This is a genomic window from Parvibium lacunae (assembly GCF_003335215.1).
Lineage (GTDB): Bacteria > Pseudomonadota > Gammaproteobacteria > Burkholderiales > Burkholderiaceae_D > Parvibium > Parvibium lacunae.
On record NZ_QPGB01000003.1, the window covers coordinates 1 to 115,343 of the forward strand.

Genomic DNA, 115,343 nt, shown 5'->3' on the forward strand with positions numbered 1-115,343 from the left:
GGCCGAGAGCCGTGGCTTGCCCAAGGGCATTACAGTCGATAATGGTCCAGAATTCGTCAGCAAGGCGTTGTATGAATGGGCCTATGCTGTTGGCTTGCAATTGCGCTTCATTCAACCCGGCAAACCACAGCAGAACGCTTATATCGAGAGTTTCAATGGTAAATTCCGCGACGAATGCCTGAATGAACACTGGTTTATGTCGATGCGTCATGCCCGGCAGCTTATCGAGGCATGGCGACACGACTACAATACTCAGCGGCCCCATAGTGCTATCGGCTATCAAACCCCTGATCAGTTTGCAGACAGTTTTTTAACCGCAAACTCTACGTCCAGTTCGGACTAAGTTGGGGAGCAGGTCAGCGTCGCGAGGGGTGGTAACTCAACCCAAAGCGCACCTATCGCATGTATCACGAAGCTGGACTGATGGTCAGAAAATGCAAGAATATCTATTGAATTACTTTACCCCCAGCACTAATCACTGATAGCTCGACATAAGGAGATCCTCGATGATTCTTTTCATCAAAATCAATAATAAAACCACCTAAGTCTAAGCGTCGCAAGCGTTCCAAACTTCGTGTCAATTCTTGTCGAGTAATTTTAGGAGCCCTCTCCAAAGCTGCCGTAATAACTTTCCCGGTCACGTACCCTTCAAGAGTGGTGTAGTTGACCTTGGCACCTTCGACTCGACTTTTAGCGACATCGAGATGAAAATCTCGAGAAAGCGGTAAACTTCTTTTGTAAGGATTTGGCATTACTTGGGCAATCACCACGCCCCTGGCCAAATTGTCTGAAATTCGTTGCGCCAACTGCTCGCCATCAGTTACTGACTGAATAAATAAATACGCTGAATTATTTCGCTCTCTCAATTGCTTAATAAATGCTGCACTAGCCGCGGTATTGGAAATCATGATTATTGCCTGAGGCTCGGCTTTCAGCATAGTTTCAACCGCATTTTCTACCTTAGTTGTATTTTTCTCATAGGCACCTTTTGCCAAAATATTAAGCCCATACTCCTTGGCAAACTCTTCCGCAGCCTGTAAACCAACTTTACCGAATGAATCATCCTGGTAAAAAACACCAATATTCTTCAGGCCTATCGTTGAAGCGTGCTGTAGCATTTTTTGCACTTCATCTCGATAATTCGCCCGCAAATGAAATAGGTATGGATAATGGGTCAAAATACCTCCAGTTCTCACACCGATAAGTGGGATTCTATGCTCTTCGAGTAAACCTGATTTTAAAACTGCCTCTACATTTCCTGTACCAACGAACCCCGCTAATGCAACAATGTCGTTGTTAGTCAATATCTGCTTCGTTTGTTTAACTGTATCTTCAGTTTTATAGCCATCATCTAATCCAACTAGTTTTAGTTTTCGACCTTTAATACCTCCCCGCGCATTGAGGTGCTCAAACCAAATTTCAATACCTCGTCGATAGTCATTACCTGTTGGGGCCAAGTTTCCAGTATATGGAGCAACCTGCCCAATAAGGATTTCTTGTGCATAGGCCACAGTAGGAACCAAGGTAAATAAAACATACAGAGGGAGAAAGAGTAGACGCAAAAAAGATGACATGGCGAGTTGCCTCCGTTGATAAGTTATGCCTCATGTTTATAGATAAATTTGATAATGGCTAGGTGTGGATAATGCGTAAGGGTTATGGATATCGGAAGCCTGTTTGACCGTAAATTGCCCGAATCAGGTCGCGATCTTGGGAGCTGGTAAATAATTGGTGAACGCGCATCATACTCAAACGCCAGGCGGCTCTCTCGTTGGCGCTGAGCGATAAAACCTGGGTTTTGCCAGCGGCTTTAATTTTAAGAAGTGCTTCGTCATTTTCCTTACGCGCAATTTCATTCGCAAAGCGGGTCGCATCATCCATTGCTTGCTGCATGATGAGTCGTATATCGCGGTCCAGCCCTTCCCAGAACTTACGGTTTACGATTACCGCATATCCCAAATAACCATGATCTGATAGAGTCAAATATTTCTGGACTTCATGCAACCGTTGCGTCCAAAAATTGGAGGCGGGATTTTCGGTGCCATCCGCCAGGCCGGTTTGCAAAGTTTGATATACCTCTGAAAAAGCCGTTACCTGCGGAGTTGCCCCGACGGCACGCATTTGCGCATCGAGTACACGAGAAGGCTGAATCCGCATCTTTAAGCCACGTAAATCATCGGGTAAACGCAATGGTTTGTTGGCACTCATTTGCTTAAAACCATTATCCCAATAAGCGAGGCCCTTAATACCGCGCGATTCCAGTTTCTTCAGCAGACTTTTACCAATATCACCACTGGTAACAGCGTGCATTTGTGCCGCATCGTCAAACAAAAAGGGCAGATCGAAGATTTCAAACTCGCGAACTCCCAATGGCGCGAACTTGGCCAAAGAAGGAGCAAGTATCTGTACTGCACCGAGCTGTAATGCCTCTAACTCTTCCCGATCTCGGTAAAGCTGGCTATTGGGATACACCTCGACTCTAATCAAGCCGCGCGATAACGATTCCAGGCGAGTTTTGAAAAAAAGCGCCGCCTTGCCTTTGGGGGTATCTTCTGCAACGACATGGCTGAATTTAACAATCAGTGGAGACGTCACCGAATACTGCGCGGCGCAGGCCTGCGGAGCGGCTAACCAAGACGCCGCAAAAGTACTGCTAAGTAAGGCTTGTTGAGCACAGGTTTGTATAAATTGGCGACGCATGGTTTACGATTTACCAGCAAAAATAACAGGTAGAAGAGAATTCTTACCAAGATTGCGCCAGCCCAGGATTTCCCACAACTACGGTTTTCCACAATCGGAAGCTAATTTTTAACCTGCGACAATCCCGCTACTTTATTTCCCACTTTTGTTGTCTCATAAATCACGATCTCCAACGCCGCCTCCCCTGGGAGACAGACACGATGTATGTCGCTTGGGCTACTATTGACTAATGCCAAATTTTGCCCCATTCCTTAAAAAACTCTTAACGTACTACCCTTGGTATCGCTTAAGCCAGCGCCAGCAGCAGCGGTTGCGCTGGTGGATGCCCGCCGTGTTTATCGGACTCTTTCTATGTGCAGTGGGAACCTTTCTCTGGCTCTCATTCACGATAGAACGGAATGACCGCCAAGAAAGTCTGATCGTCGACACCCTATGGATGCAACAAGCGATTGAATTTCAGCTTGAAGGAGACCAACGCTCGATGCGCGTGATTGCTGATGACCTTGCCTCAGGACGGCTCTCACCCCAGCAATTCCAAGCTCAAGCACAATCGGTCATTCGGAATAATCGTGAAATCCTAAATGTCCTATGGCTCGATGCAAACTTGAACATCTTGGCCAGTGTTGGTGTCAGTGAACAAATTGGACGCAATTTATTTACAGAGTTGAACCCAAACTCGAAACAAGCCGCGGTTCGGGCCATGCGTCTACGCTCACCGACCTACTCCCAACCTTACATCTTAAGGCTACCCGAATCTGAGGCCGATGGGCTGTTTGACCTGCACATTCCCTTGATTTCTGATGAGGGGATCATTGGCACCCTGTGCGTTATCTTCTCTTCACGCGGCATACTGGATGAAATGGTGCCCTGGTGGTTCGCCAAAGATAACCAGATTCAACTCACCGAGCCCGACGGCGTGGTGCTCGCCGAACGCAGTGCAGGCGGTCACGGTAAAGGGATTTACCAACATTTCACGGCGATTGAACTCCCCGGTGCCGCCGTTGTGCTCCGGGTCAATAGTCTTAAAGGCTCGCCAGACCTTATTCCTAATATTCTGGTTGTGATCGTTGTCTCACTTTCAGTAGCGCTGCTCTGGAGTTTATGGATATTGTTTCGTGATTTACATCGACGTCATGAGCTTGATGAAGCGCTTCGCGATCAATACACCTTCCGGCGTGCGATGGAAGACTCATTGGTCACTGGGCTGCGGGCGCGGGATCTGGAAGGCCGGGTGACCTACGTCAACCCAGCCTTTTGCAAAATGACGGGATTTACCGCAGAGGAGCTGATTGGGGTTAGGCCACCGATGCCCTATTGGGCCCCCGAGGCCTATGCAGAATACAGCGAAAGACACGCTCAAGTATTGGCAGGGACGATTACGCAAGAAGGCTATGAAACCATTTTTCAGCACAAAAATGGCACACGCTTTCCTGTTCTGATTTTTGAAGCGCCGCTGCGAAATAGTAAGGGAGAGCAAACTGGTTGGATGAGTTCTATTCTAGACTTAACAGAACAGAAAAAAATGGAAGAACTCAACCGACAACATCAAGAAAAATTACAGTCGATTGCGCGCTTGACGACAATGGGAGAGCTGGCTTCAACGTTATCGCATGAGCTCAATCAGCCGCTCTCTGCCATTACCAGCTACAGCACCGCTGCACTGAATATGCTAAATGCCAATCGGCAAACAGCGGCAACAGGCCAAGGTATTGAGTTACCACCATTTAGCGTGACAGACATAGAAGAAATATTGCAAAAGGTCTATCAGCAGGCCACCCGAGCTGGGAATGTGATCCGCAGTGTGCATGAGTTCGTCCGTAAACGGGAACCTCAAAAGGCACCATGTACTGTGGAACAATTATTTGAATCCATCAAGCCTTTAGTCGAGCTACAAACCCGCCACAGTAGCGTTCAAATTCATTATGAAATTGGCCGGCAACTGCCTCCGCTCTTGATTGATCGCGTGATGCTAGAGCAAGTATTACTCAATCTCACCCGTAACGCGATTGAGGCCATGGAAAGCGTACCGCCATCAGCACAGCACCTGACCCTGCGTGCCTGGGTTGAGGTGGCTGCATCTGATACCCATGAGAAAGTCTATCTGGCTGTTGAAGACTTGGGGCATGGCATAAACTCGGCTGTCGCTAGCAAGCTGTTTTCACCTTTTTTCACCACGAAATCTGAAGGCATGGGGATTGGCTTGAATATCTGCCGTTCAATTATTGAGTTTCACCATGGCAGCTTATGGCATGAACCGAATCAACCCAGTGGCTGCCGCTTTATTTTCAGCTTACCCGCTTATCAGCCGTCTACGTAATTATTTGATGGCCAGCGTATTCCACCGCTGGCGATATGTAGGAGATCAAGATGTTGCTTTATGTCATTGATGATGAAGATATTATTCGCGACGCCCTAATATTGCTCTTCAAGTCACGAGGGATTAAAGCGATCGGCTTTGCCTCGGCAAATGCTTTTCTTGACGCGATTAACGAGCATGCCATTCATTTTGATCAGCCTGCCTGTATCTTGCTAGATGTGAGAATGCCGCAGATGAGTGGACTGGAACTCTTCGATATTTTGTTTGAGCGCCAATTACACCAGCAGGCTCCGGTGATATTTTTAACCGGCCATGGCGATGTACCGATGGCGGTCGAGGCATTAAAAAAAGGGGCCTTTGATTTTTTTGAGAAACCGTTTAATGACAATAAATTGGTTGATCGGGTTCTTGAAGCACTCAACCAAGCGCAACGAACCACGCATCTTTCAGCCCAGAAACATCAAGTACATGAAGATTTGGCCAGCTTAACAGACCGTGAAAAAGAGGTAATGACGCTAATACTGGCTGGAAAATATAACAAAGTGATTGCGGATCAACTGGGTATTAGCATGCGCACGGTTGAGGTTCATCGCGCCCGAATTTTCGACAAAATGCATGTCAAGTCTGCTGTCGAGCTTGCGCAGCTCCTGAAGAACCTCGATTAAACTATACTGCGCGGCGCGCCCCTGTCTCGCCCTATTTTGTCAGGTACTGTTGCTATGCAACTGCATGCGGTCTTGTTACGCTATACCATATGCCGACGATTGAGGGAGCTGTATCAATGACAACCACGACGAACCATTTCTCCGACCCGCGTGACCAACGTTATCACCAACATTTAACGCTGCGCGGTCTTGTCTTTGAGAACCCCATCAAAGGGGGCGCGAATTACGATGTCTGTGTCGAACACAACGGCATACTTTATGTCAGCGGCATGGTGCCGCGGGTACAAGGCATCATTGCAGGAACTGGGCGGGTTGGTGAAACCCAAACGCTGGAAGGGGCGCAGCGTGCAGCTGAAGTTTGTATCCTACGCGGGCTGGGTATTGTGCAGCAGCAGATCGGCTCACTCAGCTTGATTGAAAAAATTCTGAAAGTGACGGCTTTCACCCAAAGCGCGGCAGACTTTACCCAACAAAGTGAGGTAGCCGATGCCGCTTCGACCCTGCTTTATGAGATTTTTGCGCCCCATGGCCAGCACACACGCACCTCGGTTGGGGTTTACCAACTTCCGAAGAATGCTTGCGTAGAGATTGATATGATCGTCGCGCTGAAAAATACCCCATCCTAAACACGGCGCTCAACCAATAGGCACTTATGGCCGCACTCTTACTCCCCGATTTCGCGCTCATCCTACTCGGCTGGGGTCTTTACCGCGGATTACGTTGGCCCAGTGAGTTTTGGGCAACCTTAGAAAAACTCGTTTTTTTCGTGCTCTTCCCTGCCCTGCTATTTCATTCAGTGATACGTACCAGTTTTGATTTAGTCAGCACCGCTACCCTCTTAAAAACCTCCTTTGCCGCCACCCTCGCCGGAGGCCTCTTGGGTTATGGGTTACGGCTAACAAGCCGGGTGCCAGCCCTGACTTTTGCCTCGGGCGTTCAGTGCGCGTTTCGCTTCAATTCCTATATTGGCCTCGCGCTTGCCGTTCGCCTGGGTGGCGAAGAAGGACTGGCGCTCATGGCTGTCATCATTGGTTTTAATGTCCCATTTTGTAATATTGCCGCAGTGTGGGGCTTGGCTCGCCACGGTGAAACACGCCTCTGGCAAGAATTGCTGCGCAACCCTCTGATTGTGGCAACAGTCAGCGCCCTCTTGCTGAACATCATCGGCTGGCATCCACCGGAAGTGATGATGACCACCTTGCAACGCTTGGGCAGTGCCTCTGTTGCGTTGGGCCTCATTGCGGTTGGCGCTGGTATCCGCTTGGCGGGGGTCAACGAAGCGCGATGGCTGAGTAGCGCCTGGCTCATGTTGAAATTATTCGTTAATCCATTGATCGCTTATTGGGTCGGCCGACAATTCGGCTTAGCCAGCTTACCCCTGAAAATTGTGGTGTTATTTGCCGGACTACCAACTGCATCAAGCGCCTATATTTTGGCAACCCGCATGGGTGGCAATGGGCCTTTGGTGGCCTATCTCATTTCCGCCTCTACGCTGCTCTCAATCCTGACACTGCCCCTGTGGTTAAGTTTGGTTTAGGTGGCGCCAGACGGCTGCTGTGCCAAGGCCCAAGCAACATGTTCACGAACCAATGGATCAGGGTCATCGACTTTTGCCTGCAGCGCCTCGATCATGATGGCAGCTTGGTGGGATGCGCTATCGCGCAGCGCATTACCGAGCGCCACAGCAATATTACGTAGCCAAGGGCCATAGCCGATGCGCCGAATCGGGCTGCCTTGCAGGCGCTCGTTAAACTCGCGCTCGGTCCAGGCAAACAGCGCGACTAGGCTCGCGCTGTCCAAGCCATTGCGCACGTCAAAATCATTGATCGGGGCTCGCTGCGCAAATTTATTCCAAGGGCAAATTAGCTGACAATCATCACAGCCATAAATCCGGTTGCCCATTAAGGGGCGCAGCTCCACGGGAATCGCCCCCTTGTTTTCAATGGTGAGATAAGAAATACAGCGGCGGGCATCCAGTGAATAGGGCGCCACAATCGCCTGGGTCGGACAGACGTCAAGACACCGGCGACATGTCCCACAATGCATGGCTTCTGGTGCCGTCGGGGAATCCATCGGCAAATCCAGGTTCGTGAAAATCTCGCCAAGAAAAAACATCGACCCTGCTTCCCGCGTTAAGAGTAGGGTGTGTTTGCCGCGCCAGCCGAGTCCTGCCTGCTGACCCAGCTCCACTTCCATCACGGGAGCTGAATCGGTAAACACGCGATAATCCATATCAGGAAAATCAACCGCCACCTGCTGCTGAATTTGATTCGCGAGCTGCTGCAGACGCTGACGTAGCACTTTGTGATAATCGCGTCCCCTGGCATACAAAGAAACGTAGGCCTGCCCTGGCCGATTCAGTGTTTCCCAGGCTTGATCGACCCAATTGTCAGTAGTCGAAGCAGGTAAATAATTCATGCGCAGGCTAATGACGCGCAAGGTTTGCGGGTGTAATTGCGTTGGGTCGCGCCGCAACGCTTCGTGCCGCGCCATATAATCCATCTTGCCGTGATAACCAGCCGCCAACCAAGAGGCAAGGCGAGCCTGCGCCGCCGGGTCGATTCGGGCTGGCCCGATGCGCAGATCGGCAAAGCCCAGTGCATTGGCCCACGTGCTTATCTGTTGAACTAACTGTTTTTTTGCGGATTCATCCATTTTCATGATTGTAGCCCTACCCGATTCCCTTGCCACTGAGAAACTGGGCCAGGCCTTGGCGCAAACGTTGCAGCCCGGCATGCAAGTGCATTTGCATGGCGATCTAGGTGCGGGTAAAACCACCCTGATCCGAGCATTGCTGCGTGGTCTGGGGGTTTCCGGGCGGATCAAAAGCCCAACCTACACCTTGGTCGAGCCATATGAGATCGCTCGTTTACCATTGCATCCTCAACCTCAAGCACAAAATCAGGTTGAACTTCATCCACTTTCTAAAATATACTTGTATCACTTTGATTTTTATCGATTTAGTGATCCAAGAGAATGGCTGGATGCCGGATTTGCTGAGTATTTTCGAGCAGATTCCGTCTGTTTCATCGAATGGCCGGAAAAAGCCGCGAATACCTTACCCCAGCACGATCTCAGTGTGTCACTAAACCATGCCAGTAGTGCCGAGTATGCTGATTTTCGTACGGCGACACTACAGGCCTATAGTGAACGAGGACAGGGTTGCCTAAACCACCTACATTTTCAAACGGCGATTTAGCCTCATCAATGCTCCGCTCGCCCCGGCGGCGGCAGCTGTTGCGCGCCGCGACGCACGGAACTGTCTTAACGCTCATTGGTACCCTGCCACGCCTCGCGCAGGCGGCACAAGTGGTAGCCGTACGAGTTTGGCCAGCCGCAGACTACACACGGGTTACGCTGGAACACGATAATGAGCTCAGCTTCAGTCACATGATTGTTAAAGACCCTCATCGTCTCGTGGTGGACATTGAAGGGTTGCAGCTCAATGATGCGGTACGTAATCTGGTTTCCAAAATTACCCCGAATGATCCCTACATCGCGCAAGTTCGCGTCGGGCAGAATCGTCCCAAAGTGGTTCGTTTGGTCTTTGATTTAAAGGAAGAAATCAAGCCTCAAGTCTTCGCGTTGCAGCCGGTAGGGGAATATAAACATCGCTTGGTCTTGGATTTGTATCCGAGCACGCCAAAAGACAGCCTGCTAGCGCTCTTACAAGAAAACAAGCTTGATCCGGCACCGAAAACAGGGCCAGGGTCCACGCCGCTGGCCCCCGCAACGAGCGTCGAAGGGGCCAATCCCGCCACTCGCCCCACACCACGCACAGAACGCGCCCCCAGCCCCGGAGACGAGGAATTGATCTTGCGGAATAATCGCCTAATCACCATCGCGCTTGATCCGGGGCATGGAGGGGAAGACCCAGGCGCGATTGGGCAAGCCGGCTCTTATGAAAAACACGTCGTGCTCTCAATTGCACAACGACTCAAACGGCATATCGAACAAGAAAGCCAAATTCGAGTGATGCTGACGCGTGACGCTGATTATTTTGTACCACTTCATGTCCGGGTACAAAAAGCCCGTCGCGTACAAGCCGATTTATTTGTCTCGCTTCATGCTGACGCCTTTATCAAACCAGATGCGCGTGGTTCCTCGGTATTTGCGTTGTCTGAGCAGGGCGCCACCAGCACCGCTGCCCGCTGGTTGGCGAATAAAGAAAATGCGGCTGACCTGATTGGCGGGGTCAACATCAATACCCGTGATGCACAGCTAGCAAAAGTCTTATTAGATCTTTCCACCACCGCTCAAATCAATGACAGCTTGAAACTGGGTAAAGCGGTCTTACGAGAGATCAGTGGCATCAATCGTTTACATAAAAACGATGTTGAACAGGCTGGCTTTGCCGTTCTCAAGGCCCCCGATATTCCTTCTATTCTGATTGAAACCGCCTTTATCAGTAACCCAGAAGAAGAAGCGAAGCTGAATGATGAAGAGTATCAAGAACGGATGGCGCGCGCGATTTTGATTGGGATTAAGCGTTATTTCGCTAAGAACCCGCCACTGGCGCGGAATAAATTAGCAGCACTATGAATCCCGTAATGTAAGAGCTTCCACTCAATAAGCAGGGGCAGCTTGTTCCATGGAGGTATCGGTCTTGACTGGGGTTTGCGCTGCCGATACGGGCACGGTGAGCAACTGCTGCCAGAGCGTCGGTTGCTTGTTTTCTTTTTCTACCTGTGCCAGCCAAGACTGGTGCGCGGCTTCCTCCTCAGCGTCGGCATACAAAACCATCAGCGCTGCCGTGTCGTAGCGGCGGGCTCTACTGGCTTGTGCATGGCCCGACTGCACCAACTCGGTTGCCGCCTCATCAATCACCAAGCTATGTTGTCCACGCGTCATCGCGACATAGACTTCAGCGAGTAATTCGGCATCTAAGAGTGCGCCATGCAAAACCCGGTGCTCATTCGAGACCCCATAGCGCTCGCACAGTGCATCCAGTGAATTACGCTTGCCAGGGTGACGTTCTTTAGCCAAGGCCAGGGTATCGGTCACACCACCAACATACTGGTTAAACCGTGACCACCCTAAGCGCTCAAATTCGGCATCGAGAAAACCGACATCGAAGGGCGCATTATGGATAATAATTTCAGCCCCGGCCAAGTAATCCCGCAGGCGCTCCGCAATCTCAACGAACTTAGGCTTATCGCTCAAAAAGTCTTCGGTTAAACCGTGGACGCGAAGTGCCCCTTCTTCACTGGCGCGCTCTGGGTTGATGTAGAAATGCAGGTTATTGCCGGTGAGCTGGCGGTTAATCAATTCGACACAACCAATTTCGAGAATCCGATTGCCTTGCCGGGGATCCAGACCCGTGGTTTCAGTATCGAGGATGATTTGGCGCATAATGAGGCTCTTCTCACAAAAAAATTAACGCAGAATGCGTTATAACCCAGTTTTATCGTTTCGTCTATGCCGCGTTTTTATCTGCCCCAGTTGCCTTCCATAGGAACTGAAATCAGCTTGCCTGAGACTGTTTTCCACCATGCGGTTCGCGTGCTGCGCTTGCGCGTTGGCGACACCCTGGCGGTGTTTGACGGCGAAGGCCGGGAAGGTCTCGTTGAGCTACGTCATGTGCAAAAACAGCAAGCGACCGGGCAACTGCTGAGCCTTGTTGAGCATAGCCGCGAAAGCCCCCTTTCCCTGCATCTGGTGCAAGGCCTCTGCAGCGCTGAGAAAATGGACTGGATCATTGAAAAAGCGGTTGAACTGGGCGTGCAGTCGATTACCCCCCTCTTGACAGAAAAATCGACGCTTAGAATCGACGGGGAACGCGCCCTCCGTAAGCGACAACATTGGCAAGATATCATGGTGAGTGCTTGCGGGCAGTGTGGACGTAACCAACTGCCGCAGTTACAGCCAATAACACGTTTTAGTGATTGGGTCGCAGCGCCAGCCTCAGGCTGGCTCACCGCCAACGAATCGAGCCAGGCCAACAGAATCTTGGTGTTAAGCCCGCGGGCGACAACCCGTTTGTCAGCGCTGCAGCTAATCCCCACACAAACCATCAGCCTGGTTGTTGGCCCTGAGGGTGGGTTAAGCCCTCAGGAAGAAGCACAGTTACTGGCAGCGCCGCTGCGCGCTAGCGGTTGTTTGCCTGAAGCGATTCAGCTTGGCCCTCGAATTCTACGCACTGAAACGGCTGGGCTGGCAGTCTTGGCTGCGTTGCAAGTATCGCTGGGAGATTGCTAAAGAAGAACTAACCCTGCAGTTAGTCTTGATCAGCTTGGGAATAATAGAGTCGATAAGCGACCCCACGCGCCGCAAAATCTGCGGCAACCTGCTCAAAGACGGCGAGCAAGGCCTGTCGATCAGTTTTTGGTACCGCCGATAGGATGGACTCAAGGACAACCACAAAGCCGGGTGTCAGCCCAGGCGCGGGAACGGGTGCGGGAATATCAAGCAAGCTATCGTACAGAGCGTCCAGATTGTGCCCAAAGTCGGCCGGTAATCGAAACAGATCTTGCAAACGATGCAAGATCGCACTCAAGCTGCGGCATTTTGAAAGGTCGGCATAGAGCCACTGTTGTTGCCCAGCCAGCGCAGCTTGTTTCAGACCCGCAAGCGGGCGCTCACCAAGCGGTTCCAGCAGGGTGAGCGGCAGCGCGCTCAAGGCAGAGTAATCATGCTTGGTTGGTATGGTGTGGCTTGTTGACATGGCATCCCTCCTAGGGCACTTGCTGAATCCGTAAAAAACGTTGGTAATGATCGGCCGTGTAGTAATACTCGCCGGAGGTTTTGGGGTCATTCTGTTTCCCCGCCCCCGCCACAATGCGCCGTGCGCCGCGATGACTCAAGCCGGGTGTCGGTACGGTATATTCTGTGTAATAGCCTCGGCGCTGGCGCGGCAAGCGTTGTTCAAAATTTTGAAAGACGGTGCCATCCCGGGTGTAGGGGAAAGGCCCACCCTGGCGAATAAGCTGTAGTGTTTGCTGTGCTTCTGGTGGCAAAGTTGCCCAAGTGATCGAGGCAATCACTGGCTGTTCAGGACTTTGGTGGGCGGTGACGCTGACCGTGCTGCAGAAAAGTAGCAAGAAGCAAGTCACACTTTGCAGAAAAATGCGCGCTAGCGCGGGGTATCGTTGCATGGTTTATTCCACGACTTGAACCGCGGGTTCAAGATCAAAAAAATCCAACACTTCACTTTTACGCGCGAGGGTATCGCTGCGCCCCAATGCCATCAATTCTTGCGTGTAGGCGGCTTCAAACAATAAATAACTGGCAAGGGCAGAGCCGCGCTGCTCGGTCGCGCCGATTCCCCCTAAGAGCAGGCGTACCGGTGCTGGTAGCGCTGCCACATGTTTGGCGGCGATGTAGTCTAAACGCTCACTCGGCGCAATTACCAACACATCTACCGAGCGTAAAGCGCTGCGCTGTTGTACCTCAGGCGGTAATAGGCGAATCGTGTGGTTCACGCGTGTGAGTCGTTCAATATCCATCGCCAGGCTATCTAAAAAAATACTGGATAGCGCGTGACCGGCAATTTGCGCCAGGCTGGGGTAACTTGCATGGGGCAAAGGGGTGTCACTCGCGAGCGTCGAAGAATCTCGCATCTGGCCTGCCCCAATCACTAACACCTTGCTGGCACCCAAGTGAATGGCCGGGCTAATCGGGGCCAGCTGACGCATCGACCCATCGCCAAAAAATTCACGGCGATTATTAAAAGCCAGAGGAATAGAAGGAAAAACAAAGGGGATTGCCGCCGATGCGAGCAGGTGTTGGATCGTAATTTGGTCGGGCTGAGCCAGACGTTGTGTGCGAATCCAGGGCTGAATTTGCTGGAGTGTCTGGTAAAAAGTGACATGGTACCCAGAGCTGTAACTGGAAGCCGTCACGGCTAGCGCGCGCAAATGGCCGTATTCTAGACATTCATCTAAACGCGGCAAATCGATCATCTTGTGCAATAAATCGACCAGTGGCGAGTTATCGAGCAGCGATTTCGGGCGCTTACGAAGCATCCAGCCAAACGAGAGTGCCGTCAGCCATTTCGCCCCGGTACGAATTACCCCCAGCGAATCCGCCCGGTAAACCTGCTCCGCCCGGAAATTCTCCCAAATATCGCCAATCCGAAAAACAGCTTCCTCAAAATTATCCGAGCGAGACGCCAAAGCAGTCGCATTGATAGCGCCCGCAGAGGTGCCACAAACCACTTTGAAAGGCGACGGTCCATAGTGCCCATACTCTGCAAGCAAGGCGGCAATGGCTTGCAAAACCCCGACTTGATAGGCAGCGCGAGCGCCGCCGCCAGTGAGGATCAGGCCAATTGGGGATTGAGATTGTGTCGCAGCGGGTTCCATGAACAAAATTTACCATTCCTGTTTGGCTTAGGTAACGGCTCAATCATAAAAAAGTGTTGCCTGTTCCCCGCTTGCAACGATACATAAGAAAAAGCCCGAATCAGTATCCGGGCTTTTTCAATCAATGTGACACCGGCAAATGACTAGCGCTGGGCATTCGCATCTACCACGGTCAAGGCGGTCATATTCACAATTCGACGAACCGTGGTAGACGGCGTCAAAATATTCACCGGTTTGGCGGCACCCAATAAAATCGGCCCAATCGCAACATTATTACCCGCTGCGGTTTTCAGCAAATTGTAGGCAACGTTGGCAGTTTCTTTATTGGAGAAAACCAATAAATTGGCCGCTCCTTTGAGGGTGGAATAAGGCATGACGCTTTCTCGCATTGACGGATCCAGCGCGCAATCACCATGCATTTCACCATCCACTTCTAATTTCGGTGCGCGTTGGCGCAAAATCTCTAGGGTAGTGCGCATTTTGGCCGCCTGCGTGTGCTGACCTGAACCAAAATTTGAATCAGAGACTAGCGCAACCTTGGGTTCAATCCCAAAGCGACGCAGTTCATCAGCAGCCATCAGGGTAATTTCAGCTAAGTCCTCGGCGCTGGGGTTCTCGTTAATGTGGGTATCAACAAGCGCAATTTGCCGATTGGGTAGCATGAGAATATTCATTGCCGCATACGTATGCGCACCTGCCCGCTTCCCCAACACTTGATCGATGTAATGCAAATGGACACCATAGTTACTGACAGTGCCACAAATCATGCCGTCCGCATCGCCCTTATGAATCGCCATGGCGGCAATTAAGGTTGCCCGACGGCGCATTTCCAACTTGGCATACTGCTCCGTCACTCCCTCGCGACAGGTCATGCGATGGTAAGTACTCCAGTAATCGCGATAGCGGGCGTCATCCTCGGGGTTAATCACCGCAAAATCAACGCCCTGTTTGAGACGCAGCCCGAATTTCTCGATCCGATGCTCCAGCACAGCAGGGCGGCCAATCAAGGTTGGTTTCGCCAAATGTTCATCCACGACCACTTGTACTGCGCGCAGCACCCGTTCATCTTCCCCTTCAGCGAAAATAATCCGCGAACGCTGACCTTGCTGGGTTGCACGCTTGGCGCCCGCGAAAATTGGCTTCATGGTATTACCCGAGTGATAGACAAACTGCTGGAGCTGTTCACTGTAGGCTTCCAAGTCCGCAATGGGGCGTGTGGCGACGCCGGATTTCATCGCGGCTTCGGCCACCGCAGGCGCTATTTTCACAATCAAGCGCGGATCAAATGGTTTCGGGATCAGGTATTCCGGCCCAAAACTCAAATTGGTTATGCCATAGGCAGAGGCCACGCCATCACTCAATTCCGCTTGCGCCAGTTCTGCCACCGCATGCACCACCGCAATTTCCATCTCACGCGTAATCGTGGTCGCGCCCGCATCCAATGCCCCCCGGAAAATATAGGGGAAGCAGAGCACATTATTCACTTGGTTGGGGTAATCAGAGCGACCGGTCGCGATAATCGCATCGCTGCGTACCGCTTTTACCTCTTCCGGCATGATTTCGGGCGTAGGATTGGCCAGCGCCAAAATTAGGGGGTTATCGGCCATGGCTTTCACCATGTCTGGTTTCAGCACGCCGCCGGCAGATAGGCCCAGGAAAATATCGGCTCCCGCAATCACGTCCGCGAGCTTGCGAGCATCGGTCTCTTGTGCAAACTGTGCTTTGTCTTCATCCATCAGCACCGTGCGACCCTTGTACACCACGCCTTCCAGATCGGTCACCCAAATATTTTCGCGGGGCAAGCCTAAATCAACGAGCAAATCTAAACAAGCCAAAGCGGCAGCGCCCGCACCAGAGGTCACCAGCTTCACTTTCTTAATATCTTTACCCACAACCTTAAGGCCATTGGTAATCGCGGTGCCCACAATAATCGCGGTGCCATGCTGGTCATCATGGAAAACAGGAATCTTGCAGCGCTCACGTAACTTACGTTCAATGTAAAAGCACTCAGGGGCTTTGATATCTTCAAGGTTGATCCCGCCAAAGGTCGGTTCGAGGGCGGCGATGATATCGATCAGCTTATCGGGATCGTTTTCATTGACTTCAATATCAAAGACATCAATCCCGGCAAATTTCTTAAAGAGCACGCCCTTGCCTTCCATCACGGGTTTTGACGCGAGCGGGCCAATGGCGCCTAACCCCAATACCGCCGTGCCATTGGTAATTACCGCCACCAAATTACCCCGTGAGGTATAACGATAGGCATTGACAGGATCGGCATGAATCTCTTCACAGGCCGCCGCCACACCGGGTGAATAGGCAAGCGCCAAATCTCGTTGGTTAGTGAGCTGCTTGGTCGGCGTGACCGATACTTTGCCTGGGGTCGGAAATTCGTGGTATTCAAGTGCCGCTTTACGTAATTGGGGATCCATGTCTCTCTCTCGATGGTGGCAGCTTGGCTGCGAAAACGTTACGCTAGTTTCGCCTTCATTATAGCCAGCGTAGCACGGGATTACCCCTACGCAGTTTTACCAATCTGACATGAGTTGCAGCTATTTTGGTATGTTGCGCAAGAAGGCGCCAAAAGTAGCGGATAATTTTGTTATGGTTGATTCCGCTCTCTCAAACCTACAATCTAGCGTCATTTTACTGATGGGGCCCACGGCCTCGGGTAAAAGCCGTCTCGCGCTTGACCTCGCCGAACAGTTGCCGATTGAAATCATTTCGGTAGACTCAGCGCTCGTCTATCGCGGCATGGATATTGGCACCGCTAAACCCAGCCAATCAGAACGGCAACGCGTCGCCCATCACTTGATTGATCTGATTGACCCTCTGGAAAGCTACTCGGCGGCGCAATTTCGTGCCGATGCAAGCCGTCTCATCGCTGCGATTCAACAACGGGGGAACATTCCTGTGCTGGTTGGGGGCACGATGCTGTATTTCAAAGCGTTGCGGGAGGGATTAGATGATCTCCCCCAAGCCGATGCTGTGACCCGCGCCCAACTTGATCGCCAAGCTGAACAAATCGGCTGGCCGGGTATGCATGCTGAATTAGCCAGGGTCGATCCAGCCACTGCGGCTCGACTGTCGCCCAACGACAGCCAGCGAATCCAGCGTGCGCTTGAAATTTGGCACTTAACGGGCAAGCCGATGTCGGCTCACTTTCAGGAGAGGCCCTTAACACTCAGCCCGCATCGCTACCTCCCGATTGCCTTGGAGCCAAGTGATCGCCACAAGCTGCATGAACGGATCGAGCAGCGCTTTGATCAGATGATGGAAAAGGGTTTTCTAGATGAAGTGCGGGCACTGCGAGCACGTGGTGATTTGCATCTTGGCTTACCCAGTATGCGCTGCGTGGGTTACCGCCAAGCATGGGAATATTTTGATGGGCAGGTTCATGCATTACAAATGCGAGAAAAAGCCCTTGCGGCGACACGCCAGCTTTGTAAACGTCAATTAACTTGGCTGCGCGGCATGGAAGACCGGATCGTCATTGATTGTTTGCAGCCAGCGTTGCTCAGTCCGTGCCTGGCTGCCTTACGCGCGCAATCCGCATTGGTCTGATTCAGTGTTTCGTCGTGTTTTTTTCGCTGACTTTGGCGTCTTCAATCGGTGCTGCAGACTTTTTACCGTCATCGCCAACCCACGCATTGACTTTGGTTTTTACTTTGTCGGCTTTTTGTTCTACTGTCTGCCCCACTTTTTCCCCAAATTTAGTGACCTTGCTGCCGACGTGCTGGACGCCCGCTTCGACCTTTTCAACAGTACGTTTAGCCCCCGCCTCGACCTTGCCTACCGCTCGTCCGAGTTTGTTATTCGGCAGAGGCTTACTTGGCTCCGCTTCGGGCTGGGCCTGTTGCACAGGTTGATGGTCACTGGTTTGCACGTTGGTATTAGCATACACGCTTGTCGTAGCAAGCAAGATCACCATGGCAGCCGCAACACGTATCTGATTTTTAGACATAACAAGTACTCCTTCCTGTGCAGATCATCACAAAGCATTTACCCAATAAAAAACGGTAGCGATGCTACCGTTTTTTATTGTGTTTCGTTTTTGCTTACTGTTAGCATACGCTCAAACAAATGGGGCGGCGATACCGCACAAGTTTTGTTACACCACCACAGTCTGGGCCTGCCCTGCCTCACGCGCCGCAATCTTACCAATCGTATACACCGTTTCGCCTTGCTCGCGCAGGAAGTCTGCCGCGGCGGCGGCGTCTTCTGCGGCCACCACCACTGCCATGCCGATGCCGCAGTTAAAGACGCGGTGCATTTCAGCATCAGCCACATTGCCATGTTGCTGTAGCCATTGGAATAAAGGTGGCAAGGTCCAGCTGTTTTTATCAATCACGGCCGTGGTGTTCTCTGGCAACACACGCGGAATGTTTTCCACAATGCCGCCACCAGTAATGTGCGCCATACCCTTGATGGTGATTTTTTCGAGCAAGGCCAGAATCGGTTTGACATAAATGCGGGTGGGTTCCAGCAACACGTCTTTGAGCGTGCGCCCATGGAAGTCCGCATTCAGATCAGGGTTGGCGCGTTCAATAATTTTACGTACCAGTGAGTAGCCATTGGAATGGGCGCCACTAGAAGCCAAGCCCAGCACCACATCACCAGGACGAATCGTTTGACCTGTAATGATTTTGCGTTTTTCTACTACGCCCACGGCAAAACCAGCTAGGTCGTATTCGCCGTCGGGATACATACCCGGCATTTCAGCGGTTTCGCCACCAATCAAAGCGCAACCCGCTAATTCGCAGCCCCGTGCAATCCCGCTGACCACACTGGCGGCAGTGTCTACATCCAACTTACCGCAGGCAAAATAATCCAAGAAGAATAAAGACTCAGCGCCTTGCACCAAGATGTCATTCACGCTCATGGCCACCAAATCTTGGCCCACGGTGTCGTGTTTGTTGAGCATAAAGGCCAGTTTCAGTTTGGTACCCACGCCATCGGTACCCGACACCAAGACGGGTTCTTGATATTTTTTGCTCACTTCAAACAAGGCGCCAAACCCGCCAATGCCGCCCAGAACGCCTTCGCGCAGGGTTTTCTTCGCCAGCGGTTTAATCCGTTCAACCAGGGCATCCCCGGCATCAATATCGACCCCGGCATCGCGGTAGGACAGGCTAGTTTTTTGTTCAGACACAGTGATTCCTTTGTGATTTTGCCCTGCATCGGCACTAACAAGGCAGCTACAATAACGTCAACTCTCTATTTTACAGGTTAATCACATGCCCTCGCATGATCCTGCACGCCCACACAGCAGCACCCGCCGAAATTGGCAAACACTGGCCTGGCTTGGCACCGGTATCGCCTTGTTATGGCTCTTATGGCTACTGAGCCCCGTATTAACGCCCTTTTTGCTGGCATTTATCCTTGCTTACATGTTGCAACCGGGTGTTGAGCGCTTGTATCGCCGGGGCTGCCCACGTGCGCTCGCTGTTATTCTGATGTTGCTGGTCTTACTCTTGATCGCGATTGGTTTAGTTCTCATCGTTGTGCCTGTCGTACAACAAGAGATTCTGCTGGTGCAGAGCAAATTGCCCAATCTATTGAGCCAGCTCAATGGCACATTAGCGCCAAAGCTAAAGGAATGGTTTGGCCTCAAAGTGAATTTTGATGGGAAAGCCATTCGAGCTGCCATCAATAAAACCTGGATTAATAACAGCGAAGACGTTCTCTCACTGGCATTTGATTACGCCCTGACCGGTGGGACGGTGTTACTCACCGTATTGGGTAACTTGATTCTTGTCCCCATGGTGCTGTTTTACCTACTCATGGATTGGACCGTGATTTTTCAACGCATGGGGCAAGGCATTCCCCGCCGTTGGCAAGCTCAAGTGCTCGGGTTAGTGCAAGAAACAGATAGTTTGCTCGCCCAATATTTACGCGGTCAGTTAGCCGTGATGTTGTGCCTAGCTGCCTATTATGCACTTGCTCTCTATCTAGCGGGCATTGAATTGGCGGTTCCTGTCGGGGTGCTAACTGGGCTATTGATTTTCATTCCCTATGTGGGTTATGCCTTTGGTTTCATGTTGGCATTGCTATCTGCCTCATTAGACTTTACGGGCTGGAACGAAATACTAACTGTGATTGCTATTTATGGTCTGGGTCAAATTTTAGAAAGCTTTTGGCTGACGCCGCGCTGGGTTGGAGAGCGCATTGGTTTGCATCCGCTGGCCGTGATTTTTGCATTGCTCGCCTGTGGCCAGCTCTTTGGTTTTTTTGGCATTTTGTTGGCGCTTCCAATGAGTGCGGCAATCCTGGTTGGGTTACGCGCCTTACGCCGTGTTTACTTGCGCAGCGAGTTTTATAACCGTGGGTAACCCTTACCCTATCTTCTTTCCGCCATGCGCCAACTCTTACTCGATTTATTACCGCCTCCAGCCGCGCCATCACTCGACAATTATGTTCCTGGACGGAATCAGGCGCTAATCACCACGATTCGCCAACAACAAAGGCAAACCGCTGAACCGCCAGTAAACAACACTGGCATGACGACAGCCCCGATGCACTATCTCTGGGGGAGTGAAGGCTGTGGCAAAACCCACTTACTTAAAGCGATTGCTGGCGGGACGGGGGGGCGTTATCTCCAGCAGACATCACCTCTCTCTGATTTTGACTACCAAGCCGGGGGAACTTATTGTATTGATGACATCGATAGCTTCAATTCCACCCAATTGGATGCCATTTTTGCGCTCTATCAAGCGATGCTTACCAATCCGCTGGGACAGCTGTGGGTCAGTGGCCCATGTGCGCCATTTCAATTGACCGAGTACGCCCCGCAAATGCGCGCAGACTTGCGTACCCGCCTCGGCGCAATGCTTGTCTGGCAGGTCCATGCACTCAGTGAAGGTGAAATGGCAGAAGCCTTACAAGAAGCGGCCAGCCAGAGAGGCTTACAATTACAACCGGGCGTTATTGGTTGGCTGCTCACGCACTGGGAGCGTAGCATGCCTGCGCTCTTGACCCTGCTTGATGCTCTCGATCGCTATTCGCTCGAACGACGCCGCGCCGCGATTACCCTACCTCTATTAAAAGATTTGCTCGCTGAAAGCCAGTAACATCATGAATCTTGCTCTCTTTGATTTAGACAATACCCTGATTCCCTTTGACTCCGACCACGGCTGGGGCAGCTTTTTAGCCAATCTCGGCGTGGTGGATAAAGCCGAATACGAGCGCCGCAACGATGCGTTCTATGCCGACTACAAAGCCGGTTGTTTGGATATGAATGCCTACCTGGAATTTCAGCTCGGCGCGCTGACGCGCTTTCCGCGCGCGCAGCTCAATGCCTGGCATGCCGAATTTATGCGCAGCCAGGTGTTGCCGAACCTACGCCCCACGGCGCTGGAACTGGTGCAGGCCCATCAGGCGGCGGGCGATTTGTGCTGTGTGGTCACGGCCACCAATCGTTTTGTGACCGGTCCGATTGTGGCGGCCTTTGGTATCACGCACCTGATCGCCACCGAACCAGAACAGGTTAATGGCCAATTTACTGGTAAAGTGCAGGGCATACCGAGTTTCCGTGAAGGCAAAATCACCCGCGTGCAAGATTGGCTGTCTGCACTCGGCTACCAGTGGGATAGTTTCGCGCGCAGCACCTTCTACAGCGACTCGATGAATGATTTACCCTTATTAGAAAAAGTCTCCGACCCCGTGGCCACGAACCCAGATGCCAAATTACAAGCCGTAGCGCAAACACGAGGCTGGCGTATTCTTAATTTATTCGCATGATTCGCAAAATTATTAGCAAACTCTTCAAACGCAGCGACAGCCCCGCCCACGCCCAACCCAAGCACGTCGGGCATAAGCATTACGTCAAACCTGTCCAACTCGGGCGTAAAGACCACAAAATTGATCGTCACTTAGTCTCGCACAACGCCATCAAAACCTGCGAAACGTTGCAGCGCGCAGGCTTTGAAGCGTTTATCGTCGGCGGTGCAGTGCGCGATTTGTTGCTCGGTATTGCCCCCAAAGACTTTGATGTCGCGACCAATGCCGAACCCGAAGAAGTACAAAAGCTCTTTCGCCGTGCGCGTATCATCGGGAAACGTTTTCGCATCGTCCATGTTGTGTTTGGCAATGACATCATTGAAACCTCGACCTTCCGCGCCTTGCATGGTGACAAAGTAGAAACCGATGCGCATGGCCGCGTCCTGCGCGACAACGTGTTTGGCAGCCAGCATGAAGATGCCACGCGCCGCGACTTCACCGTGAATGCGCTGTATTACGACCCCACCCAGGAAATTGTGCTGGACTACCACCACGGCGTGCGCGACTTGCGGGCCAAAACGCTGCGCATGATTGGCGACCCCGCCACCCGCTACCGTGAAGACCCGGTGCGCATGCTACGCGTGGTGCGCTTTGCCGCCAAACTTGGCTTTGAGATTGATGCCACCACCCGCGCCCCGATTGCCGAGTTGGCCGATTTAATCGAAAACGTCCCTGCTTCGCGTCTGTTTGATGAAATGCTCAAGCTGCTGACCAGCGGTCACGCCCTCGCCTGCCTGCAACGCTTGCGGCAAGAAGGCTTGCACCAAGGTTTAATGCCATTATTGGATGTGATTCTGGAGCAACCCGCTGGCGAGAAATTTGTCACCCTCGCCCTCAGCCGCACCGATGAACGCGTGCGCGCAGGCAAGTCGATTTCGCCCAGCTTTCTGTTTGCCAGCTTGTTATGGAATTTGGTGAAAGAACGTTGGCAGGTCATTCTCGAGAGTGGCGAACACACCATTCCTGCGCTGTTTCAAGCGATGGATGAAATCATCTCCCAGCAGTGTGAAAAGCTCGCTATCCAGCGCCGTTTTACCACCGATATGCGCGAAATCTGGGCCTTGCAGCCGCGCTTTGAAAAGCGCAATGGCGCCAGCCCATATCGCTTACTAGAGCACCTACGCTTCCGCGCAGGGTACGATTTTTTATTGCTACGTACGGAAGTCGGGGAGCTGGAATCTGAACTGGCCGATTGGTGGACCGCCTTTCAAGTCGCCGAGCATAGCGAACGCGCACAGATGATTGCCGATGCAAATCGCCGTGCCCCCGCGATTCAAATCAATAAACGCAAACGGCGGCGCAAGCCTAAAAACCCAGCGGGCGCAACGTCAGGAACCTCTCAAGCGGAATGAGCATTCGCTGTTATCTCAGCCTCGGGGCGAATCTCGGCGATGCCTCTGCCACATTACAGGCAGCCTGCGCAGCGTTACGAGGATTGCCGATTACCCGGCTAGAAGCGGTTTCATCCTTTTATCGCACCGCCCCGATAGCGTCCAGCGGCCCTGACTATGTCAACGCTGTGGCCGCGCTCACGACTACCTTCCCCCCGCTGGATTTGCTGCATGCCGTACAGGCGATTGAGCAGGCGCATGGGCGCGAACGGCCTTATCACAACGCCCCGCGCACTTTAGATATCGACATCCTGCTATACGGCGATCAGCGTATTGATCTACCCAATCTGCAAGTACCTCACCCACGCATGTTAGAACGGGCGTTTGTATTGGTGCCACTCGCCGAGATTGCACCGCCGAGCTTGCCCATCATCGGTTCGCTCGGCCCCTATCTCACCCGCGCGGTTATACAAGCACAAACGATTCAGTGTGTCACTTAAAGACTCACTGGTGCGGTATATTTCATTTTCAGAAATTAATTAAGTGTGATTGTTATGGATCGCTATCAGCACATTGTGATTGAAGGCCCGATTGGGGCGGGTAAAACCTCTTTGGCGCGCCGCTTGGCCGACATTTTATGGACCGGTAATCAAAGCGCACGCGGCGAACTCTTGCTGGAAAAGCCGGAAGACAATCCCTTCCTCGAACGCTTTTATCGCGATAGCGCCCGCTATGCGCTACAAACCCAACTCTTCTTTTTGTTTCAGCGGCTTGATCAACTCAAACAGCTCGGCCAAAAGGAATGGTTTAACAAGCCCATCATCAGCGACTTCTTGCTGGATAAAGATCCCTTGTTTGCGGAGCTCACCTTACCCAGTGATGAACTCGCACTCTATCGCCAAATTTTTAACACGATTCAGCCGCAAACCCCGCAGCCCGATTTGGTGATCTACTTGCAGGCCCAGCCCGACACCCTACTAGAGCGGATTCATCGGCGCGGCAACCCGGCGGAAAGTGCAATTTCTCTGGATTACCTACGGGCGTTGTGTGATGCGTATAGCCAGTTCTTCCATCACTACAATGCGGCCCCGGTGCTCACGGTGAATACCAGCGGTCTGAACCCGATTGATTCGGATGAAGATTGCGCATTGCTCTTGCAGCAGATTAAGAATATGCGCGGCAAGCGGGAATTCTTTAATCGCGGGTAAACTATACCCAACCTTCATTGATCGTAAGGAACGTCATGTACGGCCCCAATCAAAATCAAACATCTATTACTGCGCAGCCCACCGCAGGGCGTGCACCGCACAGCTTGCCCAGCCTGTATGCGTTGCGTGAGCGGCAAGAAAAAATAGCCATGCTCACTTGCTACGATGCCAGTATGGCGACGCTGATGGATGAGGCGGGGGTGGATATTCTGTTGATTGGGGATTCACTCGGCATGGTGTTACAGGGCCATAGCTCAACCTTGCCCGTGACGATTGAGGATGTGGCGTACCACACCGCCTGTGTGGCCCGTGGCAACAAAACCGCTTGGGTGCTGGCCGATATGCCCTGGGGCAGTTATCACGAATCACCTGCGCAAGCCTATGCGAATGCCGCCAAACTGATGGCGGCGGGCGCACATATGGTCAAAATTGAAGGGGGTGCCTGGGTCGCGCCTACCATCGAATTCCTCACCCAACGCGGCGTGCCCGTGTGCGCCCACATTGGTCTCACCCCGCAGTATGTGCATTTATTGGGCGGCTATCGTCTACAAGGTAAAAACGAAGGGGATGCGCAACGGTTACAAGCCGAAGCGCTTACCTTGCAACAAGCAGGGGCGAATATGCTGTTGTTTGAGCTGATTCCCGCCCCCTTGGCCGCGAGCATTACCGCGCAACTGCATATTCCGACGATTGGTATTGGGGCTGGCCCCGATTGTTCGGGCCAAGTCTTGGTGATACAAGACATCCTAGGGATTTTCCCCGGGAAAAAGGCCCGTTTCGTTAAAAACTACTTGGCCGGGCGCGATAGTATTCAAGCCGCCGTGCGGGCCTATGTAGACGAGGTAAAATCCGGGGTTTATCCCGCACCAGAACATAGTTTTGGGGTAGTAAGTAAGGGCTAATCGCCCCACCCATTCAACACAGGTGGCCTAAAACACAGGCCGCTAAATCGGCTCCCCTAACAGCGTCGCTGCTTAGGCGGGCACTAAGGTATGTCATGAAGGTAATTCGCACGCTCGCCGAACTGCGCGCCCAACTACGCGGGCAAACGCGCACGGCGTTTGTCCCCACTATGGGCAATTTGCACGAAGGGCATTTATCCTTAATGCGTTTGGCCTCTGATCATGGCGACCCTGTCGTCGCCTCTATTTTCGTGAACCGTTTGCAGTTTGGCCCTAACGAAGATTTTGATAAATACCCCCGCACCTTTGAAGCCGATTGCGACAAGCTAGAAGCCGCCGGGGTGTACTGTGTGTTCGCACCGGATGAAAAAGAGCTCTACCCCGAGCCACAGGAATACCGGGTTAGCCCCCCACATAACCTCGGTGATATTTTGGAAGGCGAATTCCGCCCCGGCTTTTTTGTCGGCGTGACCACCGTCGTGCTCAAGCTCTTTAACTGCGTGCAACCACAAGTGGCGGTGTTTGGTAAAAAAGACTACCAACAACTGATGATTGTGCGCAATATGGCGCGCCAGTTTGCGCTGCCGACACAGATTGTCCCGGCGGAAACCGTCCGTGCCGCGGATGGTTTGGCCCTGTCTTCACGCAATGGCTATCTATCGCCCACCGAACGAGCGCAAGCGCCCGCCCTGTATGCGCAACTGCAAGCCGTGTCACAATCGATTAAAACCGGACAGACCGACTTACGCGGTTTAGAGAAAGCCGCCTGCGCCACTTTGCAAGCGCAAGGCTGGCAGCCCGACTACATTGCCATTCGCCGCCAGCACGATTTACAACCCGCGCAAGCGGCGGATGTGGGTACGCCCCTAGTAGTGGTGGCGGCTGCCAAGCTGGGGCAGACACGATTGATTGATAATTTAGAGATTTAAGTAAGAGCGGCGGTGGGCACTTTTAAGAAATTCAGAATTTCGAACTAAGTGTTCACAATACGGTGCTAGGCGCCGCGCAGCGAAAGCTGAGATAGTACATAAAGTACAGCGAAGATTGAGCGAGCATGCAACAACGCAATTCGCTCGAAAAATGAATTTATTAAAGTGAACCATTAGGAGAAGGCGATGTTCCGCCATATGCTCAAATCCAAAATCCACCGCGCAGCGGTCACGCAATGTGAACTGCATTACGAAGGCTCGTGCGCGATTGATGAAGACTTACTCGATGCCGCGAATATTTGCGAAAACGAGCAAGTCCACATTTGGAACATCAATAACGGGGAACGTTTCATTACCTACGCCATCAAAGGAGAACGGGGTTCGGGCATGATTTCGGTCAATGGCTCCGCCGCCCGCCGCGCCAGCGTGGGGGACTTGCTGATTATTGCCGCTTTTGCGCAAGTGCATGAAAAAGATTTGCCTAACCACGAACCGCAGTTAGTCTTTGTGGATGAGCACAACAAACAAGTGGCCTTGCGCCACCATGTGCCCGTGCAGGCCGCCCCTGGCCACAGCACGGATGAGTGTTAATTGACGTCTTAAGAGGAAGCTATGCCTATCTATCGCTCTAAAACCACTACCGCTGGTCGTAACATGGCCGGTGCCCGCGCCTTGTGGCGTGCCACGGGCATGAAAGACGCTGACTTTAACAAACCGATTATTGCGGTCGCGAACTCGTTCACGCAATTTGTGCCAGGCCATGTGCATTTGAAAGACCTGGGTCAACTCGTGGCGCGTGAAATTGAAGCCGCAGGCGGCGTGGCCAAAGAGTTCAACACCATTGCGGTGGATGATGGGATTGCGATGGGCCACGATGGCATGCTGTATTCCCTGCCCAGTCGCGACATCATTGCCGACTCGGTGGAATACATGGTGAATGCGCACTGCGCTGATGCGCTGGTGTGTATTTCTAACTGCGACAAAATTACCCCCGGGATGTTGATGGCGGCAATGCGCTTAAATATTCCCGTCGTCTTTGTGTCTGGTGGCCCGATGGAAGCGGGCAAAGTGAAACTCGCTAACCCCCAAACCAAAGCGATTGAAATTAAAAAACTGGACTTGGTGGATGCCATGGTCATGGCCGGCGACAATAAAGTCTCGGAAGCTGATTTGGCCGAAGTGGAACGTTCAGCGTGCCCCACCTGCGGTTCTTGTTCTGGCATGTTCACCGCAAACTCCATGAACTGCTTGACCGAAGCGCTTGGTCTGTCCTTGCCCGGTAACGGCACCACCTTAGCCACCCACGCCGACCGCGAACAACTCTTCAAGCAAGCCGGTCGCCTGGTGGTGGAACTATGCAAACGCTACTACGAAGAAGAGGACGTGTCTGTATTGCCACGATCAATTGCAACCTTTGAAGCCTTCGAAAACGTGGTGTCTCTGGACATTGCGATGGGTGGCTCAACCAATACAGTGCTACACCTGTTGGCTACTGCGCGGGAAGCCGAGGTCAATTTCACGATGGCCGATATTGATCGCCTTTCGCGCCGCGTTCCAACACTCTGTAAAGTCGCCCCAAATACGAACAAATATCACATCGAGGACGTTCATCGTGCAGGCGGCATCATGGCAATTTTAGGGGAACTCGATCGCGGTGGGCTGCTTCACACTCAAGTTAGCACCGTCCATAGCAAGACCATGAAAGAGGCCCTAGAGCGCTGGGATGTGGCCCGCCACCCCACAGAAGACGTGATGACTTTCTACCGGGCTGGCCCCGCCGGAATTCCGACCCAAGTGGCTTTCAGTCAGAACACCCGCTGGCCATCGCTTGATCTAGATCGCCAGAATGGCTGCATCCGTAGCGTGGCGCATGCGTATTCCCGCGATGGTGGATTAGCGGTGCTCTACGGTAACTTGGCACTGGATGGCTGTATTGTCAAAACAGCAGGCATCGACGAAAGTATGCTGGCCGTCGAAGAATTGCGCTATACCACCAGTGTCCCGACCTCGACCCTGCGTGTGTTTGAGGGCCCAGCGCAAGTGTTCGAAAGCCAAGATGCGGCCGTTGAAGCCATTTTAGGTGACCGTATTCAGCCGGGCGATGTGGTCTTGGTGCGCTATGAAGGCCCCAAGGGTGGCCCCGGTATGCAAGAAATGCTCTACCCCACCAGTTACCTGAAATCCAAAGGGTTGGGCAAAGCCTGCGCCTTGCTGACCGATGGCCGCTTCTCCGGGGGCACGTCGGGTCTCTCGATTGGCCATTGCTCGCCCGAAGCAGCAGCGGGTGGGACGATTGGCTTGGTCCGCAATGGCGACCGTATCCGTATTGATATTCCCAATCGTAGTATCAATGTACTGGTCAGCGATGAAGAGTTGGCGCAACGCCGTGCCGAGCAAGACAAACTGGGCTGGAAGCCTGCGCAACCGCGCCCGCGCAAAGTCTCCGCGGCGCTGAAGGCCTACGCCAAACTCGCCACCTCGGCCGATAAAGGGGCGGTGCGCGACTTATCGCAATTAGACGACTAAGGTAAGAACCCAAACAGCCATCGCTGAGAATGGCTACCCGAGGGAGGCAGAAAGCATGACAACCGCAGACGACCAAGCAGCGCAAGCAGAACGGGCCTTTGCCCCAACGCAACCCTTTAATCGCGAGGAGGGGCCGGTAGCCCCGCCGCCGCACGCTGCGGCGGGAACGAACGCCGCAGTCACTGCGCCACTTCCCTTAACCTTTACGGGATCAGGCAGTGAGTACTTTCGTATCTGGATCATTAACCTGATGCTCTCCATCGTTACACTAGGCGTTTACTCAGCCTGGGCCAAGGTCCGACGTTTGCAATATCTGTATCGAAATACCCAACTGAATGGCTCACCATTTGATTACCATGGCGATCCAATGGCGATTTTGAAAGGACGGGCGATCGTTGTTGGTTTGGTGATTTTGAATAACGTCTTGGGCGGTTTACACCCGTTACTTGCGGCTTTCGCTGGGATCGCTTTGGGTTTAGCCTTGCCCTGGCTGATGATCCGCTCCCTGCACTTTCGGTTACGCAATACTAGCTATCGGAGCCTGCGCTTTGGTTTTTACGGCACTTACAAAGAAGCGATTCGCCTATTTTGGACCTGGCCGATTTTATTGGTCATTACCTTATTTACAACCTTACCCTTGTGGTTACAACGGCTCAAGACTTTTCAGACAAACCACAGCCAATACGGCGACACCGGCTTTAAATTTACCGCCAGCCCTAAAGCGTATTATGGCTTGTTTGCCCGCGTCGCGGGCTTGGCGCTATTGCCTCTGGTGCTCTTAAGTCTTGCCGCGACTATTATTGGCTGGGGGGCGCAGACACAAGGTGAAACGCTGGCGGTTGGCCTAGGCATCGGGCTTTTCGTGGCAGCAGGGATTAGCTATCTGATCGCCCTGCTGGTTGCTCGGCCCTTTTACTTGGCAAAGATGCAAAACCTAGTCTGGAACCATACCAAGCTTGGACAGCATCAGTTCAGTAGCCGGGCTAAGGTTTGGCCTCTCGTCAAAATTGTGGTGACAAATACACTGCTCACGCTGATCACGATTGGTTTGTATTACCCTTTCGCACAAATCCGCTTGCTGCAATATCGTCTCAGCGTTTTATCCTTGCAGCCCAAAGGCAGCTTGGAAACCTTTATTGCCGAGCAGCAATCCGAACATGGCGCCCTGGGCGAAGAAGCAGCGGAATGGTTTGATTTTGATTTATCGCTCTAAGCCATCGCAATAACCACTATGGCTACCCCCACCTTCTCCACAACCGGGTTCAGCAACATGGCAGCGCGCTACTTTGATGGCAAGCGCAGCCAATCTCACGATGTCACGCTGCGGGTCATCGACCAATCCCTCCATCTGGTCGATACCGACGGACAGCTAATCCGCACCGACGCCCTTGCCACATTGCACGTCTCTGAGCGGTTACAGCATGCGCCTCGCCTCGTTAGTTTCCCCGATGGCGCGCAGCTTGAAATCACTGACCATGCTGCCTTTGCTGCGTTACTCACGGCGACGGGTTTCCATGATCCCGTGGTCAGTCAGTGGCAACAAAGTTGGCGGGCGACCTTGATCGCCTTGTGCCTCACGCTCGTCTGTGTCGTGATCGGCTACCGCTGGGCCCTGCCAAAAGTCAGTGCGGTGATCGCCCATGAGACGCCGTATGAGTGGAGTGAAGCCCTCAGTAAACAAACCCTTCTGACACTGGAAAAAATGTGGCTCTCCCCCACGCAATTACCACCCTCCCAGCAAGCAGCTCTCACGCAATCCCTGCAAGCCATGGTTGCGGAACAAACTGACTTACCCCCCCTTAAACTACTTTTCTATCGCAGCCCCAGATTGGGGGCGAACGCCTTTGCCCTGCCTGATGGCACGTTGATTATCACCGATGAACTCATCAAGCTCACCAATAACACTGAAGAAGTCTTGGCTGTCTTGGCACATGAGGTTGGGCATGTCGCCGAGCGTCATGGGGTGCGTATGGCGGTACAAGCCAGTTTTGTTGGGTTTGTTATCGGTTGGTATCTCGGCGATATCTCCAGCGCCTTGGCGACGCTCTCAGGGACCCTGTTGGAACTTGGCTATTCGCGTGAATTTGAATTCGAGGCGGATGCTTATGCGGCAGAGCTCCTCCAGCAACACCAACGTTCACCGCGCTTGCTGGCCAATGCCTTAAGAAAACTAGCGGATACTGGCACGCCCGACACCGCTGAGGGCACCAAAGACGAGGTAGCGCGCCGGCCCGCCTTGGGCGAATATTTCTCGAGCCACCCCGATACCTTGGCCCGGATTACCCGTTTAGAGCAACACGCGCCTTAAACATCAAGACGCGTGCGATGCCGGCGAGGTTGCCGGGCGGCCAAGTACCATTGCCAGTGCAACGAGTAGCATCAGTAAGGCGGCATAATCTTGCCAATGGGGTCGTTCGCCCAACCAAAGCATACCCGCTACGACCCCGACCACCGGAATCAACATGATCGATAAGCTGGAGATCACTGGTGGTAACGTACGAGCCAAACGAAACCAAACCACATGACAAAAAGCGAAAACCACTAGGGCATTGTAAAGAATCTCCACCCATTCGCGCCCAGTTGGCCATAACCAACCCGGCCATTCCAACACGATTGAAGCAAGCCACATGCAAGGCGTCGTAATGACCAGCATCCACCAAGTTAATACAGTGGACTCCACCGGAATCGGCATTTTTCTGAGTAACACCGTCCCCAGCCCCCAGGCGGCTGCCGCAATTAGCATAAAGACCGTCCCAACAGGCGCAATTGCCAGCCGCTGCCACTCACTGGCCAGTAACAGCACAATACCAAGCGCACCGGCACACAAGCCAAGCCAATGTCGGCGAGCCAAGCGTTCGCGCAATAACCAGACTGCGGCCAACGCCGCCCATAGAGGCATCGTGTAACCCAACACCGCTGCCCGTCCCGATGCCAATAATGTCACGCCGTAGATTGCAAATAAGTGCCATATCACCATGTTGGGAATAGCCAGCAGGACCACGTCGCCCACATGTTGGCGAGGCATCAAACACGCTCGCCAGCCGCCTTTCTGACATAGCAACCATACGCCCAGGGCAATCACGCCACCAGTCATGCTGATGCTGCGAAAGAAAAGTGGCGGTAACTCGCGCACAGCATCTTTCATGACTGGCCAATTGATGCCCCAGAATAAGGTCAACAAAATGAGTAATAGCCCATCCCGCCAATTTTGCGGGCGGATTCGCTGTAACATCTGTGTCATTAGCATCATTGGTCCTGAGTCAACATGGGTTTGAATGTCCGGTTGCTTGGGCGTAAATAGGATAACTCACTGTGAACTACACCCAAGCACTTCAAACACGTTGGATTAACCATAACACATTGCTCTGTGTTGGGCTTGATCCCGACCCCCGAAAAATCCCGGCGCATTTACAAGATTACGATGATCCGTTACTGCATTTCTTGCGCAGCATCATCGACAGCACCGCTGACCTGGTTTGCGCCTTTAAGCCCCAGATAGCCTATTTCTCCGCTATTCACGCGGAAGATAAACTTGAAACTTTAATTGATTATATTCACCATAACTACCCCGGCATTCCGGTGATTCTAGATGCCAAGCGTGGCGACATTGGTGCGACCGCCGAACAATATGCACGTGAAGCCTTTGAGCGTTACAAAGCGGATGCAGTGACAGTCAACCCCTACATGGGTGGCGATACCCTCGAACCCTATTTGGCTTATTCTGATAAAGGGGTGATCGTGTTATGTCGCACCTCCAATCCTGGTGGTGATGATTTTCAAATGTTACCGGTGCCGGTGAATGGTCAAAGCCAACCGCTGTACCAATACGTTGCCCACAAAGCTGCCACGGCATGGAATCGCAACGGTAACGTCAGCCTTGTGGTGGGTGCAACGTATCCGGCAGAATTAGCCGCTGTACGCCAGATAATTGGCGACATGCCGTTACTCGTCCCCGGCATTGGCGCCCAAGGTGGTGATGTACAAGCGGCTGTGCAGGCAGGCAAAACCCCGCTGGGCAGTGGCTTAGTGATTAATTCTTCACGGGCGATTTTGTATGCCAGCCAAGGCGCAGATTTTGCCGATCAAGCCCGCGCCGTCGCACTCGCGACCCAAACTGAGATCAATCAATATCGCTGACCCGAAAACAGGGGGTAATGACATGAATCTCTCTGTTTACCTCCCCGTACTCCCCCGAAGTAAGGTCATGCGGTTACCTTTTCAAGCGTAGTCCGAAAGAGTAGACTGCAAGCGTTCAGAGGAGGAAATCAAGCATGCGTATCTTACTCGCCGAAGACGATCTGGTATTAGCGGACGGCCTCTCGCGGTCGTTGCGTCAGAGTGGCTATGCGGTGGACTGTGTGAATCATGGCGGGCAGGCAGATACAGCCCTCACCACACAATCTTATGATCTGTTGATCTTGGATCTGGGTTTACCCGTGCTGAATGGCTTGGAAGTGCTAAAGCGCCTGCGTGCCCGCAAAGGGCCACAAGCTAATTTACCGGTGTTGATTTTGACCGCTGCCGATGGCGTTGAGCAACGCGTGCAAGGCTTAGACCTTGGTGCAGATGACTACATGGCAAAGCCGTTTGCGTTGAATGAATTGGAGGCCCGCGTGCGTGCCTTAACTCGCCGTGCAAGCGGGACCAGTTCTCCCCTGATTCACCATGGCCCCTTGACTTACGATACGATCGGCCATGTGGCAACGCTACATGGGCAGCCTATTGAGTTATCGGCGCGCGAAGTAGGTCTACTTGAAATTCTCTTACAACGCAGCGGCCGGCTCGTCAGCAAAGAGCAGTTGGTAGATCATCTGTGCGAGTGGGGCGAAGAAGTCAGTAATAACGCAATCGAAGTCTATGTCCATCGCTTACGCAAAAAAATTGAGTGCGATGGCGTTCAAATCAATACCGTTCGCGGCTTAGGGTATTGTTTGCAAAAACCTCCTTCAGCGCAGTAAAGCACGCATGGCACGGTTTCCCTTGCGACGTCGCCAACGCGCCGAATCAGACAGCAACCCTCCCCCGGATGAAGCCTCGCGCTCACTGTTCGGTGAGATTTTAGACTGGATGCTTGCCCCCCTTCTGTTGCTCTGGCCCATGAGCATTGGGGTTACCTATTTGGTGGCTCAAGCGATTGCTAATGGCCCGTTTGATCGAGCGCTGGATGACAGTACTACGGTGTTGGCGCAACAGCTCAAGGTGATGCAGGGGCAACTCGTGCTGTCGCTGCCCTTGCCTGCACGAGACATTTTGCGGGCCGATGACACGGACAGTATTTACTTTCAAGTGTTGGGGAGTCGAGGGGAACTGTTAGCCGGTGAGGAAAACTTACCCTTACCCAATGAGGCTGAGAATAACGACTGGCAGCGCCAGCCATCACTCACCCATGTGGTCAGGCTACGTAACGATACCTTTAACGGTCAAGAGGTGCGCATCGCCTATACCTGGGTCAAGCCCGCAGCCTTGCCCACTGCCGCCCAGCCGGCGCTGGTCCAAGTCGCAGAAACCTTGGATAAACGCGGGCAGCTCGCCAATGAGATTGTGAAAGGGGTGATCCTGCCACAATTCATTATTTTGCCAATTGCCGTCATTCTGGTCTGGTTTGGCCTCACTCGTGGTATTCGTCCACTGGCCGAGTTACAGCAGCGACTGCGCGCGCGCCGATCCGACGATTTATCCGCGATTGATACGCGGCAAGCCCCCGAGGAGCTCACACCGTTACTGCATGCGTTTAATGATTTATTGCACAAGCTAGATCAGACCGTGAGCGGACAAAAACGCTTCATTGCCGATGCCGCCCATCAAATGAAAACCCCCTTAGCCGGGTTGCGGATGCAGGCGGAGTTAGCGCTGACTGAGCGTGATCCAGAACGCATCAAACATAGCTTGCGACTGCTGGCGCAGAGTACAGAACGCGCCACGCGGCTGATTAATCAGCTCCTGTCAATGGCCCGTGCCGAAAGCACTGTTGAAGGCAGCATGCAGTTTACCGTGATCGACCTCAACCAGTTGGCCAAAGAAACCATTCAAACCTGGCTGAATCGGGCCCTGGCGCAACAGGTTGACCTTGGTTTTGAGAGCCTAACCGAAGAAGCAGGACTGCCCGTACAGGTGATGGGAAACGCGACGTTATTGCATGAACTACTGAATAATTTAATTGACAATGCTTTCCGCTATGCGCTTCCAAGTCGAGGGATTGCCGTCATCACGCTACGCGTCGGCATGGACCTTGCCACCCAGCAGAATTTCATCGAGCTGGAAGACAACGGCCCTGGTATTCCCAGCACCGAGCGCACATTAATCTTTGAACGCTTTTATCGCGTGCTAGGTACGCAGACCGATGGCAGTGGTCTCGGGTTGGCGATAGCCCGTGAAATTGCGGCTTTGCATAATGCCCAAATTGAAGTTCTGGATCCCCGTATACCCAATACCCTGTCATCCAATTTGTCTCATGCAATGCAACAAGACTCACCGCCAATCTCTCCTAGCCGAACGGGCGTGCGGTTCGTGATTAGTTTTCCGCGATTTGTGCAACACAGCGAAGCCGAGCAAGCGAGCTTACGTTGGCACGAATCTTTGTAAGGAAAAGGTAAGTTCTTTCCTGAATGATGTAACAAGCAGGCAATGACTCTGCTCACAACACTTATCAGGAGACAGCAATGGCAAACGCGGCGATCAATCATGCTCCCCGCCCGATGACACCCGAGGAAAGAAAAGTTGTCCTCGCTTCGTCTTTGGGCACTGTATTTGAATGGTATGACTTTTATCTGTTTGGGGTGATGGCCGTCATCATCGGTAAGCAGTTTTTTGCGCCGCTTGATGAAGCAACCCGAGTTATTTTTACCTTACTCGCTTTCGCCGCAGGCTTCGCCGTGCGGCCATTTGGAGCGCTCGTGTTCGGTCGCCTGGGTGACTTGGTTGGCCGTAAATACACCTTCCTGGTGACGATTCTGATCATGGGCGCCTCCACCTTTGTGGTGGGCTTACTCCCCAATTACAACAGCATCGGCATTGCAGCACCGATCATCCTGATTTCATTGCGCTTACTACAAGGTTTAGCGCTTGGTGGGGAATATGGCGGCGCCGCTACTTATGTTGCAGAGCATGCGCCACATGGTAAACGGGGGGCTTACACCGCTTGGATTCAAACGACAGCGACAGTGGGACTGATGCTGGCGCTACTCGTAATTCTGGGGACTCGAACCACGCTCGGCGAAGAAAAATTTGCTGACTGGGGCTGGCGTATTCCTTACCTGGTCTCCATTTTCTTGCTAGGTATTTCGCTGTGGATCCGTCTGCAATTAAATGAATCGCCTGCCTTCAAGAAAATGAAAGACGAAGGGAAGCATTCCAAAGCGCCGCTCACCGAATCGTTCGGCCAGTGGAAAAATTTGAAAGTGGTGATTCTCGCCCTCATCGGCCTGACCGCCGGACAAGCCGTGGTTTGGTATACCGGTCAGTTCTATGCGCTTTTCTTCCTTGAGAAAATGCTCAAAATCGATGGTGCCACCGCTAACCTGATGATTGCAGCTTCATTGATTATCGGCACACCATTCTTTCTGCTGTTTGGCTCGCTCTCTGACAAAATCGGGCGAAAACCCATCATTATGGCCGGTTGCCTGATTGCAGCGCTCACCTACTTCCCCCTGTTCAAAGGACTCACCCATTACGGTAATCCGGCTTTGGAGGCGGCGCTGGCCAAGTCTCCCATCACAGTCGTGGCTGACCCAGCACAATGCTCTTTCCAATTTAACCCAACCGGGACCGCGAAATTCACAAGCTCTTGTGATGTCGCAAAAGCCTACCTGGCACAAAATGGCTTGAACTACACCAATGTTGCTGCAGGCAGTGGCGCTGTTGCCCAGGTCAAAATCGGGGAAACGGTTATTAATGCCTATGATGGGAAAGCACCTGATGCGAAAGCCCAGGGCGATCGCTTCAAGAAAGAAATGAGTGAAGCAATCAAAGCGGCAGGTTACCCAGCCAAGGCTGATCCAGCGCAAATCAATAAACCAATGCTGATCGTGTTGCTGACCATTATGGTGATTTACGTCACGATGGTTTACGGGCCCATCGCCGCGATGTTGGTCGAGCTCTTCCCCACCCGGATTCGCTACACCTCGATGTCGCTGCCGTATCACATTGGCAACGGCTGGTTTGGCGGCTTCTTGCCCGCGACATCGTTTGCGATTGTGGCGGCGCAAGGGGACATCTATTCGGGCCTATGGTATCCGATCATTATTGCAACAATTACGTTGGTTATTGGCACACTTTTCGTGCCAGAAACTAAAGATATCGACATTTACGCTGAGGATTAAGATAAAATCTGATCTCCCCTAGTAGCAACCTTAGCCCGCCTTTATGGCGGGCATTTTTTTGCCCCCCCCCCCTTTACTAGCAACAACGTCGCCCCAGCCTCCGCTGGATGATTCCAAATCGGGATCGGCGCCGCCATCACGCCAATACCCGTGTTTCTTGTGTTTATCGGTGATTGGTGCACCACAACATTCCACAAATCAATTTTTCAGATAACTATTTATCATTGGATAAATATATCGGTTCTCCTTACATTCCATCGCACGGTTTCATGCAGCCGTTCATACCAATTAATAGGAGACAAGAATGAAATTGTGGCAACCCCTTTTCGCAACTGCGCTCTCAGTCGCTCTCTGTGGGCAACTTCATGCCGATACCAAAACGCTCAAGCTGGGGCATCCCCAAGCACCGACCTCCGCCTTCCATGCGGGAGCCGTAGAGTTTGCCGAGCAGGTTGGAAAATTAACCAATGGGCGCTATAAGGTTGAGGTCTTTCCTTCTGGTTCATTAGGGGGTGAACGTGAGATGGTCGAATCGGTCCAGTTGGGAACCTTGGATTTTGTGGTGACCTCAACCGGCCCAGTCGGTAATTTTGTGCCAGATACCCTGATTACCGATATTCCCTTTTTATTTCGTGACTACGATCATGCTCGTAAAACGCTGGATGGCCCCATCGGACAGGAAATTTTGACTAAGTTCCCGGCTAAAGGGTTGGTTGGACTCGCCTGGGGCGAAAATGGGTTTCGTAACCTGACGAACAACAAAAAAGCGGTGAATGTGCCGGAAGATATGAAGGGGTTGAAATTACGCACGATGGAAAATCCTGTTCATATGACTGCTTTCCGCACTCTTGGCGCCCAACCGACGCCCATGGCATTTACCGAACTTTTCGGCGCCCTGCAACAGGGTACGGTTGATGGCCAGGAAAATCCCATTCCTGTGATTGTTTCTTCCAAATTCGGTCAGGTGCAAAAACATTTGACCTTAACCGGTCACGTGTACTCACCGGCGCTCATCATCACGTCCGTTCCGCTGTTTAATTCCCTGTCAGCAGCAGATAAAAAAGTGGTACAGGATGCGGCCAGACTAGGGGCAGCGAAGATGCGCGCCAAAGTGAATGAAATTGAATCCTCTGGGTTAGATGCCTTGCGCAAGGAAGGGGTGTCGATTGTCAGTACGATTGATAAAGCCAAATTTCAGAGCGCCCTGGAGCCAGCCTATGCTGAGTATGCGAAACGTTTTGGTGCAGACAAAATTGAGCGCATTAGGCAAGTGAAGTAATCAATCGCGTTAATGCGTCCAGGCTTGGCATGACCTCTGTTGTGCCAAGCTGAATTTTGAGGTTACCCGCTGAAATTCTTATGCAAAAAATTCAACATTTAATTTTAGAACTAAATCGCTGGCTCTTGATCCTGCTGCTGGGAGCGATGTCGATCCTCATTTTCACGAATGTGATTAATCGGTATATCACTGGTGCCGCTATCCCATGGGCCGAGGAAGTCGCCCGGCATATGATGATTTGGCTCACTTTCTTAGGTTGTGGCCTCGTTCTGCGCTTTGGTGGTCATATTGCGATTGATAATTTACAAGATGCGTTACCAACCAGAATCGCGCAGGGCCTGCGGATCATTGTGTTACTGATTTTGCTGGGCTTTTTTACTGCCTTAATCTATTTCGGCTATGTCTATGTGCAACGCACGATGTTGCAAACGACTGCCGCCACCGAAATTCCATTTGGCTACATTTATATGGCCATGCCGATTGGCTGTGGTTTATCGATCATTCATCTTCTCCTGATTGCCAAGCAATGGGTGCTACATCGCCAGTTTGAAAGTGATGCCGAAGATCAGTTTGATGCAACAGCGAGTGCTTCTCTATGAGTATGAGTTTAATTTTATTGTTATCGGTTTGTGTGCTGCTGGCTATCGGTGTACCCGTCGGCTTTTCGCTCGGTGTCGCCACAGCCTTCGCTGTGGTAGCCGTTGGAAAATATCCGATGCTGGTTGTTCTCAAGGAAACCTTTACCGGCATAGATAGCTTCCCACTCATGGCAGTTCCCTTTTTTATTTTGGCTGCCGAGTTGATGAGTGGTGGGGCGTTGACTGAAGTCCTCTTACGTTTTGCGGGCCAATTCGTTGGCCATAAACGAGGCGGGATTGGCTATACCAATATCATTTCGCTCACCTTTTTTTCCGGCATTTCGGGTTCAGCGCTGGCCGATGCCGCCGGACCTGGCTCCATGTTGATCAAGATGATGGATAAAGCGGGGTATGGACGAGCTTACGCAGGGGCACTAACCGCCTCAACGGCGATCGTTGGCCCCATCATTCCACCTTCAATCATCATGATTATCTATGGCTTACAGGATGAAAATGTCTCGGTTGGCGCACTGTTTGTTGCCGGGTTTATTCCTGGGATTGTGATTGCGCTAGCCATGGCGCTGGTGAACTGGTCGGTCTCTAAACAGCGTAACTACAAATCTGATGAGCCGATGCCAGCGCTCGCCGTGATTTTGAGCAATACCTGGCGCGCCATCCCCGCCCTCATGCTACCCGTGCTGATTCTGGGTGGCATGCGTGCGGGATGGTTTACCCCGACTGAAGCCTCTGTGGTCGCGGTATTCTATGCGCTACTCTGTGGTTTATTTCTCTACCGGACTCTCGCGTTCGCGAATCTACCAGCTATTTTGGCCCGCTCCGCACTGCTAACCGCGTCGGTGTTAATCATTATTGGTTTTTCGGCTTGTTTTGCGTGGGTGCTGACCATCGAACGTTTGCCTCAACTGGCGGCGGACTTGATCACCTCTTGGCAATTATCCCCTTGGATGTTGCTCATCGTGATTAATCTGTTCTTATTGTTGGTCGGCATCTTTATCGAGCCCTTACCTGCTGTGATGGTATTGGTCCCCATTCTTGGGCCAGTTGCAGCCGCTGCCGGGATTGATCCCATTCATTTCGCGATGGTTGTGATTTATAACTTGACACTAGGTATGATTACTCCGCCAGTTGGTGGGTTGCTATTCGTGACATCAAATGTGGCCAAAATCCCGCTGGCTGCGTTGACCCGCGAGCTGAAACCGTTTCTCTATGCCCATGCCTGTGTGCTGATCTTGCTGACGTTCATCCCAGCGATTTCCACCTGGCTACCAAATTTATTGGGTTTTAAATATTAATTGCCGCTATGGATCAAAAAGCCTTTTTAACGACACTGTTTCAGCAAGCCGTTCATGCTGTTGCCCCTGCCACCCTAATCTCCAAGCACTTGGGTCAGCTCGTTAAGCCGCCGGTAACGGGTAAAACATTGGTGATTGGTGCGGGTAAAGCGGCGGCGGCGATGGCGCACGCGGTCGAAAAAGCCTGGCAAGGTGAGCTCTCTGGGCTGGTCGTTACCCGCTACGGGCATGGCGCCCCCTGCCAGCGCATCGAGGTCATCGAGGCGGCACATCCTGTCCCAGATAGCGCAGGTCTGGCTGCCGCACAGCGGATTCTTTCACTGGTCCGCGGACTGAGGCCGGAAGATCTCGTACTTTGCCTAATCTCGGGTGGCGGCTCTTCATTGCTAACCCTTCCTGCGCCAGGGCTGACCTTGGAAGACAAGCGCGCCATTAACTTGGCCCTGCTGCGCAGTGGCGCGGCAATTGGAGAAATGAATTGTGTACGGCGGCATCTTTCCGCCATCAAAGGCGGACGTTTAGCACTTGCCTGTTATCCAGCGCAGGTGATTACCTTGCTGATATCGGATATTCCTGGCGATGACCCCTCGATTATTGCTTCCGGGCCCACGATTCCTGACCACTCAACCGCGCAGGATGCCTTGAAAATTATGGCCAAGTATCAGATTCCGCTGGCGGATCACGTCAGAACCGTGCTGGAAAATGAGGCCGCCCCTTGCCCGACCCCGGATCACCCTTTCCTCAAAAATTGCCGCCATCATGTTATTGGGACCGCCCAAATCGCCCTGGAAGCAGCCGCCGCTTATGCCCGCAGCCAAGGCATCACCCCCATTATTTTAGGGGGCAGCATTGAAGGTGAAGCACGCGATATCGCCAGTATGCATGCCGCCATTGCCCGACAAATTCTTACCTATGGGCAGCCTGGCACTGCGCCCTGTGTCCTGCTCTCAGGCGGCGAGACAACCGTGACCCTGCGTGGTGAGGGCCGCGGCGGCAGAAACGCCGAGTTTTTGTTGGCCTTAACCCAATCACTGCAAGGGCTGAAAGGGGTTTACAGCCTGGCCGGGGATACCGATGGCATTGATGGTACGGAAGCTGTCGCCGCGTACCTCGCTGGCCCCAATTCGCTAGATCGAGCCAAAGCGCTCGGGCTCGACGCGAAAAGCATGCTCAACGATAACGATGGTTATTCTTTTTTTGCCGCGCTAGAGGATTGCCTCATCACCGGCCCCACTCGCACCAATGTTAATGACTTTCGCGCAATTCTCATCGAGGAATCTTAATGGTCCGCACACGACACACCAAAATGATTGCCACCTTAGGGCCGGCCACCAGCACGCTGGAGCAAATCTGTGCGCTGGTTAAGGCTGGGGTGAATGTCTTTCGTCTAAACTTTAGCCACGGCACACATGCTGACCACGCGCAGCGTTACCGCTTAATTCGGGAAGCCGAATTAAGCTTGGGCGTACCTATCGGCATTTTGGGTGACTTGCAAGGTCCCAAATTACGGGTCGGTCAATTTCAGGACGGTAAAGTTAAGCTTGAGAACGGGTCAATATTCACGCTGGATAGCAACCCAGAAATCGGGAATGCCGAACGCGTTTATCTGCCCCACCCAGAAATTTTCACGGCCATCAAACCCGGCGAATTGCTCTTAATTGATGATGGCAAACTCTGCTTGCGTGTGGAGAGCGCAGATAGCGGTCAGATCACCACCCGCGTCTTGGTCGGTGGGCTGATTGCCGATCGCAAAGGGGTCAATCTACCGGGAACCTTACTTCCCGTATCAGCCCTCACTGAAAAAGACCGGCGCGATTTAGACTTTGCCCTCGGATTAGGGATAGATTGGATTGCGCTGTCATTCGTTCAGCGGGCACAAGATATCGAAGAAATTAAACACATCACCGGCAGACAAGTTGGCATTATTGCGAAACTTGAGAAACCCCAAGCGATTGAAGACCTTGAGGCCATTATTCAAGCAGCAGACGCCGTGATGGTCGCGCGGGGCGATCTTGGCGTAGAAATGCCGGTTGAAGCGGTTCCTGTGCTGCAAAAACGCATTGTGCGACATTGTCGAGAACAAGGTAAACCAGTGATTGTTGCGACACAAATGCTGGAATCCATGATTCATAGCCCCACCCCGACCAGAGCGGAAGCCTCTGATGTGGCCACAGCCGTTTACGATGGGGTCGATGCGGTCATGCTCTCAGCAGAATCGGCATCGGGCGCCTTTCCGCTTGAAGCGGTAACAGTGATGCATAAAATCATCCACAGCGTAGAATCTGACCCCTTGCAACAACCCCTGATGCAAGCGGTGCATGCCAAAAATAATGGGAGCACTACTGATGCGATTGGCGCTGCGATTAAGACCATCGCAGAACAATTACAAGTGACGGCCACCGTTACCTATACCAGTTCGGGCGCCAGTGCCTTTCGGGTTGCGCACGAAAGGCCGCCCTGTCCCATTATTGGCCTGACCCCTAGCATGGGTGTGGCACGACGCCTGTGCCTGGTTTGGGGCGTGCAACCCATACACTCGATAGATGCCACCTCCGTGGAAGACATGGTGACCAAAGCCACGCAAGCCGCAGGACAGCAAGGACTGGTTGCTGCAGGTCGCCCACTCACCGTTGTCGCGGGGATGCCATTTGGCGTGTCTGGTAGCACTAACTTGCTTAGAATCGTATGGCCTGACTCGGAAATGGCCGCATAACCATGGAAATTTATCAACTGCGCTCTTTCCTGGCGGTTGCTCGATTGGGGCACCTGACACGCGCCGCAGAAACATTGCACCTGAGTCAACCGGCCGTCAGCAAACATATCAAAGCCTTAGAGGAGGAGCTTGGCATTGCATTGTTTGAACGAACCACCAGTGGCATGGCGCTGACCAAAGCGGGGCAGCTGCTGCTGACGCAAGCAGAGCGGACACTGGTTTCCGCGGTCGAGCTCGTGAATATGGCGCGCAAGATGCGGGGTGAGGTTGCCGGGACGATCCGCTTAGGGACAATTATCGACCCCGAATATTTACGCTTGGGGGAATTTTTAGGCCAACTCCTCCAACATTACCCCATGCTGGATGTAAAACTGTCGCACGGTATTTCCGGCTGGATCTTTGAACAAGTGAGTGCTGGATTACTCGATGCAGGTTTCTACATGGGGGTCGTTAATGATGCCTCGATTGGCTCCATCGAGCTGCGTGACATGACTTATCTGGTGGTCGCACCACCACAATGGGCGTCGCAAATCGCAAAAGCCAATTGGCGGGAACTCGCCTGTCTCCCCTGGATTGGCACACCAAAGCAAAGCTCACAGCATCGCTTGGTCAAACAAATGTTTGAAGAACAAAATCTTGATATGACCATTGTTGTCGAAGCGGATCAAGAGGCGTCGATGCGTAATCTCGTCGCCTCGGGTGTTGGGCTATGCCTGATGCGCGATGACATTGCCCAGCAAGCAGCTGCCAGAGGCGAAGTCGTCATCTGGGAAAAGACCAAGCGGCCTACCACCCTATCGCTTATCTATTCACGCACACAGGCTGATCAGACCGTTATTCATGCAATTGAACAGGTGATTCGAGATGTTTGGGGGGTACCCCAGGATGTGCTTCAGCGGAGTGAACCCTGACAAGATATCTCAAACGATCCCCTACTTGCTCATGTCCACTCTCGAGAGACACAGTGTCGCTGTCTCACTATGGCGCAGGGTGGCGTCTCTAAAACTAAAAAAGCAAAACCCAGCACAAGCTGGGTTTCTAATTTGGAGCGGGTGATGGGAATCGAACCCACGTATCGAGCTTGGGAAGCTAGCATTCTACCATTGAACTACACCCGCAGATTTCGCGCATTAAGCCGACGACTCTTTGCGCAAAGAGGTAAAATTGTAGCCGATTTTTTTAGCCGTTGAGAACTAGCATGCAAGTAAAGATTAATGGTGAGCTAAAAACGCTGCAAAATGCGCGGACGGTTGCTGAGCTGCTGCGAGAGCTAGATTTGCAGGGTAAGCGGGTGGCGGTAGAACGCAATGGCGAGATTGTGCCAAAAAGCTTACACGCCAGCACGCCGCTGAATGCGGAAGATCAACTCGAAATCGTCGTCGCCGTTGGTGGTGGCTAATCTCAATAAGGTAGAAATATGCTCAACAACGATACCCACGACACGCTCACCATTGCCGGTAAAGCTTACACCTCGCGCCTCCTGGTCGGCACCGGCAAGTACAAAGACTTTGCGCAAACCAAGGCAGCGATTGATGCCAGTGGCGCGAACATTGTGACGGTAGCGATTCGCCGCACCAACATTGGCCAAGATGCGAATGCCCCCAGCTTGCTGGACTATTTGCCCCCGAGTGAATACACCTTGCTGCCGAATACAGCGGGCTGCTACACCGCCGATGATGCGATTCGCACCCTGCGCTTGGCGCGTGAACTATTGGACGACCACCGCTTAGTCAAGCTCGAAGTGCTGGGTGACCCGCACACCCTCTTCCCGAACATGGCCGAAACCATTGCCGCTGCGAAAGTGCTGGTGCAAGAGGGCTTTGACGTCATGGTGTATTGCAGTGATGACCCGATTGCGGCCAAACAACTCGAAGAGATTGGCTGTGTGGCGGTGATGCCGCTGGCATCGCTGATTGGTTCGGGCATGGGCATTTTGAACCCATGGAACCTGCAACTGATTTTAGAAAAAGCCAAGGTGCCGGTGATTGTGGATGCGGGCGTCGGCACTGCTTCCGATGCGGCGATTGCGATGGAGCTGGGCTGCGCTGGCGTGCTGATGAACACAGCCATTGCCGCCGCGCAAGACCCGATTTTGATGGCCCATGCGATGAAGCTGGGCGTAGAAGCGGGCCGAGCCGCTTACCTCGCAGGCCGCATGCCGAAAAAGCTGTATAGCGCGACGCCCTCTTCACCCACTGCTGGCCTGATTACCCCCAGCAAATAAGCCTATGACTGACAGTACGCCCAACATCCCCCTCACGCTCGCCCGCCGCATTCGCAGCTACGTGCTACGACAAGGGCACTTATCCCCCGCGCAGCAGCGTGGCATGGATGAGTTTTACCCCGTGTATGGCTTGCCCTATACCGGCCAGCCTTTAGATTTACCGCAGATTTTTGGTGAACGCGCCGCGCAGCCCTTAATTGTGGAGATTGGTTTCGGCATGGGCACGGCCACGGCGCAAATTGCGCAGGCTCGGCCTCACGATAACTTTATTGGGATTGAAGTGCATTCGCCCGGCGTGGGCAGTTTGCTGAACATCATTGCCGGCCAACAGATTGCAAACCTGCGCGTGATTCGCCATGATGCAGTTGAGGTACTGGAAAACATGATTCCCGCCCAGTCGCTTGCGGGCATTCATGTGTACTTTCCCGACCCTTGGCATAAGGCTCGGCACCACAAACGCCGCTTGATTCAAGCCCCGTTTGTGAAGCAATTGGCCGAACGCCTGCGTCCAGGTGGCTATTTGCATTTAGCGACCGACTGGGAAAACTACGCGGAGCAAATGCTGGCAGTACTCTCCGCTGAGCCACTGCTACAAAACACAGTCGACGGCTACGCGCCTAAGCCGGACTACCGCCCCACCACCAAGTTTGAAACGCGGGGGTTGAAGCTGGGGCATGGGGTGTGGGATTTGGTGTTTACTCGCATTTAGTGGGAAAGATGCGAACAACACAGCATCACTCAATGCCATGCAATCATGCCTGTATGAGCAGTGACTAAAATAACAATGCCAAAAGCAATCCGATACCACGCAAACACCACGAAACTGTGCGTGCTCACATAACGCAGCAACCATCGCACACAGACTAGAGCACTGATGAAAGCGGTCAATAAGCCCACCGCAAAAACGGGGATATCTTGCCAAGCGAGTAAGTGGCGTTGCTTGAGTAGCTCATACAGGCCCGCCAAAATCAGCGTGGGAATCGCTAGAAAAAAAGAAAATTCGGTTGCTGCTTTGCGAGAAAGGCCAAATAGCATGCCCCCCATGATGGTAGCGCCAGAACGACTGGTGCCGGGAATCAAGGCAAACGCTTGCGCCAACCCCAGTTTCACTGCATCACTTAAACTCATTTCGTCAACAGTCTGCACCCGAGGTTGACAATTAGCTTGACGCCGCTCAACCCATAGAATAATCAAGCCGCCCACGATAAAAGCAATCGCTACCGGCACCGGTGCAAATAAGACTGCTTTGATTTGTTTACCAAAAAGTAGGCCTAATATAGCCAGGGGTAAAAAGGCCAGGGCGATGCCGAGCGCGAACCGCTGAGCGCTTGGCTCGTGCCACAAACCAGCACAGGTTGCTGCTAAACGGCGGCGGTATTCCCAGCAAATAGCGAGAATGGCGCCTGTTTGAATAAAAATTTCAAACAATTTCCCTTTTTCATCGTGCATGCCCAATAAGCTACTGGCCAAAATCAGATGGCCCGTGCTTGAAATGGGCAAAAACTCGGTCAATCCTTCAACCACGCCCAAGATCGCAGCTTTAATTAGCAGTATTTCATCCATTCTTTATCCCTATATACATCCCTCAATTGGGCGGCATTATCGCTCATAGGGCGAATTAAAACCTTGCGTTCCGATTTTTTTTACGGCAAGGTGTAAGGACAGTTAGACCTCCCAGACTAACTGAGGTGGATTCATTCACACCGTTTATTTACTGAAACCGATTCATCAAGAGGAAAATCATGGACAAACAAGTACTGCTTCGCTCTGCTTTTGCATCCCTAGTCGCACTCGGTCTAAGCAGCACCCCAGCCCTCGCGCAAAAAGCCGAAAAAGAGAAGTGCTACGGTGTCGCCAAAGCAGGCGAAAATGATTGTGCTAGCGCCAACGGGAGTCATTCCTGTGCGGGCCAGGCCAAAAAAGACATGGATCCCAACGAGTGGAAATATGTGGCCAAAGGCACCTGTGAAAAAATGGGTGGCAAGCTCAAAGCAGGGAAATAAACGCTTGGCCTTATAACAGCGGTCATTCACCCCAGGATTACCGCTGTTTCTATGTCATTCCTATGCCTCACTCAGCTCTAGCAACGACAGCGGTCGGCATTGGCTGGCGGCAACCCCATTACCGGGAAGTGCTTGATACATCCCCTGCGCTGGATTTTTTAGAAGTCCACAGCGAAAATTTTTTCATGGCTGGTGGCCCGTCGGTACGCGCCCTAGAAGCCGCCCGCGCCCAATATCCCATTAGCTTGCATGGCGTCGGCCTCGCCTTGGGCGGCGCGGATGATGCCCGCCCTAGACATCTCGATAAACTGGCCAATTTAGTCCAGCGCATTGAACCGGCCTTGGTCTCTGAGCATCTTTGCTGGGGCGGCGTCGCCGGTAATGTGCTGAACGATTTGCTACCTTTGCCCTATACCGAAGAGGCATTAGCCTTGGTGAGTAGCCGCGTGCAACAACTTCAAGAACGCTTGCAACGCCCGGTGCTCATAGAAAACCTCTCACAGTACATTCAGTACCAGCACAGCACTTTGATTGAAACCGAGTTTTTAGCCGCGCTGTGCGACCGCACTGGCTGCCAGATTTTGCTGGACGTGAATAATTTATATGTAAATGCCCAGAACTTTGGTTTGGATTTTACAGACCTACTCGCGCCGCTACGCACCGAGATGATTGGGGAAATTCACCTGGCCGGACATTTGGTGACGCCAGAATGTTTAATTGATAACCACGGTAGCCGTGTATGCGACGCGGTCTGGGGGTGCTACCAAAAGACACTACAGCGCTTTGGCCCCAAACCAACACTGATTGAGTGGGACACCGATATTCCCCCGCTGGCGACTTTGCTGGCGGAAGTCGCTTTGGCCACTGAGCAAATGGCGCAAAGCACCGCCCCATCTATGGCTGAACGCACCTAAAATGTCGATACTCTCCTTAACCGCACTTCAGCACACATTTACCGCAGGCCTCCGCCAGCGTAGTGCGGAGGCCGCACTCTACCCCTGCTTAGTGGGCTCTGCGGAACAGGTGAGCGAGCGGCTGGCGATTTACCGCGGTAATGTGCTGGCGAATTTAGAAAGCGCCATGCGCAACACCTACCCTATCTGCGCCGCGCTCGTCGGCGACGAGTTTTTTGCGGGACTGACTCGCGCGTACTGGCAGGCCCACCCCAGCCAAAGCGGTGACTTGGGGGAATTTGGTGAACAGTTAGCGGCCTTTTTAGAAACGTTTACCCCCGCGCAAGACCTACCCTACTTAGCCGACATCGCCCGCTTGGAGTGGGCGCAACACCTCGCTTATCGGGCTGCCGACCATACCCCGCTTGACCTCACGCAACTGGCATCCCTAGCCCCTGACTCGCTGACGGCATTGCGGGCGCGCTTCCAACCCGCCTGCCAATTGTTAGCGCCCACTTACAATATTTACCCAATATGGGAAGCACATCAGCCCGACTATACCGGCGATTGGGCGATTGATTGGCAGGCCCCCGCTGAGCCGCTAATCATCTACCGTGAAAATTGGGTTGTCAGGATTGCGCCACTGGATCGACCAAGCTTTGTGTTCTTGCAAACGTGGCAACACCATACCCTGGGCGATGCCTTGGCGCAGGCGACTGCGGCAGCTAGCATAAATGGACTGACCTTTGATTTAAACGATACGTTAATCAAATGGGTCAGTCTCGAAGTAATCACTCACATAACAACGTAGTGCCGGTCAGCGCGATTGATCCAGCACAGCCCCATCAGAGAGGATGTCATGACCCTACCCGTTTTCCTAACTGCTTCATATGCACGCTTACAGACTATTTGGCAAAGTATCGAATCCTATGCGCAGAGCGCGTTACTGCTGCTATTGCGACTGCATTTGGTACAAGTATTCTTTTTGGCTGGACTAACCAAAATCCGCGATTGGGACACCACCATCGCCCTGTTTACCGATGAATACACCGTGCCCTTCCTGCCCCCCGCCCTCGCCGCGGCTGGCGGTGCCTTTGGGGAGCTGGTATTCCCTGCCCTGTTGTTAATTGGCTTAGCTGGGCGTTTACCCGCGCTGGGTTTGTTTGCCGTTAACTTGGTCGCGGTGATTTCCTACCCCAGCGCCTTATTTCCTGAAGGCTATGAACTGGCCACCCAGGCCTGGCATAGTGAATTGCTCGGGCAATTTTTAGGCATGTTTTACCAGCCCATGACCCCCGCCTTAAAAGACCACTTTTATTGGGGGCTGCTGTTACTGGTATTAGCGGTGTTTGGCAGTGGGCGCATTGCGATTGATCGTTTTCTATGCAAAAGCTACGACTCAGTAAAAAAAGATTAATTTTTTTGTTATTTCGCCCTTAAGTTTTTGGCTGAAAGGTCGAAATAGCACCATAGACGTGTTCTGTTTCTATATTCAAGTCTAGATATTCTTGTTATGCTGTAAGCGTAGGTTGTCTTTGGTAAACCGATGGCAAACGCGCAGGAGCATAACAAGATGTTTAGCACCCCGACCTTCCAGACAAAAAACTACCAAATTTTCTTTGATCCCCGTAGCGGCGAATTAGCGTTTGCCCGCAAAGGCGAAGAAGTCATGCACCTCTGCGGCAAGCTGGATAAGCCTGAAGAGCGCGCGCTGTTCCAGCAAGATCCACAAGACCCCCTCTCTTATTTGCAAACTATCAGCCGGTAACTTATCCCGGCCTTCGCTCCGAGGACTATTCACGGGGCCTAAGCTAGGGCCTTGTAACGTGGGCGCTACTCGTTCACTCCGGCCTCGACGTTTGCTTTATTGCTCAGATTCCAGTATTGTTGCGGCTATCTATTCGGCAGGGGTCCGCGCCCTTAGGGTTGCGGTGAGAAATACCCTCTGAACCTGATGCGGACAAATCCGCCGTAGGGAGCCGAGCCATCTCTTCTTGCGTTCGGCTCCCGTTTCATTTTGGAGCTGTTATGAATGCCAATCCACAATTTTTAGCTGCCACCGCCACCGTTGATGAGGCGGCCGTTCAGCCTTTACCCAATTCACGCAAGATTTATGTGCAAGGTTCGCGGGCCGATATTCAAGTCCCGATGCGCGAGATTAGTCAGTCGGATACCCCCACCTCGTTTGGTGGCGAGAAAAACCCCCCGATTTATGTGTACGACTGCTCCGGCCCGTACACTGATCCAAACGCCAAAATTGATATCCGCTCTGGCCTCGCGCCATTGCGCGAAAAATGGATTGAAGAGCGTAACGACACCGAATTACTCGCAGGCCCCACCTCCAAATATGGTCAAGAACGGCTGGCCGATCCCAAGCTGGCAGAACTACGTTTCAACTTGAAACGCCAGCCGCGCAAAGCCCAAGCAGGCAAAAATGTGAGCCAGATGCACTATGCGCGCCAAGGCATCATTACCCCTGAGATGGAATACATTGCCATCCGCGAAAACCTGCAGCGCCAACAATATTTGGAATCATTGCGCACCAGTGGTCCGAACGGCGAAAAACTAGCGAAATTGCTGGGCCGCCAGCATCCTGGTCAATCGTTTGGGGCGAATATTCCCGCCGAAATTACGCCGGAATTTGTGCGCAGCGAAGTGGCGGTAGGGCGGGCGATTATTCCCGCCAACATCAACCACCCCGAAATTGAGCCCATGATTATTGGCCGCAATTTCCTCGTCAAAATCAACGCCAACATCGGCAATAGCGCAGTCACATCCAGCATTGGGGAAGAAGTCGAAAAAATGACCTGGGCGATTCGCTGGGGTGGCGATACCGTCATGGATCTCTCCACCGGCAAACATATTCACGAAACACGCGAATGGATTATTCGCAATTCCCCCGTCCCGATTGGTACCGTGCCGATTTACCAAGCCCTCGAAAAAGTGAATGGCAAGGCCGAAGACCTCACCTGGGAAATCTTCCGCGACACGTTGATCGAGCAAGCCGAACAAGGCGTGGACTACTTCACCATTCATGCGGGCGTGCTGTTGCGCTATGTGCCGCTCACCGCCAACCGCATGACTGGGATTGTCTCGCGTGGCGGCTCCATTATGGCCAAATGGTGTTTGGCGCATCACAAAGAAAACTTTTTGTATACGCACTTTGAAGAGATTTGCGACATCATGAAAGCCTATGACGTCAGCTTCTCGCTTGGCGACGGCTTGCGCCCCGGCTCAATCTGGGATGCAAATGATGAGGCGCAACTCGGCGAACTCCGCACACTCGGTGAACTGACCCAAATCGCTTGGAAGCACGACGTGCAAACCATGATTGAAGGCCCCGGCCATGTACCGATGCAGCTCATCAAAGAAAACATGGATATTCAGTTGAAAGAATGCTTCGAGGCGCCTTTCTATACGCTCGGCCCCCTGACGACGGATATTGCGCCGGGTTACGACCATATCACCAGCGCGATTGGGGCTGCCCAAATTGGTTGGTATGGCACGGCGATGCTGTGCTATGTGACGCCCAAAGAGCACCTCGGCTTACCCGATAAAAAGGACGTGAAGGATGGCATCATGGCGTACAAAATTGCCGCCCATGCCGCCGACCTCGCCAAAGGTCACCCTGGCGCGCAGATTCGCGACAATGCGCTCTCCAAAGCACGTTTTGAGTTCCGTTGGGAAGATCAGTTTAATCTCGGGCTAGACCCCGATACCGCCCGTGAATTCCACGACGAAACACTGCCTAAAGACAGCGCCAAAGTCGCGCATTTCTGTTCCATGTGCGGCCCGCATTTCTGCTCGATGAAAATTACGCAGGATGTACGAGACTTTGCCGCCAAGCAAGGCGTTAATGAAGCAGAAGCGCTGCAAAAAGGGATGGAAGTAAAGTCGGTTGAGTTTGTGAAGCAAGGCGCGGCGTTGTATCACAAAGCTTGAGTCACATTAATCGCTCTTACTCTACTCAATGGCCTCTCACTGAATGAGAGGCCATTGGTTTAGTCGGCTAATCAACCTTATTCTGGATCAACGACGCTGTAAGAGAATTTACGGCCACCGAGTTCAATGGGTTTGCTCGAATCGGGTAAGGGGGTTGTTACAGAAGAGCCATCTTGTCGCTGAATCAATAGGGCAGGCCCACCGAGTGTACCGCTTACTGGATCGCTTTTTGTGACAACGAATGAAACGCCCCCTGCAGCCCCAATCGAAATCGGCGCAAATTGAGATTCTGCAGTATCCAGTAAATTTACATAAGCTGTTGAGGTAAAGCATCCATTGGCAGAATCACAAATATCACTGGATGAGGTGATTTTTTTAGTACCGATAACAAGCAAACGACCGGCATAGGCAATCGGTGCGGTTGTCACGTGTTCACCACTCCCTAGATCATAGCGCCAGCCCCGCTCAGATCCCGTCAGCGTAATACGCCCAGGATTGTTGTTTGCGATTGAGCGTAAATTACCCGCATTGACAATCGCAGAGTTATCCGGCGTGTCGATGGTTCCATCTTGAATTACATACACAGTGTTGGTGATCACAACACCAAAGTCGCTTTGATCCAGCATTCTCCCTGACCCTACCGCAATCCAAACTTTACGGCTGTCTTCGGCACCGACAGCGACCGTTGGCGCCATCGAAATCGGCTTGCCAAAGCTGGCGAAAGGAGAATTAATCGTTGTCGTACCGCCCATCGATAAATTCTGGGGAATAAAGATACGCCAGACATTCCCGGTTAGGTCTGTAGCGATGAGTCGATTGGCCGTTCCGTCCCGTTGGTCAGCAAAAAATACTTCGATATCGCTTATATTTAAAGGCGCTGCAGGCGTACCACGATTGAGGACAAAAGTATGCAGCACCGAGCCATTGCGGGGATTTAAGAACCAAATATACCCTTTGCCATCTGCATTGTTATACCCAGAGCTAACAGCGGCTACCCATCCCATACCTGGAACCTTGAAGGTTTGGGCGCGCCCATAGGTATAGCCCATCTGGCCTGCGGCTGTCCCGGTAAACTCCCACAGCACCTTATCTGCGGCAGCGCTTTCGGTAGTCATGTCACCAGGGCGGGTCACGTCGATCGCGTAATAACCCATGCCTCCTTTTCGCATAGCGCCTATTAATAGTGTGCGCCAGTCCCCCGATCCGTTTGCGCCACCGGTCCGATTGAAATCAACACTACGTGCGAGCAATTCCCCATCGACATAGTAGCGGTGAGAAAACTTATTGGGTAAAGGATCAGAAGGTCGATAAGTTAAGCTTTTGAGCCCGGTATTATCGTTGCGATACAACATTCCAGGCACATAGGCCCACAATTCTCGCCCCCCTTGAACTGCATCATTGCGCGCATCAAACGCATGCAACATACCGTCATTGGCGCCAACATAAAGCACTGGGTCGCGGTTGGTGTTATAGAAGGCGCCAAAACCAGGATTAAACTCATCCGCATAAATTTCTAATGGCTTACTAACAACTAAGGGCCTAACATTAACGATGTCGCCCAGAGGGCCTGGACGCAAACGATAATCGCGGAGTTCTGTCGCGGTATCTTCCCGGCTTTTATCACCACGCAGATAGTTCAGTATTTGCTGGCTGTTATTCAGTGCTGCCTGCTGCGCGGGAGACAGGTTCGCTAAATCCCGGAAAGGGACCCCGGTCTGGCTTTGGGTATTAAAGGTGATGACACGGCGATTATTTGACCAACCGGTCCCAGCGAATTGATTGGTTAACTGGGCAGATGCCCGCCACACTGGGCTACCACTGACAGTGCCAGTCACGGGATCAATTGTGCTACCAACAACATCTCCCGTCCAATTGCCCGGCACATAGCGCACACTGTATGCCAAGCCTGTACTAGGGTAACTTAAATTTGGGGAGCTGACCGCAGGTGCAGCAGCAGACCCTTCACGGCCTGCAATGTCGGCAAACACATTACCCAGAGCCTGGACGAGGCGATCTACACTGTTTACATTAAAGAAACTTCCGTGTCCATTGACGGTAGAGTGCCACATATCATCAATTTCCCAGCCGCCGCCACTGTAAGCCCAGGTCGCTGGCAAACTATCGGCATTACCATCATTGTTGGCATCAATGAAAGGACTGACGCCACGCGCGCCAAATGCAACGCCAAAATGCACCATGTTTTGCCAAGTCGCGCCATTTTTTGCATCAGGGGCAACATTATTTGTCATGGTCGGGCGCAAATCATTCATCCAGTAATACATGGCTACATCAGCCAGCGTATTCCCCACTCCTGCACCAGTTCCTTTGTAATACGGCTGTGGCCACTGGCTGCCGGCTACTAGACTGGGATTACCGCTTTCTGTCCGCAGCACGTCCAAGAGTAAGTTCATATGGCCTGCGGGAGTCGCTATGTTTGGAATAGTCGTGTCGTAGTCTGTTGATCCAACTGGCGTTGTTGCTGCATCACCATTCCAATAACCATCTGTAGAGAGAATGTGATAGTTTTTCTGGCAAGAGTAAATGATTGGATCAGTGACATTGGCGCCGCTTGCTATATTTCTCGCTGTTCTATAGTACTCACCGGCCCGGTTAGTCGCACGACGCAATGGCGTACCATAGTTCGGTTCTTGAATATAAAGTCCACGATACCAACGTCCGCGATGGGAACCACTAAATTCGCTCACCGGTAAGAAATCACCGAATTTACTGTTGGTATTGTTTGCCCCATCGATTGTTTGAAATCCAACCCGCATGCTTGGCTCTAATACGCGCGCAGCCTCACCCACGGAGGCTTTCACCGCTGCAGCACGCGAACGATAGTAACTCGCCCAATTGGCAAAATTTTGTAGTTCTTCAGTGTAGCTACAGCTAGACCCACTACAGTCAGTGCGTTCTACAGATTTCGGATAACTAGTCACACTCGGAATAATTTGAACGCGGGTGTAATTGGCATCCGCATAGCAAGTACCCGCGACTGGGGTCGCTGGCGTCGCACCCGTGTAGTTATGGTAAAAAGGAGCCTGGTTAGCCCGTGCTGTAGAAGGGTATCCGCCAAAGGCATTAAACTGGGTACGGATATCAACAGAGGGCAGGTAGTAAGGCGTGAAAAACGAGACGTATCCATCCCACGAGACGCTGGCGGGATTGGCGTTTGGCAGTTGGGTTTCATTGCCCGCTGAATCAACAAAAAAAGGCGCTTTGTAGCGTTTAGCGGGGTTGTACCAAAGCGGATTGTAAATATGATTGCTGTAACAACGCTGACCAAAAGCCCCCGAACTCCCGCGCCACAACTCGCTGTCTACGGGATGATCCCATTCCATTGAACCAGAGTTGTCTAGGGTAAAGAGAATATTTGAAGGTACTTTCTGCGGTTCACACAAAGGCCGGTCTGCTAGCGCGGCGGGCGCGGCATATAGCTGTGTGCCGGTGGTACAGAGTGTGACATAGGTAAGCACACGTAACCATTGGGGACGAGTCAAAGTCATCAGATTCACCACTTAGTTAAAGACGGGTAGGCCATCGTTTTCAGTTAAATCAAAACGGATATAGAGTGGGCTGCCACGCGGATTATCAATCCGAGCGTGCATACGATAAAAAGTCTCTTGATTGGCCGAATAAGGAGACCGTCCATCTAGCGGCGCTGAATTACCGCTATACGTTCGAATACCATGACAGGCGATATTGGCCGGACCCGGCTCAGGGCACGCACGTTCAATCAAACAACTGACTTCACTCCCATTCCAGCTAAAGGTCGTAACATTGACTTTATTGACCAACTCGAGAGGGATACCGGTTGGTGTCAAGGCAGGCGGAAGCGGGGCAGCAAAGGGCTGATTCCAAATTCCTGTTAATGCGATGAAAGGTCGGTAGCCGGTAAATCCAAACCCTCCGTAAGCGAGGTTTCGTTTTGTCATCGCAGCGTTGACATTCAAGGCCTGGTTAAAACGCCGAACACATTCAAAAACGGCGCCCTGTTGTAACGCAACAGTTTGTTTACGAAAAGCAAAATTGCGGGCTAGCAAGCCTGTGCCATCTATCGCTCTAACAAAAGCCACGCTCGCCAGTAAGACTGCAGAGAGAACAACGAGCGCCAGAATGATGGTCACCCCGCGCTGGGTGCGTGCTAAAGATGGAAATGAATTGTGTTGCATCAGAATTCGCTCCAAATCATGCCCCGCAGTGGAATTACCACTGAGCGGGCTTCATAACGATAACAAGTTGGGTCACTCCCGCCTGGCCCTACCATCGGCACAGGAATGCCACTATCTGGCATAGCTTGCCCGCCGGCCCCTGCCGCAACAGCAGGTAACAGCGCCGGCAAAGGATTGGGACTAAAACCGCAGGGAGGGCGCTCCGGGATGCTGCGGCGTGCTCGGACCCCGACCCGAACCGCCTTGACTTGTTGCAATCCAGCAGTAGGCCATGCCAGCTGCGCACCATTACCAACCGTCGCTTGCATGTTGATAGGATTGGTCCAGACATCAATAATGTCATCCGCAATTTGGTCAGGTGAAGTCGGTGTCACCGTGTTTTGTGTGTCTAGACCCAATTGGACCTGAAAATCAACAATGTTATCTGCCAAGATCGCTGGGTTGACACCTGCAACAACTGGGCGTAATAGATTCCACATTTGCAGGCTATTGGTAGCGGGATCATGTTGAATACGGAATATGGCAGGGCTTGGCCCAAGGTTGTGTACCTGATATATATCTACTGCGCTGAAGGGGATGGCATCCGCCAAGGTTACTGTAGCCTGGTACTCCGCTCCTGGCATTGGCTGCACAGGGAGGCCAACCGCACGCACTGTTGTTAACCAGCATGGCGGCGGCGAAGCGCCGGTATTCTGCACCACGAGGACCCGATCCCCAACATTTAAGTTATAGCGGGTTAATTGAAAAGTATTCCCAGCCGTACCAACGGGAATTCTTGCAGGAAGTGCTTCCATGCTGGCATTACCATACATGACATCAATCCGATCTGATCCTGCTGCCCCTTGAGCTGGATTGCCCTGTGCAGCATTGAACGGGGCAAACTGCAAGCGCGGCATAGCTGGGTTGAGCGGGGGTGGCGCCGAGCCGCCAAAAATCGTTAACAGACAACCTAGCGCACTGTAGTTACTCACTGCAGCAGGCGCTTGACCTTGTATTCCATTCGGCATAGCAACTGCACCACGACCGGTATTCGCAATTCGCTGCTCAAGTATATCCAGGGCGAATGTCAGGTTATTTCTCAGATCGCTGATACCCAGACTTCGCCGTCCCTGTTGATCAAAATTGGCTAAAACAGCGTAAATCGTCGTGATCAGCCCAAGGCTAATCGCTAAGCCCACCAGCAATTCAATGAGAGTAAACCCTTTAGCCTGTTTCACCATCACCCCCCTACCGTCGCTGTAATTGTGGTGACGCGCTGGGTATTCAAGGCGCGACTGAGGTATTGAACTGTCACGGTCACATCGTTTGCTAATATCGCACTGCCTTTTGCTGTTGCAGTGACATAGGGCGCTGAAACCACAACCTGCACTGACCCGTTCGGAAAACGATTTTGAACCGTTGTCTGAAATGCAGTAAAACGAGCGCCACTTTCAAACGCCGCTTTACGTGTATTGGCTGGTAAGGCCCACATCTCGTTAATGTATTCATTAGCCATCAACGCTGCATCCGCTTTCAAACTGTTTTCTGGCATCACGGCCAGCATATTTGAATGCAAACCCATCACACCCAAGATACCCAAAATGCAGATAACCGCAGCAACCATCACTTCGAGCAGAATCACGCCACTTTGGCGCTGTAATGTCGAGCGAGAAGGCGGGAGAGATAAAGAAGTCATCATGATTAACAAGCAAAAGCAACAGCACTAGCACGTGGCAAACATAACCGGGTAGAACCGTTAGGCGAAATTAAAAGAACCACTCGATTGAGCGCAGGAGAGCCCTGCATCCAAATATCAATTCGAATTGCGGAAGCCGGACCCGGCAAGGTGGCATCAAAATTCGGCCACAGACGCCCTAAGCCATCAAAGCTCAGCGTTGTTGCGCCCATGGCCGTCAACCCATTTGCCAATGCGGCCGGCGTGAGTAAATTGCGATCATTGGTTGTTGCCACGGTAAGGCGACGGTCGTAGGTAATGTTGTATGGCAAGGTATTGCAAACCACATTAAGAGCACAAGCAACATTCCCATTTACAACAGCCGTGACCGGCGAGCCAGCAGTAAAGGTTAAGGTAACGCGATCACGCCGCTTGATCGCCTCTGAGCGCGCTAAACGTAAAGCCATTAAGGTTTCCTCGCCAGCAGCCCGGATCAAACGATTATGAACGTAGTCGGTAAGGGCTGGAGCAGCAAAAACCGCAATTAACCCAATAATTGCGACCACGATCAGTAATTCAACCGTTGTGAAACCAGAGCCACAACTTGAACGAGATTCAGTAGAGCGGAAGCTACACAAAAACTTAGCCATGAGTGGTCCTATTTACTGATACACCACTCTGTCGCGCAGGCTGGTGGCACGGCACCCCAGGTAGCCGGAAAAGCGGTAGTTGCCCGTTGATTGAGCTGGTTGACCGTCCATGAGGTACCAGCAGGAATCCCTGCGGCGCTGTATCTCAAGGTCAATAAATAGGTTTGCGCTGCTTCAGCACACGTTAATGTAAAGTCTGCTGGCGTAGGCAATGCGGCTTGCGCTACGGCACAAGCACCCGTGTAAGTGGCAAAATCCTGGTAAAACGCCTCCATCCGTAAACGAAAATCAGCCAGATAAGTAGGTCCGGGAGCAAGCCGTCCGCGTGCAACATAGTCAGAGTAAACAGGAACAGCGACAGCTGATAAGATGCCAACGATAGCAACGATAATCATCAACTCAATCAGCGTAAAGCCGCTTTGCAATAACGCTAGTCGTGGTCGCATAGACATCGCAAACTTGCCAATTTTTTTCGCACTTAGGGCGGTTAATCTCATGGTGGCTCTCCTCAAAATAATCATCGCGCAATTTGTTGCGGATTGTAAGCAGTTGTTAACCGATGGCAGTGTAGCGCCGACAAACGGCATAAGCCAGGGATAAATGGGGCAGAATGTTGCTTATTGCCATGTATCGAACCGTGTTTGTCCAATTCAATGACCTCGCCTGTTTCATTTAGCTGTCGCCCTCGTTGTGCTGCCTGTTGCATCGCGCCATCGATCAGCTCACCCATTCCTGGGATGCCGAATGGCAAACCAGCTGGCGTGCCCTGTATCCAACTGGATGAAAATTACCGCTGTAAACTGTTCGGGCAACCCGAACGTCCGGCTGTGTGCAGCAGTTTGCAGCCGACGCCCGAGATGTGCGGTGAAAGCCGCGAGCAAGCACTGCGCTGGCTGGGCTATCTGGAGCAAGCTAGCCAGCCTACCTGCCCCACTGCTGAGCCGCTGACTCCCCCTCATTCATGAAACTCATGCTACGTTTTCCTCGCTGCTTTAAACAACTGCTACGCCGCGCCGGTTGGGTTGCGCTATGCCTGGTGCTTGGCGGTGCTGGTGCGCTGGCAGCCGCCAAATGGTGGCTGCCCGACTTGATCCGCCAACAGATCATTGAACTGGGTGAGAAAAAACTAGGGCGACCACTGGATGTTGGCGCAGTTGATCTGGATTTGCTGCGCTTACAACTCAAGCTTCATGAACTGAAGGTTTTACCCCCGGCGTCTCGCGCGCACCCCAGCGCTGCAACGCCAGCGCCAACATTGGCGATTCAGGCCATTGCCCTGCAGCTCGATATCGGCACACTTTGGCGGCTGACGCCGATTATTCGCCAGATCCAGATTCAAGCGCCCGAGGTAAATCTGTCGCGCGATGCGGCCGGACGCCTGAGTATCAGCGACATCCTTGAGCATCTCCGCGCCCAGCCAGCAAGCCCGACGCCGGCCTTTTCTGTTAGTAACCTCGAAATTTATGGCGGAAAAATTGACTACACCGATGCCTTGACACAAAAACGACAGATCATCAGCGATCTGGTTATCGCGGTTCCGCTCTTAGCCAACCAACCTCGCTATGCACCCGTGTGGGTGACGCCCAAGATGCAGGGGCAACTCAATGGCAATCCCTTTGAGCTCAACGGCAAGCTACTCCCTTTTAGCACCGCCCCACAGGCCACGTTAACGCTCGAGGTCAAGCAACTGGCGCTAGGCCCACTCCTGCAAAGCCTGCCGCTTGCGCTGCCCTATCAACTCCAGCAAGGGGAACTGAATGGAACCTTGACAGTGCATTTTCAAGCGGCCCAGTCTGGCAAGACGTCGCGTCCCGCAGCCCCAGCCACACCCAACCCCACAGGGCAACTCCAACTGCAAGGAGAGCTGCGTTTCAGTGACTTAACCATACAACAACGGCAGGGCACACAGTGGCGCGCATTCACCCAAGTCGAGGAGCTCGCCCTTACCATTGATACCTTGGATGTTTGGCAGCAACGTGCCGCACTGAAGATTGATGCCCACAGCCAGAACCTAGCGGCAACAGTCAATCCGGTTCTGGCCGCTTTCGGCGTCACCCCCAATGGCGCACTACCGCTCATTCAACGCGGGCGCGCCAGCATACGTGGCGCCGTGGACATCAGTTGGGCCACAGCCCCCATCGTCAAGCTGCGGGATGGCAGCGTTGAGATCTCCCAATTACTACTGGCAGCGCCGACGCCCGTGAGGCAAGCTGGGGAACGCCCCCGCCCCATGCTGCAACTGGCGCGACTCACCCTGCAAGAGATGACCGCCGATACACAGGCCAAGCAGGTCGCTATTGGCGCGATAAGCCAGACGGGGGCGCAGTTTGACCTACAACGGGCGCAGAATGGCCAGTGGAATTGGTCTATTGCGAAACCCGAGGTGACCGCATCAGCGCCCCCTCGGCTACCAGCCAAGGATGCTGTCATGCCCCCCAGTGAGCCTTGGCGGATTCGAATCGGGGCCATTGAATTAGCGCAAAATCAGGTCCGCTTGACAGACTGGCGCGCCGCCGCAGCCGAAGTTGCAGGCCGCAGCGCCAACCCCAGCAGCTTGCTCTTAAACGCCCTGCAACTGCAGACTGGGCCCATCATACTCGGTGGCCCCAACCCCACCCCCACGGCCATTACCCTAAGCACTGGATTAGGCCAGCTCATGGCTACCGGCCAGGCCCCTGATACCGCCACACCAGGCAAACTCAGCTTGCAAGGCAGCCTAAACCTGACTAACCCTACCAACGGCCAGTTTGAGGCGCAGCTTGAGCTAAAGCAATTTCCTTTGGTCCCACTGCGCGCCTACCTTAGCGACTGGCTTGACTGCATCCTGGCACAAGGGCAGCTCTCGAGTCAGGGTAACGTCGGCGTGGTGTGGGCTAACCGTGCCCTCAGCCAGGTCAGCTACACGGGTCAGTTATCTTTAACCCAGCTACGCGCCCTGGACAGCCGAGAGGCCACTGATCTGCTTAAATGGGAAGCCTTAACACTCTCGCAATTGGCCTTAAACGTCCCGCTAGCCAATCCCGCCGCTCCTGTACAGTTGGCAGCCGGGCAACTCCAACTCAGTGACTTTTATGGTCGCATCGGCTTGACCTCAACCGGCCAACTCACCTTACGCAGTCTGCTTAAAAACAGGCAGGCCGAGCCACAGGGGCCGGTGAGTACTACAGCAGCAGCAACAGCACCAACAACCATACCCGCAGCCAACGCACCAGCGCAGATTCGGCTGGGCGGCATCCAGCTCACAAGAGGCGCGATTCAGTTTAGTGATCAGTTTATTCAGCCCAATTACCGCGCCAACCTCACGCAACTCAATGGCCGCATTTCCGCGTTGGCGAGTGATAACCCGCAGCCTGCCCTGGTTGATATTCGGGGCATGGTCGATGACCACGCGCCACTCGTCATCAGTGGGACGATTCAACCGCTGGGCCCACAGCTGTGGACCGATATCCAAGCACAAGCGCAGGGCATTGAGTTACCCAATCTCACCCCTTATGCGACCAAGTACATTGGGTATCCCATCGAAAAAGGCAAGCTCTCAGCCACCTTGCAATACAAAATTCAAGGTGGACGGCTGGAGGCCAGCAATCGGCTGGTCCTCGAACAACTGACTTTTGGGGAACGGGTTGAGAGCCCTACAGCGACCAAACTACCTGTACTGTTAGCCGTCGCTCTGCTTAAAAACCGGCGGGGTGAAATCGACATCAACCTACCGATTCAAGGTTCCCTGAATGATCCTGAATTTCGGGTGGGCGCACTGGTATGGCAAGTGCTAGGCAACTTGATTGTCAAGGCCGTTACCGCACCGTTTGCGCTCATCGGCAGTCTGTTTGGCGGTGGGGAAGAGCTCGCGTATATCGACTTTGAGCCAGGCCAGAGTGGTCTAACCCCCGCCGCCCTGAAAAAACTAACGAGCTTGGCGCAAGCCTTGCAGGATCGGCCTGGGCTTAATCTCGACATCAGCAGTGAAGCTCGTCCTGAGGATCTCCCAGCCTTACGCCAAGCGCTGTTACAGCAACAGCTCAAAGCACTGAAAATACGCCAGTTGGCGACCCAGGGACAAACAATTGATCCAGAACAAGTGACCGTCACCGCCGAAGAACGGCTAGCACTGATGGAACGCCTTTACCAAGAAACCATTGCCGCCAAAGCCAAGCCGGGATTAAAAATGCCTTTGAACTGGTTCAAGAAAGTCCCGGCAGCGGAACTTGAAACCCAATTACTACAGCAAATCAATATCGATAAATCGGGGCTGCAAGCGCTAGCACAACGGCGAAGCGCTATGATTCGGGGTTGGCTGGCCACGCAAGGGGTGCCGCTTAGCCGGCTGTTCATTCTAGCTCCCAAGGTAACAGACAGTACCGTAGCGAGCGAGGTCGCCCCACCCCGTGCAACCTTTCAATTACGTTAGCAGTCACTGAGGATAGTTATGCCTAAAAAGCGCTTATTGCTCGTTGGTATCGTGCTCCTATGCGGTTTGGCCGGCGCCGGGGGGTATGTGTGGCTGCGTCAACCCGCGCCCGAAGCCCAATACAAACTGGCCCGGATTGAGCGCGGCGCATTGAGCGCGATTGTTGCGGCCTCTGGCACGCTCAACCCGGTCGCACAAGTCCAAGTCGGCACCCAAGTATCGGGACAATTGAAAGAAGTTTTGGCCGACTTCAACAGCGAGGTAAAGCAAGGACAAATCATTGCACGGCTTGATCCTGAAACCTATGAATTGAAGGTCCGTCAGGCCCAGGCCGACTTGGAAGCCGCGCAAGCGCAATTGCTGACGCAACAGGCAAACGTACTGGCGCAGCAGGCGGAGGTTGGCCGGGTCAAGGCCAGTTTGCTGGATGCCCAGCGCGACTACGAGCGCAAAGAAACCCTTGTCAAACAAAATTTCATTAGCCCAGCAGAGCGCGATAAAGCCTTCGCCCTCTATCAAGGCACGCAAGAACAACTCAAGACGGCTGACGCTCAACTCACGGTCGCCAGAGCGCAAGTTCGGCAAGCCGAGGCTAGCCTGAGTCAACGGCGTGCCGCGCTGGCTAGCGCGCAGGTCGATCTGGGCCGCACCGTCATCCGTTCGCCGGTTGATGGCATTGTGGTCAAACGCTCAATCGAACCAGGCCAGACCGTTGCTGCCAGCCTGCAAGCGCCAGAGTTGTTCATCATCGCCCGCAATTTGCATGACATGCAGGTAGAAACCGCGATTGATGAAGCCGATGTCGGGCGGGTTCGCGCTGGGCAAACCGCCACGTTTACGGTAGATGCCTTTCCTGGCAAGACCTTTGAAGGTAGCGTGCGTCAGATTCGCAAAGCGGCGCTCAATGTGCAAAATGTGATTACCTATACCGTGGTGATTGCCACCAGTAATCCGCAACAAACCCTGCTACCGGGCATGACCGCGAATGTACGGATTGTGACCGATACCCGCTCAGATGTACTCAAGCTCCCGAACAGTGCTTTGCGCTATCGCCCTCCTGCAACGGAGAGTGGCAAAGGCAAGAGTGACACGAACGACAAAAAAAGTGGGGGTAACGCGGCCGATCGCGCTGGGCCTGCGAGCGGGCAGGATCGCAGTCAAGCCATGCGTGAGCAGCTCACGCAAACGTTGCAACTCAGCGCCAGTCAGCAAGCCCAACTGGACCCGATTTTCACCAAGCTAAGGGAAAAAATGCAGACAGTGCGAACCCTGCCCGACGCCGAACGGGGTAAAGCCAGTGAGCAAGCTCGGGCTGAAATGCGAGCCAGTATTCGTGCCTTACTCACGCCACCGCAGCAGCAACGGTATGACGAGTACTTGGCCAGCCAGAGCGGGCGCGCCAGTAGCCGTGGGCGTGTTTATCAATTACAAGCGGGGCAGCCAACCTTGGTGAACCTCTCTTTGGGCATCACCGATGGCACTTACACCGAGGTACTTGGGAAAACCCTGAAAGAAGGGGACGAAGTGATCGTTGGGCAAGCCAAGAATGAGGCTAAAACAGCGCCACGGTCGCCGTTTTAGCGCAGCGTCACCGCAGCCTTGAGCCAACCATGACCATTACTGATCTGAGTCGCCCCATATTGCCGGATGCAGGCAGCCCGCTGCTCTCACTGCGACGAGTGAGTAAACACTATGTAATGGGAGACAGCACGCTCTTTGCGCTCAAAGAAATTGATTTAACCATTCAACCGGGTGAGTTTGTTGCCATCATGGGGCCCAGTGGCTCAGGCAAGTCAACCTGCATGAATATTCTGGGATGCCTGGACCGCCCCAGCATGGGTGACTATACGCTTGCAGGTCATTTGGTCAGTGATCTAGCAACCGACGATCTTGCCCGCATTCGAAATCAATACATCGGCTTTGTGTTTCAACAATTCAATTTATTGCCACGGACCACCGCGCAAGAAAACGTAGCCTTGCCATTACTCTATCAACGCGAGCCCAGCGTTGATCACGCGAGCCGCATGCAGCGTGCTAAAACCAAACTGGAATTGGTCGGGCTGGGCGCACGCTTGGATCATCACCCGGCTCAATTGTCCGGCGGCCAGCAACAGCGGGTCGCGATTGCGCGCGCCCTGGTCAATCAGCCCGCGCTGATTTTGGCCGATGAACCCACCGGCGCGCTAGACAGCCAGACCAGCGAAGAGGTCATGCAACTGCTGCAGGCACTTAACCAACAAGGCATCACAATTGTCTTGGTGACTCACGAGCTGGATATTGCGCACTACGCGCGACGCATTATTACCTTCCGCGATGGGCAGATTGTCAGCGATGACGCCCACACCCCCAACCAAGATCACGCGGTTAGCGGGGGTCAGTCATGAATCTACTCGCGACCAGCCAGATCGCCTGGCATGCCCTCAAAGTCAATAAACTACGCTCACTGTTGACCATGCTGGGCATCATTATTGGTGTTGCAGCGGTGATCATCATGATATCGATTGGTCATGGCGCGCAAGCTCGAGTCGAAGAGCAACTCAAAAGCCTGGGCGCTAACTTGCTAATGATTCTGCCTGGCTCAACAGCCGCCAGTGGTGTTCGGCTTGGCTCAAGCAGTGTGCAAACGCTCACCGAAGACGATGCCGTTGCCTTGATGCGAGATATCCCGGAAATCCAGGCGGCGGGCGCGTCAATGCGGGGTAATGCACAGTTAATTGCTGGCAACCAGAACTGGGCGACGGTAGTGTTAGGCGTTACCCCTGATTTTCTGGAAGCGCGGGGCTGGGAAGTGGCCCAAGGCCGCAGTTTAAGCGCCGCTGATATGAGCGGTGCGAGTAAAGTGATTTTGCTCGGGCAAACGACGGCACAACAACTGTTTGGGGAAGACGACCCGATTGATCAAGTGATTCGGGTCAAAAATGTCCCCATGGTCGTGATCGGCGTTCTCGCACCCAAAGGGCAGAGCCTGAGCGGGAATGATCAGGATGACATTGCTATGATCCCGATTCATACCGCGCGGACTCGCGTGCTGGGCCAAGCGCAAGGCAAGCTGCGGCGGGTTGGCGCGATCAGTGTCAAAGTGCGTGATGGCGAGGACTTAGAAGAAGTGCAAACCCGCATCCGTGAACTGCTGCGCCAGCGGCATCGCTTGCAGCCGCATCAAGACGATGATTTTTCATTGCGTAACCTCACTGAAACCTTGCAGGCCGAGGAAGAGTCAAGCCGTGTCATGACCCTGCTGCTGGCTGCCGTGGCCGGGGTTTCCCTGTTGGTCGGCGGGATCGGCATCATGAACATCATGCTAGTCTCGGTAACCGAACGCACCCGCGAAATTGGTTTACGCATGGCTGTAGGTGCCAGGCGGCAGGACATTCTCTGGCAGTTTCTGGTTGAATCAACCGCCTTGGCCTTGCTGGGTGGCATGGTGGGCATCGTCTTGGGCGTGGGCGGTTCCCTGTTGATTGCGCACCTCGCCAATTGGCGGGTGGTCATAGAGCTGGGTGCGATTTTACTGGCGACAGTCTTTGCCGCAGTCGTAGGGATCTTTTTCGGTTACTACCCCGCCCGCAAAGCCGCCAGCTTGCTGCCGATTGAGGCGCTGCGGCGCGAATAAGCTGGCTACCCTCTAGCCTAGGCCTCTGCGCGGCATGCCGTCGATTGGCGCTTGCTGCGACGCGCAGATGCCGTTAAAATAAATGACTCTACGGTCATTTACCTTTTCCATGAATTTACCTTGCCCCGCCAAAGCGACCTCAGCAGCGTTGAAAGCCTTGCGGCATCGCTTGGGTGAGTCCTCAGCCATGCAGAATGGTGCCGATACCAGCGCCGCAACAGAGTGCAAACGTTGGACCCGGCGCAAGGAGGCGCGCCCGGCGGAACTGTTGGAAGCCGCACTAGATGTCTTTGTCGCCAAGGGCTTTGCCAGCACCCGGCTCGACGATATTGCGGCGAAAGCCGGGGTTAGTAAAGGGACCTTATATCTGTATTACCGCAGCAAAGAAGCGCTGTTGAAAGCCGTGGTACAACAAAATATCGTGCCCATTGTTGCCAATGCCCAGCAGCTCGCAGATCAATACAGCGGTCCGAGCGCCGACTTGTTTCGCCTGCTGATTCTCGGCTGGTGGCAACAATTTGGCAATACCAAGCTCTCCGGTATTCCCAAGTTGTTGGTTGGGGAAGCGAATAATTTCCCAGAGCTGGCGCAGTACTATCATGACCAAGTGATTCAACCCGCCCATCAGCTCATGGGCAGCGTGATTGCCCGCGGGATCGCCGCAGGCGAATTTGCGCCCTGTGAAATTCCTACCACAGTCCATGTGCTGTTTGCCCCGATGGTGATGTTGAGTCTCTGGCATCATAGTTTCGGCCCATGTTGCCCGGACAATTTGGACCCGATTGCTTACTTGAATCGCTATTTGACCCTCACGCTCACGGCGCTCAGCCACCCTAACCAAAAGCTGATCCCAGATTCCGCTGGGGTGGAAAGTGGGCAATGTTAGAATCGGTTCAATGCAGTTTTATACCCAGCTTTAGAGCTGTTTTTTGACTTTTGATGAGCCTGCCTGCTATGTCTATTACCCCCACTCCGCCCCAGCAACTCGCCCCGCGTACACTCGACCCGGCAACGCTTGCCAGCGCACGCTTTAATATGATTGAGCAACAAATTCGACCATGGGACGTCCATGCGCAGGATGTGCTCGAACTGCTCAATGTGGTTAAGCGGGAGTCTTATGTGCCGCCATCACAAGCGAGCTTGGCTTTTGTTGATATGGCACTGCCCTTGGGAGCAGGCCAACACATGTTGCCCCCCCGTGTCGAAGCCCGTTTGTTACAGGCCTTACAAGTTAAAAGCCATGAACAAGTGCTTGAAATTGGCACGGGCAGTGGCTACATGGCTGCCCTGCTGGCACACAAAGCGCACAAGGTCACCAGTGTTGAAGTTAACCCGAGTCTGCGAGAATTTGCGGCCGCGAACTTACAACGTGAAGGGGTTGCCAATACGACCGTGGTCGAAGGGAATGGCTTGGCCAACCCGCCCAGCGGCCCTTGGGATGTGATCGTGCTTTCCGGTGCCGTGGCCACCATTCCCGCTGGCTTGTTGCAACAATTGAAAGTCGGCGGACGTCTGGCGGCAATCGTTGGGCAGTTACCCATCATGCAAATGCAAGTGGTTACGCGTTTGAGTGAGGCGGACTACCAAACCCGGGTTGAATTTGAAACCGTGGCAGATGTATTGGTTGGGGGCGCCCCGGTCTCAACCTTCAAATTTTGAACTTGAAGATGCAACAACTTACTGCCCTTGAGCTTGCGGCCTGGCTGCAGCAGCCAGATGCCCCGCTCCTGCTTGATGTTCGAGAGCCTCATGAATATGCCTTGGTGCATATTCCCGGCAGTCGATTGATTCCCCTGTCTGATTTACCGCAGCAGTTGCCAGCGATTGAAAGCTGGCAGGAAACAGCGCAACGCCCTATCGTGTGTATCTGCCATCACGGCATGCGTAGTATGCAAGCCGCGCTGTATTTGCAAAATATGGGGTTGGCTGACGTTATCAATTTAAGTGGCGGGGTCCATGCCTGGGCAACTCAAGTTGATACTACTGCAGCCACTTATTAATGTAACGCACCCAGCACTTAAACCGCGCTGATTCAATCCATGCGTCTCTGTGATACCAGGATAACTTGCCTCATGACAACCTCTCGCTCTCTGCACCCCAACCAGACATCAATCTCAGCCCCTAGGCTGACGACAAAGCGGCCCTCTATCGCGGCGCACTGGCTCGGTCTGGCACTGTGCATCAGCATGCCGGCTTATGCGAATGATCTCCTGCAGATTTACCGGCTTGCCCTGAATGCAGATGCCACTTACGCGAGCGCACGCTCGCAGTACTTGGCCACTCAGGAAAAGTTGCCCCAAGCGCGAGCGGGGCTGTTACCCACGCTTAACCTCACCGGCAGCAGCAGTTTTACGGATGGCACAGTCCAACCGCGCGATGGCCGCAGCCCCTCATTTGACCGCAATTTCAATAGCAATACCTTGGCGATTAGCCTAAGCCAGCCGCTGTTTCGCTGGAGCAATTGGGAAAGCTATGAGCAAAGCAAATTGGTTTTGATGCAAAGTGAAGCGGCATTGGCACAAGCACGGCAGGATTTAACCCTCAAAGTCGCCCAAGCCTATTTTGACATTTTGTCGTCCATGGACAGTCTGGATGTGATTGCTGCAAAAAAAACAGCGATTACGGAACAACTCGAACAGGCAAAGCGTAACTTCCAGGTTGGGGCAGCAACCATCACTGACCAACAGGAAGCGCAAGCCCGCTATGACCTGGCACTGGCCGAAGAGCTGGCTGCACAAAACGACTTGGCGAATAAACGCAGTGCCCTGCAGCAGTTGATCGGCCAGGGGGTGCCAGAGAAACTCGCGTCACTGAAACCCGTGATTGATCTTACCCCACCCAAACCTGCTGAACCGGCTAACTGGATTCAAGCGGCAGAACAACAAAGCCTGGGGGTTATGGCTGCCAATGCGGGCGTCGCTATCGCAAAACGCACGATCGCCATCAATCGAGCAGGACATTATCCAAACCTGGACTTAACTGGCAGTGTTGCGCGCAATAGCCAAACAGCCAGCACCATCAGTGCCACGGGCACGATTATCAACCAACAGGTGATTGGGATTAACCTAACGGTACCGCTTTATGCCGGTGGTGGCACCGAAAGCAAGGTGCGGGAAGCCGTTGCATTACACCAAAAAGCCCAGGATGATCTATTGGTCGCCAAACGCAGTGCCGCTCTCACAACCCAGCAAGCCTATAACGGAGTAATGAGTGGTCTGGCCCAAGTCCGTGCCTTAGAAGCCGCAGAAAAATCCAGTTTACTGGCGCTCGATGCCAACAAGCTTGGTTACAAAGTTGGGGTCCGAATTAATATTGATGTCCTGAATGCCCAGCAGCAGGTCTTTACCACGCGCCGCGATCTGCTCAAAGCGCGCTACAGCACCATTTTGAGTGGCTTGTCGCTCAAGGCAGCCAGCGGGAATTTGCAAGAAGCTGATCTCGCGGAAGTCAATCAATTACTGGTCAAGCCGGGTGCGCAGTAAGCCAGTCAGTCATACTATTGACTCAGAGGCCCGGCGCTTCACTGTCGACGGGTGAAGGTGCCGCTAGCGTCTGAGGTTGTGCGGCTTGTGCCAGGAGGGGCGTGAGTACATCTAAGGTGCGCTGAGTAGCGCCGCGGTGCCGCTGGCTAAACGCCAAGGCCGCCTTGCTCATGGTCTCCCGCAACGCGGGATCCATTTCTAAATGCTGCATTTTCAAAAATACCGCTTCGGCATCAGGCACGCGTAAGGCTGCGCCGGCCTCAATCGCCTGTGCGGTTGCTTCCGCAAAATTAAAGGTATGTGGTCCCACCAATACTGGCCGGCCTACTGCGCAGGCCTCGATCAGATTTTGCCCCCCCAAGGGCAAGAGGCTGCCCCCAATAAATGCCACATCGCAGGCTTCATAGTACGCAAACATTTCCCCCATGGTATCGCCTAATAAAACTTGGCAATCTGGACCAATCACTTGCCCCTCACTGCGTCGCTGATACACCAAACCATGCATTTTCAGCCATTGCGCGACGGCTTCAAAACGCTGTGGGTGGCGGGGTACCACGATGACCAACCAACCTTGGTGGATATATTCCGCATAAGCAGTCAATAACAAGGCTTCTTCGCCTTCACGTGTGCTCGCCAGCAACAAGACGGACCGCGGTTTTTCTGACCCTTGCGTCAACGGCGCAATCTGCTGGCGTAGTTGCTGACCCGCCTCCTGTTGCTGTCTGGTCGGCCAAATATCGAATTTCAAATTCCCGGTGACCGCAATGTCGCGCGGCACAATGCTCTGCAAGCGTGCGGCGTCGGGATAAGTTTGTGCCGCCAGCACATCCAGTTTTCCAATACCCGCCTGCGCCAAGCTATGAAAACGGCGCAACTTGCGCAGCGATTTTTCTGATAAGCGCGCATTGATCAACGCAGTTTTGCAACCGCGTGCCGCTGCCGTATGAATCAAATTCGGCCACAGCTCGGTTTCCATCAACAGGAGAACATCGGGACGCCAAGTCTTAAAAAATCGGCGCACCGCAAACAGAAAGTCATAGGGTAAATAGCTGATGGTCAGACGCGGTACGGTTTGCCCCTGATCATCGGTCAGTGTCTGAGCCAAGAACGCGGCGAACAGCTTATGGCTGGTTGCTCGACCCGTGGGCGTCATATGAGTGAGTAAAAATCGATGGGTTGGATAACTTTCAAAGAGCCGCTGTAAGAGGGGTTGTGCCGCACGGGTCTCGCCTACCGACACAGCATGCAGCCAAATCAGGGGAAAGGTATCTTGCCGTGGGATAGCCATGCCCCACCGCTCGGCCCAATGCTGCAAATACTCGGGCTGGCGACGGGCCCGCCACAACAAATACAGGATGATGATTGGCGTCAGCAACCAGCCGCAGACGCAATAGATGCTGCGCGCCAGCGCCGCCCGCCAGCCTGCGCTGCGCCCCGGTATCAGGCTGGGTGCTGCGCTGGAAGCTAACTCAGGGGCCTTATTCACTCACGCTCCCACCGGGCAAAATCAGGGGAGTCAACCCAGTACTGGCCTGGCTAAGCACCGGTTGGCTGGACAGTGACTGCTCGATGCTATTGAGGGGTAACTGCGCCAAGGCTTGCAAGACCTCTTTCACCGTTGGCCAGCGCTGCTGCTCAGGCTGACCCAGTGTGATGTGGCGGGCAGGCCGTGCAGCGCCCCCCGCTGGCGTGGCGGCGTCAGCGCCAGGACGGTTTAATTCATTATGACGGCTTTGGCCCCAATAAGGGGCGATGCGCCAATGCGGCGTGGCCCCAAAAAGAAAAATTGTCGGCACTGCCAGCGCTGCAGCAAGGTGAGACAAACCCGTATCGAGGCCGATCACCACCCGCGCACCTTGCATCCAAGCAGCCCATTGCAAAATGCTGTAGCGCTCTGGCATGACATGTGCACTGGGAATGTTGGCGGCAATCGCCTTGGCGCGCTGGTGCTCAGCCTCATTGCCCCAGGGCAGCACAGTCGCCATCCCCAACTGATGCAAGGCTTTGGCCAAGCTACGCCATGCTTGTGGTGGCCACAATTTATAGGCAGCCGCAGTGCCATGCAATAGAATGGCATACGCCTGACTCGGCCCGAGGGGCACCGGCAAACGCACTTGTAAGTAACGCTCTGGGACTTGTAAGCCGAACTCCGGCTTGCCTCGCACCGTGTAGCTTAAAGCCTGAGCCGGCACGCTGCGAAGCTGCTCTATCAATGGTAAACGGGTATTAATCGGCAGGGGACTATCTATCCAGTAGCGAGACCAGGGTTCTTTTGCGGCTGCCGCAGCAAAACCGTAACTTTTCCCGGTCGCTGGCTGTGCCGCGACCCTGACTTTGCGTGCCCAACGGGCGATTAGCGCACTCTTCGCCAGGCCTTGTAAATCAAAAACAAAGTCGTAGGCGTCCTGCTGCAGCTGCTGTTTGAATTGGCTAAATTCCCACCAATGCTGCCGTGATAGCCAATTCTTTTGCCAGCGCCGCAAACCAATCGGTAACACCTGATGGACACCGGCATGCGCGCTCACCAATTCCGCGAACGCTTCTTCCACCACCCAATCGATCTGCGCTTGCGGATAGGCATGCAAGATGTCATGCACCACCGGCAAGGCGTGAATGACATCGCCCATCGAGCTGAGTTTGACAATCAGACAGCGCACAGGGCAATCTCGCGAGAGACGGGAATTACAACCAACATCATGAAACCTTTTGGGATCGGTAATAACGCATTGTATCAATCTGATACTCATGGAACAGGCGTTCACCAGTACAATCTTGGCAATCGAGATTGTTTTTGTCCACCCAGTGATCAATCAGCCCCTGCTTAACGCTGCAATGCCAGATCTAACCCAGCCCACCGAGGCGAAATCTACGACTCGGCGAGTCCCCATTAGTGTGGTCATCATCACCCTGAATGCAGGGGCGGTATTGGCCGATTGTTTGGCGAGTGTCGCTTGGGCTGCTGAGATTCTAGTGGTCGACAGTGGCAGCACAGACAACACCGTTGCCCTTGCCGAGGCAGCGGGCGCGCGCGTTTTGCAGCAAATATGGTTAGGCTTTGGGCCGCAGAAACAATGGGGTGTCGAGCAGGCCCGCTATGACTGGGTTTTTTGTCTTGATAGCGATGAGCGCGTCACGCCTGCGCTGGCCGCTAGTATCGCAACCTGGTTAACGCAACCCTTTGATCCTGAAAAAACGCTGGCCCGGTGCGCCCGCCGTAACCGTTTTTTGGGGCGTTATTTGCGGCATGGTGAGGGCTATCCTGATTGGAATACCCGCTTGTTTCATCGCGCTTATGGCTATTGGACAGATCTTCCCGTGCATGAGCACGTCCGCAGCCGACAGCCCGTGTCCTGTCTCGCGACGCTAGAGGGCGATCTGTTGCATCATTCACAAGAAAACTTGCCAGACTATTTACGCAAACAAGAGCGCTACACGCAACTCCAGGCCATGCTGATGTATGCGAAAATGCGCGACTTGCCGTTAGTAAAGCGGCTTTGGCGGCTTGGCGTGACAGTCTTAAAAGTTCTTTTGGCCGGCCCGGTCCGCTTTCTGCGGTTTTATATTTTTCGTCTTGGCTTGCTTGATGGCTGGCCCGGCTTCTTACATATTGCGATTGGCAGCTGGTTTACTGCCGTCAAGTACGCAAAGTTATTACGCTTGTTGAAAAGAGCAAGCTGATTATTATGACCCAATACGTTCTCGTCACAGGTTGCGCTGGTTTCATCGGCATGCACTTAAGCGAACGCCTACTGCGCGAAGGGTATGCGGTTGTCGGCGTTGACAACCTGAATGATTACTACTCGGTGGCGCTCAAGCAGGCGCGCTTAGCGCGCCTGCTTGCTTATCCGCAATTCTCATTTTTTGCTCAAGATCTCACCGAAAGCGCGTCGACCTTGGCCCTATTTCAAGCTCATCCCTATGCTGCCGTCTGCCATTTGGCTGCACAACCCGGGGTGCGCTACTCGTTGAAAAACCCGCAGGCCTATATCCAGGCAAATGTGGTGGCTTTCACCAATGTGCTCGAAGGCGCACGCTTGGCGGCCATCCCCCATTTAGTCTTCGCCAGTAGCTCGAGTGTCTACGGCGGTAATGCAAAAACGCCCTTTGCCGAAACTGACCCAGTGGATCATCCGGTCAGTTTGTATGCGGCCACGAAAAAGGCGAATGAGTTAATGGCCCATACCTACAGCCATTTGTATCAGTTACCCTGCACTGGCCTGCGATTTTTTACGGTGTATGGCCCTTGGGGGCGGCCCGATATGTCGCCCATGATTTTTGCCCGCGCCATTTTGCGCGGTGAAACGCTGCAAGTTTTCAATGGCGGCGACATGGCCCGTGACTTTACTTATGTGGACGATATTGTCGAAGGGGTGCTGCGAATTTTGTGGTTACCTGCACAGGCTAACCCTGACTTTGACCCCTATTCACCCGACCCTGCCAGCAGTCAGGCGCCCTACCGAATTTATAACATCGGCAATCACACCCCAGTACCACTACTAACCTATATTGAAACCCTGGAGCAAGCACTGGGCCAGACTGCGCCCAAGGCCTGGTTGCCGATGCAAGCGGGTGATGTGTTACAAACCTATGCTGATACCAGCCGGCTGCAAGCGGCGACTAGCTTTGCCCCGCAAACCCCGCTAGCGGTTGGGCTCGGCCATTTTGTTGCCTGGCTGCGTGAGCACCCTGAGTTTCTGGCATAGTCTCTCAGCCTTGCGCCGGTGGCATCGATGACGGCCATGCGTTTATTGTTGCTGGGAAAAAGCGGACGGCTGGGGCGCAGCTTGCTAGCCTCACGCTCGCAGCAGCGCAGCTTAGACCCCCGTTCAGTCTGTTTGTATGCGCCCGATCGGCAGGCTTGTGATCTGGCGCAAACCCCCACCGCGCCCACCGCAGACTCGCCGTTGCAACAAACCTTAGCGACCTTTAAACCCACCCACATTATTAATGCTGCAGCTTATACTGCGGTTGATCGGGCGGAAACAGAACCAGCGCTTGCGCATACGTTGAATTGTGCCGTACCCAATTGCTTGGCCCACTATGCCGCTGCAAGTGGCGCATACCTGATCCATTACTCAACGGACTATGTGTTTGATGGCAGTGGCACCGATGCTTGGCCAGAAACGGCTCACTGCGCAGTGGACCAGGCGCTCTCGGTCTATGGGCGCACCAAAGCAGCAGGCGATCAGACCTTACTCAACAGCCCAGCAGTGGTTTTAATTCTACGCAGTGGCTGGTTGTTTGGTCACACTGGCCCTGATTTTGTCAAAACGGTTTTACGTCTCGCGCACCAAGCCCCCCCGCTCAAGATTGTCAATGATCAGTGGGGTACCCCCACACCCACGCAATGGCTTGCCCACCTGACCTGGGAAGCCTTAAGCGCACACTGGCAGGGCAGACCCTGGCCAGCACGCTTATATCACTGTAGCGCACGGGGAGAAACGACTTGGTATGACTATGCCTGCTGGATTCTGGATTGCGCACACCAGGGAGGCTGGCCTTTGCAACACAGGGCTGGCGACATCATCGGCATCGGCAGTGATGCTGCCGGGCGTTTAGCGCAGCGGCCACGCAATGCCCGGCTAGATTGTCGGCGGCTTGATGCCCTCAATCTGGTGACACCTAATCTCCAACGTCCAGATTGGCGGCAAGCGGTTGCAGCATGCGTGCAGGACCTCAATGGCGATCTTATTGACTGACGCTCGTCCGTGACTGAGGCATGGCCCCCGTTAGAAAGGCAATGGCAAATCAGGCTGTACTGTCTGCAAAGCCTGGCGAAATTCTTGTTGAATCCGCTGCAAGGCCACATCATGGTCGGCTTCAAAGCGCAAGACAGCCACTGGTGTGGTGTTAGACGCCCGGATCAAGCCGAAACCATCCGCATATTCCACCCGTAAGCCATCAATGGTGACGATGGTCTGCGCACTTGGGAAAGCCGCTTGTGCGCGCAGGGCATCAATCAGCGCTACGTTTTCGCCTTCAGCGAGGCAAATTTGTAATTCTGGCGTGCTGGTACTGTTAGGTAAGGCATTGAGCAACGCGCTGGGGTCGGCACTGCGACTGAGGATTTCGAGCAAGCGAGCGCCTGCATAGAGTCCATCATCAAAACCATACCAGCGCTCTTTGAAGAAGATGTGGCCACTCATTTCGCCAGCGAGTGGGGCGCCCGTTTCTTTGAGTTTGGCTTTGACCAGGGAGTGTCCCGTTTTCCACATCAATGGCTGACCACCCTGTGCCTCAATATGTTGTGCCAGCTTGCGCGAACATTTAACGTCATAAATGATTTGCGCACCGGGATTACGACTCAGCACATCGGAGGCAAACAGCATTAATTGTCGATCTGGGTAAATAATTTGGCCGTCTTTGGTGACCACGCCCAAGCGATCCCCGTCGCCATCAAAAGCAAAACCAATCTCGGCATCCGTGGTTTGCAGGGCATGAATCACATCTTGTAAATTTTCTGGATGTGCTGGATCGGGATGATGGTTTGGAAAATGCCCATCGACCTCACAAAACAGTTCAACCACCTCACAACCGAGCGCACGATAGAGTTTAGGCCCGTAAGCCCCAGGAATACCATTCCCGGCATCAACCACGATTTTGAGCGGGCGTGCAAGCTGGATATCGGCCACAATGCGAGCTTCATAGTCATCGGCGATATCGCCCTTGGTGGTTTCGCCCGTTGTGGTAACAGGTAACCAGTCAGCACGCATGATCTGTTGATAGAGGGCTTGAATCTCAGGCCCATACAGCGCAGCGCCTGCGAGCATCATTTTCAAGCCATTGTATTCGGGTGGGTTATGGCTGCCGGTCACCATGATCCCGTTGCCTTCAGCTTGCTTTAACGCAGCGTAGTACAGCATGGGGGTTGCCACCATGCCGATATCCAGGACATTGACCCCGGCAGCACGAATCCCCGTTGACAGCGCCGCTATCAGCCGTGGGCCTGAAAGGCGACCATCTCGGCCAATCGCAACGATGTGCCCACCTGCTTGTCGCACTTGTTGGCCGAATGCCCGACCAATATCATGTACGGCCGATTCGGTCAGGGTTTGATCAACAATCCCACGAATGTCGTAGGCTTTAAAGATGCTGGCATTTAGTGAATGACTCATGATGACTGGGACTTTGATTTGAAGTAGTCATTGTATCTTTCAATGACGGTCGCTTGAGAAAAATGGGTTCTGACTCTTTCCTGCGCAGCCGCCCCCAGGGAATGGCGATATTCGGTATTTTGTAGCATAAGCCGCAACTGTTGAGTGAGGTCTTCTATATTTCGTACCTCGTGTAACAAGCCCGTTTTTCTGTCTAGCAGAGCATCGGTAATACCGTAGATGCGGGAAGCGACCGCTGGCACACCACAGGCTGCTGCCTCGACAATGACATTACCAAACCCTTCGCGATGGCTGGGCAAGCAAAGGATATCCATTGCATTTAGATAGTTTTCGGGGGTTACTGTGCGAGGGTAAAAACGTACATAGTCTTGATATGGCGCGGCATATTGAAGTACGGTCGCCGCGAGATTTTCTTCGTCAGGCCCCACGAGTAATAAATAACACTCCAGCCCTTCTGCACGCAGCGTTGCAAAGCTGGCAGCTAATTCCAATATGCCCTTCTCAGTACTAAAGCGGCCCATGTAGCCCAGCACGGGTTTGTCTAGGGGGATAGATAAAGTTGACCGACTCTCAATCCGTTTGGTCTGATCTGGCGTGAATTGTGCCAAGTTGACACCGCTAATTGAGCCGCAGCCCAGCACAGTGCCTTTTGTTTTTGATAAAACCTGGTGCTCTAAGAGATGTTTTTTTTCGGATTCACTGATGACAAGTACATCAGTAGACAACATGGCAATCACTTTGTCTGACAGGATCAAAATTCTCCGTAACAATCCTGTTTTGTTTGCCCACACCTCGCCCTGAAAAATATGGCAGCGGAAGGGTATTCTTAATAGCCAGGCAGCAAGACTGCCCACTAAACCCGCCTTTGGTGCTGCGGTAATCACCGCATCAGGTCGATTAAGTAACAAGAGCCCCAGCAGTCTGCAGAAAGCCCAACAATCATGGGCCAGGCGGATTGGACGTACGATCGGGAAGTGCTGAACGATAACATCGTCGTTTAACTGACTGAGTTGTTTTTCTGCATTGATGTTTGTATAGACTGTGACGGTGCTCCATTCACGCCAACGTGAAATATGTGGCCGTAAAAAGAAATCGATCTGCAACGGCGTTGTGGTGATCAGCGCCAGTCTTACTTTTTTACTCATTATTCAAGGTTGGTTCTCTAGGTTTTTCAGGATAGCCTGCCATGCCTGCTCATGCTCGGGATGAATATGCTTTCTCGAATGTAAGCTTTTATGTCGACTATGGCGAATAACATCTTGTACTACTCGAAGGCCATACAGGGCGATAGCCGCTAGTGCTGAAAAAATATAACCATTCCTCAAAAAATGATTGAGCTGGACGTTTAGCAGCGCATTGCGCGTTCTGAATAACTTCCTTAAATCAATGGTTGAACGAATTCTATAGGCCAACGAGACATGATCGACTGTAGCAAACTGACTGGTTGCGTATGTACGGAGCAAGAGTTCTTGGTCTTCGCAGCAATAGGGTGCGGCATGGGCGTAGTAATGTTGTTTGAACCAGGAGCGCTTCCCCATCCAGGTTGGATGAGGCATATAAAAGGTCCGCCAGGGCAGCTGGGTTAAGCGCTGATGTGTCGATACAAATGGAAGCTCACCTATGATGGTATTATTTTCATCGATAGTAATCGCCCGAGTCGCCGATAGATCACATGAAGGTTGGGTCAGCATAAACTTAACCTGCACTGCAATCCGTTGCGGATGACAAACATCATCTTGATCCATACGCATCAGATATTCACCACGCGCTAAATCAATGGCTTGATTCAAGCGTCTAGCGAGGCCCTCATTGTTACCATCGCGGACAATACGAATTCTCGGGTCATTAAAAGACTGGGCGATAGTCAATGAACGATCTGTAGAACCATCATCGATCAGCCATAACTCCCAGTTTTTATAAGACTGTCTAATAAGTGAGTCGAGTGCGAGCTTTAAATAGCGCTCACCATTATAGATAGGCATCGCAATCGAAACCAGTGGATCAGATAAATCACGTGACACGTTTGATGCTTCCCAACTGCGTTTTTTGCCATTCCAGCGTTTTACTCAAACCAACCTCAAGACTGATATGAGGCTGCCATCCGATTGCTGCATGGAGTTTTGCTGAGCTGAGAATATTCGATGGCACATCAAAGACACGCGCAGGCAAATAGTTGATAGTGCAAGTTTCTAGCCCACAGAGTCTGACTAATTTATTCAAAATATCCTTGCTACTGATGCCAACTCCACTACCAATATTATAAGTCTCTCCGATTGGGGCAGATAACATGGCTTGTTGGATGGCAAGTGATAAATCATCGATAGCTATGTAATCCCGAATAATTGAACCATCACCATAAAGAATGATGGGTTGCTGCGTCAAAATATTTGCAATCACATTCGCGATAAAGCCTTGGCCACGATACGGTAACTGCCCGACACCATAAGCATTGCTGGGGCGCAAAATAAGATGTTGCAAGCCATGTGTGATGGCATATAAATTTGCGTAATGCTCGATCGTGAGTTTGGTTAGGCCATAGGGAGAAATAGGGTGGGTTTTGTGATTTTCATCGATACAGCCCGTTTGCCTACCATAGACGGTCCCACCTGATGAGATGATAACGAGTAGCTTTCTTAAGCGTGCCATTTCCTCAAATAAGCTGATAGATGGCACCAAATTCTGCTGTAAATCAAGCAGTGGATTCTCAAAGGCCGTATTGGGTACTGTCGCATAAGCTAGGCTAACAACAGTATCGTGTTCAACCAATATCTCTCTTAAGAAATTAGTGTGTGTGAAATCGCCAGAAATATAGTTGATATTCTCAACGGTTTCCCCTAGGATTTGCCGGGCTGTATCAGATAAATTGCGACTACGACCCATGATGGTAACGGCGTGGTGATCTGCCGCTAATCTATTTGCTAAGTGGCTCCCAATAAAACCGCCACCGCCAATGAGCAGGATGCGGCCAAGAGCACGGGGTGAAGTCGCCGTAATCATTCTTATATTTTTATCCAAGGAGCGGGAATGATATCTTTATCAATAAATTGATTTGCAAACCATCTTTTTGGCGCTATAACTACTTTTTCTGGCGAGGGATTCAGCCATGCGCCCCACCAACTAAATGTGCTATTGGCAATGATATGGTGCTGGCAAAGACTCATCAACTGCATATCAATATAACTATCCTGCGCACGGTTATGATCAATAAATACGGCCTCATCAACCAGTTTGATGGTTGATTTTACCCACTTTATGTCGTCCGAAAAAATGAGTAACTTTATCTTCCTGAATTTATCGCGCATGTAGGTGATTGCCTGATCGTAGTACTTTGCATCCAACTGGTGGTAAATTTTCACGGCGCTAGGATTATTCACATAATCACCACGACGCACATGCAAGCTAACAATGACACCTTCGCAATCGTGATTGGCTTTATGTTCCTCAATCATGGCCAGTAACTCTCGATTACGCCCCTCTAGCGGTGGCTTGAATATGAACCGTTCCCTCACCCGCTTTTCACAATGCTGGAAATACCGCTCGGATTGCCAATGCCCATCAAGGTAGGCAGAAGTAGTGACAGCTTCAATACCAGGCCAATAGTGGAGGTGCGGCTCGTAATAATAAGGGTCTAAAACAACACGCATTGGCAAGGTGTGGCTCACTGCTCGGATCCGCTGGTTACCAAAAAAACGTCTCGCTAATGGGGCTGTTTTCCATCCGTATTCGCGTTGAATTTCCTTAGCTGACAGGCATTGCTCGGGCAATTCAAATATTCGCGTTAATTCATAACCTTGATGAAGTGAATAATCAGAAAAGGAGGTGGCATCAATTCCTAGAGTGAGATTGTTGCGCTGAGCTACCGCTAACCCACAGGCATATTGAAACATCTGGTTCCCTAGCCCGCCTAGAACTTTAGAAATAATCATTCTTTTTTCTCATTATTAAGCGAACACTTGAGCATCTGATTCAAATTAGCATTAGTGAAAATAATGTAGTAAGTAACAATCAGAAAAGGGAGTGAGATTAAGAATGATTCAAGTACTAAAAAGGCTAGATTCTCTGACCAGCTAAAAAGAAGATTGATGCTGATACCAGCAGATAGCGCCAAAAACCCCAATAGCCAATAGCCAACTTGAATAGTAAAATTGACTAGATTGTACATAAGGTAATACATCATGACGACCATACCTATCCCAGCCACTAAAAGTGAAAATGCAATAAACTTTGCTGGTAGCGAGATAACGTATAGTAAGACGGATGTGATAAAAAATAATACTATGGCACATAGATATGGAGGAACTTGTGTTGCCGTCACTTTCCTAATTTGAGCAGCAAGCGAAAATACATTTGCTACTGAACGGCATAATTCAATTAAAATTCCCACAGCAAAGAAAAAGTAAGCATCAATATAGCTTGACCCACCAAGCAGAAAAACAATTGGATATGCGAGGGTTAGTAATATTCCCGCTAGTAGCAAATAGATTGGACCCAGCAAATTAACAATCTGGCTCATCGCTATTTCTTGTGATCGATCTTCCGCCGCAAACTCATCTAATTTTTTAAAAAAGCGGGGGTAAAAGTACTGCATCAATACAGACTCAACCAAACCAAAAATCTGCATCGCTAGAGTCATGCCAAGTGCTAGTAAACCTAAAAAACTGGCGCCCCAATGATACTCAATGATCCATCGATGTCCATACTGTAAAAACCATAATAACCCTGCTGAGATAGCCAGAGGAATACAAAAATCTCTATAAGTAGCCCAATTTAAAAAGTCAGACCTCTCAAAATCGGGATCTGTAACAACATATTTTCTTATGTAGGATCGGGCTATAAAGGCTGGCACTAAGAGTGCGGAGGAATATGCGATCAACCAAGAAGGTACTGAATCAATGTACTTTAATGAAAAAAAACAAAATAAAACCACTAGCGCGCTACCGAGTAAAGAAAGTTGAGCAGATTTCTTTGCGAATCCCAGCATATTGAGTAAAGGTACATATGTCGCATTCAAATTTACCCAATAGACTGCCAGAAATATTGCCAGTAGTTCAAACCAGTCTGGCGATACGCCAGAGCGGAGAAAGGAGAAAATGCAGCATATAGCCATTCCGATGAGGGCAGTGGCAAGGAGATAATTAGAATGCTGATCTAGTTTTTGACGCAATATGCCTGAAGACTGCCATTCATGCGTATGACGATTTATGTATTGCCCAATTGGGCTAACAAGAACCAAACTGCAAAAAAATTGGATTGAAATCAGCAGAGCAAGCTGGCCATATTGTGATGGTGAGAAATAACTTGTTGTAATCTTAACATTTGCCAGGGTTAATAAACCCACACAGATTCGACCAATAGATATCCATAAAAACTCAGACATGGTCAATATCGCTCACTATGATCTTAGTGATTGTTTCTGCGAAATATTCTGCACTGAAAGAGTACGACGCTGGGCTCTGCAGAAAGTCAGAAATTGCCTGTTGATAAGTTGTATATTTTTCTTCATTGATGGATTTCAGATAGGAATACATTGTCTGAATGTCGGCAAAATCTCTTCTATCTATGAAACAGTTAGCAGGAATATGATCAGTAATATTATCTGCGCCCCAATAAACGGGAATACAGCCAGAAAAAAAACAATCAAAAATTTTTTCTGTGATATAGCCGGGTAAGTCGCAAACATTTTCGTAACAGATTGCGAATTTTGTTTTACGCAATATCGAAGATTTTTGTTTGATCGGACCACGATAACTTCGAAATGGATGATATATCTTATTGATCTTAAATAGATCAAAAGTTTTTCTATAGATTTTTAAAACAATCTTACCTATTACCCCCGAAGTAGGTGGTGCAGGAATGTCCCAATCCATACCATATAAATCAAAATCATGGGGAGCATTCTGTTCAAACCAGCGAATTGTTTCGACTCGTTCTGAATATAATTCGCGCGGATCAGAAATTGCAGTGGTTTTATTGCCTGCGATCATGCAACAAAATTTATCACGTGCTCGCCAGTCACCTACTTCAGGTATGACAAGTTGATTAGGGAAATTAATTTTGATATAGCGGTTGTCATCTACCAAGTCATCCCGCCAAGTAAATATTTTTCTGTAGTTAGCTAGCTTAGCTGTAACGCCATTTTGAGGCTTTAATAACTCGGTTTCCAATAGAATCAGAAAATCTCGCTTAGATGAAGCATGAGACTGAACGTCCATGTCTAAATACCAAACTTCAGCTGCATCACTACAAATACGATCTGGCGTTTGAAGCAATATCCTATGTTGTTCCAGCAAACATTTTAAGTACCAATAAGGATAATAACAATTGTCTCGATTACCAGCTGCGGCCAAGTCAAAAATACTATTATTACTAATATTGGTCGCAACAAAAGCTAAATTAATTTGGTTCGCTATTGGCATGCGCTTTTAGCTCCCAAGATTCCCACACAAATGGAAAATTCCATGATTCTTGGTGAGTGATTGATAGTTTTTCTCGGATTTGTGTCCGTTTGGTTTCTGCATTATCAATAAAGTTATGGAACTGAATTTGCAAGAAACGAATATTTTTTATGTAACCAGATTCAATAATCGCTGGTAAGACATCGTATTCACCGCCCTCAATATTGATTTTAAGGAGATCAATTTTATCTAGCTTTAATTCTTTAAATACCTCATTAACATCTCTTAAAGTTGCTGAGATCTCTCTTGAATTTATATTTTTTTTATAAAAACTTGTTGCATCAGCAGAGTCTGTGAATGTGCAAATTTGATTAGCGCCAGACAGACCATAATTAAGACAAATAATATTTTTAATCTGTCGAAAACGAATTACGCAATGATCATAGTAATGAGGCATTGGTTCGAATATATACACCGTAGACTGATAGCGCTCATACATTTCTTTGGCAAAGTCTCCTACATAACCCCCGATGTCTAGTATCACACTGCTGTTGTTTAAAGGATATTCCATTCGATAGGTTTTATCCCCATCAACCCGAAACCATTTCTTTATTTCAAGTAAAAAAGGGTCCCTTAATATTTCCCTTTTAAAGATATTCTGGATTTTTGTGAGTACGCGCTTTAGCAAATACATATTAAATTTCTTGCAATTGTTGAATAGCATCCTGAATTGGATAATGATGATTACCGATAAATAGCCCATGTTTATCGATGTAATCAGCATTCACTAACTCACCCTGTATTTCACTATCAAAATATTTGACCACTTCGTTTTTAGCAAAATTCCCCGCAACAATGGGGCGACACTCGAAACCTCGTTCACGTAAGCGCATGACTAACTCTTTTCTTGTCATGGAAACCCCGGGCCGAATGACTAAGCTGAAACCAAACCAACTGCTTTCGCCAATTTCTTTTTGTATGCTTAAAGTAGGATGGTGCTCCATTTTTTCTTGCAGATAGAGACCATTCTCACGGCGCGCCCGAATAATCTCAGGCAGTTTCTTTACCTGCTCAATCCCAATCGCGCCAGATAGCTCCAGTGGCCGCAGGTTATATCCAGGCAAGACAAAGCGAAAGGATTCTTCAAATGGATCAGCACTTTTTTCTCCACAAACCAAATTGTGCTGGGGTAAGTTACGAGTCCATCCATGCGCACGTAAACACAGCATGATTTGGTATAGCTCCTCATCATCTGTCACCACCATACCGCCTTCCATAGTAGAGATATGGTGAGAGAAAAAAGCGCTAAAACTCCCCATAACACCAAAGGTACCCGCTTGTTTACCGCTAAAAGTCGCGCCCATTGACTCACAATTATCTTCTAGCAGCACAATATTACGAGTGCCAATCAGCGCCTGGATCTGAGCAAAGTCGTTGGGGTTACCCAGTAGATTAACCGCCATGATTGCGCGTGTTTTTTCAGTGATGGCTGTTTCGAGTTGCACTAAATCATAATTCAGTGTTTGCAAATCGATATCAACAAACTTAAGCTTTAACCCATATTGATAGAGTGGATAGTAAGTTGTGCTCCAAGAAACAGCCGGCACAATCACTTCGTCGCCGCGCTCTAGTTTCAAGTTAGGATTTTTAGAGTAGAACAGCGCGCCCACCATCAGAAGATTTGCAGATGAGCCAGAATTCACCATGACACAATATTGACTCTGAGTATATTCAGCAAAGCGTTTTTCAAAGGTGGCGACTTGTTGCCCCATGGTAAACATCCCTGACGCAATAACGCTCTGCATTGCAGCATATTCCGCGTCATCCCATGTTGCCGTTGCCAATGGATATTTAATGGGGGATTGATTAGATGTTTGCATAATTTTCTTTATAGAAAGCATAGCTTAGCTCAATGCCTGCCGACAGCGACGTTCTCGCGTGCCAGCCCAGATCATTGATGATTGTTGTAGAGACGAGCTTACGTTGCATTCCAACTGGTTTACTCAAATCAAAAACAAAATTGCCCTCCCAGCCGATGATGTCAGAGACAGCTTGGTAATATTCCTTAATGCTGAAATCATGACCAAGGCCGACATTCACCATACTGGGTAACGCCGATATTTTATCCAGGCAGAAAATGATGGCATCTGCCATGTCTCCCGCATACATAAACTCACGACGAGCAGAGCCGTCACCCCATATTTCTACTGTCTTTTCAGAGCGTAACTTTGCCTGATGCACTTTATGGATAATCGCTGGAATCAGATGTGAATGCGTCGGAGAAAATTTGTCATGACGCCCATATAAATTGCAAGGAATCAATGTTTTGTAGCAGCGCGAGGGGTATTGTTTACTGATGTAGTTACATAACCGAGCGGTAATGATTTTTGCAAGGGCATAACCTTCATTCGTCGGTTCTAACTCGCCCTGTAGGATCTGATCTTCTGTCAATGGCGACTGACCAGCACGCGGGTACATGCAAGAGCTGCCCAGGTTAATCAGGTGCGCTATGCCCGCATGGTGGGCAGCTAAAACGATGTTACGACCTGCATCAAGATTCTCGACGAGAAAACCGACAGGGTCAGCAATGTTTGCTTGGATGCCCCCCACTTTACCAGCAGCGTGTATCACTAAATCTGGCTTATATTGATTGAGATAAGCAAGGCAACTGCCGTAATCAGCAAGATTAAGAGAGGCGCGCGTAGGGGCCAGTATGGTGTATGGCTGGAGTGCAGGATGCTCTAATAAATTCTGCCCAACCATGCCGGTAGCACCGGTAATCATGATTGTTTTTATGACTTGATGCATTCCGTGCGACCTCTATGTGATTTAGCTACGCTGGGCGCGGTGGCCATGCGCAAGCACTTTTAAATCAAACTCTGCGGCCTTTAAATCTGCGCTCACCATTTCTTTTACCAATTCAGCAAAGCTGGTCTTTGCCTGCCAGCCCAATTTTTCACGCGCCTTAGTTGCATCGCCTAACAGCGTTTCCACTTCGGTCGGGCGGAAATAGCGTGGATCAATCGCAATAACCTGTCGCCCATTTTGATCAATGCCTTGCTCAGCCACCCCATCGCCATGCCAGGATAGCTGCATTCCCAATTCTGCTGCAGCCAAGGTAACAAACTCACGGACGCTATATTGCGTACCTGTTGCAATCACAAAGTCTTCCGGCTGAGCCTGCTGCAACATAAGCCACTGCATTTCTACATAATCCCTGGCATGGCCCCAATCCCGTTTGGCATCGAGGTTACCTAAATACAGCTTATCTTGTAACCCCAGCTTAATGCGCGCTAGACCGCGAGTAATTTTTCGCGTGACAAAGGTTTCACCACGAATGGGTGATTCATGGTTAAACAAAATACCATTGCAGGCATAAATACCGTATGCCTCACGATAATTAACAGTAATCCAGTACGCATATAACTTCGCTACTGCATAAGGGCTGCGGGGATAGAAAGGGGTGGTCTCACGCTGTGGGATCTCTTGAACCAAGCCATATAGCTCGGACGTAGACGCTTGATAAAAACGTGTTTTTCTTTCTAGTCCTAAAATCCGGATTGCTTCGAGCAACCTGAGCGCACCAAGGGCATCGGAATTCGCCGTGTATTCGGGTTCTTCAAATGACACGGCAACGTGGCTTTGTGCGGCTAGATTATAAATTTCGTCTGGCTGTACTTTTTGGATAATATGGGTCAAGCTCGAAGAGTCTGTCATATCACCATGATGCAAGATGAAGCGGCCATCGGAAATATGGGGGTCTTGGAAAAGATGGTCAATCCGATCAGTATTAAACAACGAGGTGCGTCGCTTAATGCCATGTACCGTATAGCCCTTAGCTAACAGTAATTCAGCCAGGTAGGCTCCGTCTTGTCCTGTAATACCCGTAATTAGCGCGACTTTGTTCATGTTTCATCATTAATATAAATTTAACGGCTTTATTTTACCTGTATGTGTGCCAGATAAAACAACAAAATCAATTAATTGCATGCGAAAATAAGAGAGTTTCAATCATTTTTCATCCTGCATGGCTCATTTATTTTTGCTGGCTTTTGTAGTCACCGCTTTACTGATTTTTTTGGGGTTAAAACTAAATCTAGGGAGATGGTTTCTGGATGTACCCAATCAACGGTCGCTGCATAGCCAGCCAACCCCGCGCTTTGGTGGCAGCATATTGATGATGGTGACACTCATCATTGCGATGCTATACGTCCTTCCCATTCAATCAGCCAGCCTGATTATTTTCCTTAGCGCTTTATGCTTGGTCATTCTCGGGACATTGGATGATCGCTACAGCCTACCCGCCTCCACCCGACTGATCATCCAGCTTATCAGTGCCATGATTTGTCTTACGCAACTCCCGCTAAACGCGCTACCGCCAGGATCTTCACTCATCGGCACCCTACTACTAGTCATCATTACCGCCTGGTCTGCTAATCTCTTTAATTTTATGGATGGCCTTGATGGATTGGCGGGGAGCATGGCTGCCATTGGCTTCACGGGTTATGCACTGCTCTTAGTACAACTGCCGCCCACGCCATGGGCACAGGCATTGTTAATGTTATGCCTCATCATTATTGGCAGCACTGCCGGGTTTTTATTATTTAACCGACCTCAAGCTACCATTTTCATGGGTGACGCCGGCTCGATAACACTGGGCTTTCTCGCTGCCATCGTTGGTATATTGGGTTATAAACTTAACTTCTGGTCCTGGCGCACACCCTGTTTATTATTCTGGCCATTCATCTTTGACAGTAGCTATACACTGATTAAGCGCATCGCACGTGGCGAGAAAATCTGGCAAGCTCACCGCCAGCACGTCTTTCAAAGAATGATTCTGGCTGGGCTGGATAAAAGACTGGTGTTAGGTCTACACCTCATCTATATGCTCCTTTGTTTAGGCTTAGCACTGTATCTTGAATCTCAGGTAATCCTCTCGGATTTCCTGATCATGGGGATACTGGTCATCGTCAGTATTACCCTATGCAATTCTCTGCTAAAAAAATTAAATGCGGCGTCCAAAAACTATGTGGCATAACTATCGAATTTGGCTGGTCGTTGGCTATGACCTACTGGCAGCGAGCACAGCCTGGATAGTGGCTTGGTGGTTACGCTATAACCTGGCAATTCCAGATTACAGCGTTGACCTGCTCATTAGCAGTCTCCTTTTTGTGTTAGCCGTCGAGCTAGTTGCATTTAAATTATCTGGCCTCTATCGCGGTGTCTGGCTGTTTGCAAGCTTGCCCGATTTAAGGCGAATTGCGGTCGCCCTCATTTTCAGCGCATTACTGATTCCAGTCGCAATGCTCTTTTGGCGTCATGGCGTCGGCATCCCTCGCTCGGTTTACATTATTAACCCGCTCATCCTCTGCTTGCTAATGGCTGGGGGCCGGCTAAGCTATCGTGCTTGGAAAGAATATCGAATATATGGGTGGCTTAGAACCCAGGGTAAGCCTGTTTTACTCATGGGCATTACCGATGAAGCGATCTCTATTTTCAAACAACTTGAACGCAGCCCTGACTGGCAAGTGATTGGCATCGTTGATAACGCTGCGGAATTAAAGGGCCGTGAAGTTCATGGCATCCCTGTTTTAGGCCGACGCGAAAACCTAGCTGCGATTGCCGCTCATCATGGGGTTAAACAAGTGATATATGCTGATCGTGAAGGTGGTCATCATGAACGCAGAATTGCTTATGAGCTCTGCCGTAACGCTGGGCTAGAAATGCTGGTTCCACCCAAAATGGAAGATTTGATTAGTGGCAGGGTCCAAGTATCGCCACTGCGCCAGATTGAATTGGAAGATCTTTTAGGGCGTGATGCTGTTAACCTCGACAACGCCGCGCTACATCAATTGATTCACCAGCAGCGCATCCTCATTACTGGGGCTGGTGGCTCGATTGGCGCCGAACTATGCCGGCAAATTCTCAAGTTTCGGCCTGCTCATTTGATTTGCCTGGAGCTCAGTGAGCATGCTCTGTATCAGATTGAGCAGGAGTTTTCAGCACACTATCCTGATACGCGATTGGATTTTTTAATTGCCGATGTTAAAGATTTTGAGCGCGTCTTATCTCTCTGTGAGCATTACCGGCCTCAACTCGTGTTCCATGCAGCGGCCTATAAACATGTTCCGCTCATGGAAGAGAAAAACATATTGCAAGCGATTAAAAATAACGCCATAGGCACACTCAATATCGCACGCGCTGCCATTCAATCAGAAGCACAAAAATTTGTGCTGGTCTCTACCGATAAGGCGGTCAACCCAACGAATGTGATGGGTGCCACCAAAAGATTGGCAGAACTGCTGGTTCAACAATTGCAAGCAAACAGCACTAAGACAGCATTACTGGCGGTGCGCTTTGGAAATGTATTAGGCTCAAATGGCAGTGTCATCCCCAAATTTCGCCAACAGATTGCAGCGGGTGGCCCGATCACGGTCACCCATCCTGACATTATTCGTTACTTCATGACAATCCCAGAAGCGGCTCAGCTGATCCTGCAGGCAGGTACGATGGGGCGTGGCGGAGAGATTTTCGTGCTGGATATGGGTGAGCCTGTGAAGATTGCTGATTTGGCGAAAGATTTGATTCAGCTAAGTGGCTTTGACCTTGCTGATATCCCGATCATTTACACAGGGTTGCGGCCTGGAGAAAAACTGTTTGAAGAATTGCTGGCCAACAATGAAACCACACAACAAACCTCGCACCCCAAAGTGCGGGCCTGTATTTCGCAGGCCGAATGGTCACTGACACCAGCAGAACTTAATGAATTGATTAACCCAAGCCTGGATGAAAAACTCATCCGTGAAAAACTGATGCGCGCTATTCAGCCCTAGCGACCATATAAATCGTCTAGCCGGATAATGTCGTCTTCGCCCAGATAATCGCCAGACTGGACCTCAATAATTTCTAGTGGCGTCTCTGACTGGTTGGATAAACGATGTTTTTGGCCCACGGGAATATAAGTACTCTGATTCTCTTTTAACGCGATTTGCTGCTCGCCATTGACTACTGTTGCCGTACCGCTAACCACCACCCAATGCTCGGCGCGATGTTGGTGTAACTGCAAGCTAAGCGAAGCATGTGGCTTGACCATAATCCGCTTCACTTGAAACCTCGGCCCTTGATCAATGGTTTCATACCAGCCCCACGGACGATGAACCCTGGTATGCGAATTTGACTCTACCCTCTCCTTAGCCTGCAAGGTGGCAACCAATGTCTTGACGGCCTGACTCTCTGCGCGGGATGCCACCAATACCGCATCAGCCGTTTCTATCACGACCAAATCACGCTGATCAGATACTGCAACCAACCGGTTACTGGCATGTACAAGACAATTTTGGCTACGCTGTAGCAACACGTCGCCGTGCTGCGCGTTGCCATCGCCATCATGCGGAAGATGACGCCACAAGGCATCCCATGAACCTAAATCACTCCACCCCACGGCCAATGGCAGCATGGCAAGGGTATAACCGGCTGGGAGGCAGCGCTCGATGACGGCATAATCGATACTCTCAGCGGGGATTCGACCAAACTTGACCGGATCAGGCCGAAAGAATGCTCCATCTGTCGTCCCATCTGCCATTGCACCAAGGGAGGCATGATAGATCTCGGGATGAAACTGCTCGATTAGTGCTAACCAACGGGTCGCTTTTAAGATGAAAATCCCACTGTTCCAAAAAAAGTTACCTTGCTCAAGGTAAGCTCTAGCTGTCTCAAAATCTGGCTTTTCTTTGAACGCCAGCACGTCATAAGCGCGACCAGCCTGCTCTGCGCTACGCGGCTTACCCTGAATATAGCCGTAGCCCGTTTCCACCCGATCAGGTGGCACGCCAAGCAGCACTATCTGGCCTTCTGCCGCTAGCCTTGCTGCATTAAACAGAACCTCCTCGAAATGATTCTCTTGGGCGACCGCTTGGTCTGCAGGCATCACAATCATCACCGGATCAGTCTGCTTCACATCGCGCAAATAGAGTGCGGCTAGGGTTAGCGCAGGCGCCGTATTCTTCCCCTGTGGCTCTAGAATCAAATCTGCTTCTGTCTTAATTTCACGAAGTTGATCTAAAACCAAAAAACGGTGTGTTTCACTCGCTACAACAAGGGGGGAAGCAAATACAAAAGGGGCGCGTTGATGCAAACGTAACAGAGCCTGCTGCAGTAAAGTATGGGGGCCATCAAATGCCAGAAACTGCTTAGGGTAAGCGGCACGACTTAACGGCCACAGCCTTGTGCCACTGCCGCCAGAAAGAACGACTTGCTGTATGCTTATATTAGTCATATTCAGGTAGATCTATAGATGGCAAGCTGACTAAATAGGGGGCTTGCTGGTCTCGTAAAGAAAGGATTGGTTCGGCAACGGCAGCGCTAATGCCGACTGGCCAGTGAATTGCCAATAAAGGATCATCCCAACGGATGATGCGCTCATAATCAGGGTCTCGATATTGTGAGACTTTGTATAACACCGTAGTTGCCTCTTCCAGGCATAAGAATCCGTGCGCACAGCCGGCAGGAACATAAATTTGCATCCCATTATCAGCGGAGGCATTTAACCCAACCCACTTTCCATAACTTGGTGAAGCCAAGCGTAAATCGACAACAACATCGTATATTGATCCTGCTAAAACACGCACTAACTTCGCTTGTGGCTGCTCAATCTGATAGTGCAACCCTCTGAGTACCCCTTTGGTGGACGTAGACTGGACCTCCATCACAAATCTCGCGTCATATGCTAAATGCTCATCAACCACATCTTGCCGATATACCTCACGGAGTGCTCCTCGGTGGTCCACATGTTCCTCTGGGTAAAAAATGAGCATACCCGCAATAGCGTCAGACCTGTGAATATGCATCTTACTCACTTAAAATACTCAGCAAGTAATTACCGTATGCACTTTTCATAAGCGGCTTGGCTTGCTTTGCAAGCTCCTCATTGCTTATCCAACCATTCCGCCAGGCAATTTCCTCTGGGCATGCGATCATCCATCCCTGGCGCTTCTGAATGGTGGCAATAAACTGAGATGCCTCCAGCAACGAATCATGGGTTCCGGTATCCAACCACGCCATGCCCCGTCCCATTATTTCAACATGTAGCTGCTGTTGCTTCAGATAGTGCTGATTAATATCAGTGATCTCAAGTTCGCCTCGAGCAGAAGGCTTCAACTGTGCGGCAATATCAATTACTTGTTCGTCATAAAAATACAAACCAGTGACCGCATAATTACTTTTTGGTACAGCAGGTTTTTCAGTAATCGCGATCGCTCGACCTTCGTCACCGAACTCAATCACGCCATACCGTTCGGGATCATGCACATGATAAGCAAAAACACTTGCACCAGTTCCCCGCATATCTGCCGTTTTTAACTGCTTGGGTAAGGCATTGCCGTAAAAAATATTGTCACCAAGCACAAGCGCACTGGGTTGATTGTTAATGAACGCTTTGCCAATCACGAAAGCTTGGGCCAATCCATCTGGGCTCGGCTGCACCGCATACTGGATGTTCATGCCCCATTGACTGCCGTCACCCAACAAATCACTAAAGCGCGGCGTATCCTGCGGCGTGCTGATCAGCAATACGTCGCGTATACCACTGAGCATGAGTGTGGTTAGCGGGTAATAAACCATGGGTTTGTCATATACGGGCATGAGCTGTTTGCTCACGGCTTGAGTGACTGGGTAAAGTCGCGTACCAGAGCCACCCGCTAAAATGATGCCTTTGCGTGTCATGCCCTTCCCCCCTCGTATTGTTTTAATACCCATTCGCGATAAGCGCCACTTTGAACATTTTCTAGCCACATGGGGTTATCCAAGTACCACTGTACCGTCTTACGGATGCCGGTCTCGAAGGTCTCAGCAGGTTTCCATCCTAATTCACGTTCAATCTTGCGGGCATCAATAGCATAGCGGCGATCATGGCCAGGGCGGTCTTGCACAAAGGTAATCTGTTTTTTGTAGCTGCTACCGTCAGCACAGGGGCGCAGTTCATCAAGTAGCGCACAAACGGTATGGACGATCTCTAGGTTGGGTTTCTCATTCCACCCACCAATGTTATACGTCTCACCCAAACACCCTGCTTCAAGTACCCGACGAATGGCGCTACAGTGGTCTTTTACGTAAAGCCAGTCACGTATCTGCATGCCGTCACCATAAACAGGTAACGGTTTACCTGCCAAGGCATTCACAATCATGAGCGGGATAAGCTTTTCTGGAAAGTGATAAGGCCCGTAGTTGTTGCTGCAGTTGGTGGTAAGCACGGGGAGCCCATAAGTGTGGTACCAGGCACGGACCAAATGGTCGCTCGCAGCTTTGCTGGCACTGTAGGGGCTGTTGGGCTGATACGCGTTGGTCTCGGCAAAGGGCGCGTCCTCTTTGGTTAGGGTGCCATAGACTTCATCGGTGCTGACATGCAGAAAGCGGAACGCAGATTTTTCAGGTTCAGGTAAACCACCCCAATAGGCGCGAACAACCTCAAGTAAACGGAAGGTACCGACAATATTGGTCTGAATAAACGCTTCCGGGCCGTGAATGGAGCGATCAACGTGGCTTTCAGCCGCGAAATGGAGAATAGCGCGCGGCTGATATTGAGCGAGTAGTGATTCTACTAGCGACGAATCCCCTAGATCACCTTTTACAAAAACATGACGAGGATCTTTTTGTAGACTGGCAAGATTTTCCAGATTGCCCGCATAGGTGAGCTTATCCAGATTCAGAACCGGCTCATCGCTTTGGTTCAACCAATCCAATATAAAGTTGCTGCCGATGAAACCAGCGCCGCCAGTTATGAAGATCATTGTTTCAATTTCGCTTTAAGTGTTTTATTGATCATTAACAACTTAAGTTCTATGAAATACCCGACATTGTTTAGGACATTAACGCTGAAACAATTTGTCGGCTAGTTTTCTCGACAGCAAATTGGCGTCTGAAAAGATTAGTACAACGCTCAGATAATTCTGGATCTGCATCTAGTTGATTTAGTAATTTTCCTGCGGCTTCTAGTAACTCATTTGGTTCATTAGTTTCACAGACTTGCCCAACCCGCTCTTGTCGAATCATTTCAGCTAGATCATTCCCTGCATTCACATTTGCCAAAACTGGTAAACCACACTGCATGTAAGTCAAGAACTTGCCTGGAATGTTATGGGACTTATGCCGAAAGTCTAATGCAACAATGCCTGCACTACATTGAGCATAGAGATCTGGTATTTCATCTGGATCAATCTCATCAAAAAAAAGTGTATTGTCTAATTTCCTAGTTTTAGCGCTGGCCTTTAGGCGATTTAAATCACTACCCCGACCAACAAACAAAAAGCCGATATCCGTACGATTTAGCAATTTTTCTGCCAAGTCCAGCAAGATGCCCATTCCCTGCGCGATACCCATATTCCCCGCATAGACCAACACTTTGCGCCCAGCGAGTGATGTCTGATTTACCCGAATTGAACATTGAAGCTGAGCTGGCTCTGCGAGCCAATTTTGTAGTACTTCTAGTTGGTGTCCAGATTGCTTTATCCAATATTTAAAATATTGTCTGTTACCAGGAGTTTGAATCCCAATAACATCAGCAACCGCATATTGGTAGCGCGCCACCGCTTTAAAAAAAAGATAGGGCATGCCTTTGCCCATCAACCCCATATCAACAGCCCACTCAGGAAAAATATCCCGGACAATCAGATAACTCTTACAACGACTAATTTTTTTTAAGCGGCTGATGAGAGGGCCATGAAAGATTGAAGGGGCATACCAGACGATTCCATCCCAACGCTCATTTGCCAGCGGACTTTTTTTAAGCTGTTTCGCCATCGAAAATGGCATGATGAATTCATTGATAGTCCGGCGGATGTATCCGATATCTTTGGTTTGGGGCGCTTTTAAGCGCAGAATCGTTGCCCCATCATAGTCTTCAAGACGCCATGGTTCGGGCAGGTCTGATGCTGGGAGCATCACCGTTACTGCATGGCCTTGTCGCACAAATTCACGGGTTAAGTCACGTAATTGCACAGCCCCCGATGTGCGCAAAGGTGGAAACGTGTCAGCGATTAAGGCAATTCGCATCTTACTGACTCAGTACTTTTTCCAAACGACACGGTTTACATAATCAGTATAACTATGAATAATCCTGACCACTTTATCACTCACGTTGGGCATGTTGTAATCAGCCACCAGTCGTAAGCTACGCTCCATACCACGTTGCTGGGAAGCCAATATAGCCAGTCCCTGACGTACTCTCTCTACATCCAACCCCACCATCATGACTGCGGCCTCTTCCATTCCCTCTGGTCGCTCATGAGCTTCACGTAAATTCAGTGCAGGAAAGTTAAGGATAGAAGACTCTTCGTTGATCGTGCCACTATCTGACAAAACAGCCTTAGCATGCATTTGCAGGTTCACGTAGTCGTGAAAACCCATGGGCTTCATCAAGCGAACCAAAGGGTGGAACTGAGCACCTGTCGCGTCTACCCTCTTTTGGGTTCGAGGGTGCGTGGATACCACTACCGGCAAACCATGGTCTTCGGCCAGCGCATTGAGCACCGCCACCAGTTTGGCGAACGACTTGTCTGATTCGATGTTCTCTTCGCGGTGGGCACTCACCACAAAATACTGCTCGGGCTGCAAACCCAGACGGCCAAGGGCGGTGGAGGCCTGAATTTGCGGCAAATAGTGATGCAGCACCTCGTACATGGGGCTGCCCGTCTTGATGACTTGGTCGGGCGGCAAACCTTCGCGCAACAGGTAGTCACGGGCAATGGTGCTGTAGGTAAGGTTGATATCTGCCGTATGGTCCACAATACGGCGGTTGGTCTCTTCCGGAACGCGCTGGTCAAAACAGCGATTGCCTGCCTCCATATGGAAGATAGGCACTTTGCGTCGCTTGGCCGGAATGACCGAGAGACAACTATTGGTGTCACCCAGCACCAGCATGGCATCGGGTTGCACTTGCGCCAGCACGCCATCTACGGCCGTGATGAGATTGCCAATTGTATTGGCCGCCCCGGTACTGCCATCAGCACTGTTCAAAAAGAAGTCTGGCTTGCGTACACCAAGATCGTCAAAGAAGACCTGGTTCAATTCGTAGTCGTAATTTTGGCCAGTATGTACCAGTACATGCTCACAATGCGTATCTAGCGCAGCGAGTACGCGTGACAAACGGATAATCTCTGGCCGTGTACCAACGACCGACATCACTCTCAGCTTTTTCATTTTTATACCTTGTTGGCCACAGTGTCCGGCTTTTCCCGGTCAAAGTTCTCGTTAGCCCATAGCATGACCACCATCTCATCACTTCCAACATTCGTGATGTCGTGCGTCCAGCCTGGGATGGTATCCACTACTTGTGGGGCGTTGCCATTGATTCTCAGTTCAACTAATTCGTCAGTTAATAAGTGGCGGAAACGAAACAGCGCTTCACCTTTAATGACAAGGAACTTCTCGGTTTTTGTGTGGTGATAATGCCCACCTCGAGTGATACCAGGGTGAGCGGTGAAATAACTGAACTGCCCACTGTCGTGTGTTTTCAGCATCTCAACGAATACACCACGGGGATCAGCGTGTTGCGTCACCTGATAAGAAAATTTCTCGTTAGGTAAGTAACTCACGTAAGTGGCGTAAAGGGCACGCACGAAACCAGTTCCGACACGCTCCGCCATGAGCGTCGAGCGGCAGTCCCCAAAGGCACGAATCTGCTTCGCAAGTTCACCCAGCGTGATTGTGTACTCAGGCGTAACCTGAGCTTGTACGCACTCACGTACCGGCGCTTGCAGAGCTGCAAGGAAGGCTGCGATCACATCATCCACGTAGACTAGTCGCAAACTGGCCAAAGGGTCATTGATCTGAATCGGCAAATCCCGTGCAATGTTGTAACAAAAGGTGGCAACCACCGAGTTGTAGTTGGGCTTACACCATTTACCAAATACACCAGGCAACCGAAAAATCACACATGGATTGCCTGTTTCTTTTGTGAGTGCTTGAACAGCTTCTTCTGCGGCAAGCTTGCTACGCCCGTAAGCATTGTCTCGCTCGACCTGAGTAGATGACGCTAATACCAGAGGCACATGCCGCCCCCTGCTGATAACTTCCTGCTGTATCGCTTGGCACAATGCAGAGGTTAATCCGGTATTTATTTGGGCAAATGCGGCTTCATCTGCTGGCCTGTTTTCACCTGCTAAGTGCACCACTGCATCAGCCTGAGCAACCAACTCGGGCAAGCGAACAGCGTCATCACCACGCACAAAGGTGGCGACACTCACATTTGAAAGCTCCTTCAAACGAACAATCAAATTTTTACCAACGAAGCCATTGGCACCAGTGACGAGTAAGCGACAGTTGGACAGCATGATTCGGATTACTCCTCAGCCTCGACCACATCACCATGAAGAGTCGCCTGCATAAAGCGCAGCTTCATAAGCAACGCCTGCATGCCAGGTATGTCTAGCCGGGTGGTGTTATGTGAGTTGTAATCAGCTGCTTCAGAGATCTTCACTTCGCCTTGTTCCACATACTTCCCGTAATTAAGGTCGCGCAAATCAGGCGGCACACGATAATAGCCACCCAAATCTTCCGCAGCGACCATTTCCTCGCGACTCAGTAAGGCTTCATAAAGTTTTTCGCCATGGCGAGTTCCAATCACACGAACTTCATGGTCTGGCTTGCCTAATAACCCTGTTAGTGCATAAGCAAGCGTTTCAATGGTAGCTGCCGGAGCCTTTTGAACAAAAATTTCACCTGGCTTACCATGCTCAAACGCGTACAGCACCAAATCCACTGCATCATCCAGCGTCATCATGAAGCGGGTCATGGCTGGGTCAGTGATGGTGATAGGCTGGTTTGTACGAATTTGCTGGGTAAATAGCGGAATGACCGAACCACGTGAGCACATTACGTTGCCATAGCGTGTAACATTAATCACGGTGCTATTGCTACTGCGTGATTTGGCCACAGCCACCTTTTCCATCATGGCTTTGCTGATACCCATGGCGTTGATGGGATATACCGCCTTGTCAGTGCTAAGCACGACGACCCGTTTGACACCACAGGTGATGGCAGCCTCGAGTACGTTTTCAGTCCCCAATACGTTGGTCTTTACTGCCTCTAGCGGATGAAACTCACACGAAGGCACTTGCTTGAGTGCAGCAGCATGGTAAATGAAATCAACGCCACGCACTACATTCAAAACAGATTGGTAATCACGCACATCCCCAATGTAAAACTTGAGCTTTGGGTTGTTATACTTTTTTCGCATGTCGTCTTGTTTCTTTTCATCGCGACTAAAAATGCGAATTTCATCCAAATCAGAATCAAGAAATCGTCTTAAAACAGCGTTACCAAAAGAGCCTGTTCCACCAGTAATTAGAAGCACTCTGTTTTTAAACATAACAATCCTTTACATATGCTTATTTTTTAATGCCTCACGGCAGAGCATGACTTTTTGTTCTGGGGTTGGGTAGTTAATCAATACTGCCCGATATTTACCTTTAAAAACAAAGAGACTACCGGCTGCAGCTCCTACTACGCCCACAGTTGAAATGAGATCATTCATATGATCAAGAGAGCCGGCGCCACCTAGAAAAGTTACAGGCACTTTTAGTTCATGCTTAAACTGTTCTGCAAGTGCGACATCATAGCCCTGCATAACACCATCTCTATCGATAGAGTTAATCACAACTTCACCTGCTCCGGCCTCTTGGAGTTGCTTAGCCAAGGCTATTGGCTCTGAATTGTGAATCGTTTTACCATTGTGTGTACGTAGTTCATAGCCCTTCGCAAACAGACCAGTTCTCTTGCGAATATCCAGTACCGCAACAACTGACTGCCGCCCAACCGCTGCCGCCATTTCACTTAGCAGAGATGGGTTAGCAATCGCTGCTGCACTCACAGCGACCTTTTCTACCCCCATGTCAACAATACGAGCCGCTTGTTCTGCTGTTGTCACTCCACCGCCGTAGCATAGTGGCATTCTGCATTCTGCCGCCAATTTGGAAATAAGACTAAAATCTGGCAGTACCTTATTGACTGTGGCATCAATATCCAAAACCATCAATTCATCAGCTTCTTTTTCATTAAATATTCTGACTGCATTAATGGGATCCCCAACGTATTTTGGATCCTTAAATCCTTGCGTTTTTACCAATCCACCTTTATGAACCAACAGACAAGGAATAATTCTAGGGCGTAACATTTAGTTAAGCTCCACAAAATTCTTTAACAAATTCTCACCCCAATGATGACTTTTCTCTGGATGGCACTGCACCCCATGAATATGCCCACGAGAGACTACCGCATCAAAATCCAGGCCATAGTTCGCTGTAGCTGCCACATCTTGCTTATCTAATGCATCGAAATAATATGAATGCAGAAAATAAAACTGTGGGGTCTCATTAAATCCTTCAGCAAACAATTTACTTTCAGAGCTAGGCTGCAATTCATTCCAACCCATATGTGGCATTGGTAAAGTCGCTGTTTGAGGTTGATCTGCAAAAGCACGCACTCTGCCTGGAATCCAATTTAGGCCCGGCAGATCTCCCTCATCTGAACCCTCTGCCAACATTTGCATGCCAACACAAATACCTATCACAGGCACACTATGACTAAGAACCAATTGCTCTAACTTAGTGCGGATTCCTGACTCGTTGAGTCGCTGCATGGCATGGTCAAAATGCCCAACGCCTGGTAAAACCAAACGGGTAACATCAGCAAATTCATCGGGTGATGATGCACGTCGTGCGTCTATACCAAGCCTCTTAAATAAATTTAAGAAAGCTTGGATATTACCGACACCATAATCCACGATACAAATCATCGGAAATACCTTTTTTCCAACCCTAATTTACGCATCAGATTTGCTCCTAAGCCTATCAAGTTACGTTTATTTTTGTAATCACGATATGTTTTTTTGGGCATATCAAAAAGCTGTTGTAGCTCAAGAACAGTCAAACCTAATTTATGTGCGACATATTCAAATTCCTGCTTCAAGAAATGCTCATCCATTTCGGGACGAGAAATTCGATCTAGTGCCTGATCACGCGTCATTTGCCCAGTCATAATCAAACTAGAAAAATGGGCGCGTCGCTTTTCATAGCCAAATCGGCGAGGAAGCCAATAGTCTTCATAAAAACGGGTGAAGCGGGATTCATGATGCTTGTGCTGGAAGCGCTGCCATCCAAACAAGCGCTCTAATTCATCCTCCGCATCCTTCTTAACGTAGGGCACCAAGTTCAGTGGGTGGTGAACCTTCATGCCCAATATTTTTTGATACCAGAGCTTATAAACCAAAATATCAACCAATGGGAAATCATCATTAGGTTGACCATCGCCACATTGCCTCCAGATGTCGGCAAACAAAGTTTTATCTATACCTAAATAACCACCCCATTCTTCTGGCTCACGGCAACACTCAGTCGAAAAATTAGAGCCAGTGATGATGTGTTTGATCTTGTATTTTCGCGCAAACTTATACAAGCCAGAGAAAAAAGCAGCATCTTGAACTAAATCTTGGTCAGGAATGCCCGCCCGCAAGAAAGCAACTTGCATTCTTTTTACAGCATCCCAATTCACGACATCTGTGTAGAGATCAAGACCCAAGCCATCGACTAACTTTTCAATATTCCCTACTGCTTGATCAGTGTTCCAGCCTGCATCCACATGAAACAGGAGAGGGCGAAGTCCCATTTTTTCTTTAGCGACATAGGCAACGTATGAACTGTCGAGGCCCCCGCTAAGACCAATAATGCAATCAAAATCCCTACCCTGTCCAGCCTCGCGGATGGTATCTGCCATTGCCACCAATTTATTAGCACCGCGAAAATCTATATGCCAATTAGGTTGAATAAGGTGATTGAAATTATCGCAGTAATCACACACACCCTGATGATCAAATTGGATATTTGGATCAGAAGTATCCATAATACAATTGGAGCAGATCCGGTAGGAGATTTGTGAGTTCATTTATGTAGCAATCAAGAATTAAAATTTAAAGCAATATCATTTATCAATATGCATGAGTAGCTTTAGTATCTCTTCATAAGCTTGTGCAACGCCCCCAGCGCGAGCAATTGAAACTGTCTGCATATTATTTTGAAGATAATCAAACTCCATAAATGAATTATAACTAACGAATATTAAACAAGCAGGATTGATTTCTGCCTCTACTGATAAATCAGCAAGCGCTAAAAGTTGATTTTTTCGCTCATCATAGGTATGCGCAGGGTGGAGCTTGATTATTATTGGAATTCGGATGTTATTCCTGATTATTTTTATCAGCTCAATCTCGTGCTCAATTGCGGGAAATGATGAGGCTAGGAATAAAGCTTCTTTAGAAATAGGGGTTTTAGTTATTTCTATTTTTGGTGAATAAAGCTGACTCTCTGTCAGCGTGTAAATACGCTGAAACTGTTTCAAAAAACTTTTATCTCTTAAATATATCTTAGATACATTCCCATACTTATTGGGGAAATGAATCCCATCATCTAAAAAACCATGCTGGACAATACGAAAATCTTTTGCCAAGTGTGAAAGTATATAGCTCCAACGTTGATAATGATCATCAGTCAGTACTATATCTGAACCACATGAAATGTCATACCCAATCAATAGAAGTAAAAATGAGTCTCTTGCATGCAATACCATGTCTCGTTTCTGTTTATTTTTTTTTGAGAAAATTGCTCTAATAAAAATTAAGTGTGCAAATAAGCTTCTCAAGACAAATAATAGACCAAGCCGCCTTCCGAGTTTAAATACCGACATCGGCTGTATTAGTTGCTCTAATCTTGAAAATTGAGGCTCTTGCGCTATCGCTAATCGAATAAGTTCTCTATTCTGTAAAGTGGTAGGAAGCAACCGAATACTTTCAGTTGAAGTTTGGTGAAAGAAAACGGAACCAATAATTGCTACGCACCACTGAATAGGAAAGAGAAATATAATCAGCCAAGGAGCAATTTTAATCATTAGAGGATAGATTAGTGAGTATCGCTTTCTGAGAGCGATTTGCTTCATAATTTTGTAGTTTGGCAAACCATCTGTAATTTCAGAACCACTTACTTTTTTTCGGTATGCAACATCGATTGCAATCTCATTCTCGAGTGCACAAAAAATCAAATTAGCAGCAAATTTGTTTGATAAGGCCATTTGGTTTCGATTGATACCTGCGAAGCTATTCAGCATTAGCCAAAGATGCATTATGCCTAACACGTGCATGTTTAATTGTATATTTACACACAAAATATATGACCAGATATTGACCAATATATATTGGTGTCTCCCATGGAATCAGTGTTCCACGTAATGTACTGAAAATTCGTTGAAATTCCATTACGTATATTAAAAGAAACCAATAATTTCTTTCAATAATAGCCAGTCTATATATCCAACCCAGAAACCCTGCATAGATTAGTAATGGGATCCATGACAAATATATGCCAAAATAATTTAAATAAAGCTCCGTCTCAATAGGCCACTGTTGTGTTGCCTTTTCATTATCCCACTGTTCTGGAAAGTACTCCTTTGTCAGCATGACACTGATATCGAAACTCGCGTCCGATGATACTTGACCAAGGATCTGTAAAGGCTTAACAAAAACTTGCCAAACTGTTTGGAATAAACCAGGTTCACGACTAGTAACAATATAATCATGTAATTGGTAAGCATTAAAATAGCCGATAAGCATTTCGAGAAAATATGGCGCCGATGCATAAAAGAATTCAGTTCTAAACAAAGTACCAAGATAGAGCAATAGAAAAAAAATGGTCGCGAATAAAATTACTGTACTTAGCCGGAACTTCATTACTAGCAAGTAAGGTGAAAAATAAACTATCAGAAGGAATATGAATCTACTTTTTATGCCGCCAATGATTGATAAAAATATACATAAAATTATTGCTTTAAAAACCAATAGCAGTTTTCTATCTGAAAGAATGGTTTGCATACCTAGCAAGAATACTGCAATGTTTCCAAGTACAATAATTATCACATTTAAGAGTCCATGACCTTCTCGCTTTGCAAGGTAGGTATAACTATAGTTATTTATCCATTCACCAACTCCTGCTGTGGACTCCATAAAAGCAAACACAAGAGCAATACAGGTTATATATAGTAGATTTGTATAATTCGAGCGAATTGATACCTCATGAATTTCAATAGGTTTAATGAAAAATCGATTGCTACAAAAATAACGTAGTCCAAAGAATAGAACTAGAAAAGTGAACTCAACTTGAAGGAGTAGGTATAAAGACATTTCCTTCCAAAATACTATTTGCCCCCATGGCAAGACATACTCCCACTCAATTAATGACAGAATTAGTGTTAGCGTGCTCGATAGAATTACATATAGCCCATATGATGCAAAGACCATATTATTTGGATGAAATATGTATTGCGGCCTAAAAAGCAAATAAGTTATCAGTATGATGATTGATAGATATGCACAACCCCAAGGCATGTTCAACATCATTAAGGTCAATAAAAGGGTAATTGGGATATAACCAAATATTTTCCAATCACCCATTAAATTGCTTTTCACGAGGCCCCTCTTGTTAGCAATGATTTAATCGAATGCCTATGTGGCCAGATGCAAATGAATAGAAACAAAGATTTTAATAAGTAGCCTAAATTGTTAGATTGACCATGAGAGAGGGGTATTAATACAGCCAACAGTAAAATCCACATAACTTCACGTGCCAATCCTATCCGCAGATTAGTCACATGATTAACGATAAGCACACACAACAAAGACATCATTAGATAAGTAGCCAGAGATACAACTGCAGCAATCTGATAGCCAAATTTAGGTAGTAGCCAAAGATTGGTTGATATTCCAAAGATCGCTCCAAAAATAGCAATCCCTGAAATTAAAATAGTTCTATGTTCGTATGCCAAGACTCTTATCCAACATTGAAAAATCACTGAACATAATCCCCCAAGAGCAACCAAAGGTATCAGATAAAATCCCGCTCTATACTTCGGTGGCAATATCAGTTTGGCCAAATCGGGGCCCCAAATCACCAGAAATGCGGCTGCCGCGACGCAACAGTTAAACAATATATCGCTGTCTTGTTTTAACTTTTCAAAATCATTTTTATTAAGGGCATCGAAAAAGGCAGGCGTATATGCGTTTAAGGCAGCACCAGCGGCCATCATTAACAAAGCGCCAAAGTTATAAGCTAAACTGTAATAACCAGTGATTTCACTCCCATAATATTTGTTCAGTAAAACCCGATCAAACTGTGATAGCAGAGTTAGAGAAAGCATGTATGGGATCAGTGGAACCGCATACCTTGCCATGTATATAAAATTTGAAAAACTCATTTTCCAAACAATGCGCCTCCGCAAGAAATATCCTGTGTATATGCAAAGGCCAAGACTAGCTATCGACTCGGCAATGAGGATAGCCATATACTTTTCTGTTGAAAGTACCGATAGAAAATAGATGCAGAAAATAAAGCTAAATATAGCTTTGATCGTTATGGCGATGAGAAGTAAGGAACTACGTTGATCGCGAATCATTAGCTGCGTCAACAGTGATTCAGCAAGCATGCCCATAACTCCCACAATCATCAAAACAATAGCTTTAAGCGGTAAATCTAATAGACTACTCACACGGGCTGAATTAAAAAATATGACGACTATTCCTAAAAAAAAGACCAGCCCAACTGCTAATATAGTGCTTGCTAAAAAAGGCCCCTCAGATGCCCCTGGCTCATAAATATATCGCCCAACTGATACATGTAGGTTAAACGACAGTATCAGCACAAAAATCCATAAATATGATTGTGTTAAATTGAGTACACCATAATCACTGACATTCATAAAACGACTGTATATGAAGATTGATGCCAGTGGAATGAGCTTACTTACCACTGCAACTCCCAGCTGATTCAGGAGCTCCAGACCTCGACTTGAGATCCGGCTCTCCGATGAAGAGTTTTGATCCGGACCTTTACCTTCTGATTTATAAATCAATTAAATCTCTGTATTAGGTTATAGAGGACAAAGAAGTTTTATCTATTTGTATTCATGTATTGACATTGAAATCATCTATATCAGATATCTTTATCAAATCTCTCAGCCTATTAAATAATTTTTGATGTCCATTAATATTTAAATGATGAAAGTCAGACATTATTTCGTTTTCTGTGAAGTCGTCTGTGCTGATGTATTTGTGTTTTCTCAACTCGTGATTAAATCTCTGTATATTTTCCGTAATTCCATTTACGTTGCTCTCATAGTTTGCACTAGCTGGAAGTATGCCAACCCAATGTATGTTCCGATACATTGATTCAAATTTTTCAATGTACTCAACATAGGTTGTAAGAGATGTATAGGTGATTTTCCTGAATTGCCTCAAATTTTTCGCATAGCGCTTGATAAGTCTGCCGAGTAAAGATCCAATAATTGGCAATCTAGAAATAATTTGTTGTTCAATGACTGTTGTAGTGCGTGGGGCGCAGTCTACGATTCCACATTGCATAATCACAAGGGCAGGGCTTATAGTATGGTGGAAATAACTTGTATGGTTATACAATTCCGTTATTGTTCCACCGCCCCTGCCCAAATGAATAAAATCATAATTTGGAAATTCCCTTTTTAGTTGAGCAATATATGTATCTTCGTAGCAAACTAATTCTGGTTCTAGCCGCGGGAAAGCTAGTGAATCGGTAATTAGTAAGATATAGGGCAAATTTACTTTCATTAATTAATATTTTTACATGCTTACGTAGCCAGCAATTTTTTCATAAATTGGCCAATTGATTAGTTGGTCGTTAATTGTACATAAACCACCAGGTGTAGAATCATTCAAAAAACAATCTACTTGCTTGTACAATCCGGGCTTGAAATTTTTATCATATTTATCATCAATCACTACTTGATCAATGCTCACGGAGCCTCGTCTCATAACTTGCAAGGTCTCCATTGGACGAAAAATAAAGCGCCTGTGGCGACTTAAAACTTCTAAGCTCCACCTACCTGGCGCATCCCAGTTCGCCTGATAAGAGAAAAGCACTCCGCGATCTGTCTTACCAGCCCCTGAAAAAATAGATGCGCTAGGATGCCAGCACAAACTAGTACCGGCAGTGACAGCATTTAGTTCAGTAGGAGTACCCCCCAAATAAAATGCCAAATCAATAACATGCGTGGAATTCGCTAACACCCATGCTTCTTTCACTCCTGGTGCTTTGCTTATGCTTTCAATTACATGCCCCCACTCTGTGAACTCAAAGTGCATTGATTGAATACCACCATCTTCCTCAATCATTTGATTCGCAGCCATAACCGCAGCATACATTCTACGGTTGTAAGCAATGTAGATATCTGCACCTAATGACTGAGCCCGTTGCTGAAGTGCCGATAGTTCTGTGTATGATAAAGCGCCAGGTTTTTCAAGTAATATTTTTTTAACTCCGAAATTTAGAAGTTGTGCAGCTACCGATGCAAGCACTTCAACCCCGACGGCAACAATCGCCGCATCAGGTAATGCGGGCTTTGCTATTAGAAAATTATCCAAACCTCCGGCAATTACTGGAACGCCATAAGTTTCTTGCATATGGCTTGCCGACTTAGCCCCTCTACCGACTACTGTTATATGAGCGCCAACTTCAATAAGGACCTTAACATAATCAAGTGCCATAGGACCGGCACCAACGACCCAAACATTTAATGAACGCATAATTTGAATTTAAGTTATTGGACAAAAATCGGGATCATTACCGAGTAGTTTGCTTGAATGTTTACCCAGGCAACGGATTAAGGGTAGGTGGTATGCAACTGAATCTGTGAAACTCGCAAGCTCGGACTCACCATTAATCAATATATTTTTTGCAATCAGTGTGCTTTGGTCGCTAACGAGAGGATTCCTAAATGCCTCACTAGTCCAACTACTGGTTGAATCGTCGATATTAAAGAATGCCTGCCCACTCCGTTCGTCTATAAGGCACGTACGCTTTTCTGACCTCAATGTAATTAACAGCTTTGAATTGGAAGAGGCGAGAGAAGTCAGATCAAATAGGGTGCCGCCAGATTTACCGCGTAAAGACCCTGTAAATTCATAAAAGCCTTCTCTCTTGCTTGCGGTGATATGTGTATCAAGACTCATGGTACATAAATCGGAAGGTGGTTTACCCGTGAAAAAAGCCAGAAGGTCTATAAAATGAATACTATTACAGCCCAACCCCCAATTTCCTCCATACACTTGGAAATGATGGATCGGATCTTCTTTAAAGAAACTATGAACTTTCTTGTAAATAGGAAAAAGTCGTCGGGGACAATTGACCCATATCTTTAAATCTTTTTTCTCCTTAAAAAGCATGGAAGCGACCTGGTAGTCATCTGAATGCTGAAAAAGTACTTTTTCTAGCAATAAATTCTTTACATCCACGAGATTTAATAAATCTTTTATAACTTTTAGACGAACATCTGCAGAGGTGGATATCACTGCGTAATCAATAATTTTTGGTAAATCATTAATTGATCTCAGATAAGTGACTTTCTTATCTATCTCAGGAATATCTATCTCGTTCAATCTATTCTTAGTAGTTACTAGAGAACTCTCGGAAGGATCCACAACGAAATATTGACAATCAAGTTCCAGACGGGCTAGACCTTGTAAATGCCTACTGCCCAGCTGCCCTGCGCCTATAACAGCGATTTGATACATATTTGATGATCAGGAAATATATGGGTTAGAGAGAAAAGCCATCGTCAACTACAATATTCTGGCCAGTTAAATACAGTGATGCATCTGACAATAAAAACAGTAAGGTCCCAACCAAATCACTTCTGTCTAACATCCCTTTATTGCTACAGTAATTTCGGTAATTTTTCAAAAATGTCTCAGGCTGATGGTTGAAAATTCCGCCAGGACTTATTGCATTAATACGGATATTTGTACCTTTTAAATATTGAGCAAAATATTTAGTCAGGTGGATAATTCCAGCCTTTGTTGCAGCATATTCAACGGGCATTGTCATATTCGTATCTTGATATATATCGAATCTTGGGGCCATAATCCCATAAATAGAGGACAAATTAACTATATTTCCGAACCCTTGTGATTTGAAATACTGAGCGAACTGCTGCATAATCAGGAAATATCCCCCAGCATGAACACCTAGGTTGTAGCAAAAATCTTCATAGGTGACATCTTCAACACGGCGACCGTAGTTACTATTACGAGGATATGCGTTATTTACAACTGCGTGTATAACACCATATTGCTCGTGCACATATTCAATCAGCCTCAGAACCGACTGCTTACAGGTAATATCTATTTCTGCCGCAATAGCCCCATTTGGGTACGAGGTACAAATTTCTTCAGCAACTTGTTGCGCTGTCAGTATATCTCTATCTGCGACAATGACTAAACCCTCTGCCGCAGCTACAGCAGAAGAGAAAGTTCGCCCTAAAAGACCAGACCCACCTGTAACTACGACAATTTTTTTATCCAATGAGAATTTTTTTGAAACGTTACTCATCGCTGATCTCAATCAAAGTGCAAAGCGTTTTGCTTCATTAGAAGCTCAACAAGTAAGAAATCTATTTCAGAGTCGATATCGATTGATCGCTCTTCGGGCATCAGGTACATTTTTGTGCTCGGATTAAAAATACCTTTATCTGAGAAAAGTGTATCGCGTTTCCATACATAAATAGATGCATTCATGTCGTAACATGCGGGTGCATCCTGCCGTCTGACAACTGGATGATCCAAGGTCTTACTTAGTCTTGGTATACCGTCCTCCGACAATTCGATCATATTAAAGTATGGCGATCTACGGGATGGCATGGCGGTAATGATATTGAGTGCATCTGTACTCTCTAATAGGCGCACAGCTTGCTTTACATCATCTACAGAACGTAGAGGAGATGTAGCGTCAAGATCAACGCATGTATCAAATAAAGTTCCAGATAAACTTTCTACCTCGGTGACGCAATGTCTAATTACAGGTAATTTCGCTGCATTATCTGTGGCTAGTTCTTTGGGCCGGGAAATTAAGATATCAGCTCCATATTGCTTAGCAATTTCTAAAATAGTATCGGAGTCACTACTAACTGCGATTAAGTCAAATAATTCTGATGATTTTGCTTGCTCAAGGCTGTAGGCAATTAAAGGCTTACCTAAGAGAGGTCTAATATTCTTTCCTTTAACACCTTTCGACCCGCCTCTGGCACAAATAGTACAAACTCGCTTCATACCACCCCCACCCATTTTGTAGCGTCTGCGCACTGGCGAGCGGCGTCGATTAACTGCAAGGTTTTTAATGCTTCTTGCGCTGTACATGTGAAATTTTCTTGATTCAGTAACATAGCTACATGCATTGCACGGTAGGTATCGTCTCGTTCCACAATAAAGTATTCCTCATCTTTATCAATAACTATTTTGTTTTGTATTAAATCAGCTTCGTATGTATGATCCAGTGTATTGATTATTATTCTTCGTCTTCCGAGTCGATCCAGATAGTTAAGTTGTACAGACGCAATAGGGCATTCTGCATAAGTAATTAGCATAGAAAATATGTCGTCACTGGATAACTCTAACTTACTGAGTTGCCCGCCCAGAGCGGTAACTTTCAACCAGTCCCCAAACATCCATGATAAATAATCCAGATCATGACTTAGATCTAATAGTACCCCACCACCAGATTTAGCATGCGCGGAATAACTCTGCCGATAATCTGTTCCTGGTCGCCAATCAGGTAAATACTGGCCCACATAACTATGGACAGATAAAATCTTTTGATTTGCAAGCGCAGACTTCAATGCCAAAACCACTGGATGAAATCTCAAGTTATATGCAACCCGTAGATCACTAAATTGATTTTCAGGGATACGTTGAGGAACATTAAATAGTGGCTTTTCGATTAAAACAGCTCCCTGGTATTCGAGTTCAATTAGTTGTTCGAGAGTTGGGTGATGCTGTGCGGTTTCATTAGCAATCACCACATAATTAGGCTGCTGTGACTGCAGCGCATCAGAAATATTATCGTAAGAGACAATACTGTCCACAGCATCTACACGACGACTCATTACAGAAACGTTACAACCTAGCTCGCCAAGAATTCGACTATGGCGCATACCAATTGAACCATATCCAACTACCAAGCAACGAGCATTAGCGAACGAAATCAATGGAATTCCTTGTAGAAATCTAAATTAGCCTTTTCGTAATCATTCAAACGGCCGATATCAAGCCAATAACCGTCTATCTTATGAGTACGAACATCCATATTACGCTTGAGTAAAGTCTCAAGTAAGGATGGCATATCAAAAAACTCTCCCTTCGGGATCAAATCTAGAACTTCTGGAGACAATATATTTATTCCGGCACTCACACAAAAAGTATGAACAGGTTTTTCTTGAATACCTTGAATTCTGCCATTAGATTCACTGATAACCCCAAAAGGCACTTGTATTTCATAGTCTCTAACGCTGAACGTGGCACTTGCCAAAGATTCTGTATGCTGATCAAGCATTGATCTGAAATCTTGTTTCGTAAGCAAATCGGCATTTGTTACGATAATTGGTTTTGTAGGCATATCAGATATGAGCGATAGTGCGCCAGCCGTACCCATGCGCATAGTCTCTTTGAGATAGCGTATTTCTAGCCCTAACGTCTTTCCATCGCCGAAATAATTCTCGATCTGTTCAGCTTTGTAGTTCACTGCAAAATAGAACTTTCTAAAACCCTGATCTGCAAAATTATGTACGATTGTTTCAAGCAGAGGCCGCGACCCTACTTTAAGCATTGGTTTAGGTGTGTCTCGCGTCAAATCTTTTAGGCGAGTACCTAACCCCCCTGCCATCACAACTACCCATTCTTCTCGTTGCTTAGGAAGCAGAAAATCTTCTACCATCTCCAAACCAACAACAACACCATTAGAGTCAAGAACCGGTATATGGTGGACTCCTAATGTTCGCATCATCGCCAATATTGTTGCTTGATCATCGGTATCACGGGCAAATTTTGGATTAGATCTCATGGCACCAGTAACCGAGTCCGATAAAGTCATGCCTTTTAAAAGAGCTCTCCTCACATCTCCGTCTGTCAAAATACCCAATAACTTATTGTTTTCATTGACTACCAGCGCCATTTGACAGCCACAAATATCTATACACTCTAACGCCTGTCTCAAGGTGCTACTTGGATTTATCAATGTATTTTGCCAACGTTTCATTTACTCCTCCAACTTCTTCGCAGGTATGCCGACTAGAGTACCTTTCCCGGCAAAACTTCTAATAACAGTCGCACCTGCGCCAATTAATGTTTCAGCGCCTAGTTGAATACCCTGTATTACTGTAGCGCTGGCACCGACATGACAAAAATCGCCTAACTTAGCCCCACCGCATACCAAGGAACCAGGTGCAGCATGTACCCATGAGCCAAGAATGGCATCATGCTCAATAATGGCGCCTGTATTTATGACACAGCCCTCACTGATTATTGCGTTTGCTTGCACTACTGTATTCGCTAAAATTTGTACATCAGGAGCGACTTTGGCATATGGAGAGACTATAGCTGACGGGTGAACCACTCCAATAAAGTACCAACCTAAAGCCTGCAAATATTCCTGAACTTTTTTTCGCAGAAATGGGTAAGAAATAGAACCAATTCCATTAGCTAGCGAAACATGGGCAGGGCTATAATTATCAAGGTGATCATCATCACCAAGCACCTGCAAACCACATATAAGACGACTACCTGCTTGTATAGAGGGATCCACAAATCCGAGAACTGATCTACCTTGTGCAAGCAGGGTGTCAGCGATTACAGCAGCATGCCCGCCAGCGCCGACCACGATTACTGGGTTATCATTCATCTCTAAATGATTTCGCCTTTCTGATAACCCCGCTTAGAAACCTGTCCGACCAGTCCCCATAGCTCCGTAGCGGCAAGTCCGGTGCTACTTCGCGCGGTTGTAAGATCCTCACGAGTCATCAAAGTGCCAGCAGCAATATCCCGCGCCGCAACGACTTGCTGGCGGGCTGCCTGGCGAGTATTCCATTCACTAGGCTGCGGACATTTCGAACCATCGCCTAATGCAACTTGTAAATCACGAATTTGCTTCACCATCTCAGCAAGCTCATGCGGTTCAAGAGATGCCTTATGGTCTGGGCCAGACATGTTGCGATCTAGTGTGAAGTGCTTTTCAATAAAAGTTGCCCCGCGAGCTACTGCAGCAATAGGGATTAATATTCCCTCTGTATGATCTGAATAACCGACTGGCAATCCAAAAGCACGCAAGGTATCCATAGCCCGCAAATTACACTCTCTCATTGGGGTCGGATACTGAGATGTGCAGTGCAACAGTGTCACGCGACCATTGAGGCTAGCACGCCAAGTTGAATCACTCCAACCCCGCCAAATCTGCGCAATATCTGTTGGCTCACCCTGAGCATTAAAGGCATGAGCAATCACGGCCAATGCTAACTCCACCTCTGACATAGTCGCCATACCAGTAGATACGACTAATGGACGTCCTAACCTTGCGAACTGCCACAATAATGGAGCATTAGTGAGCTCGCCCGATGGCACCTTGTAAAAAGGCATATCTAGCTCTTCTAGAAAATTTAAGCTATCGATATCAAAGGCTGTTGACAGAAACTCTATGCCCCGAGAGTGGGCTCTAGCGCGCAGCTCCCAATGCCATTCATATGGGAGCTCTAGCTTTCGCAGCATTTCTAGCTGAGACTCAGCAGTATTGGTTGTAAGTTGTTGGTAACTCGCTTTGGGTGCGGTATTTGTCGCTAGTTTATTTGCATCGAAAGTTTGGAATTTCACAGCATCAACGCCGGCATCAGCAGCACGATCCACAAGCTGGCGAGCTAATTCGATTTCTCCGTTATGATTCACGCCTGCTTCGGCGATAACATAGACTTTATGCATCGAGTTTCCTGTCATTAATGCTACAAGATTAATTGTTTACTATATACACTTAGAGTCTACAAAAGGTTTGCTACGCACAGCGGTATCAATAGACTCTAGCTGGTCAACAATACGCTGTGCAGCGCCAGGTTTGCCGTAAGGGGATTCACGTCGAGCACAGATAGCTTGATGTTCCGAAGAGAGCGCTGTATCAAGCGCTTGACTGATCTCTAACGTAGTTTCACCACAGTGAAGCACAGAGGGGGCCCGCAGTCTGCCCTGCTGGCGAGGGCCAACATCAACAGTGGCAACACCAACAACTGGGGCCTCTAGTAGGCCGCTAGATGAATTGCCTACGACAGCATCGACATAGTGCATCAAGCTTAGGTAGCGCCGCGAACCTAGTGATTCAACCAGCGCTACGCGACCTGGTCGGCTACTGGCAAAATCACGTAGAGCAGAGCGAATGTTTGCTGCCCCTGGATCAGCATTTGCACCTGTAATGACAATAGTGGCATCGACAGCATCAAGGGCAATCAATAACGACTTCATCGCCAAAAAGCCACTATCGTCATCTAGTGTCACTGGGTGGTAAGTGACCAAGAACGAAGGCGGATTCAGTTGTAGCCCTAAAAAGGCCTCTAACGCATCTTTTGGTATCAGGTCTAGCATGGCAATGTTATCCAACGCTGGTGCGCCCACAGTCCATACACGCTCTGGCGCTTCACCCATCTGCCTTATCCGTTTGGCGTAAGGCTCTGCTGCTGCAAAATGCCAATAAGCTAGCTTTGTAATGGCGTGGCGGATGGATTCATCAATAGCACCCTCGGTAGACTCACCACCATGAATATGAGCTATCGGGACGCGGGCAAGTACAGCAGCCTGAGCAGCCGCGAGCAGCTCATATCTGTCACCTAGTAATACAAATACATCAGGCTGTAGCTGTACGAGCGCAGTCGCAACACCGGACAAAACCTGCGCTGCAGATGATGCAACCCCTTCAGTATCATCTGCAGCAATTACCATCTCAACGCGTGCATCAATAGTAAAACCATCAGCAGCGATCTCGCGCCATGTGGCGCCGTGAGCCTCCGACAAATGCGTACCCGATACAATTATCTGCAACACTAGGCCAGGGCGCGACAATACCTCTGCCATCAAGGGTTTAAGTAAACCATATTCGGCACGAGTGCTGGTGAAAAAAGCAATACGACGCAAAATCATGCTCCAGCTGGCAATACACTGCTCGGCAGATTAACGACCCGATCCTCAAGCCATTTAGCATTGCTAAGGGGGCCTTGCAAAGCATGAGTGTAAAATGGTAAGCGCGTCATCAATGTCCAGACAGGCCGGGTCATAACACCCGCATCGTTAGTCGCTTTAAGTAGGGCATCTCGCTGCACTTTGTCTCGACAGATGACGCCATTCAACCAGTAATTAGAGTGACAGCCATCAGGCTCAACAATGGGTTGAAGATCAGCGTTTTTAAAGAACTGGATATAGCGCATAGCCAAGGTTCGCTTTGAATCCAAAAAAGTTGGCAATTGCTCTAATTGAGCACAGCCTAGTGCTGCATTTAGGTTTGGCATACGGTAGTTGTATCCCACCTCATCATGCACAAACTCATAGGGATGAGGAATCTTTGCAGTCGTAGTCAGATGTTTGGCACGCTTCCCAGTCTGTTCATCAGTTAAAAGCATGCCACCGCCACCCGTGGTCATTATCTTATTCCCATTGAAGCTGAGTACCCCAATTTTGCCAAAACCCCCAGTGTGACGCCCCTTGTAATAACTACCTAGTGATTCAGCAGCATCCTCAATCAAAACCAAATGCCAGCGATCACAAACAGAGATGAGCGCATCTAAGTCAACTGGGTGCCCAAACGTATGCATGGGAAGACAGGCTCGAATACGGCGATGTTCTGCTAGGGTAAGACAATTGCCATGATCATCGATGAACGCGTGCTCATCTAGCCAGGCCTCCAACGCGGAAGGTGAAAGCCCCAAAGTGTGCCGATCGACATCCACAAAAAGTGGCTCTGCATTGCAGTATGAAATGGCATTACATGTTGCCACAAAAGTTAATGACTGCGTCACAA

The 115,343-nt window shown here is 50.2% G+C and carries 110 protein-coding genes, 1 tRNA gene and 1 riboswitch (1 of these 112 running past the window's edge); of the genes, 54 read left to right on the forward strand and 57 right to left on the reverse strand.

The annotated features are described in order from the left end of the window. On the forward strand, positions 1 to 343 hold a 343-nt coding region (locus DU000_RS07655), incomplete at its 5' end, for an integrase core domain-containing protein (protein WP_147266980.1). Between the two features lie 103 nt (positions 344 to 446). On the opposite strand, the gene DU000_RS07660 is transcribed toward DU000_RS07655, so the two are convergent. Next, positions 447 to 1,574: an ABC transporter substrate-binding protein gene (locus DU000_RS07660; protein ID WP_114402817.1), complete on the reverse strand. Its 1,128-nt coding sequence runs from the start codon at positions 1,572 to 1,574 to the stop codon at positions 447 to 449. An 82-nt stretch (positions 1,575 to 1,656) separates the two neighbouring features. Next, positions 1,657 to 2,700 carry a TRAP transporter substrate-binding protein gene (locus DU000_RS07665; RefSeq protein ID WP_114402818.1) on the reverse strand — a complete coding sequence of 348 codons (1,044 nt, stop codon included), beginning with the start codon at positions 2,698 to 2,700 and terminating at the stop codon, positions 1,657 to 1,659. Positions 2,701 to 2,929: 229 nt separating this feature from the next. Here DU000_RS07665 and DU000_RS07670 point away from each other — a divergent pair, with 229 nt between their 5' ends. From DU000_RS07670 to DU000_RS07685, 4 genes are all read left to right on the forward strand, one after another. Beyond that, positions 2,930 to 5,017 carry a sensor histidine kinase gene (locus DU000_RS07670; RefSeq protein WP_114402819.1) on the forward strand — a complete coding sequence of 696 codons (2,088 nt, stop codon included), beginning with the start codon at positions 2,930 to 2,932 and terminating at the stop codon, positions 5,015 to 5,017. 53 nt (positions 5,018 to 5,070) lie between these two features. Continuing rightward, positions 5,071 to 5,682 carry a response regulator transcription factor gene (locus DU000_RS07675; protein ID WP_114403071.1) on the forward strand — a complete coding sequence of 204 codons (612 nt, stop codon included), beginning with the start codon at positions 5,071 to 5,073 and terminating at the stop codon, positions 5,680 to 5,682. A 116-nt stretch (positions 5,683 to 5,798) separates the two neighbouring features. Continuing rightward, on the forward strand, positions 5,799 to 6,308 hold the full coding sequence (locus DU000_RS07680; RefSeq protein ID WP_114402820.1) for a RidA family protein: 510 nt from the start codon (positions 5,799 to 5,801) through the stop codon (positions 6,306 to 6,308). Between the two features lie 26 nt (positions 6,309 to 6,334). Continuing rightward, positions 6,335 to 7,219 carry an AEC family transporter gene (locus DU000_RS07685; RefSeq protein ID WP_114402821.1) on the forward strand — a complete coding sequence of 295 codons (885 nt, stop codon included), beginning with the start codon at positions 6,335 to 6,337 and terminating at the stop codon, positions 7,217 to 7,219. Here DU000_RS07685 and queG read toward each other — a convergent pair. Continuing rightward, entirely contained in the window at positions 7,216 to 8,343 is a 1,128-nt protein-coding gene (gene queG / locus DU000_RS07690; protein WP_420812129.1) for a tRNA epoxyqueuosine(34) reductase QueG, read from the reverse strand. The genes DU000_RS07685 and queG overlap by 4 nt on opposite strands. Here queG and tsaE point away from each other — a divergent pair. Together tsaE and DU000_RS07700 are read left to right on the forward strand one after the other, a co-directional pair. Further along, complete coding sequence (tsaE, locus tag DU000_RS07695) at positions 8,342 to 8,881, forward strand: tRNA (adenosine(37)-N6)-threonylcarbamoyltransferase complex ATPase subunit type 1 TsaE (protein WP_114402823.1); 540 nt, start codon at positions 8,342 to 8,344, stop codon at positions 8,879 to 8,881. The genes queG and tsaE overlap by 2 nt on opposite strands. Before the next feature lie 8 nt (positions 8,882 to 8,889). Beyond that, positions 8,890 to 10,224 (forward strand): N-acetylmuramoyl-L-alanine amidase, encoded by a 1,335-nt coding sequence (locus DU000_RS07700; protein ID WP_114402824.1) that lies wholly within the window; start codon positions 8,890 to 8,892, stop codon positions 10,222 to 10,224. A gap of 24 nt (positions 10,225 to 10,248) precedes the next feature. Here the strand turns inward: DU000_RS07700 and dnaQ are convergent, their stop codons facing one another. Then, positions 10,249 to 11,034 (reverse strand): DNA polymerase III subunit epsilon, encoded by a 786-nt coding sequence (gene dnaQ / locus DU000_RS07705; protein WP_114402825.1) that lies wholly within the window; start codon positions 11,032 to 11,034, stop codon positions 10,249 to 10,251. Positions 11,035 to 11,100: 66 nt separating this feature from the next. Here dnaQ and DU000_RS07710 point away from each other — a divergent pair, with 66 nt between their 5' ends. Beyond that, complete coding sequence (locus DU000_RS07710) at positions 11,101 to 11,880, forward strand: 16S rRNA (uracil(1498)-N(3))-methyltransferase (protein WP_114402826.1); 780 nt, start codon at positions 11,101 to 11,103, stop codon at positions 11,878 to 11,880. A 19-nt stretch (positions 11,881 to 11,899) separates the two neighbouring features. Here DU000_RS07710 and DU000_RS07715 read toward each other — a convergent pair whose 3' ends face one another. The 4 genes from DU000_RS07715 to DU000_RS07730 form a co-directional block, all read right to left on the reverse strand. Beyond that, positions 11,900 to 12,346: a barstar family protein gene (locus DU000_RS07715; RefSeq protein WP_158529657.1), complete on the reverse strand. Its 447-nt coding sequence runs from the start codon at positions 12,344 to 12,346 to the stop codon at positions 11,900 to 11,902. Positions 12,347 to 12,356: 10 nt separating this feature from the next. After that, positions 12,357 to 12,776 (reverse strand): guanyl-specific ribonuclease, encoded by a 420-nt coding sequence (locus tag DU000_RS07720; protein ID WP_114402828.1) that lies wholly within the window; start codon positions 12,774 to 12,776, stop codon positions 12,357 to 12,359. Positions 12,777 to 12,779: 3 nt separating this feature from the next. After that, complete coding sequence (locus DU000_RS07725) at positions 12,780 to 13,985, reverse strand: patatin-like phospholipase family protein (RefSeq protein WP_114402829.1); 1,206 nt, start codon at positions 13,983 to 13,985, stop codon at positions 12,780 to 12,782. A gap of 143 nt (positions 13,986 to 14,128) precedes the next feature. Beyond that, positions 14,129 to 16,417, reverse strand: coding sequence for an NADP-dependent malic enzyme (locus DU000_RS07730; protein ID WP_114402830.1), 2,289 nt, complete (start codon positions 16,415 to 16,417; stop codon positions 14,129 to 14,131). 172 nt (positions 16,418 to 16,589) lie between these two features. On the opposite strand from DU000_RS07730, the gene miaA reads away from it, so the two are divergent. Next, on the forward strand, positions 16,590 to 17,549 hold the full coding sequence (gene miaA, locus DU000_RS07735; RefSeq protein ID WP_114403072.1) for a tRNA (adenosine(37)-N6)-dimethylallyltransferase MiaA: 960 nt from the start codon (positions 16,590 to 16,592) through the stop codon (positions 17,547 to 17,549). A gap of 1 nt (position 17,550) precedes the next feature. Here miaA and DU000_RS07740 read toward each other — a convergent pair whose 3' ends face one another. Together DU000_RS07740 and purM are read right to left on the reverse strand one after the other, a co-directional pair. Beyond that, positions 17,551 to 17,949: a hypothetical protein gene (locus DU000_RS07740; protein ID WP_114402831.1), complete on the reverse strand. Its 399-nt coding sequence runs from the start codon at positions 17,947 to 17,949 to the stop codon at positions 17,551 to 17,553. 147 nt (positions 17,950 to 18,096) lie between these two features. Continuing rightward, positions 18,097 to 19,137 (reverse strand): phosphoribosylformylglycinamidine cyclo-ligase, encoded by a 1,041-nt coding sequence (gene purM / locus DU000_RS07745; protein ID WP_114402832.1) that lies wholly within the window; start codon positions 19,135 to 19,137, stop codon positions 18,097 to 18,099. 85 nt (positions 19,138 to 19,222) lie between these two features. Between purM and DU000_RS07750 the strand changes: the two genes are divergently transcribed. The 12 genes from DU000_RS07750 to DU000_RS07805 all read left to right on the forward strand — a co-directional run bounded on the left by DU000_RS07750 (position 19,223) and on the right by DU000_RS07805 (position 30,968). Then, entirely contained in the window at positions 19,223 to 20,317 is a 1,095-nt protein-coding gene (locus DU000_RS07750; RefSeq protein ID WP_114402833.1) for an AI-2E family transporter, read from the forward strand. A 24-nt stretch (positions 20,318 to 20,341) separates the two neighbouring features. Beyond that, a complete protein-coding gene (locus DU000_RS07755; RefSeq protein ID WP_114402834.1) occupies positions 20,342 to 21,055 on the forward strand; it encodes an HdaA/DnaA family protein in 714 nt (237 codons plus the stop codon). A gap of 1 nt (position 21,056) precedes the next feature. Then, positions 21,057 to 21,725, forward strand: a complete 669-nt coding sequence (locus DU000_RS07760; RefSeq protein ID WP_240001859.1) for a histidinol-phosphatase — start codon at positions 21,057 to 21,059, stop codon at positions 21,723 to 21,725. Beyond that, on the forward strand, positions 21,722 to 23,116 hold the full coding sequence (gene pcnB / locus DU000_RS07765; protein ID WP_114402836.1) for a polynucleotide adenylyltransferase PcnB: 1,395 nt from the start codon (positions 21,722 to 21,724) through the stop codon (positions 23,114 to 23,116). Before DU000_RS07760 ends, pcnB begins: the two co-directional genes overlap by 4 nt. Beyond that, positions 23,113 to 23,595 (forward strand): 2-amino-4-hydroxy-6-hydroxymethyldihydropteridine diphosphokinase, encoded by a 483-nt coding sequence (gene folK / locus DU000_RS07770; RefSeq protein WP_114402837.1) that lies wholly within the window; start codon positions 23,113 to 23,115, stop codon positions 23,593 to 23,595. Before pcnB ends, folK begins: the two co-directional genes overlap by 4 nt. Positions 23,596 to 23,649: 54 nt before the next feature. Then, a complete protein-coding gene (locus DU000_RS07775) occupies positions 23,650 to 24,303 on the forward strand; it encodes a deoxynucleoside kinase (RefSeq protein ID WP_192878458.1) in 654 nt (217 codons plus the stop codon). A gap of 35 nt (positions 24,304 to 24,338) precedes the next feature. Then, on the forward strand, positions 24,339 to 25,205 hold the full coding sequence (gene panB / locus DU000_RS07780) for a 3-methyl-2-oxobutanoate hydroxymethyltransferase (protein ID WP_114402838.1): 867 nt from the start codon (positions 24,339 to 24,341) through the stop codon (positions 25,203 to 25,205). Positions 25,206 to 25,300: 95 nt separating this feature from the next. Continuing rightward, positions 25,301 to 26,134, forward strand: a complete 834-nt coding sequence (panC, locus tag DU000_RS07785) for a pantoate--beta-alanine ligase (protein ID WP_114402839.1) — start codon at positions 25,301 to 25,303, stop codon at positions 26,132 to 26,134. Between the two features lie 186 nt (positions 26,135 to 26,320). After that, on the forward strand, positions 26,321 to 26,725 hold the full coding sequence (panD, locus tag DU000_RS07790; protein ID WP_114402840.1) for an aspartate 1-decarboxylase: 405 nt from the start codon (positions 26,321 to 26,323) through the stop codon (positions 26,723 to 26,725). A 21-nt stretch (positions 26,726 to 26,746) separates the two neighbouring features. Next, positions 26,747 to 28,660 (forward strand): dihydroxy-acid dehydratase, encoded by a 1,914-nt coding sequence (gene ilvD / locus DU000_RS07795; protein ID WP_114402841.1) that lies wholly within the window; start codon positions 26,747 to 26,749, stop codon positions 28,658 to 28,660. Between the two features lie 55 nt (positions 28,661 to 28,715). Beyond that, on the forward strand, positions 28,716 to 29,873 hold the full coding sequence (locus DU000_RS07800) for a YjgN family protein (RefSeq protein WP_114402842.1): 1,158 nt from the start codon (positions 28,716 to 28,718) through the stop codon (positions 29,871 to 29,873). An 18-nt stretch (positions 29,874 to 29,891) separates the two neighbouring features. After that, positions 29,892 to 30,968 carry a M48 family metallopeptidase gene (locus tag DU000_RS07805; RefSeq protein WP_114402843.1) on the forward strand — a complete coding sequence of 359 codons (1,077 nt, stop codon included), beginning with the start codon at positions 29,892 to 29,894 and terminating at the stop codon, positions 30,966 to 30,968. A 3-nt stretch (positions 30,969 to 30,971) separates the two neighbouring features. Here DU000_RS07805 and DU000_RS07810 read toward each other — a convergent pair whose 3' ends face one another. Beyond that, positions 30,972 to 31,901, reverse strand: coding sequence for a DMT family transporter (locus tag DU000_RS07810; RefSeq protein WP_240001840.1), 930 nt, complete (start codon positions 31,899 to 31,901; stop codon positions 30,972 to 30,974). A 71-nt stretch (positions 31,902 to 31,972) separates the two neighbouring features. Here DU000_RS07810 and pyrF point away from each other — a divergent pair, with 71 nt between their 5' ends. The 10 genes from pyrF to DU000_RS07860 all read left to right on the forward strand — a co-directional run bounded on the left by pyrF (position 31,973) and on the right by DU000_RS07860 (position 43,772). Then, positions 31,973 to 32,797, forward strand: a complete 825-nt coding sequence (gene pyrF, locus DU000_RS07815) for an orotidine-5'-phosphate decarboxylase (protein ID WP_114402844.1) — start codon at positions 31,973 to 31,975, stop codon at positions 32,795 to 32,797. Positions 32,798 to 32,931: 134 nt separating this feature from the next. Beyond that, positions 32,932 to 33,618 carry a response regulator gene (locus tag DU000_RS07820; protein WP_114402845.1) on the forward strand — a complete coding sequence of 229 codons (687 nt, stop codon included), beginning with the start codon at positions 32,932 to 32,934 and terminating at the stop codon, positions 33,616 to 33,618. A 7-nt stretch (positions 33,619 to 33,625) separates the two neighbouring features. Beyond that, the gene (locus DU000_RS07825) at positions 33,626 to 35,242 is read left to right on the forward strand and encodes a sensor histidine kinase (RefSeq protein ID WP_114402846.1); all 1,617 of its coding nucleotides are present in this window, start codon (positions 33,626 to 33,628) and stop codon (positions 35,240 to 35,242) included. Positions 35,243 to 35,319: 77 nt separating this feature from the next. After that, on the forward strand, positions 35,320 to 36,978 hold the full coding sequence (locus DU000_RS07830) for an MFS transporter (protein ID WP_240001841.1): 1,659 nt from the start codon (positions 35,320 to 35,322) through the stop codon (positions 36,976 to 36,978). A gap of 304 nt (positions 36,979 to 37,282) precedes the next feature. After that, the gene (locus DU000_RS07835; RefSeq protein ID WP_114402847.1) at positions 37,283 to 38,257 is read left to right on the forward strand and encodes a TRAP transporter substrate-binding protein; all 975 of its coding nucleotides are present in this window, start codon (positions 37,283 to 37,285) and stop codon (positions 38,255 to 38,257) included. Between the two features lie 80 nt (positions 38,258 to 38,337). Then, complete coding sequence (locus DU000_RS07840; protein WP_114402848.1) at positions 38,338 to 38,856, forward strand: TRAP transporter small permease; 519 nt, start codon at positions 38,338 to 38,340, stop codon at positions 38,854 to 38,856. A gap of 2 nt (positions 38,857 to 38,858) precedes the next feature. Beyond that, the gene (locus DU000_RS07845; protein WP_192878468.1) at positions 38,859 to 40,148 is read left to right on the forward strand and encodes a TRAP transporter large permease; all 1,290 of its coding nucleotides are present in this window, start codon (positions 38,859 to 38,861) and stop codon (positions 40,146 to 40,148) included. A gap of 8 nt (positions 40,149 to 40,156) precedes the next feature. Continuing rightward, entirely contained in the window at positions 40,157 to 41,431 is a 1,275-nt protein-coding gene (locus DU000_RS07850) for a glycerate kinase type-2 family protein (RefSeq protein ID WP_192878460.1), read from the forward strand. Beyond that, the gene (gene pyk, locus DU000_RS07855; RefSeq protein ID WP_114402851.1) at positions 41,431 to 42,861 is read left to right on the forward strand and encodes a pyruvate kinase; all 1,431 of its coding nucleotides are present in this window, start codon (positions 41,431 to 41,433) and stop codon (positions 42,859 to 42,861) included. Before DU000_RS07850 ends, pyk begins: the two co-directional genes overlap by 1 nt. A 2-nt stretch (positions 42,862 to 42,863) precedes the next feature. Further along, positions 42,864 to 43,772 carry a LysR family transcriptional regulator gene (locus tag DU000_RS07860; RefSeq protein ID WP_114402852.1) on the forward strand — a complete coding sequence of 303 codons (909 nt, stop codon included), beginning with the start codon at positions 42,864 to 42,866 and terminating at the stop codon, positions 43,770 to 43,772. Positions 43,773 to 43,905: 133 nt separating this feature from the next. Here DU000_RS07860 and DU000_RS07865 read toward each other — a convergent pair. Further along, a tRNA-Gly gene (locus DU000_RS07865) sits at positions 43,906 to 43,979 on the reverse strand. An 80-nt stretch (positions 43,980 to 44,059) separates the two neighbouring features. On the opposite strand from DU000_RS07865, the gene thiS reads away from it, so the two are divergent. The 3 genes from thiS to trmB are packed head-to-tail and all read left to right on the forward strand — an operon-like array spanning position 44,060 to position 45,794. Next, the gene (gene thiS / locus DU000_RS07870; protein ID WP_114402853.1) at positions 44,060 to 44,260 is read left to right on the forward strand and encodes a sulfur carrier protein ThiS; all 201 of its coding nucleotides are present in this window, start codon (positions 44,060 to 44,062) and stop codon (positions 44,258 to 44,260) included. Between the two features lie 18 nt (positions 44,261 to 44,278). Next, on the forward strand, positions 44,279 to 45,085 hold the full coding sequence (locus tag DU000_RS07875; RefSeq protein ID WP_114402854.1) for a thiazole synthase: 807 nt from the start codon (positions 44,279 to 44,281) through the stop codon (positions 45,083 to 45,085). Between the two features lie 4 nt (positions 45,086 to 45,089). After that, entirely contained in the window at positions 45,090 to 45,794 is a 705-nt protein-coding gene (gene trmB, locus DU000_RS07880; protein WP_114402855.1) for a tRNA (guanosine(46)-N7)-methyltransferase TrmB, read from the forward strand. Positions 45,795 to 45,823: 29 nt separating this feature from the next. Here the strand turns inward: trmB and DU000_RS07885 are convergent, their stop codons facing one another. Next, on the reverse strand, positions 45,824 to 46,648 hold the full coding sequence (locus DU000_RS07885; protein ID WP_114402856.1) for an undecaprenyl-diphosphate phosphatase: 825 nt from the start codon (positions 46,646 to 46,648) through the stop codon (positions 45,824 to 45,826). Between the two features lie 179 nt (positions 46,649 to 46,827). On the opposite strand from DU000_RS07885, the gene DU000_RS07890 reads away from it, so the two are divergent. The 6 genes from DU000_RS07890 to thiC all read left to right on the forward strand — a co-directional run bounded on the left by DU000_RS07890 (position 46,828) and on the right by thiC (position 51,923). Next, positions 46,828 to 47,088, forward strand: coding sequence for a BufA1 family periplasmic bufferin-type metallophore (locus DU000_RS07890; protein WP_114402857.1), 261 nt, complete (start codon positions 46,828 to 46,830; stop codon positions 47,086 to 47,088). 62 nt (positions 47,089 to 47,150) lie between these two features. Further along, positions 47,151 to 48,002 (forward strand): MNIO family bufferin maturase, encoded by an 852-nt coding sequence (gene bufB, locus DU000_RS07895; protein WP_114402858.1) that lies wholly within the window; start codon positions 47,151 to 47,153, stop codon positions 48,000 to 48,002. A 1-nt stretch (position 48,003) separates the two neighbouring features. Next, on the forward strand, positions 48,004 to 48,792 hold the full coding sequence (locus DU000_RS07900; protein WP_114402859.1) for an HvfC/BufC N-terminal domain-containing protein: 789 nt from the start codon (positions 48,004 to 48,006) through the stop codon (positions 48,790 to 48,792). A gap of 48 nt (positions 48,793 to 48,840) precedes the next feature. After that, positions 48,841 to 49,398 (forward strand): DoxX family protein, encoded by a 558-nt coding sequence (locus DU000_RS07905; protein ID WP_114402860.1) that lies wholly within the window; start codon positions 48,841 to 48,843, stop codon positions 49,396 to 49,398. 156 nt (positions 49,399 to 49,554) lie between these two features. Then, a complete protein-coding gene (locus DU000_RS07910) occupies positions 49,555 to 49,749 on the forward strand; it encodes a hypothetical protein (protein WP_205074038.1) in 195 nt (64 codons plus the stop codon). 128 nt (positions 49,750 to 49,877) lie between these two features. Next, a riboswitch (TPP riboswitch) is annotated at positions 49,878 to 49,976 on the forward strand. 33 nt (positions 49,977 to 50,009) lie between these two features. Beyond that, on the forward strand, positions 50,010 to 51,923 hold the full coding sequence (gene thiC / locus DU000_RS07915; RefSeq protein ID WP_114402862.1) for a phosphomethylpyrimidine synthase ThiC: 1,914 nt from the start codon (positions 50,010 to 50,012) through the stop codon (positions 51,921 to 51,923). 77 nt (positions 51,924 to 52,000) lie between these two features. Here the strand turns inward: thiC and DU000_RS07920 are convergent, their stop codons facing one another. From DU000_RS07920 to DU000_RS13070, 6 genes are read right to left on the reverse strand one after another with little or no spacing between them, the layout of a single operon-like run. Beyond that, positions 52,001 to 55,429, reverse strand: a complete 3,429-nt coding sequence (locus DU000_RS07920) for a pilus assembly protein (RefSeq protein WP_114402863.1) — start codon at positions 55,427 to 55,429, stop codon at positions 52,001 to 52,003. 12 nt (positions 55,430 to 55,441) lie between these two features. Continuing rightward, entirely contained in the window at positions 55,442 to 56,095 is a 654-nt protein-coding gene (locus tag DU000_RS07925; RefSeq protein WP_114402864.1) for a hypothetical protein, read from the reverse strand. Next, positions 56,095 to 57,315 (reverse strand): PilW family protein, encoded by a 1,221-nt coding sequence (locus DU000_RS07930; RefSeq protein ID WP_114402865.1) that lies wholly within the window; start codon positions 57,313 to 57,315, stop codon positions 56,095 to 56,097. Before DU000_RS07930 ends, DU000_RS07925 begins: the two co-directional genes overlap by 1 nt. Further along, positions 57,315 to 57,773 (reverse strand): type IV pilus modification PilV family protein, encoded by a 459-nt coding sequence (locus tag DU000_RS07935; RefSeq protein WP_114402866.1) that lies wholly within the window; start codon positions 57,771 to 57,773, stop codon positions 57,315 to 57,317. The genes DU000_RS07930 and DU000_RS07935 overlap by 1 nt, the downstream gene beginning before the upstream one ends. 2 nt (positions 57,774 to 57,775) lie before the next feature. Further along, positions 57,776 to 58,399 (reverse strand): pilus assembly FimT family protein, encoded by a 624-nt coding sequence (locus DU000_RS07940; protein WP_114402867.1) that lies wholly within the window; start codon positions 58,397 to 58,399, stop codon positions 57,776 to 57,778. An 8-nt stretch (positions 58,400 to 58,407) separates the two neighbouring features. Then, a complete protein-coding gene (locus DU000_RS13070) occupies positions 58,408 to 58,896 on the reverse strand; it encodes a type IV pilin protein (RefSeq protein ID WP_275667800.1) in 489 nt (162 codons plus the stop codon). Between the two features lie 156 nt (positions 58,897 to 59,052). Between DU000_RS13070 and DU000_RS07955 the strand changes: the two genes are divergently transcribed. The 9 genes from DU000_RS07955 (at position 59,053) to DU000_RS07995 (ending at position 69,902) form a co-directional block, all read left to right on the forward strand. Beyond that, positions 59,053 to 59,364 carry a YkgJ family cysteine cluster protein gene (locus DU000_RS07955; RefSeq protein WP_147266981.1) on the forward strand — a complete coding sequence of 104 codons (312 nt, stop codon included), beginning with the start codon at positions 59,053 to 59,055 and terminating at the stop codon, positions 59,362 to 59,364. 5 nt (positions 59,365 to 59,369) lie between these two features. Further along, a complete protein-coding gene (locus DU000_RS07960) occupies positions 59,370 to 62,807 on the forward strand; it encodes a DUF748 domain-containing protein (protein ID WP_158529658.1) in 3,438 nt (1,145 codons plus the stop codon). 18 nt (positions 62,808 to 62,825) lie between these two features. Then, entirely contained in the window at positions 62,826 to 64,388 is a 1,563-nt protein-coding gene (locus DU000_RS07965; protein ID WP_114402871.1) for an efflux RND transporter periplasmic adaptor subunit, read from the forward strand. Positions 64,389 to 64,417: 29 nt separating this feature from the next. Continuing rightward, complete coding sequence (locus tag DU000_RS07970; RefSeq protein ID WP_114402872.1) at positions 64,418 to 65,191, forward strand: ABC transporter ATP-binding protein; 774 nt, start codon at positions 64,418 to 64,420, stop codon at positions 65,189 to 65,191. Next, entirely contained in the window at positions 65,188 to 66,420 is a 1,233-nt protein-coding gene (locus DU000_RS07975) for an ABC transporter permease (protein ID WP_114402873.1), read from the forward strand. Before DU000_RS07970 ends, DU000_RS07975 begins: the two co-directional genes overlap by 4 nt. 82 nt (positions 66,421 to 66,502) lie before the next feature. After that, complete coding sequence (locus tag DU000_RS07980) at positions 66,503 to 67,306, forward strand: TetR/AcrR family transcriptional regulator (RefSeq protein ID WP_240001842.1); 804 nt, start codon at positions 66,503 to 66,505, stop codon at positions 67,304 to 67,306. Between the two features lie 68 nt (positions 67,307 to 67,374). Continuing rightward, positions 67,375 to 68,079: a protein-L-isoaspartate O-methyltransferase family protein gene (locus DU000_RS07985; RefSeq protein ID WP_114402874.1), complete on the forward strand. Its 705-nt coding sequence runs from the start codon at positions 67,375 to 67,377 to the stop codon at positions 68,077 to 68,079. An 8-nt stretch (positions 68,080 to 68,087) separates the two neighbouring features. Then, positions 68,088 to 68,420, forward strand: a complete 333-nt coding sequence (locus DU000_RS07990; RefSeq protein ID WP_114402875.1) for a rhodanese-like domain-containing protein — start codon at positions 68,088 to 68,090, stop codon at positions 68,418 to 68,420. A 72-nt stretch (positions 68,421 to 68,492) separates the two neighbouring features. Then, on the forward strand, positions 68,493 to 69,902 hold the full coding sequence (locus DU000_RS07995; protein ID WP_114402876.1) for a TolC family outer membrane protein: 1,410 nt from the start codon (positions 68,493 to 68,495) through the stop codon (positions 69,900 to 69,902). A 22-nt stretch (positions 69,903 to 69,924) separates the two neighbouring features. Here DU000_RS07995 and DU000_RS08000 read toward each other — a convergent pair whose 3' ends face one another. Together DU000_RS08000 and waaC are read right to left on the reverse strand one after the other, a co-directional pair. Then, on the reverse strand, positions 69,925 to 71,388 hold the full coding sequence (locus tag DU000_RS08000) for a 3-deoxy-D-manno-octulosonic acid transferase (protein ID WP_240001843.1): 1,464 nt from the start codon (positions 71,386 to 71,388) through the stop codon (positions 69,925 to 69,927). After that, the gene (waaC, locus tag DU000_RS08005) at positions 71,381 to 72,559 is read right to left on the reverse strand and encodes a lipopolysaccharide heptosyltransferase I (RefSeq protein ID WP_158529659.1); all 1,179 of its coding nucleotides are present in this window, start codon (positions 72,557 to 72,559) and stop codon (positions 71,381 to 71,383) included. The genes DU000_RS08000 and waaC overlap by 8 nt, the downstream gene beginning before the upstream one ends. 88 nt (positions 72,560 to 72,647) lie before the next feature. Here waaC and DU000_RS08010 point away from each other — a divergent pair, with 88 nt between their 5' ends. From DU000_RS08010 to rfbD, 3 genes are read left to right on the forward strand one after another with little or no spacing between them, the layout of a single operon-like run. Beyond that, positions 72,648 to 73,580 (forward strand): glycosyltransferase family 2 protein, encoded by a 933-nt coding sequence (locus tag DU000_RS08010; RefSeq protein ID WP_240001844.1) that lies wholly within the window; start codon positions 72,648 to 72,650, stop codon positions 73,578 to 73,580. Between the two features lie 5 nt (positions 73,581 to 73,585). Further along, a complete protein-coding gene (locus DU000_RS08015; RefSeq protein ID WP_114402878.1) occupies positions 73,586 to 74,605 on the forward strand; it encodes an NAD-dependent epimerase in 1,020 nt (339 codons plus the stop codon). A gap of 27 nt (positions 74,606 to 74,632) precedes the next feature. Beyond that, a complete protein-coding gene (rfbD, locus tag DU000_RS08020) occupies positions 74,633 to 75,601 on the forward strand; it encodes a dTDP-4-dehydrorhamnose reductase (protein ID WP_114402879.1) in 969 nt (322 codons plus the stop codon). 30 nt (positions 75,602 to 75,631) lie between these two features. Here rfbD and DU000_RS08025 read toward each other — a convergent pair whose 3' ends face one another. The 11 genes from DU000_RS08025 to gmd are packed head-to-tail and all read right to left on the reverse strand — an operon-like array spanning position 75,632 to position 87,321. Then, on the reverse strand, positions 75,632 to 77,017 hold the full coding sequence (locus tag DU000_RS08025; RefSeq protein WP_114402880.1) for a phosphomannomutase/phosphoglucomutase: 1,386 nt from the start codon (positions 77,015 to 77,017) through the stop codon (positions 75,632 to 75,634). Next, a complete protein-coding gene (locus DU000_RS08030) occupies positions 77,014 to 78,162 on the reverse strand; it encodes a glycosyltransferase (RefSeq protein ID WP_114402881.1) in 1,149 nt (382 codons plus the stop codon). The genes DU000_RS08025 and DU000_RS08030 overlap by 4 nt, the downstream gene beginning before the upstream one ends. A 3-nt stretch (positions 78,163 to 78,165) precedes the next feature. Beyond that, a complete protein-coding gene (locus DU000_RS08035; protein WP_114402882.1) occupies positions 78,166 to 79,038 on the reverse strand; it encodes a glycosyltransferase family 2 protein in 873 nt (290 codons plus the stop codon). After that, positions 79,028 to 80,032, reverse strand: coding sequence for an NAD-dependent epimerase/dehydratase family protein (locus tag DU000_RS08040; protein ID WP_147266982.1), 1,005 nt, complete (start codon positions 80,030 to 80,032; stop codon positions 79,028 to 79,030). Before DU000_RS08040 ends, DU000_RS08035 begins: the two co-directional genes overlap by 11 nt. Next, on the reverse strand, positions 80,017 to 80,943 hold the full coding sequence (locus DU000_RS08045; RefSeq protein ID WP_114402884.1) for an alpha-1,2-fucosyltransferase: 927 nt from the start codon (positions 80,941 to 80,943) through the stop codon (positions 80,017 to 80,019). The genes DU000_RS08040 and DU000_RS08045 overlap by 16 nt, the downstream gene beginning before the upstream one ends. Continuing rightward, positions 80,940 to 82,394, reverse strand: a complete 1,455-nt coding sequence (locus tag DU000_RS08050; protein ID WP_114402885.1) for a lipopolysaccharide biosynthesis protein — start codon at positions 82,392 to 82,394, stop codon at positions 80,940 to 80,942. Before DU000_RS08050 ends, DU000_RS08045 begins: the two co-directional genes overlap by 4 nt. Further along, entirely contained in the window at positions 82,387 to 83,433 is a 1,047-nt protein-coding gene (locus DU000_RS08055) for a glycosyltransferase family 10 domain-containing protein (protein WP_114402886.1), read from the reverse strand. Before DU000_RS08055 ends, DU000_RS08050 begins: the two co-directional genes overlap by 8 nt. Further along, positions 83,411 to 84,106 carry an FkbM family methyltransferase gene (locus DU000_RS08060; RefSeq protein ID WP_158529660.1) on the reverse strand — a complete coding sequence of 232 codons (696 nt, stop codon included), beginning with the start codon at positions 84,104 to 84,106 and terminating at the stop codon, positions 83,411 to 83,413. Before DU000_RS08060 ends, DU000_RS08055 begins: the two co-directional genes overlap by 23 nt. A gap of 1 nt (position 84,107) precedes the next feature. Beyond that, positions 84,108 to 85,313, reverse strand: a complete 1,206-nt coding sequence (locus tag DU000_RS08065; RefSeq protein WP_240001845.1) for a DegT/DnrJ/EryC1/StrS family aminotransferase — start codon at positions 85,311 to 85,313, stop codon at positions 84,108 to 84,110. Next, entirely contained in the window at positions 85,279 to 86,220 is a 942-nt protein-coding gene (locus DU000_RS08070; protein ID WP_114402889.1) for a GDP-L-fucose synthase family protein, read from the reverse strand. The genes DU000_RS08065 and DU000_RS08070 overlap by 35 nt, the downstream gene beginning before the upstream one ends. A gap of 21 nt (positions 86,221 to 86,241) precedes the next feature. Next, positions 86,242 to 87,321, reverse strand: coding sequence for a GDP-mannose 4,6-dehydratase (gmd, locus tag DU000_RS08075; RefSeq protein ID WP_114402890.1), 1,080 nt, complete (start codon positions 87,319 to 87,321; stop codon positions 86,242 to 86,244). 118 nt (positions 87,322 to 87,439) lie between these two features. Here gmd and DU000_RS08080 point away from each other — a divergent pair, with 118 nt between their 5' ends. Continuing rightward, positions 87,440 to 88,450 (forward strand): MraY family glycosyltransferase, encoded by a 1,011-nt coding sequence (locus DU000_RS08080; RefSeq protein ID WP_114402891.1) that lies wholly within the window; start codon positions 87,440 to 87,442, stop codon positions 88,448 to 88,450. After that, complete coding sequence (locus DU000_RS08085) at positions 88,422 to 90,245, forward strand: polysaccharide biosynthesis protein (protein ID WP_205074039.1); 1,824 nt, start codon at positions 88,422 to 88,424, stop codon at positions 90,243 to 90,245. The genes DU000_RS08080 and DU000_RS08085 overlap by 29 nt, the downstream gene beginning before the upstream one ends. Here DU000_RS08085 and DU000_RS08090 read toward each other — a convergent pair. The 25 genes from DU000_RS08090 to DU000_RS08210 form a co-directional block, all read right to left on the reverse strand. Then, entirely contained in the window at positions 90,242 to 91,687 is a 1,446-nt protein-coding gene (locus tag DU000_RS08090) for a mannose-1-phosphate guanylyltransferase/mannose-6-phosphate isomerase (protein ID WP_114402893.1), read from the reverse strand. The genes DU000_RS08085 and DU000_RS08090 overlap by 4 nt on opposite strands. After that, positions 91,680 to 92,258, reverse strand: a complete 579-nt coding sequence (gene rfbC, locus DU000_RS08095; protein ID WP_114402894.1) for a dTDP-4-dehydrorhamnose 3,5-epimerase — start codon at positions 92,256 to 92,258, stop codon at positions 91,680 to 91,682. The genes DU000_RS08090 and rfbC overlap by 8 nt, the downstream gene beginning before the upstream one ends. Before the next feature lies 1 nt (position 92,259). Further along, positions 92,260 to 93,132, reverse strand: a complete 873-nt coding sequence (rfbA, locus tag DU000_RS08100) for a glucose-1-phosphate thymidylyltransferase RfbA (protein ID WP_114402895.1) — start codon at positions 93,130 to 93,132, stop codon at positions 92,260 to 92,262. Next, a complete protein-coding gene (gene rfbB / locus DU000_RS08105; protein ID WP_114402896.1) occupies positions 93,129 to 94,196 on the reverse strand; it encodes a dTDP-glucose 4,6-dehydratase in 1,068 nt (355 codons plus the stop codon). Before rfbB ends, rfbA begins: the two co-directional genes overlap by 4 nt. 70 nt (positions 94,197 to 94,266) lie before the next feature. After that, the gene (locus tag DU000_RS08110; RefSeq protein WP_114402897.1) at positions 94,267 to 95,457 is read right to left on the reverse strand and encodes a glycosyltransferase family 4 protein; all 1,191 of its coding nucleotides are present in this window, start codon (positions 95,455 to 95,457) and stop codon (positions 94,267 to 94,269) included. A 9-nt stretch (positions 95,458 to 95,466) separates the two neighbouring features. Next, positions 95,467 to 96,603 carry a non-hydrolyzing UDP-N-acetylglucosamine 2-epimerase gene (gene wecB, locus DU000_RS08115; RefSeq protein ID WP_114402898.1) on the reverse strand — a complete coding sequence of 379 codons (1,137 nt, stop codon included), beginning with the start codon at positions 96,601 to 96,603 and terminating at the stop codon, positions 95,467 to 95,469. Between the two features lie 2 nt (positions 96,604 to 96,605). Beyond that, positions 96,606 to 97,736 (reverse strand): UDP-2-acetamido-2,6-beta-L-arabino-hexul-4-ose reductase, encoded by a 1,131-nt coding sequence (wbjC, locus tag DU000_RS08120; protein WP_114402899.1) that lies wholly within the window; start codon positions 97,734 to 97,736, stop codon positions 96,606 to 96,608. An 8-nt stretch (positions 97,737 to 97,744) separates the two neighbouring features. Next, positions 97,745 to 98,773: a polysaccharide biosynthesis protein gene (locus tag DU000_RS08125; RefSeq protein ID WP_114402900.1), complete on the reverse strand. Its 1,029-nt coding sequence runs from the start codon at positions 98,771 to 98,773 to the stop codon at positions 97,745 to 97,747. A 9-nt stretch (positions 98,774 to 98,782) separates the two neighbouring features. Further along, positions 98,783 to 99,577, reverse strand: a complete 795-nt coding sequence (locus DU000_RS08130; protein WP_114402901.1) for an AglZ/HisF2 family acetamidino modification protein — start codon at positions 99,575 to 99,577, stop codon at positions 98,783 to 98,785. Next, positions 99,578 to 100,198, reverse strand: coding sequence for an imidazole glycerol phosphate synthase subunit HisH (gene hisH / locus DU000_RS08135; RefSeq protein ID WP_114402902.1), 621 nt, complete (start codon positions 100,196 to 100,198; stop codon positions 99,578 to 99,580). Beyond that, positions 100,195 to 101,343 carry an N-acetyl sugar amidotransferase gene (locus DU000_RS08140; protein WP_114402903.1) on the reverse strand — a complete coding sequence of 383 codons (1,149 nt, stop codon included), beginning with the start codon at positions 101,341 to 101,343 and terminating at the stop codon, positions 100,195 to 100,197. Before DU000_RS08140 ends, hisH begins: the two co-directional genes overlap by 4 nt. Before the next feature lie 36 nt (positions 101,344 to 101,379). Beyond that, the gene (locus DU000_RS08145; RefSeq protein ID WP_147266983.1) at positions 101,380 to 102,522 is read right to left on the reverse strand and encodes a hypothetical protein; all 1,143 of its coding nucleotides are present in this window, start codon (positions 102,520 to 102,522) and stop codon (positions 101,380 to 101,382) included. 25 nt (positions 102,523 to 102,547) lie between these two features. After that, entirely contained in the window at positions 102,548 to 103,912 is a 1,365-nt protein-coding gene (locus DU000_RS08150; protein ID WP_147266984.1) for a hypothetical protein, read from the reverse strand. Further along, positions 103,909 to 105,249, reverse strand: a complete 1,341-nt coding sequence (locus DU000_RS08155) for an oligosaccharide flippase family protein (RefSeq protein ID WP_275667804.1) — start codon at positions 105,247 to 105,249, stop codon at positions 103,909 to 103,911. Before DU000_RS08155 ends, DU000_RS08150 begins: the two co-directional genes overlap by 4 nt. A 154-nt stretch (positions 105,250 to 105,403) precedes the next feature. Beyond that, positions 105,404 to 106,081: an SGNH/GDSL hydrolase family protein gene (locus DU000_RS08160; protein WP_114402907.1), complete on the reverse strand. Its 678-nt coding sequence runs from the start codon at positions 106,079 to 106,081 to the stop codon at positions 105,404 to 105,406. 12 nt (positions 106,082 to 106,093) lie between these two features. Then, positions 106,094 to 107,056, reverse strand: coding sequence for a Gfo/Idh/MocA family oxidoreductase (locus DU000_RS08165; protein WP_114402908.1), 963 nt, complete (start codon positions 107,054 to 107,056; stop codon positions 106,094 to 106,096). A 9-nt stretch (positions 107,057 to 107,065) separates the two neighbouring features. Continuing rightward, positions 107,066 to 108,043, reverse strand: a complete 978-nt coding sequence (locus tag DU000_RS08170; RefSeq protein WP_114402909.1) for a Gfo/Idh/MocA family oxidoreductase — start codon at positions 108,041 to 108,043, stop codon at positions 107,066 to 107,068. Between the two features lie 25 nt (positions 108,044 to 108,068). Then, entirely contained in the window at positions 108,069 to 108,860 is a 792-nt protein-coding gene (locus DU000_RS08175; protein ID WP_114402910.1) for an oxidoreductase, read from the reverse strand. 8 nt (positions 108,861 to 108,868) lie between these two features. Continuing rightward, positions 108,869 to 109,576, reverse strand: coding sequence for an acylneuraminate cytidylyltransferase family protein (locus tag DU000_RS08180; RefSeq protein WP_114403080.1), 708 nt, complete (start codon positions 109,574 to 109,576; stop codon positions 108,869 to 108,871). Then, positions 109,573 to 110,511, reverse strand: a complete 939-nt coding sequence (locus DU000_RS08185; RefSeq protein ID WP_158529661.1) for a Gfo/Idh/MocA family protein — start codon at positions 110,509 to 110,511, stop codon at positions 109,573 to 109,575. Before DU000_RS08185 ends, DU000_RS08180 begins: the two co-directional genes overlap by 4 nt. Continuing rightward, positions 110,508 to 111,557, reverse strand: coding sequence for a nucleotidyltransferase family protein (locus tag DU000_RS08190; protein ID WP_114402912.1), 1,050 nt, complete (start codon positions 111,555 to 111,557; stop codon positions 110,508 to 110,510). Before DU000_RS08190 ends, DU000_RS08185 begins: the two co-directional genes overlap by 4 nt. After that, the gene (locus DU000_RS08195; protein ID WP_114402913.1) at positions 111,558 to 112,199 is read right to left on the reverse strand and encodes an acetyltransferase; all 642 of its coding nucleotides are present in this window, start codon (positions 112,197 to 112,199) and stop codon (positions 111,558 to 111,560) included. 2 nt (positions 112,200 to 112,201) lie between these two features. Next, positions 112,202 to 113,266: an N-acetylneuraminate synthase gene (gene neuB / locus DU000_RS08200; RefSeq protein ID WP_114402914.1), complete on the reverse strand. Its 1,065-nt coding sequence runs from the start codon at positions 113,264 to 113,266 to the stop codon at positions 112,202 to 112,204. A 39-nt stretch (positions 113,267 to 113,305) separates the two neighbouring features. Beyond that, on the reverse strand, positions 113,306 to 114,463 hold the full coding sequence (gene neuC, locus DU000_RS08205) for a UDP-N-acetylglucosamine 2-epimerase (RefSeq protein ID WP_205074042.1): 1,158 nt from the start codon (positions 114,461 to 114,463) through the stop codon (positions 113,306 to 113,308). A gap of 2 nt (positions 114,464 to 114,465) precedes the next feature. Continuing rightward, positions 114,466 to 115,343 carry the 3' portion of a LegC family aminotransferase gene (locus DU000_RS08210; protein ID WP_114402915.1) on the reverse strand. It continues 271 nt past the right edge of the window, so only the last 878 of its 1,149 coding nucleotides appear in the window; the start codon falls outside the window, past its right edge; its stop codon occupies positions 114,466 to 114,468.

Coding starts and splice junctions, on each gene's coding strand:
- DU000_RS07660 (WP_114402817.1), bottom strand. CDS start 1,574: ATGTCATCTTTTTTGCGTCTACTCTTTCTCCCTCTGTATGTTTTATTT.
- DU000_RS07665 (WP_114402818.1), bottom strand. CDS start 2,700: ATGCGTCGCCAATTTATACAAACCTGTGCTCAACAAGCCTTACTTAGC.
- DU000_RS07670 (WP_114402819.1), top strand. CDS start 2,930: ATGCCAAATTTTGCCCCATTCCTTAAAAAACTCTTAACGTACTACCCT.
- DU000_RS07680 (WP_114402820.1), top strand. CDS start 5,799: ATGACAACCACGACGAACCATTTCTCCGACCCGCGTGACCAACGTTAT.
- DU000_RS07685 (WP_114402821.1), top strand. CDS start 6,335: ATGGCCGCACTCTTACTCCCCGATTTCGCGCTCATCCTACTCGGCTGG.
- tsaE (WP_114402823.1), top strand. CDS start 8,342: ATGATTGTAGCCCTACCCGATTCCCTTGCCACTGAGAAACTGGGCCAG.
- queG (WP_420812129.1), bottom strand. CDS start 8,343: ATGAAAATGGATGAATCCGCAAAAAAACAGTTAGTTCAACAGATAAGC.
- DU000_RS07700 (WP_114402824.1), top strand. CDS start 8,890: ATGCTCCGCTCGCCCCGGCGGCGGCAGCTGTTGCGCGCCGCGACGCAC.
- dnaQ (WP_114402825.1), bottom strand. CDS start 11,034: ATGCGCCAAATCATCCTCGATACTGAAACCACGGGTCTGGATCCCCGG.
- DU000_RS07710 (WP_114402826.1), top strand. CDS start 11,101: ATGCCGCGTTTTTATCTGCCCCAGTTGCCTTCCATAGGAACTGAAATC.
- DU000_RS07715 (WP_158529657.1), bottom strand. CDS start 12,346: ATGTCAACAAGCCACACCATACCAACCAAGCATGATTACTCTGCCTTG.
- DU000_RS07720 (WP_114402828.1), bottom strand. CDS start 12,776: ATGCAACGATACCCCGCGCTAGCGCGCATTTTTCTGCAAAGTGTGACT.
- DU000_RS07725 (WP_114402829.1), bottom strand. CDS start 13,985: ATGGAACCCGCTGCGACACAATCTCAATCCCCAATTGGCCTGATCCTC.
- DU000_RS07730 (WP_114402830.1), bottom strand. CDS start 16,417: ATGGATCCCCAATTACGTAAAGCGGCACTTGAATACCACGAATTTCCG.
- miaA (WP_114403072.1), top strand. CDS start 16,590: ATGGTTGATTCCGCTCTCTCAAACCTACAATCTAGCGTCATTTTACTG.
- DU000_RS07740 (WP_114402831.1), bottom strand. CDS start 17,949: ATGTCTAAAAATCAGATACGTGTTGCGGCTGCCATGGTGATCTTGCTT.
- DU000_RS07750 (WP_114402833.1), top strand. CDS start 19,223: ATGCCCTCGCATGATCCTGCACGCCCACACAGCAGCACCCGCCGAAAT.
- DU000_RS07755 (WP_114402834.1), top strand. CDS start 20,342: ATGCGCCAACTCTTACTCGATTTATTACCGCCTCCAGCCGCGCCATCA.
- pcnB (WP_114402836.1), top strand. CDS start 21,722: ATGATTCGCAAAATTATTAGCAAACTCTTCAAACGCAGCGACAGCCCC.
- folK (WP_114402837.1), top strand. CDS start 23,113: ATGAGCATTCGCTGTTATCTCAGCCTCGGGGCGAATCTCGGCGATGCC.
- DU000_RS07775 (WP_192878458.1), top strand. CDS start 23,650: ATGGATCGCTATCAGCACATTGTGATTGAAGGCCCGATTGGGGCGGGT.
- panB (WP_114402838.1), top strand. CDS start 24,339: ATGTACGGCCCCAATCAAAATCAAACATCTATTACTGCGCAGCCCACC.
- panC (WP_114402839.1), top strand. CDS start 25,301: ATGAAGGTAATTCGCACGCTCGCCGAACTGCGCGCCCAACTACGCGGG.
- panD (WP_114402840.1), top strand. CDS start 26,321: ATGTTCCGCCATATGCTCAAATCCAAAATCCACCGCGCAGCGGTCACG.
- ilvD (WP_114402841.1), top strand. CDS start 26,747: ATGCCTATCTATCGCTCTAAAACCACTACCGCTGGTCGTAACATGGCC.
- DU000_RS07800 (WP_114402842.1), top strand. CDS start 28,716: ATGACAACCGCAGACGACCAAGCAGCGCAAGCAGAACGGGCCTTTGCC.
- DU000_RS07805 (WP_114402843.1), top strand. CDS start 29,892: ATGGCTACCCCCACCTTCTCCACAACCGGGTTCAGCAACATGGCAGCG.
- DU000_RS07810 (WP_240001840.1), bottom strand. CDS start 31,901: ATGACACAGATGTTACAGCGAATCCGCCCGCAAAATTGGCGGGATGGG.
- DU000_RS07820 (WP_114402845.1), top strand. CDS start 32,932: ATGCGTATCTTACTCGCCGAAGACGATCTGGTATTAGCGGACGGCCTC.
- DU000_RS07825 (WP_114402846.1), top strand. CDS start 33,626: ATGGCACGGTTTCCCTTGCGACGTCGCCAACGCGCCGAATCAGACAGC.
- DU000_RS07830 (WP_240001841.1), top strand. CDS start 35,320: ATGGCAAACGCGGCGATCAATCATGCTCCCCGCCCGATGACACCCGAG.
- DU000_RS07835 (WP_114402847.1), top strand. CDS start 37,283: ATGAAATTGTGGCAACCCCTTTTCGCAACTGCGCTCTCAGTCGCTCTC.
- DU000_RS07840 (WP_114402848.1), top strand. CDS start 38,338: ATGCAAAAAATTCAACATTTAATTTTAGAACTAAATCGCTGGCTCTTG.
- DU000_RS07845 (WP_192878468.1), top strand. CDS start 38,859: ATGAGTTTAATTTTATTGTTATCGGTTTGTGTGCTGCTGGCTATCGGT.
- DU000_RS07850 (WP_192878460.1), top strand. CDS start 40,157: ATGGATCAAAAAGCCTTTTTAACGACACTGTTTCAGCAAGCCGTTCAT.
- pyk (WP_114402851.1), top strand. CDS start 41,431: ATGGTCCGCACACGACACACCAAAATGATTGCCACCTTAGGGCCGGCC.
- DU000_RS07860 (WP_114402852.1), top strand. CDS start 42,864: ATGGAAATTTATCAACTGCGCTCTTTCCTGGCGGTTGCTCGATTGGGG.
- thiS (WP_114402853.1), top strand. CDS start 44,060: ATGCAAGTAAAGATTAATGGTGAGCTAAAAACGCTGCAAAATGCGCGG.
- DU000_RS07875 (WP_114402854.1), top strand. CDS start 44,279: ATGCTCAACAACGATACCCACGACACGCTCACCATTGCCGGTAAAGCT.
- trmB (WP_114402855.1), top strand. CDS start 45,090: ATGACTGACAGTACGCCCAACATCCCCCTCACGCTCGCCCGCCGCATT.
- DU000_RS07885 (WP_114402856.1), bottom strand. CDS start 46,648: ATGGATGAAATACTGCTAATTAAAGCTGCGATCTTGGGCGTGGTTGAA.
- DU000_RS07890 (WP_114402857.1), top strand. CDS start 46,828: ATGGACAAACAAGTACTGCTTCGCTCTGCTTTTGCATCCCTAGTCGCA.
- bufB (WP_114402858.1), top strand. CDS start 47,151: ATGCCTCACTCAGCTCTAGCAACGACAGCGGTCGGCATTGGCTGGCGG.
- DU000_RS07900 (WP_114402859.1), top strand. CDS start 48,004: ATGTCGATACTCTCCTTAACCGCACTTCAGCACACATTTACCGCAGGC.
- DU000_RS07905 (WP_114402860.1), top strand. CDS start 48,841: ATGACCCTACCCGTTTTCCTAACTGCTTCATATGCACGCTTACAGACT.
- DU000_RS07910 (WP_205074038.1), top strand. CDS start 49,555: ATGTTTAGCACCCCGACCTTCCAGACAAAAAACTACCAAATTTTCTTT.
- thiC (WP_114402862.1), top strand. CDS start 50,010: ATGAATGCCAATCCACAATTTTTAGCTGCCACCGCCACCGTTGATGAG.
- DU000_RS07920 (WP_114402863.1), bottom strand. CDS start 55,429: ATGACTTTGACTCGTCCCCAATGGTTACGTGTGCTTACCTATGTCACA.
- DU000_RS07925 (WP_114402864.1), bottom strand. CDS start 56,095: ATGCAACACAATTCATTTCCATCTTTAGCACGCACCCAGCGCGGGGTG.
- DU000_RS07930 (WP_114402865.1), bottom strand. CDS start 57,315: ATGGTGAAACAGGCTAAAGGGTTTACTCTCATTGAATTGCTGGTGGGC.
- DU000_RS07935 (WP_114402866.1), bottom strand. CDS start 57,773: ATGATGACTTCTTTATCTCTCCCGCCTTCTCGCTCGACATTACAGCGC.
- DU000_RS07940 (WP_114402867.1), bottom strand. CDS start 58,399: ATGGCTAAGTTTTTGTGTAGCTTCCGCTCTACTGAATCTCGTTCAAGT.
- DU000_RS13070 (WP_275667800.1), bottom strand. CDS start 58,896: ATGAGATTAACCGCCCTAAGTGCGAAAAAAATTGGCAAGTTTGCGATG.
- DU000_RS07955 (WP_147266981.1), top strand. CDS start 59,053: ATGACCTCGCCTGTTTCATTTAGCTGTCGCCCTCGTTGTGCTGCCTGT.
- DU000_RS07960 (WP_158529658.1), top strand. CDS start 59,370: ATGCTACGTTTTCCTCGCTGCTTTAAACAACTGCTACGCCGCGCCGGT.
- DU000_RS07965 (WP_114402871.1), top strand. CDS start 62,826: ATGCCTAAAAAGCGCTTATTGCTCGTTGGTATCGTGCTCCTATGCGGT.
- DU000_RS07970 (WP_114402872.1), top strand. CDS start 64,418: ATGACCATTACTGATCTGAGTCGCCCCATATTGCCGGATGCAGGCAGC.
- DU000_RS07975 (WP_114402873.1), top strand. CDS start 65,188: ATGAATCTACTCGCGACCAGCCAGATCGCCTGGCATGCCCTCAAAGTC.
- DU000_RS07980 (WP_240001842.1), top strand. CDS start 66,503: ATGACTCTACGGTCATTTACCTTTTCCATGAATTTACCTTGCCCCGCC.
- DU000_RS07985 (WP_114402874.1), top strand. CDS start 67,375: ATGTCTATTACCCCCACTCCGCCCCAGCAACTCGCCCCGCGTACACTC.
- DU000_RS07990 (WP_114402875.1), top strand. CDS start 68,088: ATGCAACAACTTACTGCCCTTGAGCTTGCGGCCTGGCTGCAGCAGCCA.
- DU000_RS07995 (WP_114402876.1), top strand. CDS start 68,493: ATGACAACCTCTCGCTCTCTGCACCCCAACCAGACATCAATCTCAGCC.
- DU000_RS08010 (WP_240001844.1), top strand. CDS start 72,648: ATGGAACAGGCGTTCACCAGTACAATCTTGGCAATCGAGATTGTTTTT.
- DU000_RS08015 (WP_114402878.1), top strand. CDS start 73,586: ATGACCCAATACGTTCTCGTCACAGGTTGCGCTGGTTTCATCGGCATG.
- rfbD (WP_114402879.1), top strand. CDS start 74,633: ATGACGGCCATGCGTTTATTGTTGCTGGGAAAAAGCGGACGGCTGGGG.
- DU000_RS08025 (WP_114402880.1), bottom strand. CDS start 77,017: ATGAGTCATTCACTAAATGCCAGCATCTTTAAAGCCTACGACATTCGT.
- DU000_RS08030 (WP_114402881.1), bottom strand. CDS start 78,162: ATGAGTAAAAAAGTAAGACTGGCGCTGATCACCACAACGCCGTTGCAG.
- DU000_RS08045 (WP_114402884.1), bottom strand. CDS start 80,943: ATGATTATTTCTAAAGTTCTAGGCGGGCTAGGGAACCAGATGTTTCAA.
- DU000_RS08050 (WP_114402885.1), bottom strand. CDS start 82,394: ATGTCTGAGTTTTTATGGATATCTATTGGTCGAATCTGTGTGGGTTTA.
- DU000_RS08055 (WP_114402886.1), bottom strand. CDS start 83,433: ATGCCAATAGCGAACCAAATTAATTTAGCTTTTGTTGCGACCAATATT.
- DU000_RS08060 (WP_158529660.1), bottom strand. CDS start 84,106: ATGTATTTGCTAAAGCGCGTACTCACAAAAATCCAGAATATCTTTAAA.
- DU000_RS08065 (WP_240001845.1), bottom strand. CDS start 85,313: ATGCTTTCTATAAAGAAAATTATGCAAACATCTAATCAATCCCCCATT.
- DU000_RS08070 (WP_114402889.1), bottom strand. CDS start 86,220: ATGCATCAAGTCATAAAAACAATCATGATTACCGGTGCTACCGGCATG.
- gmd (WP_114402890.1), bottom strand. CDS start 87,321: ATGAACAAAGTCGCGCTAATTACGGGTATTACAGGACAAGACGGAGCC.
- DU000_RS08080 (WP_114402891.1), top strand. CDS start 87,440: ATGGCTCATTTATTTTTGCTGGCTTTTGTAGTCACCGCTTTACTGATT.
- DU000_RS08085 (WP_205074039.1), top strand. CDS start 88,422: ATGCGGCGTCCAAAAACTATGTGGCATAACTATCGAATTTGGCTGGTC.
- DU000_RS08090 (WP_114402893.1), bottom strand. CDS start 91,687: ATGACTAATATAAGCATACAGCAAGTCGTTCTTTCTGGCGGCAGTGGC.
- rfbC (WP_114402894.1), bottom strand. CDS start 92,258: ATGCATATTCACAGGTCTGACGCTATTGCGGGTATGCTCATTTTTTAC.
- rfbA (WP_114402895.1), bottom strand. CDS start 93,132: ATGACACGCAAAGGCATCATTTTAGCGGGTGGCTCTGGTACGCGACTT.
- rfbB (WP_114402896.1), bottom strand. CDS start 94,196: ATGATCTTCATAACTGGCGGCGCTGGTTTCATCGGCAGCAACTTTATA.
- DU000_RS08110 (WP_114402897.1), bottom strand. CDS start 95,457: ATGCGAATTGCCTTAATCGCTGACACGTTTCCACCTTTGCGCACATCG.
- wecB (WP_114402898.1), bottom strand. CDS start 96,603: ATGAAAAAGCTGAGAGTGATGTCGGTCGTTGGTACACGGCCAGAGATT.
- wbjC (WP_114402899.1), bottom strand. CDS start 97,736: ATGCTGTCCAACTGTCGCTTACTCGTCACTGGTGCCAATGGCTTCGTT.
- DU000_RS08125 (WP_114402900.1), bottom strand. CDS start 98,773: ATGTTTAAAAACAGAGTGCTTCTAATTACTGGTGGAACAGGCTCTTTT.
- DU000_RS08130 (WP_114402901.1), bottom strand. CDS start 99,577: ATGTTACGCCCTAGAATTATTCCTTGTCTGTTGGTTCATAAAGGTGGA.
- hisH (WP_114402902.1), bottom strand. CDS start 100,198: ATGATTTGTATCGTGGATTATGGTGTCGGTAATATCCAAGCTTTCTTA.
- DU000_RS08140 (WP_114402903.1), bottom strand. CDS start 101,343: ATGAACTCACAAATCTCCTACCGGATCTGCTCCAATTGTATTATGGAT.
- DU000_RS08145 (WP_147266983.1), bottom strand. CDS start 102,522: ATGGCCTTATCAAACAAATTTGCTGCTAATTTGATTTTTTGTGCACTC.
- DU000_RS08160 (WP_114402907.1), bottom strand. CDS start 106,081: ATGAAAGTAAATTTGCCCTATATCTTACTAATTACCGATTCACTAGCT.
- DU000_RS08165 (WP_114402908.1), bottom strand. CDS start 107,056: ATGCGTTCATTAAATGTTTGGGTCGTTGGTGCCGGTCCTATGGCACTT.
- DU000_RS08170 (WP_114402909.1), bottom strand. CDS start 108,043: ATGTATCAAATCGCTGTTATAGGCGCAGGGCAGCTGGGCAGTAGGCAT.
- DU000_RS08175 (WP_114402910.1), bottom strand. CDS start 108,860: ATGAGTAACGTTTCAAAAAAATTCTCATTGGATAAAAAAATTGTCGTA.
- DU000_RS08180 (WP_114403080.1), bottom strand. CDS start 109,576: ATGAAGCGAGTTTGTACTATTTGTGCCAGAGGCGGGTCGAAAGGTGTT.
- DU000_RS08190 (WP_114402912.1), bottom strand. CDS start 111,557: ATGAAACGTTGGCAAAATACATTGATAAATCCAAGTAGCACCTTGAGA.
- DU000_RS08195 (WP_114402913.1), bottom strand. CDS start 112,199: ATGAATGATAACCCAGTAATCGTGGTCGGCGCTGGCGGGCATGCTGCT.
- neuB (WP_114402914.1), bottom strand. CDS start 113,266: ATGCATAAAGTCTATGTTATCGCCGAAGCAGGCGTGAATCATAACGGA.